General features: G+C 34.1%; 115 protein-coding genes, 1 pseudogene and 2 riboswitches (1 of these 118 running past the window's edge). Of the genes and pseudogenes, 49 read left to right on the top strand and 67 right to left on the bottom strand.

What is annotated here, in order from left to right:
- The 3 genes in view from ispG to dxr are tightly spaced (at most 16 nt apart) and all read right to left on the bottom strand, a layout consistent with a single transcriptional unit that may run on beyond the window.
- Positions 1 to 970, bottom strand: partial view of a flavodoxin-dependent (E)-4-hydroxy-3-methylbut-2-enyl-diphosphate synthase gene (gene ispG, locus X926_RS02270; RefSeq protein WP_103064820.1) — the 5' portion only. Its footprint begins 80 nt before the window's first position; the window shows 970 of its 1,050 coding nt (coding positions 1-970); it begins with the start codon at positions 968 to 970; its stop codon lies beyond the left edge, outside the window.
- 16 nt (positions 971 to 986) lie between these two features.
- Positions 987 to 2,510, bottom strand: coding sequence for an RIP metalloprotease RseP (gene rseP, locus X926_RS02265; protein ID WP_103064819.1), 1,524 nt, complete (start codon positions 2,508 to 2,510; stop codon positions 987 to 989).
- Positions 2,507 to 3,664, bottom strand: a complete 1,158-nt coding sequence (dxr, locus tag X926_RS02260) for a 1-deoxy-D-xylulose-5-phosphate reductoisomerase (RefSeq protein ID WP_103064818.1) — start codon at positions 3,662 to 3,664, stop codon at positions 2,507 to 2,509. The genes rseP and dxr overlap by 4 nt, the downstream gene beginning before the upstream one ends.
- 141 nt (positions 3,665 to 3,805) lie before the next feature.
- Here dxr and X926_RS02255 point away from each other — a divergent pair, with 141 nt between their 5' ends.
- The gene (locus tag X926_RS02255) at positions 3,806 to 4,888 is read left to right on the top strand and encodes a YfbR-like 5'-deoxynucleotidase (RefSeq protein ID WP_103064817.1); all 1,083 of its coding nucleotides are present in this window, start codon (positions 3,806 to 3,808) and stop codon (positions 4,886 to 4,888) included.
- Here X926_RS02255 and X926_RS02250 read toward each other — a convergent pair.
- Genes X926_RS02250 through X926_RS02240 form a run of 3 tightly spaced genes read right to left on the bottom strand, consistent with a single transcriptional unit; the run spans position 4,875 to position 7,697 of the window.
- A complete protein-coding gene (locus X926_RS02250; RefSeq protein ID WP_012209719.1) occupies positions 4,875 to 5,072 on the bottom strand; it encodes a hypothetical protein in 198 nt (65 codons plus the stop codon). The two genes, X926_RS02255 and X926_RS02250, sit on opposite strands and share 14 nt — an antisense overlap.
- Before the next feature lie 32 nt (positions 5,073 to 5,104).
- On the bottom strand, positions 5,105 to 5,557 hold the full coding sequence (dtd, locus tag X926_RS02245) for a D-aminoacyl-tRNA deacylase (protein WP_012209718.1): 453 nt from the start codon (positions 5,555 to 5,557) through the stop codon (positions 5,105 to 5,107).
- A gap of 1 nt (position 5,558) precedes the next feature.
- Complete coding sequence (locus X926_RS02240; protein ID WP_012209717.1) at positions 5,559 to 7,697, bottom strand: bifunctional (p)ppGpp synthetase/guanosine-3',5'-bis(diphosphate) 3'-pyrophosphohydrolase; 2,139 nt, start codon at positions 7,695 to 7,697, stop codon at positions 5,559 to 5,561.
- 272 nt (positions 7,698 to 7,969) lie between these two features.
- Here X926_RS02240 and X926_RS02235 point away from each other — a divergent pair, with 272 nt between their 5' ends.
- The 9 genes and pseudogenes from X926_RS02235 to X926_RS02195 all read left to right on the top strand — a co-directional run.
- The gene (locus X926_RS02235) at positions 7,970 to 8,794 is read left to right on the top strand and encodes a phosphate ABC transporter substrate-binding protein PstS family protein (protein WP_103064816.1); all 825 of its coding nucleotides are present in this window, start codon (positions 7,970 to 7,972) and stop codon (positions 8,792 to 8,794) included.
- A 71-nt stretch (positions 8,795 to 8,865) separates the two neighbouring features.
- On the top strand, positions 8,866 to 9,693 hold the full coding sequence (gene pstC, locus X926_RS02230) for a phosphate ABC transporter permease subunit PstC (protein WP_369973671.1): 828 nt from the start codon (positions 8,866 to 8,868) through the stop codon (positions 9,691 to 9,693).
- Positions 9,681 to 10,529: a phosphate ABC transporter permease PstA gene (gene pstA / locus X926_RS02225; protein ID WP_012209714.1), complete on the top strand. Its 849-nt coding sequence runs from the start codon at positions 9,681 to 9,683 to the stop codon at positions 10,527 to 10,529. Before pstC ends, pstA begins: the two co-directional genes overlap by 13 nt.
- Positions 10,526 to 11,293 (top strand): phosphate ABC transporter ATP-binding protein PstB, encoded by a 768-nt coding sequence (gene pstB / locus X926_RS02220; protein WP_012209713.1) that lies wholly within the window; start codon positions 10,526 to 10,528, stop codon positions 11,291 to 11,293. Before pstA ends, pstB begins: the two co-directional genes overlap by 4 nt.
- A 58-nt stretch (positions 11,294 to 11,351) precedes the next feature.
- Positions 11,352 to 12,014: a phosphate signaling complex protein PhoU gene (gene phoU / locus X926_RS02215; protein ID WP_012209712.1), complete on the top strand. Its 663-nt coding sequence runs from the start codon at positions 11,352 to 11,354 to the stop codon at positions 12,012 to 12,014.
- A gap of 14 nt (positions 12,015 to 12,028) precedes the next feature.
- Positions 12,029 to 12,727: a response regulator transcription factor gene (locus X926_RS02210; RefSeq protein ID WP_012209711.1), complete on the top strand. Its 699-nt coding sequence runs from the start codon at positions 12,029 to 12,031 to the stop codon at positions 12,725 to 12,727.
- Positions 12,724 to 13,695, top strand: coding sequence for a HAMP domain-containing sensor histidine kinase (locus X926_RS02205; RefSeq protein WP_012209710.1), 972 nt, complete (start codon positions 12,724 to 12,726; stop codon positions 13,693 to 13,695). Before X926_RS02210 ends, X926_RS02205 begins: the two co-directional genes overlap by 4 nt.
- A gap of 323 nt (positions 13,696 to 14,018) precedes the next feature.
- Positions 14,019 to 15,185 carry an ROK family transcriptional regulator gene (locus tag X926_RS02200; RefSeq protein ID WP_158245176.1) on the top strand — a complete coding sequence of 389 codons (1,167 nt, stop codon included), beginning with the start codon at positions 14,019 to 14,021 and terminating at the stop codon, positions 15,183 to 15,185.
- Between the two features lie 44 nt (positions 15,186 to 15,229).
- Positions 15,230 to 15,541, top strand: a pseudogene (locus X926_RS02195) (carbohydrate ABC transporter permease); the annotation flags it as partial.
- Between the two features lie 104 nt (positions 15,542 to 15,645).
- Here X926_RS02195 and X926_RS02190 read toward each other — a convergent pair.
- The 6 genes from X926_RS02190 to pfkA form a co-directional block, all read right to left on the bottom strand.
- Positions 15,646 to 17,190 carry a TrkH family potassium uptake protein gene (locus X926_RS02190; protein ID WP_103064813.1) on the bottom strand — a complete coding sequence of 515 codons (1,545 nt, stop codon included), beginning with the start codon at positions 17,188 to 17,190 and terminating at the stop codon, positions 15,646 to 15,648.
- A 10-nt stretch (positions 17,191 to 17,200) separates the two neighbouring features.
- Complete coding sequence (locus tag X926_RS02185) at positions 17,201 to 17,875, bottom strand: TrkA family potassium uptake protein (RefSeq protein ID WP_103064812.1); 675 nt, start codon at positions 17,873 to 17,875, stop codon at positions 17,201 to 17,203.
- Positions 17,868 to 18,302 (bottom strand): NAD(P)-binding protein, encoded by a 435-nt coding sequence (locus X926_RS02180; protein ID WP_103064811.1) that lies wholly within the window; start codon positions 18,300 to 18,302, stop codon positions 17,868 to 17,870. The genes X926_RS02185 and X926_RS02180 overlap by 8 nt, the downstream gene beginning before the upstream one ends.
- 60 nt (positions 18,303 to 18,362) lie before the next feature.
- Positions 18,363 to 19,772: an ATP-dependent protease ATPase subunit HslU gene (gene hslU / locus X926_RS02175; protein WP_103064810.1), complete on the bottom strand. Its 1,410-nt coding sequence runs from the start codon at positions 19,770 to 19,772 to the stop codon at positions 18,363 to 18,365.
- Positions 19,773 to 19,816: 44 nt separating this feature from the next.
- Positions 19,817 to 21,253, bottom strand: coding sequence for a pyruvate kinase (gene pyk, locus X926_RS02170; RefSeq protein WP_103064809.1), 1,437 nt, complete (start codon positions 21,251 to 21,253; stop codon positions 19,817 to 19,819).
- 108 nt (positions 21,254 to 21,361) lie between these two features.
- Positions 21,362 to 22,354 carry a 6-phosphofructokinase gene (pfkA, locus tag X926_RS02165; protein ID WP_369973670.1) on the bottom strand — a complete coding sequence of 331 codons (993 nt, stop codon included), beginning with the start codon at positions 22,352 to 22,354 and terminating at the stop codon, positions 21,362 to 21,364.
- A gap of 229 nt (positions 22,355 to 22,583) precedes the next feature.
- Between pfkA and X926_RS02160 the strand changes: the two genes are divergently transcribed.
- Positions 22,584 to 23,057 carry a Fur family transcriptional regulator gene (locus tag X926_RS02160; RefSeq protein WP_158245175.1) on the top strand — a complete coding sequence of 158 codons (474 nt, stop codon included), beginning with the start codon at positions 22,584 to 22,586 and terminating at the stop codon, positions 23,055 to 23,057.
- 77 nt (positions 23,058 to 23,134) lie between these two features.
- On the opposite strand, the gene gcvPB is transcribed toward X926_RS02160, so the two are convergent.
- The 13 genes from gcvPB to X926_RS02095 all read right to left on the bottom strand — a co-directional run bounded on the left by gcvPB (position 23,135) and on the right by X926_RS02095 (position 37,311).
- Complete coding sequence (gene gcvPB, locus X926_RS02155; RefSeq protein ID WP_103064806.1) at positions 23,135 to 24,571, bottom strand: aminomethyl-transferring glycine dehydrogenase subunit GcvPB; 1,437 nt, start codon at positions 24,569 to 24,571, stop codon at positions 23,135 to 23,137.
- On the bottom strand, positions 24,568 to 25,914 hold the full coding sequence (gene gcvPA / locus X926_RS02150; RefSeq protein ID WP_103064805.1) for an aminomethyl-transferring glycine dehydrogenase subunit GcvPA: 1,347 nt from the start codon (positions 25,912 to 25,914) through the stop codon (positions 24,568 to 24,570). The genes gcvPB and gcvPA overlap by 4 nt, the downstream gene beginning before the upstream one ends.
- A 65-nt stretch (positions 25,915 to 25,979) precedes the next feature.
- Entirely contained in the window at positions 25,980 to 27,305 is a 1,326-nt protein-coding gene (gene gcvT / locus X926_RS02145; protein WP_103064804.1) for a glycine cleavage system aminomethyltransferase GcvT, read from the bottom strand.
- A 138-nt stretch (positions 27,306 to 27,443) separates the two neighbouring features.
- Positions 27,444 to 28,115: a metallophosphoesterase family protein gene (locus X926_RS02140; RefSeq protein ID WP_103064803.1), complete on the bottom strand. Its 672-nt coding sequence runs from the start codon at positions 28,113 to 28,115 to the stop codon at positions 27,444 to 27,446.
- A gap of 71 nt (positions 28,116 to 28,186) precedes the next feature.
- Complete coding sequence (locus tag X926_RS02135) at positions 28,187 to 28,459, bottom strand: HU family DNA-binding protein (protein WP_012209694.1); 273 nt, start codon at positions 28,457 to 28,459, stop codon at positions 28,187 to 28,189.
- A 115-nt stretch (positions 28,460 to 28,574) separates the two neighbouring features.
- Positions 28,575 to 29,198, bottom strand: a complete 624-nt coding sequence (gene rdgB / locus X926_RS02130) for an RdgB/HAM1 family non-canonical purine NTP pyrophosphatase (protein WP_012209693.1) — start codon at positions 29,196 to 29,198, stop codon at positions 28,575 to 28,577.
- The gene (gene rpe / locus X926_RS02125; protein WP_103064801.1) at positions 29,191 to 29,850 is read right to left on the bottom strand and encodes a ribulose-phosphate 3-epimerase; all 660 of its coding nucleotides are present in this window, start codon (positions 29,848 to 29,850) and stop codon (positions 29,191 to 29,193) included. The genes rdgB and rpe overlap by 8 nt, the downstream gene beginning before the upstream one ends.
- A 12-nt stretch (positions 29,851 to 29,862) precedes the next feature.
- Positions 29,863 to 30,765, bottom strand: coding sequence for a ribosome small subunit-dependent GTPase A (gene rsgA, locus X926_RS02120; protein WP_012209691.1), 903 nt, complete (start codon positions 30,763 to 30,765; stop codon positions 29,863 to 29,865).
- The gene (locus X926_RS02115; protein WP_012209690.1) at positions 30,762 to 31,265 is read right to left on the bottom strand and encodes a PASTA domain-containing protein; all 504 of its coding nucleotides are present in this window, start codon (positions 31,263 to 31,265) and stop codon (positions 30,762 to 30,764) included. The genes rsgA and X926_RS02115 overlap by 4 nt, the downstream gene beginning before the upstream one ends.
- Positions 31,266 to 31,270: 5 nt before the next feature.
- On the bottom strand, positions 31,271 to 32,314 hold the full coding sequence (rlmN, locus tag X926_RS02110; RefSeq protein WP_012209689.1) for a 23S rRNA (adenine(2503)-C(2))-methyltransferase RlmN: 1,044 nt from the start codon (positions 32,312 to 32,314) through the stop codon (positions 31,271 to 31,273).
- A gap of 393 nt (positions 32,315 to 32,707) precedes the next feature.
- Positions 32,708 to 35,398, bottom strand: a complete 2,691-nt coding sequence (gene polA, locus X926_RS02105) for a DNA polymerase I (protein WP_103064800.1) — start codon at positions 35,396 to 35,398, stop codon at positions 32,708 to 32,710.
- Positions 35,399 to 35,429: 31 nt separating this feature from the next.
- Positions 35,430 to 36,758 carry a phenylacetate--CoA ligase family protein gene (locus X926_RS02100; RefSeq protein ID WP_103064799.1) on the bottom strand — a complete coding sequence of 443 codons (1,329 nt, stop codon included), beginning with the start codon at positions 36,756 to 36,758 and terminating at the stop codon, positions 35,430 to 35,432.
- A 4-nt stretch (positions 36,759 to 36,762) separates the two neighbouring features.
- Positions 36,763 to 37,311: a macro domain-containing protein gene (locus X926_RS02095; RefSeq protein WP_103064798.1), complete on the bottom strand. Its 549-nt coding sequence runs from the start codon at positions 37,309 to 37,311 to the stop codon at positions 36,763 to 36,765.
- Positions 37,312 to 37,835: 524 nt separating this feature from the next.
- On the opposite strand from X926_RS02095, the gene X926_RS02090 reads away from it, so the two are divergent.
- The 5 genes from X926_RS02090 (at position 37,836) to X926_RS02070 (ending at position 43,091) form a co-directional block, all read left to right on the top strand.
- Complete coding sequence (locus X926_RS02090) at positions 37,836 to 39,125, top strand: ABC transporter substrate-binding protein (protein ID WP_012207930.1); 1,290 nt, start codon at positions 37,836 to 37,838, stop codon at positions 39,123 to 39,125.
- Between the two features lie 69 nt (positions 39,126 to 39,194).
- Positions 39,195 to 40,079 (top strand): carbohydrate ABC transporter permease, encoded by an 885-nt coding sequence (locus X926_RS02085; protein ID WP_103064797.1) that lies wholly within the window; start codon positions 39,195 to 39,197, stop codon positions 40,077 to 40,079.
- Positions 40,073 to 41,047, top strand: a complete 975-nt coding sequence (locus tag X926_RS02080) for a carbohydrate ABC transporter permease (protein WP_103064796.1) — start codon at positions 40,073 to 40,075, stop codon at positions 41,045 to 41,047. The genes X926_RS02085 and X926_RS02080 overlap by 7 nt, the downstream gene beginning before the upstream one ends.
- Positions 41,048 to 41,080: 33 nt before the next feature.
- On the top strand, positions 41,081 to 42,262 hold the full coding sequence (locus tag X926_RS02075) for a glycosyltransferase (protein WP_103064795.1): 1,182 nt from the start codon (positions 41,081 to 41,083) through the stop codon (positions 42,260 to 42,262).
- A gap of 19 nt (positions 42,263 to 42,281) precedes the next feature.
- Positions 42,282 to 43,091, top strand: coding sequence for a MurR/RpiR family transcriptional regulator (locus X926_RS02070; RefSeq protein WP_103064794.1), 810 nt, complete (start codon positions 42,282 to 42,284; stop codon positions 43,089 to 43,091).
- 23 nt (positions 43,092 to 43,114) lie between these two features.
- On the opposite strand, the gene arcC is transcribed toward X926_RS02070, so the two are convergent.
- From arcC to X926_RS02020, 10 genes are all read right to left on the bottom strand, one after another.
- Entirely contained in the window at positions 43,115 to 44,056 is a 942-nt protein-coding gene (gene arcC, locus X926_RS02065) for a carbamate kinase (RefSeq protein WP_103064793.1), read from the bottom strand.
- Positions 44,057 to 44,061: 5 nt separating this feature from the next.
- Positions 44,062 to 45,051, bottom strand: coding sequence for an ornithine carbamoyltransferase (gene argF, locus X926_RS02060; RefSeq protein ID WP_103064792.1), 990 nt, complete (start codon positions 45,049 to 45,051; stop codon positions 44,062 to 44,064).
- A 20-nt stretch (positions 45,052 to 45,071) separates the two neighbouring features.
- Complete coding sequence (locus X926_RS02055; protein ID WP_012207923.1) at positions 45,072 to 45,524, bottom strand: hypothetical protein; 453 nt, start codon at positions 45,522 to 45,524, stop codon at positions 45,072 to 45,074.
- Between the two features lie 23 nt (positions 45,525 to 45,547).
- The gene (locus tag X926_RS02050; RefSeq protein ID WP_012207922.1) at positions 45,548 to 46,666 is read right to left on the bottom strand and encodes an NADH:ubiquinone reductase (Na(+)-transporting) subunit F; all 1,119 of its coding nucleotides are present in this window, start codon (positions 46,664 to 46,666) and stop codon (positions 45,548 to 45,550) included.
- Between the two features lie 10 nt (positions 46,667 to 46,676).
- Entirely contained in the window at positions 46,677 to 47,270 is a 594-nt protein-coding gene (locus X926_RS02045) for an NADH:ubiquinone reductase (Na(+)-transporting) subunit E (protein WP_012207921.1), read from the bottom strand.
- The gene (locus tag X926_RS02040) at positions 47,270 to 47,881 is read right to left on the bottom strand and encodes an Rnf-Nqr domain containing protein (RefSeq protein WP_103064791.1); all 612 of its coding nucleotides are present in this window, start codon (positions 47,879 to 47,881) and stop codon (positions 47,270 to 47,272) included. Before X926_RS02040 ends, X926_RS02045 begins: the two co-directional genes overlap by 1 nt.
- Positions 47,881 to 48,492, bottom strand: a complete 612-nt coding sequence (locus X926_RS02035) for an FMN-binding protein (protein ID WP_103064790.1) — start codon at positions 48,490 to 48,492, stop codon at positions 47,881 to 47,883. The genes X926_RS02040 and X926_RS02035 overlap by 1 nt, the downstream gene beginning before the upstream one ends.
- Complete coding sequence (locus X926_RS02030; protein ID WP_103064851.1) at positions 48,489 to 49,367, bottom strand: RnfABCDGE type electron transport complex subunit D; 879 nt, start codon at positions 49,365 to 49,367, stop codon at positions 48,489 to 48,491. Before X926_RS02030 ends, X926_RS02035 begins: the two co-directional genes overlap by 4 nt.
- Before the next feature lie 175 nt (positions 49,368 to 49,542).
- Positions 49,543 to 52,242: a type I pullulanase gene (gene pulA, locus X926_RS02025; protein ID WP_103064789.1), complete on the bottom strand. Its 2,700-nt coding sequence runs from the start codon at positions 52,240 to 52,242 to the stop codon at positions 49,543 to 49,545.
- A gap of 74 nt (positions 52,243 to 52,316) precedes the next feature.
- Positions 52,317 to 53,321, bottom strand: a complete 1,005-nt coding sequence (locus tag X926_RS02020; protein ID WP_158245174.1) for a LacI family DNA-binding transcriptional regulator — start codon at positions 53,319 to 53,321, stop codon at positions 52,317 to 52,319.
- Between the two features lie 538 nt (positions 53,322 to 53,859).
- Between X926_RS02020 and secG the strand changes: the two genes are divergently transcribed.
- The 4 genes from secG (at position 53,860) to X926_RS02000 (ending at position 57,830) form a co-directional block, all read left to right on the top strand.
- The gene (gene secG, locus X926_RS02015) at positions 53,860 to 54,096 is read left to right on the top strand and encodes a preprotein translocase subunit SecG (RefSeq protein WP_103064788.1); all 237 of its coding nucleotides are present in this window, start codon (positions 53,860 to 53,862) and stop codon (positions 54,094 to 54,096) included.
- Between the two features lie 15 nt (positions 54,097 to 54,111).
- The gene (tyrS, locus tag X926_RS02010) at positions 54,112 to 55,305 is read left to right on the top strand and encodes a tyrosine--tRNA ligase (RefSeq protein WP_012207914.1); all 1,194 of its coding nucleotides are present in this window, start codon (positions 54,112 to 54,114) and stop codon (positions 55,303 to 55,305) included.
- A gap of 99 nt (positions 55,306 to 55,404) precedes the next feature.
- A complete protein-coding gene (locus X926_RS02005; protein ID WP_103064787.1) occupies positions 55,405 to 56,364 on the top strand; it encodes an S-layer homology domain-containing protein in 960 nt (319 codons plus the stop codon).
- 104 nt (positions 56,365 to 56,468) lie between these two features.
- On the top strand, positions 56,469 to 57,830 hold the full coding sequence (locus X926_RS02000; RefSeq protein ID WP_103064786.1) for a hypothetical protein: 1,362 nt from the start codon (positions 56,469 to 56,471) through the stop codon (positions 57,828 to 57,830).
- Between the two features lie 73 nt (positions 57,831 to 57,903).
- On the opposite strand, the gene murA is transcribed toward X926_RS02000, so the two are convergent.
- The 3 genes from murA to X926_RS01985 are packed head-to-tail and all read right to left on the bottom strand — an operon-like array spanning position 57,904 to position 60,826.
- Positions 57,904 to 59,196 carry a UDP-N-acetylglucosamine 1-carboxyvinyltransferase gene (gene murA, locus X926_RS01995; protein WP_103064785.1) on the bottom strand — a complete coding sequence of 431 codons (1,293 nt, stop codon included), beginning with the start codon at positions 59,194 to 59,196 and terminating at the stop codon, positions 57,904 to 57,906.
- Between the two features lie 33 nt (positions 59,197 to 59,229).
- The gene (locus X926_RS01990) at positions 59,230 to 60,042 is read right to left on the bottom strand and encodes a hypothetical protein (protein WP_103064784.1); all 813 of its coding nucleotides are present in this window, start codon (positions 60,040 to 60,042) and stop codon (positions 59,230 to 59,232) included.
- Positions 59,993 to 60,826 carry a Cof-type HAD-IIB family hydrolase gene (locus X926_RS01985; RefSeq protein ID WP_103064783.1) on the bottom strand — a complete coding sequence of 278 codons (834 nt, stop codon included), beginning with the start codon at positions 60,824 to 60,826 and terminating at the stop codon, positions 59,993 to 59,995. The genes X926_RS01990 and X926_RS01985 overlap by 50 nt, the downstream gene beginning before the upstream one ends.
- Positions 60,827 to 61,174: 348 nt before the next feature.
- On the opposite strand from X926_RS01985, the gene X926_RS01980 reads away from it, so the two are divergent.
- Together X926_RS01980 and X926_RS01975 are read left to right on the top strand one after the other, a co-directional pair.
- Complete coding sequence (locus X926_RS01980; RefSeq protein WP_103064782.1) at positions 61,175 to 61,600, top strand: PPC domain-containing DNA-binding protein; 426 nt, start codon at positions 61,175 to 61,177, stop codon at positions 61,598 to 61,600.
- Positions 61,601 to 61,631: 31 nt separating this feature from the next.
- Positions 61,632 to 62,399, top strand: coding sequence for a TatD family hydrolase (locus tag X926_RS01975; RefSeq protein ID WP_103064781.1), 768 nt, complete (start codon positions 61,632 to 61,634; stop codon positions 62,397 to 62,399).
- Here X926_RS01975 and fmt read toward each other — a convergent pair.
- The 3 genes from fmt to surE are packed head-to-tail and all read right to left on the bottom strand — an operon-like array spanning position 62,386 to position 64,641.
- Positions 62,386 to 63,345, bottom strand: a complete 960-nt coding sequence (gene fmt / locus X926_RS01970; RefSeq protein ID WP_103064780.1) for a methionyl-tRNA formyltransferase — start codon at positions 63,343 to 63,345, stop codon at positions 62,386 to 62,388. The genes X926_RS01975 and fmt overlap by 14 nt on opposite strands.
- Positions 63,342 to 63,878 carry a peptide deformylase gene (def, locus tag X926_RS01965; RefSeq protein WP_103064779.1) on the bottom strand — a complete coding sequence of 179 codons (537 nt, stop codon included), beginning with the start codon at positions 63,876 to 63,878 and terminating at the stop codon, positions 63,342 to 63,344. The genes fmt and def overlap by 4 nt, the downstream gene beginning before the upstream one ends.
- Before the next feature lie 4 nt (positions 63,879 to 63,882).
- On the bottom strand, positions 63,883 to 64,641 hold the full coding sequence (surE, locus tag X926_RS01960) for a 5'/3'-nucleotidase SurE (protein ID WP_012207904.1): 759 nt from the start codon (positions 64,639 to 64,641) through the stop codon (positions 63,883 to 63,885).
- Between the two features lie 241 nt (positions 64,642 to 64,882).
- Between surE and X926_RS01955 the strand changes: the two genes are divergently transcribed.
- The 6 genes from X926_RS01955 (at position 64,883) to X926_RS01930 (ending at position 70,315) form a co-directional block, all read left to right on the top strand.
- Positions 64,883 to 66,175, top strand: a complete 1,293-nt coding sequence (locus X926_RS01955) for a nucleotidyltransferase (RefSeq protein WP_103064778.1) — start codon at positions 64,883 to 64,885, stop codon at positions 66,173 to 66,175.
- A 46-nt stretch (positions 66,176 to 66,221) separates the two neighbouring features.
- Complete coding sequence (gene guaA, locus X926_RS01950) at positions 66,222 to 67,745, top strand: glutamine-hydrolyzing GMP synthase (protein WP_103064777.1); 1,524 nt, start codon at positions 66,222 to 66,224, stop codon at positions 67,743 to 67,745.
- Between the two features lie 17 nt (positions 67,746 to 67,762).
- A complete protein-coding gene (locus X926_RS01945; RefSeq protein ID WP_158245173.1) occupies positions 67,763 to 68,416 on the top strand; it encodes a histidine phosphatase family protein in 654 nt (217 codons plus the stop codon).
- Positions 68,417 to 68,447: 31 nt separating this feature from the next.
- Entirely contained in the window at positions 68,448 to 69,149 is a 702-nt protein-coding gene (locus X926_RS01940; protein WP_103064775.1) for a 2-phosphosulfolactate phosphatase, read from the top strand.
- A gap of 29 nt (positions 69,150 to 69,178) precedes the next feature.
- Entirely contained in the window at positions 69,179 to 69,724 is a 546-nt protein-coding gene (locus tag X926_RS01935; RefSeq protein WP_103064774.1) for an ECF transporter S component, read from the top strand.
- A gap of 138 nt (positions 69,725 to 69,862) precedes the next feature.
- Positions 69,863 to 70,315 (top strand): Rrf2 family transcriptional regulator, encoded by a 453-nt coding sequence (locus X926_RS01930; protein WP_103064773.1) that lies wholly within the window; start codon positions 69,863 to 69,865, stop codon positions 70,313 to 70,315.
- A gap of 5 nt (positions 70,316 to 70,320) precedes the next feature.
- Here the strand turns inward: X926_RS01930 and X926_RS01925 are convergent, their stop codons facing one another.
- The 4 genes from X926_RS01925 to X926_RS01910 are packed head-to-tail and all read right to left on the bottom strand — an operon-like array spanning position 70,321 to position 73,739.
- Complete coding sequence (locus X926_RS01925; protein ID WP_103064772.1) at positions 70,321 to 71,076, bottom strand: PfkB family carbohydrate kinase; 756 nt, start codon at positions 71,074 to 71,076, stop codon at positions 70,321 to 70,323.
- Between the two features lie 10 nt (positions 71,077 to 71,086).
- Positions 71,087 to 71,857, bottom strand: coding sequence for an ABC transporter ATP-binding protein (locus X926_RS01920; protein ID WP_103064771.1), 771 nt, complete (start codon positions 71,855 to 71,857; stop codon positions 71,087 to 71,089).
- Positions 71,854 to 72,864 carry an iron ABC transporter permease gene (locus X926_RS01915; protein ID WP_012207895.1) on the bottom strand — a complete coding sequence of 337 codons (1,011 nt, stop codon included), beginning with the start codon at positions 72,862 to 72,864 and terminating at the stop codon, positions 71,854 to 71,856. Before X926_RS01915 ends, X926_RS01920 begins: the two co-directional genes overlap by 4 nt.
- Positions 72,861 to 73,739, bottom strand: a complete 879-nt coding sequence (locus X926_RS01910) for an ABC transporter substrate-binding protein (RefSeq protein ID WP_103064770.1) — start codon at positions 73,737 to 73,739, stop codon at positions 72,861 to 72,863. The genes X926_RS01915 and X926_RS01910 overlap by 4 nt, the downstream gene beginning before the upstream one ends.
- Positions 73,740 to 73,806: 67 nt before the next feature.
- Positions 73,807 to 73,972: riboswitch (cobalamin riboswitch) on the bottom strand.
- A gap of 136 nt (positions 73,973 to 74,108) precedes the next feature.
- Here X926_RS01910 and X926_RS01905 point away from each other — a divergent pair.
- From X926_RS01905 to X926_RS01875, 7 genes are all read left to right on the top strand, one after another.
- Positions 74,109 to 74,408 (top strand): stage V sporulation protein S, encoded by a 300-nt coding sequence (locus X926_RS01905; protein ID WP_012207893.1) that lies wholly within the window; start codon positions 74,109 to 74,111, stop codon positions 74,406 to 74,408.
- A gap of 26 nt (positions 74,409 to 74,434) precedes the next feature.
- Positions 74,435 to 74,665 carry a hypothetical protein gene (locus X926_RS01900; RefSeq protein ID WP_231282472.1) on the top strand — a complete coding sequence of 77 codons (231 nt, stop codon included), beginning with the start codon at positions 74,435 to 74,437 and terminating at the stop codon, positions 74,663 to 74,665.
- On the top strand, positions 74,649 to 75,611 hold the full coding sequence (locus X926_RS01895; protein WP_103064769.1) for a DUF1385 domain-containing protein: 963 nt from the start codon (positions 74,649 to 74,651) through the stop codon (positions 75,609 to 75,611). Before X926_RS01900 ends, X926_RS01895 begins: the two co-directional genes overlap by 17 nt.
- A gap of 495 nt (positions 75,612 to 76,106) precedes the next feature.
- Positions 76,107 to 77,432, top strand: a complete 1,326-nt coding sequence (gene rho, locus X926_RS01890) for a transcription termination factor Rho (protein ID WP_012207890.1) — start codon at positions 76,107 to 76,109, stop codon at positions 77,430 to 77,432.
- 19 nt (positions 77,433 to 77,451) lie between these two features.
- Positions 77,452 to 78,189: an alpha/beta hydrolase gene (locus tag X926_RS01885; RefSeq protein ID WP_103064768.1), complete on the top strand. Its 738-nt coding sequence runs from the start codon at positions 77,452 to 77,454 to the stop codon at positions 78,187 to 78,189.
- A gap of 180 nt (positions 78,190 to 78,369) precedes the next feature.
- Complete coding sequence (pyrE, locus tag X926_RS01880) at positions 78,370 to 78,960, top strand: orotate phosphoribosyltransferase (RefSeq protein WP_103064767.1); 591 nt, start codon at positions 78,370 to 78,372, stop codon at positions 78,958 to 78,960.
- An 89-nt stretch (positions 78,961 to 79,049) separates the two neighbouring features.
- Positions 79,050 to 80,411, top strand: coding sequence for a Do family serine endopeptidase (locus X926_RS01875; protein ID WP_103064766.1), 1,362 nt, complete (start codon positions 79,050 to 79,052; stop codon positions 80,409 to 80,411).
- A 62-nt stretch (positions 80,412 to 80,473) separates the two neighbouring features.
- On the opposite strand, the gene glmM is transcribed toward X926_RS01875, so the two are convergent.
- The 4 genes from glmM to X926_RS01855 all read right to left on the bottom strand — a co-directional run bounded on the left by glmM (position 80,474) and on the right by X926_RS01855 (position 84,915).
- Positions 80,474 to 81,796 (bottom strand): phosphoglucosamine mutase, encoded by a 1,323-nt coding sequence (gene glmM / locus X926_RS01870; protein WP_103064765.1) that lies wholly within the window; start codon positions 81,794 to 81,796, stop codon positions 80,474 to 80,476.
- 5 nt (positions 81,797 to 81,801) lie between these two features.
- Positions 81,802 to 82,653: a carbohydrate ABC transporter permease gene (locus X926_RS01865; RefSeq protein ID WP_012207885.1), complete on the bottom strand. Its 852-nt coding sequence runs from the start codon at positions 82,651 to 82,653 to the stop codon at positions 81,802 to 81,804.
- Positions 82,654 to 82,666: 13 nt separating this feature from the next.
- Entirely contained in the window at positions 82,667 to 83,569 is a 903-nt protein-coding gene (locus tag X926_RS01860) for a carbohydrate ABC transporter permease (protein WP_012207884.1), read from the bottom strand.
- 104 nt (positions 83,570 to 83,673) lie between these two features.
- Positions 83,674 to 84,915 carry an ABC transporter substrate-binding protein gene (locus X926_RS01855; RefSeq protein ID WP_103064764.1) on the bottom strand — a complete coding sequence of 414 codons (1,242 nt, stop codon included), beginning with the start codon at positions 84,913 to 84,915 and terminating at the stop codon, positions 83,674 to 83,676.
- A 322-nt stretch (positions 84,916 to 85,237) separates the two neighbouring features.
- Here X926_RS01855 and X926_RS01850 point away from each other — a divergent pair, with 322 nt between their 5' ends.
- Both X926_RS01850 and X926_RS01845 read left to right on the top strand, forming a co-directional pair.
- Positions 85,238 to 85,768, top strand: a complete 531-nt coding sequence (locus X926_RS01850) for a dihydrofolate reductase family protein (RefSeq protein ID WP_012207882.1) — start codon at positions 85,238 to 85,240, stop codon at positions 85,766 to 85,768.
- Between the two features lie 83 nt (positions 85,769 to 85,851).
- The gene (locus tag X926_RS01845) at positions 85,852 to 86,775 is read left to right on the top strand and encodes a carbohydrate kinase family protein (RefSeq protein WP_103064763.1); all 924 of its coding nucleotides are present in this window, start codon (positions 85,852 to 85,854) and stop codon (positions 86,773 to 86,775) included.
- Here X926_RS01845 and X926_RS01840 read toward each other — a convergent pair.
- Genes X926_RS01840 through X926_RS01795 form a run of 10 tightly spaced genes read right to left on the bottom strand, consistent with a single transcriptional unit; the run spans position 86,745 to position 96,024 of the window.
- The gene (locus X926_RS01840) at positions 86,745 to 87,386 is read right to left on the bottom strand and encodes a ComF family protein (RefSeq protein WP_103064762.1); all 642 of its coding nucleotides are present in this window, start codon (positions 87,384 to 87,386) and stop codon (positions 86,745 to 86,747) included. The two genes, X926_RS01845 and X926_RS01840, sit on opposite strands and share 31 nt — an antisense overlap.
- On the bottom strand, positions 87,373 to 88,641 hold the full coding sequence (locus X926_RS01835) for a HEAT repeat domain-containing protein (protein WP_103064761.1): 1,269 nt from the start codon (positions 88,639 to 88,641) through the stop codon (positions 87,373 to 87,375). The genes X926_RS01840 and X926_RS01835 overlap by 14 nt, the downstream gene beginning before the upstream one ends.
- A 34-nt stretch (positions 88,642 to 88,675) precedes the next feature.
- A complete protein-coding gene (locus X926_RS01830) occupies positions 88,676 to 89,128 on the bottom strand; it encodes a type II secretion system protein (protein WP_103064760.1) in 453 nt (150 codons plus the stop codon).
- 1 nt (position 89,129) lies between these two features.
- Positions 89,130 to 89,648: a hypothetical protein gene (locus X926_RS01825; RefSeq protein ID WP_103064759.1), complete on the bottom strand. Its 519-nt coding sequence runs from the start codon at positions 89,646 to 89,648 to the stop codon at positions 89,130 to 89,132.
- 2 nt (positions 89,649 to 89,650) lie between these two features.
- Positions 89,651 to 90,277 (bottom strand): LptA/OstA family protein, encoded by a 627-nt coding sequence (locus tag X926_RS01820; RefSeq protein ID WP_103064758.1) that lies wholly within the window; start codon positions 90,275 to 90,277, stop codon positions 89,651 to 89,653.
- Complete coding sequence (locus X926_RS01815; RefSeq protein WP_103064757.1) at positions 90,274 to 91,047, bottom strand: patatin-like phospholipase family protein; 774 nt, start codon at positions 91,045 to 91,047, stop codon at positions 90,274 to 90,276. Before X926_RS01815 ends, X926_RS01820 begins: the two co-directional genes overlap by 4 nt.
- Positions 91,044 to 91,844 (bottom strand): patatin-like phospholipase family protein, encoded by an 801-nt coding sequence (locus tag X926_RS01810; protein ID WP_103064756.1) that lies wholly within the window; start codon positions 91,842 to 91,844, stop codon positions 91,044 to 91,046. The genes X926_RS01815 and X926_RS01810 overlap by 4 nt, the downstream gene beginning before the upstream one ends.
- Before the next feature lie 15 nt (positions 91,845 to 91,859).
- Positions 91,860 to 93,920 carry a hypothetical protein gene (locus X926_RS01805; RefSeq protein WP_103064755.1) on the bottom strand — a complete coding sequence of 687 codons (2,061 nt, stop codon included), beginning with the start codon at positions 93,918 to 93,920 and terminating at the stop codon, positions 91,860 to 91,862.
- Positions 93,921 to 93,922: 2 nt separating this feature from the next.
- On the bottom strand, positions 93,923 to 95,584 hold the full coding sequence (locus X926_RS01800) for a PEGA domain-containing protein (protein ID WP_103064754.1): 1,662 nt from the start codon (positions 95,582 to 95,584) through the stop codon (positions 93,923 to 93,925).
- 2 nt (positions 95,585 to 95,586) lie between these two features.
- A complete protein-coding gene (locus X926_RS01795; RefSeq protein WP_012207871.1) occupies positions 95,587 to 96,024 on the bottom strand; it encodes a MarR family winged helix-turn-helix transcriptional regulator in 438 nt (145 codons plus the stop codon).
- A gap of 239 nt (positions 96,025 to 96,263) precedes the next feature.
- Here X926_RS01795 and X926_RS01790 point away from each other — a divergent pair, with 239 nt between their 5' ends.
- The 3 genes from X926_RS01790 (at position 96,264) to X926_RS01780 (ending at position 99,723) form a co-directional block, all read left to right on the top strand.
- A complete protein-coding gene (locus X926_RS01790) occupies positions 96,264 to 97,625 on the top strand; it encodes an MATE family efflux transporter (RefSeq protein WP_199171155.1) in 1,362 nt (453 codons plus the stop codon).
- Positions 97,626 to 97,824: 199 nt separating this feature from the next.
- Complete coding sequence (locus X926_RS01785; RefSeq protein WP_103064753.1) at positions 97,825 to 98,289, top strand: MarR family winged helix-turn-helix transcriptional regulator; 465 nt, start codon at positions 97,825 to 97,827, stop codon at positions 98,287 to 98,289.
- Complete coding sequence (locus X926_RS01780) at positions 98,290 to 99,723, top strand: MATE family efflux transporter (RefSeq protein ID WP_103064752.1); 1,434 nt, start codon at positions 98,290 to 98,292, stop codon at positions 99,721 to 99,723. It begins immediately after the preceding gene.
- Between the two features lie 44 nt (positions 99,724 to 99,767).
- On the opposite strand, the gene efp is transcribed toward X926_RS01780, so the two are convergent.
- Complete coding sequence (gene efp, locus X926_RS01775) at positions 99,768 to 100,325, bottom strand: elongation factor P (RefSeq protein ID WP_103064751.1); 558 nt, start codon at positions 100,323 to 100,325, stop codon at positions 99,768 to 99,770.
- Between the two features lie 340 nt (positions 100,326 to 100,665).
- On the opposite strand from efp, the gene X926_RS01770 reads away from it, so the two are divergent.
- Entirely contained in the window at positions 100,666 to 100,863 is a 198-nt protein-coding gene (locus tag X926_RS01770) for a cold-shock protein (protein WP_012207866.1), read from the top strand.
- A 66-nt stretch (positions 100,864 to 100,929) separates the two neighbouring features.
- Here the strand turns inward: X926_RS01770 and deoC are convergent, their stop codons facing one another.
- Positions 100,930 to 101,679 carry a deoxyribose-phosphate aldolase gene (gene deoC, locus X926_RS01765; protein WP_103064750.1) on the bottom strand — a complete coding sequence of 250 codons (750 nt, stop codon included), beginning with the start codon at positions 101,677 to 101,679 and terminating at the stop codon, positions 100,930 to 100,932.
- A gap of 106 nt (positions 101,680 to 101,785) precedes the next feature.
- Positions 101,786 to 101,890: riboswitch (TPP riboswitch) on the top strand.
- Between the two features lie 137 nt (positions 101,891 to 102,027).
- Between deoC and X926_RS01760 the strand changes: the two genes are divergently transcribed.
- On the top strand, positions 102,028 to 103,005 hold the full coding sequence (locus tag X926_RS01760; protein ID WP_103064749.1) for a thiamine ABC transporter substrate binding subunit: 978 nt from the start codon (positions 102,028 to 102,030) through the stop codon (positions 103,003 to 103,005).
- A gap of 159 nt (positions 103,006 to 103,164) precedes the next feature.
- On the opposite strand, the gene X926_RS10290 is transcribed toward X926_RS01760, so the two are convergent.
- Positions 103,165 to 103,317, bottom strand: a complete 153-nt coding sequence (locus X926_RS10290) for a hypothetical protein (RefSeq protein WP_233186663.1) — start codon at positions 103,315 to 103,317, stop codon at positions 103,165 to 103,167.
- Here X926_RS10290 and X926_RS01755 point away from each other — a divergent pair.
- Positions 103,244 to 104,548, top strand: a complete 1,305-nt coding sequence (locus X926_RS01755) for an iron ABC transporter permease (RefSeq protein WP_233186660.1) — start codon at positions 103,244 to 103,246, stop codon at positions 104,546 to 104,548. The two genes, X926_RS10290 and X926_RS01755, sit on opposite strands and share 74 nt — an antisense overlap.
- Here X926_RS01755 and X926_RS01750 read toward each other — a convergent pair.
- On the bottom strand, positions 104,545 to 105,258 hold the full coding sequence (locus X926_RS01750) for a hypothetical protein (RefSeq protein ID WP_103064747.1): 714 nt from the start codon (positions 105,256 to 105,258) through the stop codon (positions 104,545 to 104,547). The two genes, X926_RS01755 and X926_RS01750, sit on opposite strands and share 4 nt — an antisense overlap.
- A 197-nt stretch (positions 105,259 to 105,455) precedes the next feature.
- On the opposite strand from X926_RS01750, the gene X926_RS01745 reads away from it, so the two are divergent.
- Positions 105,456 to 105,818: an encapsulin-associated ferritin-like protein gene (locus X926_RS01745; RefSeq protein WP_103064746.1), complete on the top strand. Its 363-nt coding sequence runs from the start codon at positions 105,456 to 105,458 to the stop codon at positions 105,816 to 105,818.
- Between the two features lie 31 nt (positions 105,819 to 105,849).
- Positions 105,850 to 106,647: a family 1 encapsulin nanocompartment shell protein gene (locus X926_RS01740; RefSeq protein ID WP_103064745.1), complete on the top strand. Its 798-nt coding sequence runs from the start codon at positions 105,850 to 105,852 to the stop codon at positions 106,645 to 106,647.
- A gap of 108 nt (positions 106,648 to 106,755) precedes the next feature.
- Here X926_RS01740 and dnaA read toward each other — a convergent pair whose 3' ends face one another.
- Complete coding sequence (gene dnaA, locus X926_RS01735; RefSeq protein ID WP_103064744.1) at positions 106,756 to 108,120, bottom strand: chromosomal replication initiator protein DnaA; 1,365 nt, start codon at positions 108,118 to 108,120, stop codon at positions 106,756 to 106,758.
- 286 nt (positions 108,121 to 108,406) lie between these two features.
- Here dnaA and X926_RS01730 point away from each other — a divergent pair, with 286 nt between their 5' ends.
- Genes X926_RS01730 through X926_RS01715 form a run of 4 tightly spaced genes read left to right on the top strand, consistent with a single transcriptional unit; the run spans position 108,407 to position 111,986 of the window.
- Positions 108,407 to 109,096: an ABC transporter permease gene (locus tag X926_RS01730; RefSeq protein WP_369973669.1), complete on the top strand. Its 690-nt coding sequence runs from the start codon at positions 108,407 to 108,409 to the stop codon at positions 109,094 to 109,096.
- A 13-nt stretch (positions 109,097 to 109,109) separates the two neighbouring features.
- On the top strand, positions 109,110 to 109,985 hold the full coding sequence (locus tag X926_RS01725; protein WP_012209569.1) for an ABC transporter permease: 876 nt from the start codon (positions 109,110 to 109,112) through the stop codon (positions 109,983 to 109,985).
- A 5-nt stretch (positions 109,986 to 109,990) separates the two neighbouring features.
- Positions 109,991 to 110,980 carry an ABC transporter ATP-binding protein gene (locus X926_RS01720; protein WP_103064743.1) on the top strand — a complete coding sequence of 330 codons (990 nt, stop codon included), beginning with the start codon at positions 109,991 to 109,993 and terminating at the stop codon, positions 110,978 to 110,980.
- Positions 110,973 to 111,986 carry an ABC transporter ATP-binding protein gene (locus tag X926_RS01715; protein WP_103064742.1) on the top strand — a complete coding sequence of 338 codons (1,014 nt, stop codon included), beginning with the start codon at positions 110,973 to 110,975 and terminating at the stop codon, positions 111,984 to 111,986. The genes X926_RS01720 and X926_RS01715 overlap by 8 nt, the downstream gene beginning before the upstream one ends.
- A gap of 3 nt (positions 111,987 to 111,989) precedes the next feature.
- Here the strand turns inward: X926_RS01715 and murJ are convergent, their stop codons facing one another.
- The 3 genes from murJ to X926_RS01700 form a co-directional block, all read right to left on the bottom strand.
- Positions 111,990 to 113,474 (bottom strand): murein biosynthesis integral membrane protein MurJ, encoded by a 1,485-nt coding sequence (murJ, locus tag X926_RS01710; RefSeq protein WP_103064741.1) that lies wholly within the window; start codon positions 113,472 to 113,474, stop codon positions 111,990 to 111,992.
- A 20-nt stretch (positions 113,475 to 113,494) separates the two neighbouring features.
- Positions 113,495 to 114,124 carry a uracil phosphoribosyltransferase gene (gene upp, locus X926_RS01705; RefSeq protein ID WP_103064740.1) on the bottom strand — a complete coding sequence of 210 codons (630 nt, stop codon included), beginning with the start codon at positions 114,122 to 114,124 and terminating at the stop codon, positions 113,495 to 113,497.
- Positions 114,125 to 114,216: 92 nt separating this feature from the next.
- Complete coding sequence (locus tag X926_RS01700; protein WP_103064739.1) at positions 114,217 to 115,113, bottom strand: aldo/keto reductase family oxidoreductase; 897 nt, start codon at positions 115,111 to 115,113, stop codon at positions 114,217 to 114,219.
- Positions 115,114 to 115,343: the final 230 nt, after the last annotated feature.

The following is a 115,343-nucleotide window of genomic DNA, read 5'->3' as shown; positions in this document are numbered from 1 at the left end:
CTTTAAGGAAAATAGCCGCTGATGAATTTTTGGTTCCAACTATGGCGATATCAGAATGTTTAGCTTCACCAGGACCGTTAACAACACATCCCATGACCGCTACGGTAATATTTTTTTTAACCTCTTTACCTTTTAACATTTTTTTTACTTCGTAGGCTAATCCTTCAACATCTATTTCCGTCCTTGCACAAGTCGGACAGGCTATCACTCTTACCCCTATTTTCAAGCCTAATGCTATTAGCAAATCTTTTGCCAATTCAACTTCTCTGACCGGATCCCCGCTGATGGATATTCTGATTGTATCTCCGATGTCGTTTATAAGCAAAGAACCTAAACCTGCTGATGACAATATAACTGCATCCTCAAACACACCTGCTTCAGTAACTCCTATATGAAAAGGATAAGGTATCAACCTCGAAAGATATTGATTGGCAACAAAAGTTTCTTTAGCATCAACAGATTTCACAGAGACGACAATATTGTAAAAACCTTCTTTTTCTAGCAATCGAACTTCTTTTAAAGCACTTTCAGCCAATGCTTTATGTCTGGGTAAATCAGAAAATTCCTTAGCGATCGATCCAGAATTAGATCCGACCCTTATTGGGACGTTGTACTCTTTAGCAACTTTAACTATTTCTCGTATTTTAACATCTGAACCAATGTTGCCTGGGTTTATTCTTACTTTCGAAGCACCGGCCTTAATAGATTCTATTGCTAACCTGTAGTCAAAATGAATATCTGCAACTAAAGGCACTTGGGATTTCTTAACGATTTCACCAAAGGGTTGAATGTCATCCTTACTTCTCACCGATACCCTTACAATCTGGGCACCTGAATTTTTCAATCGTTCAATTTGAAACAATGTTTCCTCAATATTAGTGGTATCCGTATTAGTCATACTTTGAATAACGATGGGATACTTCCCACCAATTTTAACCCCGCCAACATCCACTACTTTTTCTGAGAACATTTAGAACACCTCATTATTAGAAAAATCTCATTATATCGTTATAAGTGACGAAGATCATCAAAAATATTAAGAATAAAAATCCTATCGTATTCACTATAGCCTCAACTTTTGGACTTACCCTTTTTCTAGTTATCATTTCATAAATAGAAAAAACAATTCTGCCACCATCTAAACCAGGGATTGGAATCAAATTAAAAACTCCTAAACTGATAGTTATTAAAGCGGTTAAATTTAAAATAGCATCAAAACCAATCATTGCTGCCTGCCCTATTATGGCAGCAGCTCCAACCGGTCCAGCGAGCTGATCAGCGCTTAACCTACCCGTGAACAACTGCCCAAAAGATCTGAAAGTTAAAGAAATTAAATTATTTGCCCATTGAATAGGAACGGTAAGAGCCTCAATCCCTTTAGGATGCCAATTTTCGTATGGAACCTCTAAAATCCCAGGCTGAACGATGAAATCTAAAAATTCTTCTTTGGGTAAATCAATATTAATTATCTGACCGTTTCTCTCTACCAGCACCTCAAGAGCATCGTCACTAAATGGCTTATACTCATTAATAATTTCTTTACCAGAAACAGCAAACATTAATTCTCCAGTATTCAATTGAGTTCGATAAATTATATTTTGCAAATCAGATCCATTATTAATTGCTACTCCGTTAATTTCAATTATTTTATCTCCCTGTTGGAAAAAATCGTTACCTTTTGCTATAACATTTGAAAAAGTAGCGTACACGATACCTGTTTCATACGTGGGCGGAAAATAAGAATATTGAGCTAACTTACCTTCAATAACGGATCCATCTTCTAACTGTATTTCTATTGGATCACCATTTTCCATTCGGCTCATTACCAAATATAAATCTTCTTCACCATTTAGTGAAACAATCTCTTTGTTTTTCAAATTGAGCAATTCGGCGTTTTCAATATCATAAAAAGTGAAAATTGCTCTATCGTTGGTAAGCTCAGGAATCAATGTAACATTAACTTCCTCTCCGTTTCTTATAACAATTAACTCTAACGGTTTCCCAGAAGCTATTTCCATCTCTAAAATCGAAGGGTTAAATACATACTCACCATTTGCTGTTTTAATGATATCACCGGGCTCAAGACCAGCTTGGAGAGCAACGCTGTCCCTTCCTAATCTTTCAACCATTACCTCTGGAAAACCATAAACACCAGCTATTCCAACAAAAAGAAAATAACCTAAAAGGAAAGAAAACAAGGGCCCTGCAAAAGCTATCAAAAATTTCTGGAAAGGTTTTTTGTTGTAAAACAGTGCAGGATCAGTATCAGTATAACCTTCTTCTAAAACTTCCTCACCAGCCAATCTAACATAACCACCCAATGGAATGATATTGAAGCGAAATGTGGTTTCTTTACCAGGAATCTTGAATAATGCAGGCCCAAATCCAATAGAGAATTCTTCAACTCTCGTCTTAAAAATTTTCGCAAAAATAAAATGCCCAAATTCATGCACAACTACAATAACGGATATGATAATCAAAAACCAAATAATTGATAATAAAACCGTCATTCGATAACCTCCATAATATATTTTTTCGCTATATTTCTACTGATTTTATCCACTTTAAGTATATCATCAAAATCATTAAAACTCAAGTCATTTGCAAAAGAATACTGGGTTTGCACCTCATTTACCGTTTTGTATATCACACGATAAATATCTCCAAATTTAATTGTACCTTTTAAAAAGCTATCCACTGCAACCTCATCTGCGGCGTTAAATGCATTTTGTAATGGGGCCTTCCCAAGAATGCTATAAGCTAATTTTAAAGCGGGGAATCTATTGAAATCTACTCCCTCAAAATATATCTTCTCTGAAAATAAATCAGGTTTTTCAAAAACAAAATTTCGTTCAGGATAAGAAATCGAAAAAGCTATTGGAATTTTCATATCTGCTACACCGTAATGCATCTTAATTACTCCGTCAGAAAATTGAACCATAGAATGAATCCTACTGTTTCTGTTGATGGCAACCTCGATATTGTTTATTTTGAATAAATGAAAAGCTTCAAATAATTCAAGAGACTTATTAACCATCGATGCAGAATCAACAGTTATTCTTTTCCCCATCGACCAAACGGGATGGTTTAATACTTCTTCCACTGAAACATTTTCAAGGGTTTCAACTGGGTAATCTCTTAAAGCTCCACCGCTGGCTGTTAATATAATCTTCTCTGGAGTCGAGGTTTCACCCATCAAAAGTTGAAATATTGCACTGTGTTCGCTATCAACAGGGATTATCTCTTTTTTGAGATTGCTAGCATAATCCAAAACATAATTTCCACCACACACAATCGATTCTTTATTCGCCAAACAGACCCGCTGGGAAACTTCTAAAGCCTTTAAGGTGTTTTTAACCCCAGAAAAACCAGAAGTAGCGATCAGAGAGTAATCAGGATTACAAAACTCTATGCTCCTTTCAACAGCATCTGCGCCAGTAAAAATGCGACAACCATTAAAAGTTTTGGGCATATTTTCAATATTTTCAACTATCCCAGCACTAATCAGATCGTATTTATCGATGGCTTCTTTTAATTTATCCCAACTCTTATAAACAGATCCTCCTACTATCTTAAAATTGTCTTTAAACCACCCGCTATTTAACACTTCTATAGCCTGTTGACCAATTGACCCGGAAATTCCAGCGATGAAAATACTTTTCACATATAAACCCCTTTCTCATTTCACTATTCTAAGCACAAAATAAATTATACCATCAATTCAAATAATCATAAATTAAAAAATGTGTTAAAATAATTAAGAAATACAAAAGCGAAATATTGAATCAATTAAGAAGGTGATTAAATGAACATTGGTAATTTTCTTTTAGAAAGTTCTAATTTGTTTACAGTCTACAGATGGAACAACAATCCTGCAATTGTAAGATTTAGCGAATCCGACAACATATACAACAACCTTCTTTTAAGTATATTTGTATTCTCCGAAGAATCTAAGGAAAATTTGGTAAAAATACTTCACAACAAAATATATGAAGCAATTCCCAAAATAAGATTATCAGACATATCATTGGCTACCAAAAGCAAAATTGAAGAAAAAGGCAAAAAACTTTGGGATGAAGTGATTAACAAAACCTACAAAGAAGTAGAATCTTATTTTGATATCGATATTAGATCAAAACTATTAATTCATTATGCCTTTGATGAAGAAATAGAAAAAAAAGTTAGAATGATAAACCTTCTCGTCGCTCAAAAAGAAGCAAGTATTAACGAAAGAGTCTTTCCTGAATATTACACTGAACCTAAAATAAAAAACCAAACGAAAATAAAAAAAATGGATATACAAGATAAAAAAGAGATAGAAGAATTAGCTAATGAATTGTTAGAAATATCAACAAGATTGGTGACTATGATAAGATGGAACAAAAATCATAGAAATATTAAAAGTTCTGTAGCTTCACATACTTTTTTCGTTTTTTTAATTTCTTATCTTTTAGCTCTAAAAGCTAATTTACAAATGAAAGAAATTTACGATATTATGATTGCTTCAATACTACATGATTTGCCTGAAGCATTTACAGGTGATGTGATAAGCCCCACTAAAAGAAAAGTACGAGGCTTAGAAGAAATAATTGGAGAAATAGAAAAAGACTTCATTAAAGACTGGTACAATGATAAAATTGCTTTGAAAGAGAAAATTAAAAAATACGAAAAATACATATATGCTCCATTCGAAAATGATTATGGAGCATACGTGAAAACTTCTGATCTAATGGCTGCACTAATAGAATGTTCACTAGAAATAAGTACCGGAAACCAAAATAAATATTTTATCGATACCTTTAAAACTATAAAAGAGGAGATATTACACTTCTCTCCAATAGATATTAGTGAAATTATGAATGAAATAGAATCATCTATTCACCCCTAATGTATTTTTTCTCGCCGTTAGGTAGTTTGAATTTAACAACGACTCCTTTTTGAGGTTTTTCATAACCTAAATATATTTTATGCACATTAGATTGATTAACTCCTGATTCTACACCTTCCGATGAAATGTGTGCTTCAAAAGGATCTTCGTTGTAGACAAAAACGGTAACTTCTAACTCTTTCATAAAATCCCTCCAATCAAAGATATTTGTTAAATTCAAAACAACTTTTGAGAATCTAAAAGTAAAGTCACTGGACCATCGTTGACAATATTTACTTTCATATGAGCTTGAAACTCACCTTGTTGAACGTTTATAGGGTATTTTTCTTTAAGATAGGAAAGAAAATTATCGTAAAGAACTTTAGCTTTCTCAGGAGTTGCCGAATCAGTGAAGGATGGTCTCCTTCCTTTTCTACAATCACCATATAAAGTGAATTGAGAGACAACGATCATATCCCCCATAATATCTAATAAAGATCTATTCATTTTATTTTGATCATCTTCAAAAATTCTAAGATTTACAATCTTATCAGCCATCCAACTAATATCTGATACTTGATCAATTTTCGAAATGCCCAAGAAAACCAGGAGACCTTTTTCTATTTGAGCAACAATGTTATCAGAAATGGTTACGGAAGCTTGTGATACTCTTTGAACCACTGCCCTCAAATTATACCCTCCTAACAGAATAAACACCTTTAGAATTTTTCAATTTATTACTCAAAAGACTCAGATGCTTTAAATTCTGAACAGCTAAATATATCCTAATATTAAGATAATTAGAATTATTTGTCATTTCGAATTTTTCAATATGTCCCCCTTCATTATTTATAACATTTCTAACGTTATTTAAAACATTTTTACTTTCCACATCAATCATTAATACTGTAGAAAATTTGTTTTGATTGAGTTCGTTCCACTCAACATTTACCTTCTTACTATCATCAATATCCTGAATATTATTACAATCTTTTCTATGTATGCCGATGCCTCTACGGGTTATCACACCAATAATTTCATCACCTGGAACAGGCATACAACATTTAGCAAAATAACTTTCGACTCCTTCTTCACCATCAACGAGAACGGAGATCCCTTTTCTACTTGAATTAGTTTTTTCGACCGTAGTGATTGTTTCCTCTTCTTTTTCATTGAGGGTAAAAATATTTCTAATAGTATTAATACTGATATCTTCTAAAGATAACTTAATGAAAAATTCGTCGTCACTTTTTATATTGTATTTAATATAAAATCCTATTTCTTTCAATTTCTCAAGAATTTCATCCATAGAAAAATTAAGTTTTTTAGACAGCTCTCTAAACTTGTCTTTGCCTCTTTCTATTAACTCCACTTCGTTTTTTTGCCTGTAATATTTTTTTATCTTTGATATAGTCTTGGGAGAATGAGCATATTTTAACCAATCAATACTAGGTCCTTGAAAATTCCTATTGATCAATATCTCTACTATGTCCCCAGTCTGTAATTTGTATGAAATAGGGACTAATTTACCGTTGACTTTCGCTCCAGAAAAATGATTGCCAACCTCAGTATGAATAGCAAAAGCAAAATCAATAGGTGTTGCTCCTCTTGGTAAATGGATTATTTCTCCCTTTGGTGTAAATACAAAAGTTTCTTTTGAAAGAAGATTCGTTTCGATATCTTTCAATTCAAAAGCATTTTGAGCAATATACCTATGTAATTCCATAAGATCAGTTAAAAATTTCAACTTTTCCTGACTAACACCCTCTTTATAGACCCAATGGGCAGCTAAGCCGTATTCAGCTTCTTCATGCATTTCCCAATCTCGAATTTGAATTTCCAAAGGATCTCCTTTATGGGTTATAACGGTGGTATGCAGCGATTTATAACCATTGAATTTAGGGGTTGCAATGTAATCTTTTATTCTACCTGGAACAGGGGACCAAATAGAATGAATTATTCCCAACACAGCATAACATTTATTCTGATCTTCAGTAATTATCCTAAGAGCTATGTAGTCATATATTTCATCTAAAGTTTTTCCTTTTCGAATCATCTTATCCCATATACTATATAAATGCTTAGAGCGACCTTCAACCGTCGCTTTAATTTTCTGATTATCAAGCTCTTGTTTAATAATCTGCGCGTATTCGTTCAATCGATTTTGCCCAAGTCTAATTTTTTCCTCGATTTTCGTCTTTAGATCAAAATATGTCTCAGGATACAAATACCGAAAAGACAAATCTTCCAACTCTTCCTTCATCTTATAGATACCCAATCTATGGGCAATAGGTGCGTATATTTTTAAAGTTTCGTCGGCCTTGGCTATCTGCTTTTTTCTATCGACGAATTCTAAAGTTCTCATGTTATGTAATCTATCTGCCAATTTAACGATTATGACTCTTATGTCCTCGGACATAGCAAAAAGCATCTTTCTGATAGTTTCCACTTTCTCTAAAGATTTCATGTCATTTTCGTTTAGCCGCTCATTGAGCTTTAAATTGCTAATCTTAGTAACACCTGAAACTATATTAGCAACATCGATCCCAAAAAGATCTTTTATTTTATCTATTGAAACACCACAATCTTCAACTACATCGTGCAAAAGACCCGCTATAATAGTATCCACATCCATTTTTAAACCCGCAAGTATCAATCCAACACTTTTTGGATGCTCAAAAAATTCCTCACCAGAATCCCTAAATTGACCACTATGAGATGTTTCAGCCAATTCATAGGCAATTTTTATTCTTTCTTTTTCTTTTTTAGTAAGCTTCACATTTAATAGCTTTTCTACTTCTTTCTCATAACTTTTCGATTCAATCAACATAATCAAACACCTCTTAACGATTCTTAAAAATAATTACTTAGTTTATTTAGAGACATTACAATACAATTATAGCACAAATTCTAGAAATTTAGAAAAGGATAGAAGCTTAAAAAATTTATCAAATTGTAATAGCATTTTTATTTTTAGGTTCATCAATTATGGTTAAATATCAATGAAAGTACCTCCTTAATATTTCTTAATATCACTTGATTTTACCTAAAAAAAAGATTGTTATAATAACATCGAAAACATAAATTAAGGAGGGAAATATTGTGAAGAAAGTATTATTAACGTTTGTTTTAGTTGGTATAGCTCTTTTCAGTTTTGCAGAAACACTTGTTCTAAAAGGTTCAAACACGATCTTTCCAGTAGCTCAACTTTGGATTGAAGAGTTAAAAGATATGTATCCCGATTTAACAATCACATTGGAAGGTGCTGGCTCTTCAACCGGTATTGCTGCTTTATTCAACGGAACAACACACATTGCAAACTCAAGTAGATGGCTTAAAGATTCTGAATTAGAGCAGATGCATGAAGAAGGTAAGTACTTCATTCCCGTTGTTTTAGGATACGATGGAATAGCAGTAATAGTTAATCCGAATCTTGGAATTGATGATATCACTATAGAAGAATTGGCAAAAATTTACACTGGTGAAATCACACGATGGAACCAATTGAGCCCTAATTTACCAGGTCAAAGAATAGTTGTATATTCAAGAAACACAGCCTCAGGAACCTATGAAACATTTGTGGAAAAAGTTTTAGAGGGTAAAAGGATGACTCCAACAGTTCAGATGTTAGAATCTACCCAAGCGGAAATACAAGCAGTTGCACAAAACATGTATGCCATAGCTTATACAGGTGTAGGTTACGTAACTGACGATGTAAAAGTTTTATCGGTTGAAGGTGTACAACCAACAAAACTGAATATTTTAAATTCTGTATATCCAATCTCAAGACCATTGTATATGTTTGTTGATGCTACAAACGGTTACCCAGAAACTGGTCCAGTTAAACAATATTTGACATTTGGACTATCAAAAAGAGGTCAAGAGTTAGTTGAACAAGCTGGTTACGTTGCAGCATACGGATTTTAAAAAGATTATCTTTTAGAAGGAGTGCTTTATTCGTGAATAGACGAGATTTAAAAAATATCGCAAATCAAAGTATAATCACAGCTGTTGCAATGGTAGGAATTTTGGCATTAATTGGTCTATTCATTTTTATCATAAGAGAATCACTTCCAGCCCTGACAGAAGTTGGGGCTGAAATTTTTACCAGTAAATATTGGTATCCAACATATGATCCACCAGAGTACGGAATGTTAGCAATGATAGTAGGTTCTTTCATACTAACAGGATTTGCCTCTATTATAGTTATACCCGTAGGGTATATAATTGCCTTTTTCTTGTATGACTATGCCACGAACAGGGAGCAAAGAATTATAAAATCAGCGATAGATTTGTTATCCGGGATCCCAACTGTTATAATAGGTTCATTCTTATTCATTTATATTTCACCTATCCTGATGAATTTCGGTGCTTGGTCAGCAGGTAATTTGCTTTTGGCAGCTATTGGATTATCAATTTTATCTCTGCCATACGCTGCATCTCTCATGCAGGAAGCATTATCATCTGTTGACATCAGTTTAAAAGAAAGCGCCTTAGCCTTAGGAGCAAGTAGGTTCACTGCCGGATTTAGAATAGTAAGCAAAGCAGCCCTATCAGGAATTTTGAATTCAATAATTCTAACTATAAATAGAATCATAGGAGAAACTATTGTTGTATTGATGGTTTCGGGTGGAGCTGCCATAATTCCTAGATCAATTTGGGATCCGGTTAGACCTTTGACCGCTACTATTGCAAGCGAGATGGGGGAAGTACCGATAGGAAGTACTCACTACTCTGCGTTGTTTACAGCGGGTTTAATTTTGTTAACGATATCTTTTATTCTTACGATGATATCTAGGAGAATAACGAGGAGTTGGAAAAGTTGAAACAGCAAACTGGAATAGATTCTATTATATCACTCATTTTCAGAATTATAAGTTATATCGCCTTTGGCATAATATTGTCAATAATCATAATAGTAATAGTAGATGGTGCAAGATATTTTACTCCTTCTTTTTTTGTAGAGTACCCCAGTCAAGGTATGACTGCAGGAGGAATTGGACCAGCTATATTGGGAAGTCTATTGATGATTTTTTTTATCCTGTTATTTTCAATACCAATAGGAGTTCTCACTGGTACATTCCTATCTGAATACGGCCAAAAATCAAGATTAGGAAGAATAATTGACGTATCCGTAACCTCGTTGTCCGGTGTTCCTTCTGTTGTCTATGGATTGTTTGGATTAGCACTCTTTTCAATAACTCTTGGATTTGGGACGTCGCTTCTTAGTGGAAGTTTAACTTTGGCGATAATGACTTTACCAGTAATATCATCATCAGTAAAAGAAGCCCTTGCCTCTCTACCAAGGGAACTAAGGGAATCAGCCTATGCATTAGGAGCAAAAAAAACTGAAACTATTTACAAAATACTATTTCCTGCAGCAAAAAATAGAATAATAACAGCAATATTAATTGGTGCAGGAAGAGTTATCGGAGAAACCGCTCCTGTCTTATTGACTGGAGCAGTTTTCTATTCAACTAAGTTACCAAACTCTTTACTCGATCCCGTTATGACTCTCCCAACTCATATATATTTTATAACCATGGCTTATGGTGAGAGTGCTCAATGGATGGCAAAAGCAACTTCTGCATTCTTAATATTACTTATTTTAGTAATATACTCTATAGCCTTTAAAATAAGAGGAGGAAAACAAAAAAGTTGAATACAGAAAAAGAAATTGTGATAGAAATCAAAAATTTTAATGGTTGGTACGATCAAAAACAAGCCTTAAAAGATATAAATATGGAAATCAAAAAGAAAAGAGTCAGCGCAATAATAGGACCTTCAGGTTGTGGAAAATCAACGTTGTTGAGAAGTATTAATAGAATCAACGATGAAATTCCAGGCTATAGAACAAGCGGAGAAATAATATTTGAGGGAAAAAATGTATACGAAAATAACATTGATTTATCAACGCTTCGAAAAAAAATTGGAATGGTTTTTCAAAAACCTGTTCCTTTTCCGATGTCTATTTATGAAAACATTGCCTTTGGAATAAAATTACACACACCAAGAAATAGTAGAAAAATGGATGAAATCATCGAAGCAGCACTAAAAAGAGCAGCTTTATGGGAAGAAGTAAAAGACGACCTCGACAAACCAGCGAGCTCACTTTCTGGTGGACAACAACAACGTTTGTGTATTGCTAGGGCTATCGCCATTGATCCTGAAATAATCTTATTGGACGAGCCTACATCTGCCCTAGATCCTATAGCAACGCAAAAAATTGAGAATTTAATTGAACACCTGTCGGAAAATTACACTATAATCATCGTTACACATAACCTAGCTCAAGCTATTAGAATATCAGATTATATGTATTTTATGTTTCAAGGAGAGCTTATCGAATCTGGAAAAACAGAAGACATTATAAAAAACCCTAAAGAACAATTGACAGAAGATTATTTAAATGGTAGAATTAGCTAAAACTTTAATAAACAAGCAAACAAAAGAAAGTATATAAGGAAAATAGGGAGTGGAATAAATGGATTACACACATTTTGAAACTGAAATGACTCGATTAACAAGCGAAATATCCAAGCTATTAACTGTAGTTTTAAGATCCTTTGAAAATTCTATTAAATCGCTAGAAGATAAAAACCTTGAATTAGCCGAAAAAGTCTTAAAAGCGGATGATCAAATAGATGAATTAAACCGCCAAATTGAAGAATCAGTATATCAAATTGTAGCAAGGTATCGACCTTTAGCTAAAGATTTGAGATACGCAGTAACAATGATAAAGTTTGCAAACAATCTTGAAAGGATAGGCGACCTTTCATGCAATATTGCAGAAAAAACTGAAACCTATGCCCATGTTGATTTAAAGGACATTGTAAATAATAAAGAAATAAAAAAGATGTTCGGCATATCTTTAGAAATGATAAAGGACTCGTATAAAGCCTTTGGAGAAAAAAACATTCAACAAGCAGTTAAAATATGGAAAAGAGACGACGAAGTAGACGACCTAGAAAGACAAATTCGAAAAATAGCTGTGCAAAAATTGGAGGATGAATCATTCAACAAAGAACTTATCATACCTTATATATTGTTGGCTAGAGACATAGAGAGGATCGCTGATCACGCAACAAACCTTTGCGAAGAAATAGTTTACATAGAAACAGGCAAGGAAATCGAAGAGTATCTATAAATGGAGGCTTTTTCATGCCTAAAGTATTAATTGTTGAAGACGATGAAGACATAAGAGATATATTAAAAACTTATCTTCGTTTAGAAGATTTACAAATCTTCGAAGCCGGTACGTTATCACAAATGAGAAATGTTTTAAACAAAGAATCAAACATCGATATAATCTTACTAGATTTAATGCTACCCGATGGTAACGCAGTTGATGAGTTACCAAAAGTTCGGGCTTTGAATAGAGAAATAGGTATAATAATCATTTCTGCAAAAAATACAGATGGAGAAAAAATCTTGGGAATTGAATCAGGAGCAGATGATTATATCACTAAACCCTTCAATCCCAGAGAAGTTACAGCAAGGGTGAGGGCTTTATTAAAAAGACTTAAAAAATCCGAAAGTAAAATGATTTTTGGACCAATGGAAATATACTCAAACAATTATTTAGTAACTTACAAAGGTAAAAATATTGAATTGACCTCAAAAGAGTTTGAAATACTTGATCTATTAGCAAGGAATTCAGAAAAAGTTTACACCAGAGAAGAAATTATCGACAAGATTTGGTTTGGAGATGAATTTATTACAGACCGAGTCATAGACGTACATATAAGCATGATCAGATCAAAGATAGGGAAAGAATGGATAAAAACTATTAGAAACGTAGGATACAAGTTCAACAAAAACGCTTATGCAGTAGATAACAACGGTGAAAATAAAATATGAAAAATACCAGTTCGTTTGATTTTCAAATATTTGACTCTTTAGAAGACGCGGTATTACAGTTAGAAAACAAAACAACTATACTTAACGCAAATACCACGGCCAAAGCTTGGGGATTAGGAGCAAACAAAGAATTATTGAACACCATAAGTTTCAATGAAATCGATCAGCTTGCAAAGCATATATTGAATAATGAGGACTTTGAAATAGAAACAAATATATATTTCTTTGAAGGATACAGCAAGTTTTGCAAACTCACATTCAAACAAAAATATCAACTTTTAATATTACAGGACAAAACAGAATTTGAATTACTAAAAAAAGTGAAAGAGGATTTCATAACTTCTGTATCCCACGAACTCAGAACTCCCCTCACTATAGCAAAAGGAAATACTCAAATTCTCAAAGACTTCATGAAAGATAATCAATTTATAAAACAAGTTACCAAAATCGAAGAATCTCTTGACAGAATAGAAAATATAATTTCTCAACTAACTCTTCTTTCGAAAGCAGAATTTGGAGAATACGAATTAAAAAAAGAAGTAATAAATCCAAGTACACTATACAATGAAGTAGTAACTGATCTCTACGAAAAAATACAAGAAAAATCGGTAAAGCTACACTTCAACTGCCATATTCACTCCTTAAAAGGTGACAAGTTTGTACTCTACACAATCTTCAGAAATCTACTTTCCAATGCGATTAAATATTCTTACGAAAATTCTGATATATACATTGATTTCCAAAATGAACAACTCATTATAAAAGATGAAGGAATAGGTATAAGAGAAGAAGAACAAAAAAGAATTTTTGAAAGATTCTATCGAGGGGTCGAGGCAAAAAATCACGCTAAAGGATCGGGGTTGGGTTTAGCGGTGGTTAAATATCTATGCGAACTAGCAAATTATAAAATAGAATTTGAATCAAAATGGATGGTAGGTACAACCTTTAAAGTCTTTTTCTACAAGTAAACTTAACCTCTAATTCCCACTCAAACAACCTCAACGAATTTATTAGCTAAATTTTTAAAAATTTACATTAGGTAGTACTGCATAATGAACAGTATTTAATGAGGTTTTCATATGAAAACTACATATTCGTTCAAGTATTAAACTATAAATATATAGACCAAATTTTTTTAAATAAAAAAAGTATGATTTCTTAAGATATTCCTAAATAATCGCTTTTAAATGATAATAATTGAGTATAAACGCTCATAATCAAACTTGACATTTATAATAAAATGTATTTAAATTGAAAGTGAAGCAGAAATAAAATGCAAAGGGGTTTACTGATGACAAATAAAACATACAATATAGAATTAGTTAAAGAGCGAAACAGGACTGTTGTTCTAGAATTATTGAATTCTAAAGGGACAAGCACAAGATCAGAAATATCAGACATAACAGGGCTTACAAACGCAACTATAACAAATATAGTCAACGAATTAATTTCCAAGGATTTAGTAGAAGAAGTTGGCACTGTAGATGGCAAATTAGGTAGAAAAAGAAAACTTATAAAAATCAAAGAAGACGCTTTTTATGTTATAGGTATTGAATTCGGGGTAAATATAGTACGTGCAGGAATATTCAATATTAAGGGTAAAAAAATTAATAGTATTGAAAAAGAAATAAATTCATATGGAAGGCCCACTGATGTTTTAAAAAACCTAATTTTAATAATTGATGAATTGATCAATAACTCCAAAGTCGACTTCTACAAGATTAAAGGGATGGGTATTGCTATGCCGGGTTTGATAGACAGTCAAAAAAGAATTTTACGATCAGTTCATCCTTTCCCATTACTAAAAGAATACCCGCTAGTTGAGCAGCTAGAAGAACACTATGAAAAAACAATTTGGTTAGAAAATGATGCAAATGGTGCTGTTTTAGGTGAAAAGTGGTTTGGACATGGAAAAAAATTTAACAATTATGTTTTTATTGTAGGTGATTCCGGAATCGGCGCAGGAATTATAATAAACGGAAAGTTATATTCGGGAACTTCTAATTCTGCTGGAGAAATAGGCCATACAGTCATAACTAAAGATTTAATTCCTTTGGAAAGTTTCGGAGGTTTATCAAGGTTAGCAGATGAATTTAACTTACCATTAGAGATAATTTTAAATGAATCAAAAAAGTCAGATGAAATTAAAAAAGCAATTGATGAAATCAGTAAATTTTTAGCTTTAGGAATAGTGAACCTGGTAAATACGATTGATCCCGAAGCAGTAATTTTAGGAGGGAGAATTTTAAAAGTAGGCAACTCTGTAATCAGAGAAATAAAAAAAATAGTTGAACAATACACCTTTTCCAATGAAATACCAGAAATTTTAGTCGCAACAAAGAAAGAAGATGCTATTTTGTCAGGTGCAGCCTCAATTGCGATCGAACACATCGTATCTTCTCCATATGAATTTTTGCTAAACAATGCCAAAAACATATCTTATAACAACCCCAAATAAAAAAGAAAGTTTTAGAGCTTCCAAAGACACTGTAAATACACAAAGTGAATGGAGCAAACATATGGCAATCCTATACAAAGATTCTTTTACCTATATCTATACCTGGTTTCGTAGTTGTTATAATATGGCAGTTCACTAACATATGGAATGAATTCTTATTTGCAGTAACGATAACTAGTGACCCAACGAAACAGCCCATAACGGTGGCGTTAGTCAATTTGGCTGGCAGTCAGGTCGTTCAATGGAACGTTCAAATGGCAGGAGCTTTAATAGCTGCCCTTCCTACACTCATCGTTTACATGATATTGGGAAGGTATTTTGTAAGAGGTTTGCTCGCCGGTTCAGTCAAAGGATAAAATTAACCCGCCTAATTATAGATGGCGGGTATTTTTTATCTTCCTAAATTTGTTTTTTTTAATATGAAAAACAAAAGATCGTTCAAGTATTAAAGCATATTTTTTTAAATAATATCTCTCAAATCTTTAAACAATTTTATAAGTGCATTTATAATCACGAAAAATTCCAGACGCCCTAAATACATTCCTAATGTTTGAGTCCAGATCACACCCAAGGGAGCTTGACTCGAGGTAATACCTGTAGAAAGTCCCACAGCAGATAAAGTTGAAGCAAACTCAAACAAAACATTATGGAGCGGATACCCATAAGCCAACAATATAAAAACTCCAATAAAATAGGTAATAAAATACATTGTAAAGACTACTAAAACATTTTTTATTGCGTTTAGATCAATTTTCTTTCTTGATACCCCTTTATATACTTCTATGTAAAACGTGGTTCCAGAGGGTTTAAAAAATTCTTTAATCTGGTTAATTATCAATTTGAAAGCGATATAAACCCTGAATAATTTTAAACCACCTGATGTGGAATCCATCATTCCACCTAAGATCATCAATATTGTCAAAATTAACAGTCCGAAATAATTCCAATTTGAAAAAGCTACCGTTGAAAAGCCAGTGCCTGTTAGAGCTGAAATACTCTGAAATGCGGAATGAATTAAGCCATCTTCAACTCCATACATTTCAACCGTAGTAAAAGAAAAAAGTAACAAAAAGGAAATAACTAAAATTATGAACATGGTCTTAATTTCGGGATTTTTTAAAAAAGGCTCAGATTTAATTTTTTCTCTTAATTCAAGTAAAGAAATTTTTTTGGACCGATAGTCTCTGCGATTCCTAATAAAATTTCTAATCATTAATAAACCAGCATAATGGACTCCAAACCCGGTTCCGCCCATAATCATTAGCAACATGATAATTATTTCTACCCTCAAACTACCAAAAGAACCGATACTAAAATTTTTTGTGGAAAATCCTCCCGTAGCCAGTCCTGTTAATGTATGGTTAAAGGCGTCGAAAAAGGAAAGCTTCCCTACAAACATCAAAAGAAAAATACCTATAATCGCCCAACTTAAATAGATTCTAAGAATTATCCTAGCCGATTCCCTCAAATTTGGGACTAAATTGTCACTTCTACCTTCTGCCTGATATATACCAACACCCATAGTACCAGCTATGATTACAGTAATTATAGCAAAACCAGCTCCACCAACGAATTGCATCACCGATCGCCATATTAAGATCGATCGAGGTAGTACTTCCACATCTGAAAACATCGTAAGCCCAGTCGTTGTCCATCCGCTTGTCGATTCAAAAACCGCTTGTGAAAAATTTAATTCACCAGAAAAAATAAAAGGAAGAGAAGAAAGAAAAATCGCTACCGTCCACACAAAAAAAACAGTGACGACAGCATCCTGTGTGTTTAATTCATTCCTTTTTTCTCCTCTTCCAAGGTACCTAAATATTCCTGCACTAAGAAAAGATAATATCCCAGTAATCAGAAACGGAAGAAAATCTTTAAAAGAATCATAAATAAAAGCAGTAGAACCTACTATAAATATCAAAACAGAAAGACCTATTATAATATTTCCTGTATTTCTGAAAATAACTTTATACCTTAATTTTAAAAAATATTTGTAAGAAGGCACTAGATCACCTCTATTTTAACGTTTCTATAACATCATTGGCTTGTTCTTTTAGAGCCAAAACGATCAACCTATCCCCTTTATAAATAATTGTTTCACCTTGAGGAACCATTATATCCCCGTCTTCTCTTATCAATACTCCGATTATTGAATTCTGAGGTATTTTTAATTCCTTCAGTTTTTTATTCACAGCTTTATCATCTTCAAGCATGGTAAGTTCCAAAATAGATAACTTTTCCACATAGGGGTTGAAAAAATCAGTAATATCTTCATGAATCAAAGAAGATTCTATTATTTTTTGCATCCAAGAAATTGGAACAAGTGTTTCGACATTAATACCTTTGAAAATAGTTTCGTTTTCTGTAGCATTAACTAAAGATATTATCTTTATATCTTCATAATATTCTCTCAGCAACCAAGACACGACAAAATTCAAAGCGTCATCTTCAGAGATTATTATTAAGGCTTCGACTTTTTTGTTTAAATCCAAATTTTCTATCCATTTGATATCGGTAGGATCTTGCTTGACGAGCTCAAGAGCCGGAAAATTTACCTTTAATCCATCTAAAATCTCCAAATTTTCCTTATTTTGACTCACATAGTAAACTTGATTACCCAATAAAAGTAATTTTTTAGCTAAAGAATAGGCTAGTATCTTTCCCTCTATGATATAAAAAATTCTACTCATACTTAACTACTTCCTTTTCCAATTCCTCAACTAAATCCATTACTGAATCCTCGATGGGACAAAACAAATTCAATCCCGCCTTAATAAAAATTGATTTTTTTAAAGGATCGTTCACTCTTGCGGCTATTCTTACCCCCGAATTTAATTTTTTAATTCCATAAGCCAACATAAAATTTAAATTGTCATCGGGAGTGACAATATAAACCATGTGAGCTTTTTCAATATTCACATCCTTTAATGCAGCCATATCACTTGTGTCAATCACTCTTGTGAAACCAGTAAAATTTCTTTTCGACAATCTTTCAAAAGAGGATTCTTCTTTATCAAGAACCACAACATTATAAGATTTACTCAACTGTAAAGCTAGTTCAGACCCTAATCTTCCACAACCTATTATGATTATTAGTTTGGAACCATTTAATCGCATATATCCTCACTTCCAAAAAATATTATTGAAATATACAATTTATTAGCTCACTACCGTCCATCAAAGGATATATTCTCTAAGATCTTCATCACCATATACTTTACCAAGTCTTAGATCTACATAATTGCTATCAATTTTCAATTCCCATTCTCCTGATGCGGGTGCTTCAAAAGAAACCTCTTCAAGAACTTTTTCGACTACAGTGTAAAGTCTTCTTGCTCCAATATTTTCGACTTTTTCATTGAGCTCAAAGGCTATATTTGCCATTCTTTCAACGCCATCTTCAGTGAATTCAATTCTCACCCCATCTGTTTCGAGTAAGTACTGATACTGTTTTAGTATTGCATTTTTGGGCTGGGTGAGTATTCTAATAAAGTCTTCCTTAGTCAAATCTGATAATTCTGCTCTAATTGGGAATCTACCTTGAAGCTCAGGAATTAGATCCGAAGGTTTAGCTTCACTGAATGCACCAGCAGCAATAAACAATATATAATCAGTACTAATGGAACCATACTTTGTCATGACAGTTGTACCTTCAACTATCGGCAACAAATCTCTTTGAACACCTTCTCTGGATACATCAGGTCCTGATGAAACACCTTTGGATGTAATTTTATCGATCTCATCAATGAAAATTATGCCTCTATTTTCGGCTCTACTTAAACCTTCTTGAATTAATTTATCTTGATCGATCAACTTTTCCGATTCGATAGGTTCCAAAACCTTCCTCGCTTCAGAAATCTTCATTCGCCTTCTTTTTTTCTTCTTAGGCATAAGATTTTGAAACATTTCTCCAAATTGTATACCCATGTCTTCTAATTCTGGTCCTAATCCAGCAAACATTGGAGAAGATTGTTCCTCGACTTCTACTTCTATTTCTACATCCTCTAATTCGCCCTTTCTTAATTTTTCCAATAATTCCTCTCTTCTTCTTCTTATATTTTCGTCTTCATTTTCATCGTAGTCCTTATTTTGGGAATATTCAGCGTTTTGATTGAAAAGTTGCATCACATCCATAAATGAGGGCTGAGCTTTTGCTCTTTTCTTTGAAGGCACGAGTACTTCTACTATTCTTTCTTCTACGAGCCTTTGAGCTTTATCTTTAACTTCTTCCATCATTTCTTTTTTAACCATATTGACTGAAGAATCAACCAATTCTCTGACCATACTTTCTACATTCTTTCCAACATATCCAACTTCGGTAAACCTTGTAGCTTCAACCTTCACAAATGGTGCATTGGCAACCTCTGCTAATCTTCTAGCAATCTCAGTCTTTCCAACACCGGTAGAACCTATCATCAGAATATTTTTCGGTATAACATCTTTTCTAACATCTTCTGATAGAGATAACCGTCTAATTCTATTTCTCAAAGCGATAGCAACTTGTTTCTTTGCTTCCTTTTGACCGATTATATAGTTATCCAATTTTTCTACAACTTTTTTTGGAGTTAATTCATCTATTTTATTCATAAAAATCACCTCAAAAATAAATTTTTACTAATGTATCAATTATATCATATCTCATGAACCTTTAAGAGATTGGTTTTACTGGAGAAACCATAGGGAATCCCAGCCGTCACTATGATATTTTCTCCTGATACACCAAAATCTAAAGATTTCACGATATTGCTAACGCTCTCCAACATATTATCTGTGTCGGTAAATTTTTGCATGATAACGGGGGTGACTCCCCATACCAATGCCAATCGATGATAAGTAGTTATCCTTGGAGATGCAGCAACTATTTTAATATTTCTTCTGAACCTAGACAAAGCTCTTGCCGTATAACCACTATAAGTGGTCGCAACTATAACATCAATTCCTAATTGCTCGGCAATTTTTATTGCAGACATCGTTATCGAATTGGTAGCGGGATCTCCACCACCGTATGTTGAATAATCAAATTTGTAGTAGTACTCTTCTAGTATTTTTTCGGTTTCTTTAGCTACATTAGCCATAACTTTGACAGCTTGTTCAGGGTATTTCCCAATCGACGTTTCTTCAGACAACATAACTGCATCCGTCCCATCTAATATAGCATTAGCTATATCAGTAGCTTCTGCTCTTGTAGGAAAAGGATTGTTAACCATACTTTCAAGCATTTGGGTAGCTGTTATAGCAGGCTTTGCCATTGTATTTGCAATCTCTATTATTCTCTTTTGAAGTAAAGGAATTTGTTCAACTGGTGCTTCAACACCCAAATCTCCTCTTGCGACCATCACCCCATCAGCTTCTTCAATGATCGATTCAAGGTTGTCTAGAGCTTGTAATGTTTCGATTTTAGCGATAATGGGGAGATCGGGCATACCCAATTCCGTTAGAATTCTCCTTGTTCTAGTGATATCTTCAGCTTTTCTAACAAAAGATTGTGCTATATAATCTACGTTCCATTCTACAGCCTTGTTTAAATACTCCATATCTTTTTCTGTTAAAGGTGGCAAACTGATATCTATTCCAGGAACGTTTATCCCTCTTCTGTGAGTGATACTGCCACCGGTTACAACCTTCGTAACAATTTCTTTTTCGTTGCTGCTAACGACTACAAGTCGAATTTTTCCATCATCAAGAAGAATAAAATCTCCTTTTTTAACTTCTTTAGGTAATTCTCTATAATTTATACTCACCCTTTCTTTGTTGCCAACGATCTCCTCGATAGTCAAAATAAATTTCTGTCCCTCTTCCAACATTACTTGATCCGTCTCAAATTTGCCCGTACGAATCTTAGGACCTTCTAAATCGAGTAAAATGGCAAAAGGTATGTTCAAATCTTTTCGTATCTTCTTTATTAAATTTACTCTTTTCTCATGATCAGCAATGGTATCGTGAGAAGTATTCAATCTTGCTACATTCATTCCTGCATTTATCAATTTTTTTATCATCGTTTCATCTTGTGTAGCTGGACCAATTGTGCAAACGATTCTCGTCTTTTTATTTTCTATTTTTTCGTTCATAACCATCCTCCTAAAGATGCGTAACTTTTGGGTGTTTCTTCCCAAATTACATCTTTTTTTTAGATTCCATGCCTTGGGAATTTTCAAGGGGTTTACCCCTTGAACGCCCTAGGATAAAATCCCTGCCAGCTTTACAATCTCCATATCCAATTTATTATTTTCAGAAAGCACTTTTTCAAGAGGTGTTCTTATTAAATCGTTTTTACTCAAGCCCACCATCACGTTAAAATTTCCGTCTTTAATAGACTTTACTACTTCGTTCCCCATTCTTGAAGCTAAAATTCTATCGAAAGCAGTAGGTGAACCACCTCTTTGAATATGGCCTAAAATTGTTATACGCGTTTCAAAACCAATTCTATTTTCTAAATGTCTGGCGACTGTATAGGCGCTGGCAGATCCCTCCGCAACAACGACTATTGAATTAATCTTACCCCTTTTTCTTTCATCCCACATTTTTTCTGCTAAAGCATCGTAATCGGTGGGAACTTCTGGTATTATTATAGCTTCCGCACCTATAGCAAGACCTGACATCAACGCTATGTATCCAGATGTCCTTCCCATAACTTCGACGATAAAAGCCCTTTCGTGGGAAGAAGCGGTATCTTTTAACTTTTGCATGGCATCAACTACTGTGTTAAGACAGGTATCAACACCTATGCTCATATCGGTATATGCAATATCGTTGTCTATAGAAGCCGGTACGCCTACTACGGATATCCCTTGTTCTTCTGCTAGCAACTTTCCCCCAGTAAGACTCCCGTTACCCCCAATTATAACTAACACATCTATACCTAAATCCTTCAATATATCAGCAGCTTTTTTTCTAACTTCAGGAACTTTGAATTCTGGTACTCGAGAGGTTCTTAAAATGGTTCCCCCTCTTTCCATTATTCCACCAACATCTGAATATGTTAGTTTTTTATATTCTTTATCTAAAATACCAGCAAATCCTCTCAAAAACCCATACACTTCGATATTTTCCACAACTGCACTTCTTGTAACAGCCCTAATAACAGCGTTCATTCCAGGTGCATCTCCACCACTGGTCATTAAACCGATTTTTTTAACCTCACTCACTGTATCCCTCCTAAAAATCTTCATTATTTTATACTTCATTTAGAAATCCCAAAATTCATTTAGCGCCCCGTCGCCCCAATCCTTGCCCATTAAGATATAAGGTCGCAATTCTTTGCTCTCTGCTCTTTAAGCTACCTTTTTATTATATCACTTGTTTTTTGACACTATTGTTAATTTCACTATAATTCAAATAATTCTTTAAAATCTTGTGTTATAATTAACCAGTAAAATAATTTAAACTAAGGTGGTAGAGTTGGAAATTAAATACGATAAAAATAGTATAATCAAAATATTAAAAGATAAAAAGATTAAGGTTACTCCAAATAGATTCAAAGTAGCCTTTGAGCTTTTTAACTCTAATGAACATCCGTCGATTGATCAATTGCATCAAAAGTTAGTAAAAAGTAATGAAACTCAGATTTCTTTCACTTCAGTGTATAACATTGTAAAATTATTTGAAAATGCAGGACTAGTAAAAGAAATTTTAATTGAAAATAAAATCCATTACGATTCTAACATCACCCCTCATGCGCATTTTATTTGCAAAAATTGTGGAAAAGTGCAAGATATAGAGTTAGATAAATTAAATTTCATAGATGAAAAGAAATTAATTAGTTTTAAAACTTTTACTGAAGAAGAATTAAAAGATAACAAAATTGACTCTGTTGAAATCACTTTCTATGGAATCTGTGGAGAATGTTTAAAACAAGAAAACAGTGAGGCGTAAGTCGATATTTTTGCCTCACTTTTTTTTTGACTTAATATAACAAATACCTTCAACTTTCATCCCCAGCTTATCAACGCCTACTCAAATTTCACCTTTAAATCCTTATTGGCTTTTATTTCGTCCAATCTTTTAATAGTTAAAGTCAAAGGAGCTTCTTTTAATTTATCTGGTTCTTTCCTGGCTTCTTCTAAGATTTTCTCATATATAGAAGCAACTTCATCCAAGGTTTCTTTGCTTTCGGTTTCGGTTGGTTCGATCATCATTGCTTCATCCACTATCAAAGGAAAATAAACTGTTGGAGGATGCATGCCATAATCTAAGAGCCTTTTTGCAAAATCCAGTGTGCTTACACCATAATCTTTCAACGAACTCCCTTTTATTACAAACTCATGCTTACAGACATCTGGATAAGCAACGTCTAAAAATTTTGATAACTTCTCTTTCAAATAATTCGCATTTAAAGTTGCAAGTTCACTTACCTTCTTCAAACCTTCTTTGCCCATTGATAATATGTAAGTGTATGCTTTGATTAGTACTAAAAAATTACCGTAAAAGCTCCGTACTTTACCAATGCTTTTAGGGATATCATAATCAAAATAATATTCCCCACTTTCTTTCATACCCACAATAGGTTTAGGCAAATACTCTTTTAAAAAAGACTTTACCGCTATAGGACCACTCCCAGGTCCCCCCATTCCATGAGGGGTGGAAAATGTTTTGTGTAGATTTAGATGAACAACATCGAAACCATTATCTCCAGGTCTTACTTTTCCCATTATTGCGTTTAAATTCGCCCCATCGTAGTACAACAAGGCGTTGTTTTTATGCATCAAATCAGATATCTTCAGAATATCTTTTTCAAACAATCCCAAAGTATTTGGGTTTGTGAGCATAATAGCGGCAGTATTTTCATTCACTAAAGATTTCAAATGATCTAAATCGACTCTTCCCTCATTATTCGAATTAACTTTAACGACATCAAACCCTGCCATTACCGCAGATGCAGGATTCGTACCATGAGCGGAATCTGGTATGATAACTTCATTTTTATGAGCTAAATTATTTTCTTGTAGATATTTCTTGATAACAAGCATTCCTGTAAGCTCCCCATGGGCACCAGCAGCAGGCTGCAGGGTAACATAATCCATCCCTGTTATTTCTTTAAGAAATTCTTGTAATTCATACATCAATTCCAACGCACCTTGTACTGTACTTTCCTCTTGATAGGGATGAATAAATTTGAATCCATTCAAAGATGCAGCCTCTTCATTCAGAAAAGGATTGTATTTCATTGTACAAGAACCCAAAGGATAAAAACCTCTATCAACCGAATGGTTTAGACTGGCTAATTGATTGTAATGTCTAACAACATCAACTTCGTAAAGTTCTGGTAGATTCGGAGCTTCATTTCTAACTAAATGTTCTGGTATATCTATCTGAGATTCTTTGACATCCAATTTAGGAAGCGAATATGATGTTCTCCCGCTAACTGATTTTTCAAATATCAATTTCATGATAATCCCTCCAAGAAAGAACATAAAAAGTCGATATCTCTTTTTTTAGTCAGTTCTGTTGCACAAAACAGTACCTTATTCCCCATTTCTTCATAAAAATTCTTCAGTATCAAAGGTCCAAAATAATGTTGCTCCAACAGTTTTTCGTTGAGAAGATCAGGATCAATTTTGCTTTCTAATACAAACTCGTTAAAAAATGGTCCGTCAAATACAGGTTTAAACTTTTCAGTCTCTACCAATTTTTTTGCTAGATAATGGGCTTTATGATAATTCTGAAGAGAAACTTCTCTTATCCCTTGCTTTCCCATCACATTCATATACAAAGAAGCCAAAAGAGCATTGAATGCATGATTTGAACATATATTAGAAGTAGCCTTCTCTCTTCTTATATGTTGTTCCCTTGTCTGCAAAATCATGCAAAATCCTCTTTTACCATCTTGATCCACGGTTTCACCGATAATTCTGCCAGGCATCTTTCGGATGTACTTTTTTTTGGAAGCGAAGATTCCCAAACCTGGTCCCCCAAATGAAGGTGTATTTCCTAAAGATTGACCTTCTCCTACTACTATATCCACCCCAAATTTTCCAGGAGCTTCTAACAACCCTAAAGAAATTGGATAGGTAACTACAATGAAAATAACATCGCTAGGAACCTTTTCTCTTATCGCTTTCAAATCTTCTATTACACCAAAAAAGTTTGGATATGAAACTACAACACAAGATGTTTCTTGGGTGATTTTAGAAGTTAAATCGTCTAGATCTAATTGTCCCGTTTCAGATAAATAGCCTATTTGCTCTATATTCATCCCTTGCACTTTAACATAAGTTTTTGATACTTCTTGATATTCGGGATGAACCAATTTAGACATCAAAACATGATTTTTACCATTAATTCTTTCTGCCATTAAAATAGCCTCAGCTAAAGCTGAAGCACCATCGTACATAGATGAATTAGAAACTTCCATCCCCGTAAGATTGCATATCTGAGTTTGATACTCATATAGTATCTGGAGGGTACCTTGAGAAACTTCAGCCTGGTAAGGCGTATATGCAGTTAAAAAATTCCTATTTGAAGCTAAAGGATATATCACAGAAGGAATATAATGATTGTAAATTCCCGCACCTCTAAAAATCCCGTATTCTTCCATATTTTTATTCATTTGCGATAAATCGGTTAGCCTTTCTTTAACTTCTAATTCACTCAAACCCGATGGGATATTCAACTCACCTTTGAACAGTGCTGGAATATCCCGATAAAGTTCATCTATATCTTTTATTCCCAAAAAAGAAAACATTTCTTCTATGTCTTTTTGGGTATGGGGTAAATATGGAAAATCATTCATTATAACATCTCACCTCTTTTTATTATTCTTATATAAGTTGATATAGCGCCCCTTTGCCTCGTTTGTTACTTTGTGCTTTTTACACTTCCTTTATAAAACGGAGTTTTCACAACCTCAGCTTCTAGTAACTTTTCCCTTGCTTTTATACTCACAATGGTTTCTAATTTTGAAAATTCTTTACTTACATAGCCTAAGGCTAAATTTTTCCCCAAAGTAGGAGACTTTACACCACTTGTCACAAACCCTATATTTTCATTATCTTTGAAAATTTCATACCCATGTCTCACGGGCATCTTGTCGTGTACTTCCATACCAACTAATTTTCTTTTGATTCCTTCTTCTTTTTGTTTCAGCAAAGCTTCCTTACCAATAAATTCTTTATTAAAATCAACAGTCCAACTTAGACCTGCCTCCAAAGGAGTAGTATTTTCATCCATATCGTTGCCATAAAGGAGCATTTTAGGCTCGAATCTCAAAGTATCCCTGCTTCCTAAACCACATGGTTTCCCATCAACCTCTTTAGCAAGTTGTATAAGTCTATCCCAAACTTTAACAGCGATCGCTGGAGACAGGTACAACTCAAAACCATCTTCACCTGTGTATCCGGTCCTTGATAATATTACTTCTTCTCCTTCCAATCCTAGAATTTTGAAGGAATAATATTCTATACTATCCAGATCAATATCTTTAAGATATTTTTGCAGTTGATCCTGGGATTTAGGACCTTGGAAAGCTATTTGGCAATATTCATCACTCTTGTTAATAACCTCAACATTAAAAGAAGAAGATTGCTTTCTTACCCAATCAATATCTTTTTGAGTATTAGATGCGTTGACTACCAACAAGATCTTTTCTTCGTCTAATTTATAAGCGAGAAGATCATCTAAAATACCACCATCCTCGTTACACATAGGAGAGTACACAATTTTACCAATGGGTATCTTTTCCACATTATTTGTAATAAGGTGATTTACAAATTTCTGAGCATCTTTCCCTTGCACAAATAATTCACCCATATGAGATACATCAAAAACTCCAACACAATTTCTTACTGCGTTATGCTCATCAATAATAGAAGAATACCATAACGGAAGCTCCCAACCCGCAAATTCTCCCAACTTCGCTCCAAGTTCTATATGTCTTTCATAAAGCGGAGTCTTTTTAAGTTCAGACAAAGTAATTCCTCCCTTCTCCAATTCTTCAATTATAACTATCGCGCTTTCAAAATCTTTATCCTCAACATATAAATCGTAAATTGCTCCTTCACCGAAATATTCTCCACCTATTCCAATGGGAGATTTTAAAAATACTTGTATACCGTTTTCTTCCAAAATTTGTTTCAAAATCTGACTCTGTGAATAATTGCAGTAATCTTTTAGTTTTTTCAGCATTGTCTCACACCTCTCAGAGAGAAGATACTATTCAACCTTAATTATATCACTCTTTGAAAAAGTTAGAAAGTCGAAGTATTTTTAATTAGAAGAGTTTAAAGGCAATTAAAGACGATTAAAGAAGTTTAAATCGATTTTTCAAACAGCTTGTAAAACTACGTGTCTGTTATCCTCAGTGATTCCAAAGGCCGTCAATTTCCCACCGTACACACATCCCGTATCTATATCTACACTTATTATTTTCTTATTATTATCACGTTTCACAAAGATCTTATCTTCACCTGTTAAGTACAATGTTGGAGTATGTCCATGAATAACGGTATAATTATAATACCTTTCTGACATACTTAAAAATTCATCTCTTATCCACAACAAATCCCATTTATCTTGTTTTGAAAGTGACTTTTTTGGATTAACTCCCGCATGTACAAACAAATATTTCTCGTTTTCTACTTCCAACTCATAATACAGGGGTAGATCTTTTAAAAAGTTTATGTACTGTTCCCCAATATTGTTATTGAAACTTTTAATTGTCGACAATGCACCGTTGTAAAACCAGACACCTTCTCCATACTCATGAGTTTTTTGACAATGGTCGACCATCATATCGTCATGGTTCCCCTTTAAAAAAATACGATTCCTCTGTTTGCTTAAAGTAATCAAAAGATCCAGCACCTTTTTTGAATCAGGTCCTCTGTCCACATAATCACCAAGAAAAATCATTGTGTCAGAATCTTTGATCTGTATCCGTTTTAAAAGCGAAATTAAAATATCGTACATACCGTGGATATCTGAAATCGCCCAGATCACTTGAAACCCTCCCATGTGATCAAGTCTTTATCATAAAAAAATGGGCAGGAATCCTGCCCATTTTTTGGAATTTACTTCACCATATCTTTTAATTCTTTACCAGGAACGAATTTTGGAACCATCTTTTCTGGAATCTTAATAGCTTTTCCAGTTTGTGGGTTGACACCTTTTCTAGCTGCTCTTTTCTGAACTTTGAAAGTTCCAAAACCAACTAACTTAACCTCTTCACCCTTACTTAAAGCCTCAGACACTACATCAACAAAAGCATCAACGAAACTTTCTGCATCTTTCTTTGTTACGTTAGCCTTCTTTGCAAAAGCATCAACTAAATCTTTCTTATTCACAAACATTCCCCCTTTCAACAGATAAAGATTCTTAAATCCTGATTCTACGGAACTTCAACGAAATTATACCATAAAACCAAAAAAATATCCACTTTTGAATCAATATTATGAAAAATTACTCTTTATTTTCTAATATTTTAGCACTTTTTAAAAAAAGAAGCAACTTTTTTATAGCCTTTGCCCTATGACTTATGCTATTTTTTACGTCTTTGGTCAGTTCTCCAAATGTATAATCGTATCCATCGGGAATAAAAATAGGATCGTAACCGAAACCATTCTTTCCTCTTATCTCAAATGCTATTTTACCATAAACTTCTTCTTGACAAGTAACTAAAATATTTTTTTGAGGGTCAAAATACGTCGCCGCACAGGCAAAATAAGCGGTTCTATCTTTTTCATTTTCCAGCATTGATAATAATTCCTTCATCTTTTGCTCATAGGAATGATTTTCCATGAACCTTGCAGAGTTCACGCCAGGAAATCCTCCGAGAGAGATTATAGACAAACCAGAATCATCTGAAAAAACTGGTTTTTTTATTAATTTTGAATAAGCCCAAGCTTTAATAACAGAATTTTCTACATAAGTTTCGCCATACTCTTCTACTTCAAAATTATCCTCTTTTATCTCATCAAATATATATTTAACATTGATACTTCCATTTATATCAATATTTTGCAAGATTTCATTGATTTCTCTTACCTTGTTTCTGTTTGATGTAGCCAAATAGACGTCACTCAAAATCTTCTGCCACCTTTTTTAGTTCGATTATCTCTTGTGAAGGATTTTCTGAATAAAACACACTGGCACCAATGATAAAAGTGTTAACGCCACTTTGGTGAAGTAATCCGATGTTCTGTTTATTCACTCCTCCATCAACCATTATTTCAACATTCAGTCCTTTCTCATCAGAGAGTCTTCTTAATTTTCTCACTTTTTCATAAGTAGTTTCTATAAAATGTTGTCCAGTAAATCCTGGATTAACCGACATAATCAATACCTTGTCCACATATGGTAGAATTTCTTCTAAAAGTGACACTGGAGTATGCGGATTTAAAGTAACACCTGCTTCACACCCCAACTCTTTGATTTTTAATACAGTTCTGTGTAGATGTGTGACCGCTTCATAATGCACTGTTATGCTATTCACATACTTAGAAAAGTTTTCTAAATATTTATCTGGTTCAACGATCATCAAATGAGCATCCAAATATATATCTTCAAATTTTTTTCTAATCGATTCTACGATTGGAAAACCAAAAGTAATGTTTGGCACAAACACTCCATCCATAATATCAAGATGTATTCCATCAGCATCTTCAGAAATTTTTTCTATCTCTTGTGCTAAATTCAAAAAATCAGCAGCTAAAATGGAAGGATATATTTTTATCAAACTGAAACACCTCTATTGTAATTTTAGTGAACTATCTTCTATTTCTTCGTATATTTGACAATAATTGGTATACCTACTCAATGAAATCTGTCCGTTCTCTACAGCCTCTTTAATTGCACATCCAGGTTCAACCGTATGGGAACAATTAGAAAACTGGCAAAAACCGTCAAATTCCAAAAATTCTCTGAAATAACGCCTTACTTCATCTTTTTTTATTCCCCTTAGCTCTAAACTCGAAAAACCTGGTGTGTCGACTATATATCCTCCAAAATCAAAATAAAGCAGTTCAGCATAAGTTGTTGTGTGTTTACCTCTACCTAATTTTTTGGAGATTTCTCCTTCTCTAAGTTTCAATTTTGGATCTAAAACATTCAATAAACTGGACTTTCCAACTCCAGAAGGACCTGCAAAGGTTGATACTTTGTTTTTTAAATATGATTTTAATATATCTAAATTATTTTTCGTTATTTTGGATGTAGGAATCACAGGATAAATTTTACCATATATTTCTATAAATCTTTCCATTTCTCTTTTTTCTTCGTCACTACCAAGCAAATCCGTTTTGTTTAACACTATGACTACATCAAGCTTCTCTTTTTCAGCGAGAACTATAATTTTATCGACTACTATCAAATCTACTCGAGGCTCTTTAATTGATGTAACTAAAACTAGTTGATCCAAGTTAGCTACTCTAGGTCTGTATAATTCATTTTTTCTCTCTAAAATGTTTTCGATTCTTCCATAAGCATTTTGTTGGTCCTTAGAATACTCTACATAATCGCCAACAATGGGCCTAATCTTCTGTAATTTAAATCTACCAGGGAGAAAGCAGTTAATTTTTTGATTACTTTCCAAATCTTGAACGGTTACCATATCCGAATGAAATCTAACAACTATACCCTTTCTCCAACTCATTGATTACTCCCTTCATATTTACCGACATAGAGAATCACCCTTTCTCCACTATAATTATTTCCTGGTGTTGGAGACATGTTCAATACCACATCATTTTCTTCAGGTTTATAAGTTAATTGATTTCTAATTTCAAAGGCTATGTTGTACTCATTTAAAAACTGTTGCGCTACTCCGGAAGGTATTCCTATCAGATCAGGAATCTTCAGAGTATTCATCTCTCTAAGTTGGACTATTACGTGATGTCCTTCTTTTACCTTTGTACCAGGTTCAGGATCGGTATACAAAACTTTTTCTCCATTACCTACTACGTTTGGAATTAGATTTAATTCCTCTAAAGAAGAGATTGCTACCTTTTTATCTTCTCCGATCAAATATGGAATCTCAACCATATTGGAACTATTGGCAAAAACTGTCATAAAAAAAAAGGCAAATATTCCAGAGGCAACTATCCCTAAAATAAAAAATATCAAATTTTTTATTAATTTTCTTACTTTAATCATTATGTTCACCTATTAGCTTCTTTTAACTCTCTAGTTCTTAATTGGCCACATGCGGCTGATATATCACTACCTTTCTCAGCTCGCACCACAGCATCAATTCCGTTCTTAACGAGAGTATCCAAAAAAGCTTGAATAAACCTTTTTGACGGCTTTTCAAAGCCCGCTGGATTTTCATTGACAGGAATTAAATTAACCATCACTTTCAAATCACCAAATAGTTCAACTAATTTCAAAGCGTCCTCTTTTGAATCATTAAATCCTTTTATCAAAATATACTCAAAAGTAACCCTCTTTTTTGTTTTTTTCTGATAAATTCGGCATGACTGAATAACCTGCTCTACCGGATATTTATGATTTATTGGCATTATTTGATCTCTTTGAAGATTCGTTGGTGCGTGAAGTGAAACAGAAAGTCGAAACTCTTTGTTCAAATCACCTACTTCCTCAATTTTCTGAGGAATTCCCGCGGTTGAAATGGTTATATGCCTTGCCCCTAACTTTTTCATCTTTGGATGGTTTAATATCTCTATGGTTTGAACAACGTTGTTAAAATTTAATAATGGTTCACCCATTCCCATGTATACAACATTTTTTACATCCATCTCTTTATCTTTTTCCATAGCTAACAGTTGACCAATGATCTCACCTGTCGATAAATTTCTAACGTAACCGCTTTGTCCTGTAGAGCAGAAAGAACATTTCAGTGGGCAACCAACTTGTGTTGATATACAAGCTATCGTTCTTGAAGGGTAGTAAATAATTACCGCTTCAACAGTGTTCTTATCCTCTAACTCCAAAAGATATTTGGTGGTTCCATCTATCTTTGAAACCTCTTTTTTAACAATATGAGGAATAGATATTTTAAAATTATCACTGAGTTTTTGTCTATCGTCTTTAGATAAATTAGTCATCGATTCGAAATCAAAAACTCTTTTCTTATAAATCCAATCACAAATTTGATCAGTTCTAAACTTTTCAAGTCCCAATTCATTGAGCAAATAACTTTGCAAGTCTGAATATTCAAAATCTAAAATGTTTTTTGTTTGCATATAACTTCCTCTCCATTAAAATATATACTATCGTTTCCCCTTCCATATACTCCACGAGGGACCTGCGGTCCCTAACCCAACTGGGATGGAGGGCTCCGCCCTGTGACCCTTTTAAAATCAGAGCCTTAATTTTGAAGCTTAATTATAAGAATATCTTCTAAATCTTAGTCTTAGCGACCCTTCTCCCCGCTCCCCACCCATAAGGATAAAAGAATTTTTATCCCTTGACCCTGCCAGCCCACCCCTTTAAGTAGGTGAAAGAGGATTAAAGCTTCACCCGTGTTCTGCACTTTCTTTTTATCTATGAATGTTTAAATAGTTATTTAGATTATATCAGATTTTCTTGAAAAAATGAAAAAATTTTAATAATTTAATTATACATAATTATAATTATCATTTTTGCCAATTTTTTCCGACACTGATATCTACTTTTAAAGGTATATTCAATTTGACCGCATTTTCCATACAATCTTGAACCATTTTTTTGGTTTCTTCTACGATTTTTTCAGGTAATTCTATTACAACTTCATCGTGCACCTGAAGTATCAATTTTGCTTCTTTTGGAAGTTTTTTGTATAAATTGATCATCGCCAATTTCATGATATCTGCAGCACTACCTTGGATAGGGGTATTTATGACTATTCGTTTCAACTCAGATTTGCCTGTTTTTATGTTTTTCAAAAATCTTTTCCTTCCAAATATGGTTTCAACGTAGCCTTTTTGCGTTGCAATCTTTAAACTTGATTCTTGATATTCTTTGACTTTTTGGTAAGTTTTAAAGTATTTTTCCATGAAATCTTTTGCATCTTCGACAGGTATCTTTAAATTCTCGGCTAATCCATACGGAGATGATCCATACACCAGGGAAAAATTAACTACTTTTCCTACCCTTCTCATGTTGTAGTCAACATCGTCGATTTTTACACCGAATATTGCAGATGCGGTTAAAGCATGTATGTCTTCACCATTGTTAAAAGCATTTATTAAAGTTTCATCGTTAGTTAGATGAGCTAAAACCCTCAATTCAATTTGAGAATAATCAGCACTCAGTAGTACATAATCATCTTTTTGTGCCTTAACGGTGCTTCTTATTCTTTCTCCATCTTCTTCTCGTATGGGAAGATTTTGAAGATTGGGATCGCTGCTACTTAATCTACCGGTAGCTGTTCCAGTTTGGTTGAAAGATGTGTGAACCCTTCCAGTTTTTTTGTTAACTAGTTTTGGTATAGCGATTATGTATGTAGATAGAAGTTTTTGGTATTTTCTGTATTCTAAGAGCTTTTCTATTATTGGATGTTCATCTCTTAGGGCTTCTAAAGAATCTGCATCTGTTGAATATGATCCGCTCTTAGTTTTTCTTTTCCCCTTCAATCCTAAGTTTTCAAAAAGTAGTTCTCCAACTTGTTTTGGGGAGTTTGGATTGAAGTCATAACCGACGATTTTTTTCATTTCATACATTAACGAGTTTAGCTTTTTGTTATATTCTTCTTCCAATTTTTGTAGTTCTTTTAAATCAAAATACACGCCGTTCATTTCCATTTCTGATAAAACATTTATAGTTGACATTTCGATTTTTTCAAACAATTCAAATAGTTCAAATTCTTCTAATTTAGGCTTTAATACTTCAAATAATCGATAAGCAATATCAGCATCTTCTCCAGCGTACTCAACAACCCTTTTCTTATCGATGTCTCCAAGGGTTAACAGTTTGATATCTTTTCCCATCACTTCTTTGTATTTAATTGTTTTATAATCCAAATATTCTTTTGCGAGATCATCCATATTGAACCGTCTGCTGTCTGGATTTAACAAATAAGCAGCTATCATACTGTCAAAATGTACTTTGTTTAATTCAATTCCATTTACTTTCAAAACAGTCATATCGTACTTTAAATTTTGGCCAATGATCTTCTTAGTGTTTAAAAGATCGACTATCTCCTTTGTTATTTCCCACCTATCTTTTTCTTTGTACAGATACAAAAAATATCCTTCAAATGGTTTGCAGCTTAAAGCGATTCCAACTATATCTGCTTGATATGGATCAAGAGAAGAAGTTTCAAGGTCAAAAGATATTATTTCGTATTTCTCTAAGATTTTTAATAGTTCTTTGTAATCTTGTGCGTTGTATTCGTAATACTTACCTTTCGTCGAATAATCTTTTTTTTCTGCTTTTGTCTCTGCTGTAACTTTAGTTGAGTTAGTAGTTGTATCAGGCATATCTAACTCTTTTAATATTGAATTGAAATCTAATTTCTTGAGAAAATCTCGTAGATCGTTTCTGAATCCTTGATATATAATTTCTTCATCTTCAAATATTTCTTCTATTGGTGCATCTACCATCAATTGGACTAGTTTTTTACTGAGATATGCGGTTTCCTTTTCATTTTTTAGCTTGTTTTTTGTTGAACCTTTAATCTCATCCAAATGTTGATAAAGATCGTCTATGTTATCGTAATCTTGCAGCAATTTTTGGGCTGTTTTTATTCCAATACCTTTTACACCTGGGATATTGTCAGAACTATCCCCCATTAAAGCTAGTAAATCTGCAATTTTTTCTGGAGGGACTCCCATCTTTTTTTCTACTTGCTGTGCATCGTATTTCACCATTTCTGTTATTCCTTGTTCTGGTCTTAAGATATATACGTTATCCTTAACAAGTTGCATCATATCTTTATCCGAGGTAATTATATAAACATTATCGTAGTTTCTTTTCTTTTTGGACACTATCGTGGCTATAACATCGTCGGCTTCGTAATTATCCATGGCAACTAATTTTATGCCTAATTTTTCAACCATTTCGTATATGTATGGGATCTGTTGTATATATTTTTCGGGTGTTTCGGGTCTCTGGGCTTTATAACTTTCTAATAATTCATGTCTATATGTGGTGGTTTTTTTGTCCATAACAAATATTATTGAATCTTCACCTTTTTTAACGTATTCTTTGAGTAACTTTAGAAGCATTCTAGCTACACCATAAATGGCGTTTGTCGGCAAACCATCCGAAGTGCTCATCCAGTCTCCTAGCGCAAAAAAGGCTCTATATGCAATTCCTGAGCCGTCTATTAAGTATAAATTTGCCATGTGAAGCACCTTCTTTTCTTTTGATTTTTTACTAAATTACAATTAATTTATATTTTCCGGTTTTTTCATCTGGCTTGATATCTTCCACGATTTTTACATCAAAATTGACGTTTTGCATTTTTTTCTTTTCTAAAATATCGTTAAGTTTGTTTCTAACTTCTTCTACAATTTCATCTAAACGCTCTTTTTTTGAAACGACTATTTTAAAGACAAAAGATGATTGATCTTTTTGAACAAATTGAAACTTAGCCACGCCTTTAACAAAAAATTCAGCAATTACTATGGGGTGAATGAAATCTTTTTCACCGTTTTCGTTAATAAAAAAAGGAATTAACTCGTTTCTTCCCGTAATTTGTTCGATCTTTGTAAAGGGCCATTTCCCTTCGTTATCTTTTGATTTTTTAAGGATATCTGTTAATTCATACCTTATTATAGGTTGAGTGTAATTGTACAAGTTCGTCAAAATTGTTTTATCCTCTTGAATTTCAAGATAAACCGCATCATCGTATATGTACATACCTTTTAAATCTTCCCTAGAAACACCCATCGCCAAAGACTCAGATGTTGCATAACTATCTACTATTTCAGTATCTTTCCAAACATCTTTTAAAAACTGTTTTACATTTTTTAATAAAGGCTCTCCACCACAAACTATCACTTCTGGGTGAATATTCAAAATCCCTTCATTTTGAAACTGTGCCAAAGATCTTATACCAAAGGGATACCCTGTGAGATTATCAGGTTGAAAATCGTTTAGGTCTTTTAAGTAGGATTTGATAGGTTTGTTTATATCCATTACCATATAACCTTTATAGAAAAACTCTTCAGGTTGATTTAGTGGAGAGAGGAACAAGCTTATGGCAGCATAATGTCCATCAACTGCACCTATAAATGCATATTTCTTTCTTTTGAGGCTAAAGTTTGAAAACATTCTTGTTGAAATGGCTTTGATGAAATCCCACTCTTTTTCACTATACAAATAGTATCCTACCGTGCCTGTTGATCCAGAACTGTGTATCACATGATACTTGTTAAAAAGCAAAGAAGTTGGATTCGGGTTATTTTTTAAAAAATCTTCAACTTTGTTTTTAGTAATTTGGTTATCTTTAAAGAACTTATCAAAATTAGCAACCATAAGATTTTTATTGATCGTTGGTAATTCGTATATGGGGATTTCTTCCAGCATGCTTTCTTTTATCCCGTTAGAAGTATAAAAATCTTTATAAAACGGTATTTTTTTATACGCGTACTTTAATAGCTTTCTAAATTTCTTTTCTCTTAATGCTATTATTTTTTTTCTTGAATAATTAAGATTTTTTCGTAGAGAATAATAATAGTGTACCGTTGTTAGAAAACTCATACTCTCAAAATTCTTTCAAAAAATAATCTAAATGGGCTTCGTCATATATTACAAATCTGATTTCTTTTACAAATTGTGGATTGGAATTAATAAAATCATAGACTGCTTTTTTGTAAACGAGAACCGCTTTTTCTATTGGATAACCGTATATACCTGCACTTATGGCAGGTAAGGCTATTGAATTCAATTTTAATTCTTCTGCTTTTTTCAAAGCATTGAAAACTGCATCATACAATAACTTTTCTTTTTGTTGACTGCCCCCTCTCCAAATAGGTCCAACTGCATGGATTATGTATTTACATTTTAACTTTCCTCCAGATGTAACTGCAACATTTCCCGTTTCGACTTTACCGTATTTTTGGATATATTCGTTCGATTCTTTTTGAATACCTGGTCCTCCTTTTCTGGATATTGCTCCAGCCACTCCACCACCATGTTGCAAATGCGAATTAGCAGCATTTACAATAGCGTCTGTTTCTTCGATAGTTATATCTCCAGATACCAATTTAATTTCAACGTTGTTGACTTTTAGTTGTTTTATAATTTTGTTCATACATTAACGCCTCCGTTTAATTTTTGATTTACTCTCTTTAGAAGAAGATCTAAAACTTGTTTTAGCGCCGATCGTTAAGGGGTAAACCCGGACATTGAGGGGTACCCCCCTCAAACTCCCCAAAAACAAAAAATCTCTTTTTTAAAAGATCTTTGTTTGCACAGGTCTGCAAACAAAAGTTTCTTTGCATAAATCAGCAAAAAATCATTTAAAAACATAGTTTGCACAATGCAGCAAACGCTCCCCACCCATAAGGAAAAGGGTCTTTTCAGTCATTATAGTTGATGTTTCTTTTATTATATCAAAAGTTAGTAGACCAACCCAAACAAAATCCAATAATGAGAAAATCAAAGATTTTTGGTTATAATCGCAAATAATTACCTATAATCGATTCTAATCACGAATAATCAGATTTTGAAAATCATATTTTTTTCTGTATAATAAAAACGAAAATTTTCTTTTTATCTTATATCTTTGAAAAAATTTTTTATTCACAATAAGAACCTAAATTGGAGGAGGTGTGTATGGTGAAGAAACTTACAGTGGTTATTTTAGCAGTGTTGGTTAGTGCGATGGTGTTCACTCAAACGATTACGTTTTGGCACACTCAGGTAGAAACAGATAGGCAACAAAGGATAAGAGCCTTAGCACAGATTTTTGAAGCACAAACTGGTATAAAGGTAAACTTAGTCCCTATTGAGGAAAATGAGATCTTAGAACAGATTCCAAGAGCAGTTCAAGCTGGAACTTTACCAGACGTTGTAGAAGGCGGTATCTCTCCTATACTCTTGCTGGGGAGCCAGGGCTTTATGGATACAGAACTGAATGCAAAAATTATCGAAGATTTTGGTGATGTTTATGACGGTGTTTCAAGATTGATGCAGGCACCAGATGGAGGATATTATGGTGTACCTTTCCATGCTTGGGTTCAAGGGATTTGGTATAAGGCGAATTTGTTTGAAGAAAGAGACCTAGGAGCTCCAACATCTTGGTACAATATACTTACAGCTGCAAAAGCATTAAACGATCCTGCTAATGGTTTCTACGGTATAATATTGCCTAAGAAAGCTGACGCTTATACTGAACAGGTATTTTCACAAATTGCTCTATCAAATGGTGCAAGACCAATTGATAAAGACGGAAATATTCTTTTTAATACTCCCGAGATGATCGAATCATTTAGATTTTATAAAGAACTGGGCAAATACTCCAGACCTGGTTTTACTGCTGTTCCAGAAGCATTGAATGGTTATTTGAACAATGAAGCCGCTATGGTATTCTACTCGACCTATATTATGGACGACATTGCTGTAGAAGAGGTTCAAAAGCAAAGAGTAGAACAGTTTGATCCTAAACTTGTTGAGAATACAGGTTTTGCAAATTTTATGGTTAACATAAGACCGTCTTCATTTGGAGAAGTTGTTGGATTGGGTATACTTAACACGTCCGAAAATAAAAATGCGGCAGAACAGTGGGTAAAATTTCTTATGAGTGGCAGCAATTATATTTACTGGTTACACATGGCACCTGGCGGAATGAATCCAACCAGAAGTTCTATAGCACAGATGGACGAATTTTTAGATAATCCTGTTTTAGAAAGATATGGGAAAGATCAAATAACTACTATTATTTCTGCCTTAGATACTGTAGAAAGATTTGAGTTCATGGAAGGAGAAATCATTGAAGAAATGAGTATCCTGTCTGGTAACTTTGTAATTGGTAGAGCAATAAACAGGATGTTCGCTAACGATTGGACACCACAGCAAACCGCTCAATGGGCACAAGAAGAAGCGGAAAGATTGTTAAGTGATTAAATGCGTCTGAGCTATTGAAAGGGGAATGCTTTATTCCCCTTTTTTACTAAAAATGGGGAGGAGAGAGATATGCAACGATTTCGAGATTTATCTCCTTTAAAGAAGAAAGAAGCAACCTTTGGATGGAAGTTAGTATCACCTGCGGTTATTTTAATAGGTCTTTTTATTATGTATCCAGTTTTATACAATATTTACTTGAGTTTTTTTGAAGTATCTTTGACACCCGGAGCACCAAATAAGTTTGTGGGTTTTCAAAATTATAGAGAACTGTTAACCGATCCTACCTTTTGGAATTCCTTTGGTATAACTATTTTGTATGTTTTGATTACTGTCGTTGGAAGTATTTTAGTTGGTTTAGGGGTTGCTTTGCTTATGAATAAAGAATTTCCCGGCAGAGGTATAGTCAGAGCCCTTATACTGTTTCCATATGTTGCACCGGTTATTTCAACTGTTTTCGCATGGCAATATGTTTTAATGCCTTTGAATGGTCCTTTAACAATACTTTTAAGTAATTTAGGTATCATGGATGTGACAAAAGACCTAGTTAATGATCCAAATAACGCCTTCATAGTTGTTTCATTTTATAGTATTTGGAAGAATTTTCCTTTTATTTATTTGATGATTTTATCACGGTTACAATCAATACCTCAAGATTATTATGAGGCAGCTGATATTGATGGTGCCAATGGTTGGCAAAAATTCCATCATATAACTTTACCTGAATTATATTATGTAATAGGCTCTTTAGTTCTTTTGAGAGGAATATGGAATTTTTACAAATTTGAAGAGGTATATTTGTTGTCTAAAGAGGCTAGGACTCTGCCTATATACCTATATGAAAAAGCCTTCACAGGTTTGCCAGAACTTGGAGTTGCAGCGGCGATAGCAACTGTCCTCTTTGTAGTTATGATGGCGCTCATATCCATCTATGTGAGGAAGGTGTTAAAATGGTAGTAAGAAAAAGATCTTTCATAAAAACATTTTTATTTTGGTTTTTTATAGCTTTAGTTGTAATATTTGTTGCCTATCCTTTTGCATATATGGTTTCGGTTTCCTTCAGGTATGATTCAGACGCGTTTGATCGGGGATTGATTCCTGAGAATCCAACATTGACACAGTATGCTCAACTATTAGGATTTCAGGAGTCAATTAGGCAACAGATGAGTGAAGAAGAGCAACAACTCATGAAATTATTAGAATCTCTTCCAGAAGAACAAAGAGAGCAAGTTCTTCAGAATATACAATCATCAAGAAGGCGTGAATCATTTCCTTTTTTAAGGTGGTTTGGTAATAGTTTGTTATTGGCTGGATTAAGTGCTTTAACGAGTTTAATAATTGGTATATTTGGCGCATATTCTTTCAGCAGAGTTTGGTATCCGGGAAGAACTCTTGTACAAAGAGGGGTATTGCTGGTATACCTAGTCGGTGGAGTGATACTATCTGTTCCTTTGTATGATTTGTTTGTAAGAATAGGATTAACTAATTCAGGAGGAACCTCAATGTTTGCTTTGTATATAATATATATAATTCAGACGTTGCCTGTTTCGATGTACATGCTTGGTAATTATTTCAGAACGATTCCTGAATCAATTGAAGAAGCCGCCTTAATTGATGGTAGTACAAGAATTGGAACTATTATTAGGATAATTATTCCTCTATCAATGCCGGCTATAATAACAGTTTTCATATATGCCTTTATGATAGGATGGAATGAGTATCTGTTTGCTTCTATCTTCATAAGGCCTTATCCTTCAGCTTATACGCTGCCGGTAGGTTTGAGGGAGATTTTCTTTTCTGAACATGCCGTATGGGCTAAAATGATGGCAGCTTCAGTATTGACGGCCGTTCCAGTCATTGTATTGTTTATGACCGTAGAAAAATATCTAACAGCAGGTTTAACTGCTGGTGGAGTCAAAGAATAAAAGTGAAAAGGTGACAAAAGGGAGGAAGTTGAAATGTCAATATTTTTCGATGATAAAATTTTACAAAATTTACCAAAAAAGGTAAAAGTAGTTGTTGGTATTCCCAGCTATAATAATGCTGAAACGATTTCCTTTGTTTCTAAAACCGCTGCAGAAGGTATAGTTGAATATTTTGATTCAGATGGGTTAATTGTTAACGCTGATGGGGGTTCAAAAGACGGAACAAAAGAAGTTTTTATGAAAACAGACACAAAAAGCGTCCCAAAAATCGCTTACGATTATATTGGTTTGCCAGGTAAAGGAAGTGCAATGCTTTCTGTCATAGAACTTGCTAAAAACTTAGACGCAGAAGCGATTGTATTTTTAGATTCTGATTTAAAGAGTGTTCGACCATGGTGGATTGAAAGATTAACTGGACCTATAATGAAGGGACTTTCCGATTATGTTACGCCTTATTATGTGAGGCACAAGTACGACGGTACGATCACAAACCAAGTATGTTATCCTTTGGTTTCTTCTTTATTTGGGCAAGCCATCAGGCAACCAATAGGGGGAGATTTCGGAGTAGGTAAAAATATGATAGATGTTTATTTGAAAGCTGCCTCAAGTGTTGCCAAAACAGAGGTTGCAAGGTTTGGGATAGATATTTGGATGACTATAAATGCCATACTCAACTCCAACAAGAAGGTTTATCAGGCTGCTTTAGGTGCAAAAGTTCACGATCCTAAAGATCCAGGAGCTGATCTATCCCCTATGTTTAAGCAGGTAGTTGGGACCTTATTCGATATTATTGTAGATAGCGCTTCCAAATGGAAAGATATCGATTCTATTGAAGAAGCCCCAATATATGGTGAAATACCCCAAGTTGCTGTTGAACCTATCAACATCAACATAGAAAATTTGAAAATGCAACTTTTAGAAGGTTTAAAAAACGAAGAATCCAAAAGATTGGCAAATGATCATTTAGGATTCATAATGGAAAAGAAGAAAGTACCACTTCAAATCTGGGTGGATATCTTATTCAATGCATTAATAGAGTATTCAAAAAACAAAGACAAAAAGTTGGTGGAATCCTTAGTACCTCTCTATTTTGGGAGAGTAGCTGATTTCGCTGAATTGACAAAAGATATGAACGAAGTAGAAGCTGAAAAAGTTATCAAAGATCAAATAAATCTGTTTGCTAATAAAAAAGACGAATTGATAGAAAAGTTATAGTCGATAAGAGGTGAGGAAGTTGGTAACTTCCAAAATCAAAGGGATATACAATTCTTTAACTAATAAAGAAAAGAAGGCAGCTCAGTATATAATCGAAAGGCCTGGCGATGTAATACACTACAGCATCACAGAATTATCCAATTGGGCCGGAACTAGTGAAACTACTATATACAGAGTTTTAAAAAAGGTTGGTTACTCGGGATATCAAAAATTTAAGTTGGAATTGGCAAGGGAATTGAGCACCCCTACACTTGACTCAAAAGAGTCAAAAGATCTTTTTGATATGATTTACAATAGGACTGTAAACGCCTTGACCGATATTCTAAGGCAAGTGGATAGAGATAAAATTACTCATGCCTCCGAAATAATTATGAACAGTAAAAAACTACTATTCTATGCGGTAGGAAGATCTTTTCCTATTGCTTTAGATGCTTCTTTGAAGTTTGCTGCCTTAGGATTTGCCTCCACTGCATATTCTGATCCACATATGCAAGTTATCGTTGCTTCCAATCTTGAAAAAGATGACGTAGTAATTGCTATCAGTCATTCTGGAGTTATCAGAGATACTTATAAATCCGCCCAAGTAGCCAAGGAAGCTGGTGCTTTCACCATAGGCATGACTGCAGGGGTTAACTCACCTTTATCAAAAATAGTTAATCTAGTTTTATATACCTCAGCTGAAATGCCTCAAGAAAGCGAATTTACCGTTAGCAGAATCGGAGAAATGTTCATGGTGGAACTTTTGTACAATTCAGTTGCTTCTAAGATGTCCCTCAAAAACAAAGAAAGTAGAATAAGTCAAGCGATGAAGACAAAAAAATTCAATTAACAAAAAAGGGGGCTAATCCCCCCTTATTTAGTAATAATAGTTCCCGTTTTTCCTTCCAAAGCATCAACCAATTTCGTTAAATCTGTAATTAAAGCTGATCTTCCAGTCTTGAGAACAAAATTTGTGCATGCCTCTATCTTCGGCAACATACTCCCTTTTGAGAAATGCCCTTCTTTCATATATTGTATTGCTTGGTTCACAGTCATTGAAGATATAGCTTGTTGATTGGGTTTATTGAAATTTATAAATACCTTTTCTACAGCGGTTAGAATTATGAACTCATCGGCGTCCAATTCTATAGCTAACAAAGCAGAGGCTCTATCCTTGTCTATAACACCTTCCACGCCTTTTAATTTGTTCTCTTCTTTTACTACTGGGATACCCCCACCACCCGCTGCTATGGTTATATTGTTGTCCTTTACCAATTGTTTAATAGCTCTTATCTCTACAATCTCTAACGGTTCTGGAGAAGGTACTACTCTTCGCCAACCTCTTCCGGCGTCTTCTACCATGCTCCAACCTTTTTCTTTAATGAAAGTGTTAGCTTCTTCTTCGGTGTAAAAGGGTCCAATAGGTTTTGAAGGGTTGTTAAAGGCTGGATCATTCTTATCAACAAGTACTTGGGTAACGATACTTGAAACATCTTTTTCAATATGTTCTGCTGTTAAAACATTTTTTAACATTTGGGAAATCATGTATCCTATATATCCCTGAGTCATAGCTCCGTTAACATCTAAAGGAAATGGAGGAATAACCTCTTTGGCTATATCTTGTTGAACTAGAATGTTTCCTACTTGAGGGCCATTTCCGTGAGTTATAACTATTTTATAATTTTTTTTTACTAGCTCAACTAGGCATTTTGCCGTGTTCTCTAAGTTTTTTAGCATATTTTCAGCGGTTGGAGATTCTTTTGGTTGGGATAAGGCATTTCCTCCTATTGCTACAATTGCAAGTTTTTCAGTCATTCCTATCAACCTACCAACGTTGCTACCATAACCGCTTTTATGGTATGCATTCTATTTTCTGCTTGGTCAAAAACTTTTGAGTACTTACTTTGAAACACTTCATCCGTAACTTCCATTTCTGTAATGCCGTATTTCTGATAAACATCGTATCCCATATCGGTTTTTGTGTCGTGAAAAGAAGGCAAACAATGTAGGAAAATAACTTCAGGATTGTTAGCCTTTTTTATCAATTCCATATTTACTTGGTAAGGTTTAAGTAATTTGATCCTCTCTTCAACTTTACTTTCTTCTCCCATAGAAATCCAGACATCAGTATAAATTACATCTGCATTAGCAACGGCATCAAGTTTGTCTGTGATGGTAATTTTTCCACCGTTTTCACCAGCTGTCATTTCCATTTCACTTATCAGTTCTTTACTTGGAAAAAGTTCTTTTGGAGAAATAATTACAAAATCCATGCCCATTTTAGAGGCACCAATCATGAGTGCGTTTGCCATATTGTTTCTTCCATCACCAACGTACACAAACTTGATCTTATTAAGAGGTTTTTCAAAGTTTTCCATAATCGTTAGGAAATCTGCCAAAACTTGGGTAGGGTGATCTTCATCTGTAAGACCATTCCACACGGGAACACCTGAATATTTTGCTAAAATTTCTACCGTTTCTTGCTTGAAGCCTCTAAATTCTATGCCATCGTAAAATCTTCCTAAAACTCTTGCCGTATCTTCTATTGACTCTTTCTTACCCATTTGACTGTTAGTTAGAAATGTAACGTTTGCCCTTTCATCGAAGGCAGCTACTTCGAAGGCGCATCTTGTTCTAGTTGATGTTTTTTCAAATAGCAAAACTATGTTCTTACCTTTTAATAAATCGCCTTTAATACCCATTCTCTTTTTGGCTTTTAGATCTTTTGAAAGATCTAAAAGATACTTCACCTCTTCGGGTGTGAAATCTTTCAACGTTAAAAGGCTTCTTCCTCTTAAATTGATAGGCATGCTTCTTTAATTCCTCCTTTTTATCCTTCTAAGACTTTTTTGAGTTTTTCAGGGTCTACCCTGAATGGTGACCCCTTACCTTGGAAAAAATGATGTTTTTCTATCAAGTGAAGCGATAATTCTGTGATAAGAAGTTCTTCTTTGTTATCTAAATTTTTAATTCTTAAATTAACTTTCCTAAAAATACCGTCTTCAAAGGGACAAGGTAAATGTCCTCTAGCTTCATCCACTTTTATAAGCCATTTATTGTCAACGGTTACAGGTTCTTCAAAGGTTTCTTTCCCTTTTTCAAAAAGGTATCTAATCTTTTTAAGGTCATCTTGTAAATTTATGTTTAAAGCCCTAATTTTTTCTTCATCACTTTCAATTATGTCAACCAAAAGTCTTTCATCATCACCTAAAAATCCATCAGCGGTTATAACTCCGGGCTTCATGTTTTCATAGGCTTTCTTTAAATCTTCAGTCATTTTCATTGAGGAAAAACACCTCCTTTTAATTACGCGAACTTGTCATAATATATTTTATCCTCGGATATGCCGTTCGCTGTCATTACTTTAACACAGGCATTTATCATACCGGGGCTTCCACATAAATATCCTTCCTTTTGGGTATTTTGGTCCATTTTTTCTTTAAAATATTTTCCCAATACATCTGTTATAAGTCCCGTTTCTCCTTTCCAATTATCTTCAGGTTGTGGTTCTGAAAGTGCAGGAACAAAATGGAATCTGTCCCATTTCTTTTCCATGTCTTGAAAGAAATCCAGATAATAAAGATCTTTCAAGCTTCTTGCCCCGAAAAACAACCAGACGTTTCTGTTGGTTATTTCCCTTTCGAACATATCTGCAACGATAGATTTTATCGGAGCTAACCCTGAACCTCCTGCAACACATATCATATCTGCATCCGTATCTCTCATATAAAATTCACCGAAAGGACCAACCAATTCCATTTGATCATTTTCTTTTAGATATTTGTGAACATAAGTTGTCGCAATTCCACCTGGAACAAGTCTGATAAAAAATTCTATGGAATCTTTTTGACTTGGCGACGATGCAATGGAATATGCCCTTTGTGTATATTCGTTTATTTTCTCGTAGGGAGGTATAACCAATTGCATATACTGTCCAGCTTTAAACTCAATTTCATTGGGCTCGACAAGTTTAATTTTAACTTCTTTTATATCATATGTCAAATCATTTATTTTTTCAACCACACCTTTAAAAATTTTTGCAGAAAATAACTCTTCTGGAATTTCTATCGCTATGTCAGATTTTACTTTCACTTGACATGATAATCTTATATTTTGTTTCATTTCTTCCTCGTCTAAAAGTGGCGCTTCCGTGGGTAAAATTGGACCTATATCTGATAAAACTTTTACCTTGCATGCCCCACAACTTCCCCTACCACCACATGCTGAAGGGATAAAGATGCCTTGCTCGGAAAGAGTAGTAAGTAGTGGAGCGCCTCCATTTACCTTTAACTCCTTTTTTCCATTATTGATATCGATCTTAACTTCACCATAATTGTTAACTACGCTATCAACAACCACAATCATAGCAGCTAAAACCGCACTCAATCCACCTATTATAAATGAAGCAACTAAAATTGCGTTCACATCAATCACCTCACTGTACGTTTAGCATACCGGAAAATCCCATAAAAGCCATCGCCATAAGTCCAATCGTGATTAAGGTAATTCCAGGTCCTTTTAACGGTCCCGGTACGGGAGATTTATCAACCTTTTTTCTTATTGCGGCTAGTGATATGATTGCTAACCACCAACCTAAGCCTGAACCAAGTCCAAATATAACTGATTGAAGGAAATTATAATTTCTAATCTGCATAAAAAGAGCTACACCCAGTATAGCACAATTAACAGTGATCAATGGAAGAAAAATACCTAAGCTCATGTACAAATTAGTTGACATCCTCTCTATAACCATTTCTGATATCTGAACTATTGCGGCAATAACTATTATGAACACTATGTATCTAAGATATTCTAAACCGAAAGGAATCAACAAATAATGGTATACAAGCCAATTAATTGCGGTAGTTATAGTCATAACAAAGGTTACTGCAAGACCCAACCCATTAGAAGAAGTGAAATCCTTTGAAACCGATATAAAGGAACACATTCCTAAAAAATTTGCAAGAAGTATGTTGCTTGTAAAAATAGAAGCAAAGAATAAAGATATCAAACCTACGTCAGGGGACATTATTTTTTAACCTCCTTTCTAAACATGTAACCTTTTAATATCCATATAAAAATAGCTAACATAAAGAAGGCACTTGGAGGCATAACCATTATAGTCCAATTTACAAAGTTATCTGGTAATATTTGAAATCCAAAAACTGTTCCAAAGCCCAATAACTCCCTCACAAATGCAACCATCAAAAGAACATACATATACCCTATTCCACTAGTTAAACCATCCCACAGAGAAAGTAATGGAGGGTTAGATTGAGCAAAAGCTTCTGTTCTTCCCATTATTATACAATTAGTTATGATCAAACCTACGTAAGGTCCCAAGGCTCTACTGACATCAGGTACATAAGCCCGTAGAACGATATCAACAATTATAACATAAAAAGATATTATCAAAGTTTGGGCTATCATTCTGACTTTCCTAGGAATGAAAGATTTTAACAAAGAAACCGTCAACGCCGATAAGCCTGTCACAAAAACGACTCCCAGAGTCATAATGGATGTGTTTATTAAAGTGTTAGTTACCGCTAATGTGGAACATATTCCGAGTATTTGGATGAATACAGGATTGTTATACCATAAATTATCTTTAGCAATTTCTATCCAACTTTTCTGAGCCATTAACTATTCACCCCCAGAATATCTTTTAAATTTGAAATCGTATCGTTTACAATTCTTTCAATAGACTCAGAAGTTCTTGTGGCACCGGTTATTGCATCAACTTGTCCGTTTTCGTAGTCGTAGTCCCCGGAACCTTGCCCAGTTACTACTCTTATTTGACTGTCTATAATTTTAAGACCGGAAAACTGCCTTTTGAACCAATCTTCTTCTATCCTTCCTCCCAATCCAGGTGTTTCGTTTTGAGATATAAAATCAATGCCAACAATTCTAGAAACATCTTCGTTCACAGCTAAGACACCCGTGATAGTGCCCCATAGTCCACTACCAGTGAAGATGGTAGCATAGACATTTTGTCCGTTTACTTCGGCAGTGTATAGTTGAGAGCCATTAATAGATTCAGTTGAAACCATAGAGTTGTATTTTTGAAAGGCTTCTTCATCACTTTCATAAGATATACCCATTGCAGATAATATTGCTTTAATTTGGAACAATTCTTGATTCCTTGCTACCGTATCTTTTGTTAGTTCATTTGCTACTGCCAAAACGAAAACAAACACAAAAGAAATAATAAATGTGAATATAATGGTATAAACTCTACCTTCCCTTTTCATGCTTTCACCTTCTTTCTAGTAAAAGCTGTATCCAACAAAGCAGCAAAGGTGTTACCCATTAACACTCCAAAACTCGTACCTTCAGGGAAAAGAGAAAACGTTCTAATAAGTACAGCCGTAACTCCTATTATAATGCCATAAAACCATTTAGAAGTTTCATTTTTTGGTGCAGTTACAGGATCTGTTGCCATAAAAACGGTCACAAACATAAAGCTTCCAGAAAGTAAGAATTCTAAAGGATAGGAGGCTTCCTGTACGCCTATTAAAGAAAAAAGGCCTGTCAATATAGAAGCACTCAAGAATGTGGATAACATAATTTTCCAACTAGCGGTTTTTGTGGCGATGAGATAAATTGCAGCGATAAGTATTAGAAATATAGGACCTTCTCCCATTGAACCTGATCTGAGTCCAAAAAATAATTCAAACAAGCCGAAACTTTCACCATTTGCTAAAACTTGTAGAGGTGTTGCTGAGGTTAAGATATCAGATGTCGCTCTCCCAAAATTTCCCGGTTGAAGCCATGATTGGGTCATAATATTTGGAAAGGTTATGTAAATAAAAAGTCTACCAGCAATGGCTGGATTAAAAATATTTCTTCCAAAACCCCCATAAACTTCTTTTGCAAATAAAACACCAAAAATAATCCCAATACTGGCGATCCACCAAGGCGTTGCAGGAGGAAGGGATAAGACGAATAAAGTACTGGTGACTAATACAGCTTCGCTAACTTGACGTTTTTGTCTTTTTTCCATAATGTACTCTGTCAAAATCCCAAAACCATAAACAAATATAGATAGAAAAATCAATCTCCATCCGTACATGTAAAAAGCAAAAGCGTAGACAGGTATCAGTGAGTACAGTACTCTTCTCATCATAACCTGTTTTTGGAAAAAGCCTGATGCCACATGAACACCCCCTTAATTAAATCTAAATTAATAAATCTATTGATATTTTAACATATATGACCTTAGATATCAACGATTCATTTTATCAATTTGTAAGAATTAAAAAAGGGCGAAAAAATTCGCCCCTTTGATTTTCTAAAGTTTATTAGTTTTGATATAAAACGTAAGCGGATAAAGGTGACACTTCGATTGTTCCTTCCACTACATTCAGTGTTTCGGTACCAGCTGTGTTTTCATTTACAACTAAATTCCATTCGCCTTCAGGTAGTGTGATTTGAACAGAAGATTCTGGTTCTGCATTGTAGACAACCACAATATTTTTCCATGGATCGTTGTTTGCATTATCTTTTATGATAAAAGCAACGGTTTTTCTATATTCTTTAGGTAGTTCGAAAAATTCAATGTGAGCTATTATATCTTCACTATTGGTCATTCTAAAAGCAGGATGAGCTTTTCTTAATTCTATCATACCTTGGTAATACTCAAATATATCGTAAAATTCGCTTTTCCTGTTCCAGTCGTATACGTTTGGTTCTAAAACATTGTATGGGTTATGATTACCGTTCTTAGTCCTTGCAAAATCCACCCCACCGTGTAAGAAGGGTACACCCTGCATCGTTAAGATCATTGCATTGGAGAATTTTTGAGAGGCTTTTAAGGTTTCTAAAGTTTGTGGGTCTAACTCTTCTTCCCACGGTTTTACACCGAGAGCAAGTGCATTTTTATCCCATAAGGTATGGTTATCATGGTTGGAAACGTAGTTCATAGTTTCTTGTGGGTCTTGTGCCCATGATCTTATTGTGCTGTCGTATTCAATAGATCCGACAACACCTCTTTTTATCTTTGTTTGTTGTCCTGCAGCCCCTAATCCAAAACCTTTGACCTCAGGTTCAAATACGCTTCCCCTAATAGCGTCTCTAACATCATCGTTGAATACAGCTACCTCTAAACCTTTTTGGTCTCCTTTGCCAAACGTTATTTGACCGCCACCAGTCCATGGTTCTCCATACAAAAGTACGTCTGGTAGTAGGGCATGTAATTCTTCTGATATTGTTTTTACCGTTTCTTTGTCAAATAAACCTAATAAATCGAATCTGAATCCATCAACATGATACTCATCGACCCAATACTTTAAACTATCTACTATGTATTTTCTCACCATGAACCTTTCCGTGGCTACTTCGTTCCCCACTCCAGATCCATTTGTATATTTCCCAGATTGATCAGTACGGTAATAGAAGTAAGGAACTGTTTGATCGAAAGGTGAATTCTTTCCGACTTGGTATGTATGGTTGTACACAACATCCATCACAACCCTTATACCGTTTTCGTGAAAAGTTTTGACTACGGTTTTCACTTCATTTATTCTCTTTAATGGATCGTATGGATCTGTCGAATAAATACCTTCTGGAACATTGTACACTAAGGGATCGTATCCCCAACCGTATTGCTCATCGAATTTAGTTTCATCTAAAGAACCAGCATCTTGAATAGGCATAATGTGAACGTGAGTAACTCCAAGTTCCTTTAGGTGTGATAATCCTGTTTTCACACCTGTGGGGGATTGTGTATTGTCTACAGTCAATCCAAGATATTTACCCCTGTACTCTTCTGGAACTCCAGAGCTTTCATCTATTGTAAAATCTTTTACATGAATTTCATAAACAATTGCATCTTCAAGATTTTTAAGAACAGGTCTTGTATCGTTATTCCAACCTACTGGGTCTGTATCATTCAAATCTATAATAGCTGATTTCGCGGAATTGACGGCAAGAGCTGTGGAATAAATATCTATTGTTCTTCTTGTTTCGCCATAAGATACGAACTCATATAGATAATATTGCCCTTTTAAATCACCGTTCATAGTGGCATGCCAAACTCCGTTATCGTTTTTTGACATGGGAATTTCTTTATATGGTTCTTCATCCAAATAATCATGGAAAAGTAGTACCTTTGCTTCTGAGGATACTGGGGACCATACTTTAAAATCTGTTTTAGCTGGAGAATAAACCGCTCCTAAATCGTTCCCATAGTAATGAAAAACTTCCTCATCTAAAATATTACGCATAATCACATAATTTTCTGATACATATCCTTCTATATCTATTTTATACAATTTATCCACATCCTGGGAAGATATTGGATTAGCTAGTTTTATTGTAATATTTGAGGTAACAGAAATATCGGTGGGATCGGTTTTATAAACATCTGATACATCCATGGCAATAGGATCAGAACCATCGACCTGATAAAAGTGGACTTTTCCTTCCCACTCTTTTGTATCAAAGGGTACCGTTAGACTAACCTTTATTTCATCGAAAGAATCCATGATAGCTGCATTTACTCGGGGACTTAAGTCAAGGTTTTTAGGATCGGTATAGTAATTCTCTACTCCAGATAAGACCCATATTTCAGCAACTCCGCTTTCAGGTATACTCACGAATCTATCCATTGAAATATCTTTTTCCCAACTATCTGTTCTTACAATGAACCCCAACTCCTCATGTTTTTCCTCAAATTTGACAATCGCATACTTACCAAAACTATCCTCACCTTCAAATAAATATCTAGCGCCTTCTTTGGAAACAGGTTTACTTGGCCAAATCCAAAGATTCCAAGGTTCATAATCACCATCAGGTCTGTGATAGTGTACGATCAAAACGGTCTGTGCGTCAAAGTTAGCAGCGGTTTTCCCTTCAGAAAGGCTTACAAAATTGTTAGGATTTGTACTTTCAACCTCTTCAGGCAAAGCTTGAGTTTGTGTGGCTTGATCTGCTTGCGCGGAACAACCTAACAACAAAGAAATTAAGAAGAATACTAGCAAAAAGTAACCTACTTTCCTCATAAATACCGACCTCCTTTTGAAGTTGTGATATAGTGAAAAGGTTTCCACAATATAGAAAAAAATAATAATATCTTCTATGTTTCTCTTTCTACTATTTTGGCTTCCAATTTGTAATGTTCAGCTTTTTCTCTTCCTTCCATGGAAGAGACGAACATCTCATAAGCAATTTCGACCATTTCGCTAATCGGTTGTCTAATCGTTGTTAATTGAAATAGCCTACTAATAGGAAGATTGTCAACAGCTATCAATGAATAATCCTTTTTTGGATACATATTCATTTCTTCCAAGTATTTTTTGACACCTACTCCAATCATGTCACATGTTGCAAAAATGGATGAATATTTTCTGGGGCGCCTTTTTATAAGGGTTCCAATCGCTTTATACCCCCCATCCCACAATAAATCGCTATATATAATCTTTACCTTTTTATTGTTCTCTTCCATAACTTCTAAAAAACCTTCGTCTCTTTTTTTGAAGACGAAAGAGGTAAATTCATTGTTGAGCTCCTTAAAAGTAACTAAATAGAAAGTACTATTTGCAGGTGAATTATTTATGAGATATTGAGCGGCTGTTTTCCCGACTTGATAATTATCAACGTAAACAGAATCGAATCTCTCATCATATGAATCGATCAATATTATTTTCTTAGGGGGAATTCTGTTATGAAAAATACTTGAAACGGAAAGAGAAGAGATAAACACACCATCGGTTTGATAAATTAGATCAGTATTTTGCTTAATCTTTTCCAGAGATATCTGATCTATGAGGGGAAAAACAATCAACCTATAATTATTTCGAGAAATTTTCTTTTCAAGTAGAGAATACATGATTCCATAAAATTCGTTTCCCATGTCTGGTGTTACAAAAGAAAGAGAATTTATATTTTTTGAAGATAATGTTCTAGCGTTAATGTTGGGAGAATATCCCAACTCTTCTATGATTTCTAGAACTTTCTCTTTTGTCTTTTCGCTTACCTTTTCGGAATTATTTAATACCCTTGAAACTGTTGCTATTCCAACGTTGGCGAGTCGTGCTACGTCTTTAATAGTGGGATTTGGATTTCTCTTTTTCTCTTTCACAATATTCACCTCGGAATCATAATTATATATATAGCGGAGCTTCAGCCCTACATTAAGGGGCAAGCCCCTTAAAAACCCCGAATTCAATACATCATTTGCAAAGCAAATGAGATTAGGAAAGTTATTCAAAAACATTACGAAAAAAACCATTTTGCATAAAACTGCAAAAAAACATAGTTTGCAAATTGCAGCAAACGCTCCCCACCCTAAAGGATAAAAGAGTTTTTGCCCCTTCTCCAAGCTCCTTTACCTAAAGGATAAAGGAGTATTTGCCCCTTCGCCCCGCTTTCCACCAATAAGGAACCGTTTCCTTTTTTACTCAATCTTATTTTACCTTTTTGATTAAAAAAAAGCTAATCAAATTATTCCTGATTAGAGACGATTATAGGCGATTATCATCGAATAAGTGAGAAAAACTTCGTTTTTCTCTATTTTAAGAAATTTGAAAAAGGTTTGCATAACGTTTATTCGTATGATATAATAAAAAAGGAATTATAAAATTTCATTGATAATCTAAGTTATAAAGAGGAGGAAATTTATGGGTTTTCTAGGAGTCTTGCTTATAATTATTCATATCATTTTAGCTTTAGGAGTAATCTACTTTGCACTGCAAAGAATGCAAAAAAACAGTGAAATAGGTGGGGCATTTGGTGCAGGCGGTTCTGCCACCAATTTTGGAAGAGAAAAAGGGCTAGATAAAACCTCCAAAATTGCTCTAGCTTTTGGCATACTTTTCATGATCAACTGTTTTTTGGTAACTTGGATAATAGCTTAAAGGAGGAACCAATATTTGAACCCTGAAGACCAACTTAGAATTATACAAGAAGATTCCGTAGATTTTATTACACCAGAAGATTTTTTGAACAAATTAAGAGAAAAAGGCCAATTAAAAGTTAAGTTGGGAGTGGATCCTTCTAGAGCAGATCTTCACTTAGGCCATGCTGTTGTTTTAAGAAAGTTAAAACAGTTTCAAGAGTTAGGTCATATAGTTTACTTAATAATCGGGGATTTCACGGCAAGAATAGGAGACCCTTCTGGAAGATCAAAAACGAGACCTTTACTTTCTGAAGATGAAGTCCGAGAAAATTCAAAGACATACGTTGAACAAGCTTTTAGAATTCTTCACCCCGATAAAACTGTGGTAAAATTTAACAGCGAATGGCTTTCCAAATTATCTTTTGCTGATATAATTAACCTATCATCAAGATACACAGTTGCCAGGATGCTTGAAAGAGATGATTTCAGTAAAAGGTTAAAAGAAAATCAGCCTATAAGTATATCTGAATTTTTGTATCCTTTAGCACAAGCGTATGATTCTATTGTTATTGAAGCTGATGTGGAACTTGGAGGTACAGACCAACTTTTCAATCTTTTAGTTGGAAGAAAGCTTCAAGAAGAGTTCGGTCAGTCCCCACAAGTGGTGCTTACAATGCCTTTGATTGAGGGAACAGATGGGTACCTAAAGATGAGTAAAAGTTACGACAATTATATAGCTTTTAACGATTCTCCACAAGATATTTTCGGTAAAGTTATGTCTATTCCTGATCATCTTATTATTAAGTATATGAAATATTTAACAGATACTCCAAAAGATAAAATAAAAGATATTGAAAATCAAATGAAGAGTGAAGAAGTGAATCCAAGAGATATTAAAATGGTTTTAGCAGAAGAAATAGTTAATTTGTTATATAATAAAGAAGAAGCAGAAAAAGCTAAACAAAACTTTGTCTCAATCTTCCAGAAAAGAGAAATGCCCGAAGATTTGCCAGAGATTCAAATTAAAAGTGGAGAAACGATTTTAGACATAGTTTCCAAGACCAACGTTTACGATAGCAACAGTGAAATAAAAAGGGCTATAATGCAAGGTGCCATTAGAATCAACGACGAAAAAATAAAGGATTTCAAAGATGTTGTTGATTGTGATGATGGAGCTATATTAAGAGTTGGGAAAAAGAGTTTTTTTAAAATAAAAAAGATGAAATAGATTTTGCAAAATTTCTTTAAATATAGTATAATATAGTGACGGTTTTTTGAGAAAAGTAGTTTTTTATCAAATCAAAATCATAAAAGGGGGTAAGGAAGAATGAAGAAAACGCTTGCTTTATTTGCAGTAATGGTATTTGTGGTGTCTGCTTTTTCACTTGGCTTCACCGACGTAGGAGAGGATCATTGGGCGTATGATTACGTTACGAAGCTGGTAGAAAAAGGTGTAATTCCTGTAGACGAACCAACATTTAGAGGCTATGAACCTTTGACAAGGTCGGATGCAGCAGTTTGGATGTCGAGGTTGGTAACTTATTTAGAAAACTCTCCTGAAATCGCAAAGACGAGCGATTTAGCCTATTTGGAAGTCAAAGTAGACGATCTTTCAAAGAAAGTAAATAGCGTTGAAAGTCAGTTCAATTCATTGAATGAGCAGTTGCAAGCGAATGATCTTTTATCTGATCTGCAGGCAACGTATCAAGATGTTAAAAAGACAGCCTATAGAGCCAAAAACATTGGTGATGCTTTAGAGACTGATCTGTTGGCAGTTAGTCAGGACGTAGCTGGTTTAAAGGCAACGGTTAGTCAATTAGAGGTAACGGTAGAAGAAACAAAGAGTTTAGCTGAACAAAACCAAATGTTTGTCAAAGCATTGCCTTCGCTTTCTCAGAAAGTAGCTTCAAACGAAGAAAGGATTGCTTCACTTGAAGAATTCAAAACAACCATGGCAAAGCAACATTTGAATCTCAAATACGATACTTACGACAAGATCGACGAATTAAGCAACAGGGTATCTACAAATGAAGAGCAAATCGCATCTTTGTCTCAAGAGTTAGCAGAAGTACAAACTTTAGCCCACCAAAATCAGATGTATGCTACGTCTTTATTACCCAATCTTTCGAAACAAGTAACTGCTAACGAAGCAAAGATAACAGAGTTAAGTCAACAAGTTGAAGCTCAAAATGCAGAAATAGCAAAAGCGCAAGATAAAACAATGTTATGGCTAGTCGCTGGTTTGGGAGTTATTTTAGGTGCCGTTGGAATTTTCATGCCTCAATAAAATATTAACAAATATATGATTCATATTGACAAGTACTATGGATGTTTGCTATAATAGTAAGGATTTTTTAAAAAATTAAATCAAAAGTAGAAGGGGGTTTTTGTATGAAGAAAGTTTTATTGTCTTTGTTGGTAGTTTTTGCTTCATTGGCACTTTTTGCAGTAGAGCCAGCATTTGATGTTAGCGGTACGGCTGGTTTTGAATTCAAGATGGACGAAAAGGCGTTGGATATCGAATCGGTGTTAGACGCAGATCTCAGTATCGATGTTAGTTTTACTACAACATTTCCGGCAACTTTAACAGCAGGTTTTACATTTTCACCTGTGACTACTGAATCAACTCCAGTTAATGACGTTGATGGTAATCCTACAGATGTTGTAACAAGTGTTGCGCCTGGATTGAGTTTGGACTTTGTTCAATACGAACAAGAAGCGTGGTTATTAAGATTCGAACCTAATGTTATTGGGTTGAGTACTTACACAATTAACGGAGATTTCACTGATGCTGAAGGTGCATTAAAACTCGGCTTAACCGATTACGGGGTCAATTTAGTATTAGCAGACAGAGCACTTGGAGAAGTTACCGAGCATGCTACAGGAGATTTCGCTCTTCCCCAAGACTGGATTTTAGGTGCTAGTTACGATCTCGATGTAAGTGGAGTAAAAGGACTTGTTGCTGGAGCTTTCAAATTTGAAGATGCCTCCAACAATAGAGTTACGGTTGAAGTAGAAGTTGCAGAAGTGCCAGTTCCTGGTGAATTAAGTGCTGATGTAGCTTTTGGTTTACTGAATTTCTTAGATGATTCTGACGAGGCCTCATCTGCTACCGCATATAGAGTAGATGCTGCTTATAAATACCCATATGCAATGGAAACTATAACAGTTACACCTCACGTTGGATTCTTATGGCAGAATAATTTAGAAACTGTATATGAAGAAGAAAATAGTAACGATGTTGATGGCGCAATTAGTTGGGCTGACGCACAAGAAATCACAGCAGGGGTAGATTTAAGCTATCTTGCAACGCCAATAAAAGTAGACTTAACTGATACATTAACAATTAACATGTTAGAAGAAGATCCTGTTTATCTCTTAGATCTTACTCCAACCGTTGAGTACGCTATTTCAGAACTAAGTGTTGCAGGAGTAGAGGTACCTGTTTCTTTCTTAGATTTAACTAATGAAGGAACTATCACTGTTGAACCACATGGGTATGTTGAATATGTTGTACCAGATACAAAAGTTACTTTAGCTGCCGATGTGTATTATTTCTATGATAATAAAGACGAATCTGAAGATAACAAATTAGCTTATATGGGTGAAGTTACTTATGATCTAAACGACTACATGTCTGCAGGTGCTCACCTTGGCAACGAAGTTTTGGATGCTGATGGTAATTTAGTAGGAGCCGCCGAATTAACAGACTTACATTGGTATCTATATCTCAAAGCTGAGTTTGAATTCTAAGATAATTGATAAATCAAAAAGCTGGCTTTAAAAAAGCCAGCTTTTTTATTATTTGAAGTTTTAGAAAAAAATCTTATTTTTCATAAATTAATTCTATACCCACTTGTTCCAATTTTTCGTGTATGTTTTCATATCCTCTAAAGATATGATCCACATTCGAAATAATTGTTTCTCCTTCTGCAACGAGTCCAGCTATAAGTAAAGCTGCTGCGGCTCTAAGATCTGTAGCTTCTACAGGCGCTCCCGATAGTTTGTTTACTCCTTCTATAATTGCCGTGTTGTCTTCTACCCTAATCTTAGCACCCATTCTGTTCAATTCGTCAATATGGTAAAATCTACTTTTAAACACAGTTTCCGTTATTGTAGATCTCCCTGGGACCAAAGATAAAAATGTTGTGATCTGAGGCTGCAAATCTGTTGGAAAGCCTGGAAAAGGAGCTGTCTCCATGCTGATACTATTCAAGGTGTTAAGAAGAGTTTCCGCTACTTTTACTTCTCTTTTTTTCTCGTCGTAATCTATTGGGCTTCCAATATTATCAAACACTGAGAATAAACTATTTAGATGTTCAGCAGATACATTTTTTATGGTTAGTTTTTCGCCCACGAGTTTACCTAGTATGATGTATGTACCAGCTTCAATTCTGTCAGGAATTATGGTGTATTTTACCCCCGATAATTTTTTTACGCCTTCAATCTTCAATATTGAGGTTCCACCGCCTGTTATCTTAGCTCCCATTTTATTTAGAAAGTTTACTAAATCAGTTACTTCTGGCTCTATAGCGCAATTGGTGATAGTCGTTTTTACGCCTTCTAATAAGCAAGCGGTGGTCAAAACGTGTTCTGTAGCTCCAACACTTGGAAACGGTAGAGATATATTTATTTGGTTGTTGGGTTTGTTCAATTTACTTGTTACGAAACCGTGTTCTATAGAACTTTCAACACCCAACTTCTTTAAACCCTCTAAATGAAAGTCCACAGGTCTTGCACCGATCGAACAACCACCTGGAAGGGCAACTTTTGCATAACCATTTCTAAGGGTTAATGGACCGTAAACGTTGAAAGAAGCCCTCATTTTTCTTACGGGTTCATACGGGATCTCAGAATTGATAGTTCCGGAGCTTTTAATTATAAGTTGATCATCGAAACGTTCGATTTCTTTCCCCGCACTTTCTAGTATTTCAATCATAGTTCTAACGTCGGCTAAATCTGGAACATTCCTTAACTCAATGTCATCATCAGTGAGTAAAGAAGCTCCCATTATTGGCAACACAGCATTTTTTGAGCCGGAAACGGTCAAAGTGCCTTGTGCCTTTTGAGGTCCTTTTATGATCATTTTTCCAGATGTATCTAATCCAATACTTTTCAATTTAAGCCCCCCTAAGAAATAATGAAAGAACATTTACCAATTTTTATTTCCGGTAGGTAATAATTCACCAGAAAAAACCTTCCTTGCACTTTCTTCAACTGATTTGGAAAAATACGTTACCGATTTTAAATCTGTAGTATTTATTTTTCTATATAATAAGTTTTCTCCTTCATCTCGCCATCCCGTTAATACGATGCTATTGTTAAAAATTTCCTGAATTGTTTCTTCGAGAGTATCTTTACCGTAATTCCACGGAAGTGAAAATAGATTGTTTTTCTGCAAATAAAGATTATTACCATCAAAAAAGATATCCACATTTTTTATTTGATCTGAATAAGTATAAAACGATCCACTCTTTTGAAGTAATGATTGTGTGGCATTTCTATCGTCTTTGGAGGTTATAATGATTACAGGGGTGACACCACTTGTTTCTAATCCTCTTATCATTCTATAAAGGACTTCAGATATCAAATAAGGTGAATTTCCAATGTACTTTAAAGGATCATCAGAATCTTCTTCCAAAACCATTAAATTACCAAACACAACAAAATCAATTCCCAAGTTTTTAAGGTAATAACCTAATTCTCTTGAAAAATCCTGAATTAAAGAAAAGTTTCTAACTGCTCCTAACGCCAAATAACAAAGTTCGGGATCTATCTCATTTAAATTCAACAAATACCCCACTATATAATTTGGGTCTAATTCAGTATTTTCAATATCTGTTAAAGTATGAAAAAATTTTCCGACTATCTTGTCATCCTCTTTTATTATATCGTATATACTTCCAAAAGTAAAGCTAAGTATTAACATTGTCAAGATCGTCAGACAATATCTTTTCAATGGCATATGCCACACCATCCTCATCGTTACTTGGTATCAGGTAATTTGCTACTTTTTTTACGTCTTCTGTGGCGTTTCCCATGGCAAAACTATTTTTTGTTAATTCAAGCATGTCTATATCGTTTTCGGAATCACCAAAAACGTATAAAGTATTGGGATCTAAATTGTACATTTTTGAAATTATCTTCAAGCTATTTCCCTTGGAGACACCGTCAGGAATAAAGTCCAAGTAAGTATCCCAAGATTTCATGAGGTTAAACTCTCCTAGGAACTCTTTCTCCGCCAATTTTTTAACGAGGTCTATTTTCTCTGGCTCTCCAATTGCTAATATTTTTAATGTTGGGTGAGACGAATTTTGTATTTCATCTATTAAATCATCCACTAGCACATAATCAACAAATGAATGTTTAGAGTAATCTCTAATCTCTTTATCGTCCATTTCCGAAATAAGTTTATCGTTTATATAGATGTGCCTGTGGATATTAAGGCCTCTAAGAAATCTTATACACTTAACAGCACTTTCCTTTGAAACACCTTTTTCAAAAACTACTTTTCCATTGTGGTCGACTATATATCCTCCGTTGTATGAGGAAATAATCACATTCCCTTTCAAAAAAGGGAGAAAATTTTCAACTACGTACATAGTTGAAGCGTACATTCTTCCACTTGCTATTATTATAAGATGGCCCTCTTCTTTTAATCTTTTCAAAGTTTGGTATGTTTTTGGCGAAATTCTTACATCGGAATTTAAAAGAGTTCCATCCAAATCAAAAACAAAGGTTTTTTTCATCTTCTTCTCCTTTCGACCTGCGACCTTTTTAAAAGCAAAATCTTTCTTTTATTAGCGCCCCTTCGCCCCGCTCCCCACCCATCTAAGGAAGGGTTTCTGTCACCCTTTTAACCCGCTCCCCTGCCCATTAAGGAAAAGATTCTGTTACCACTTTGCCCCGCTCCCCACCCACAATTGGCCCTTCGCTCGGTAGCCTGAGATAATCTTAAACTGTCTTTTATTATTTTACCATATAAATCATTAATTATAAATTAATAAAGCCCACTTATAATGTTTTTCTTTCGCTTAAAGCCATCATAACAAATGTGTGGTATGATTTTTATAATCTAATTGAAGGGGGAGTATCGAATGGATTTTGCTAAATTTGGTAGTAAATACATAGTTAGATTAGATAAGGGAGAAGAAATAGTTTCAATGTTGAAAGACTTTTGTTCAAAAAATTCAATAAAATTAGGCACCGTATATGGCTTAGGTTCAACGAATGCTATAACAATTGGTTTGTTCAATACGCATGAGAAGAAATACTATTCAAAAGAGTTTAAAGGAGATTTTGAAATATTGAATCTTACAGGTAACATATCTACTATGAATGAAGATACGTATTTGCATTTACATGTAAGTATTTCAGATTCCGATCTTCGTTCTTATGGCGGACATTTAAATTCTGCAATAGTTAGTGGAACTGCAGAAATAATAGTTGAAAGTATAGAGGGTACAGTAGATAGAAAATTTGATTCAGAAATTGGTCTCAATCTGTATAATTTTAAGAGATAGTGCAGTCTATTGTGAGAAAGGAGTAAACAAATTGAATTTTATTGATACTCATTGCCACTTATTACTCAAACAGTTTGATGAAGATAGAAAAAAGATGTTGAAAAAAGCAAATGAAGAGCTAGATCTGTTGATAGAAATTGGTATAAATGTAGAGTCGTCAAAAAGGGTTGTTGATTTTATAAAAGATGAGGAAAAAATATTTGGAGCTGTTGGAATACATCCCACTGAAAGCCTGGATTTAAAGGAAACGGATTTGGATGAAATAAAAGAACTTGCAGGAAGGCCCAAGATAGTTGCAGTTGGAGAAATCGGATTGGATTTTCATTGGGAAACGAATAAGCAAGACCAGTATAAAAGTTTGGATGCTCAATTAGATATTGCCAAAGAGATGGGTTTACCGGTAGTTTTTCATATTAGAGATGCATATGATGAAGCGTATAATTTTTTGCAGAAAAAAGAATTGCCAGAAAAAAAAGGTGTAGTTCATTGTTTTTCAAGTGATTGGGAAACAGCACAGAAATTTTTGGATTTAGGATTATATTTAGGTTTTGATGGTCCGATTACTTATCCAAAAAATAATAAATTAAGAGAAGTGGTTGAAAAAACACCTGTTGATAGAATTTTACCTGAAACAGATTCGCCATTTTTACCTCCGGTGCCTTACAGGGGAAAAAGGAACAACCCGACATACGTAAAGTATGTTTATGAAAAAATATCAGAAATAAAAGGGATAGATGTTGAAACTTTAAAAGAGATAACAAAAAGCAACGTTGAAAAGCTTTTCTTTAATAGAGGCTAAAATGTGTCGATACTTTTAGCTTTTTCCCGTTGATGGCATCTATTGTGGTTATCTTTTTTTTGCCAGGGAATTGTATCTCTTTTATCTTTACAGCCCCGTCTCTACACTTTACAAGTATTCCGTCTTTTTCAATATCAATTATTGTTCCTGGTTCTTCTTTATTTTCTGTTGACAACAAATCAGGAGAAAATTCCGAACCAAATATCTTTACCTCTTCTTTTCCGTATACGCTTCTTACTCCAGGGTATGGATCGTAAGCTCTAATCTTGTTATGAACCTTTATAGTATCATTATTAAAATCTACTATGAGATCTCCTTTTGTAATTTTTTCTGCATATGAGGCTTCTTCTTCATTTTGTGGTTTCAAAGTTAACTGATCGAATGAGTTTAAAAACTCTAAAACAGTCTCTTTGGCAAGTAATAATAGTTTTTCATAAACTACGCCATAATTGTCGTTTATTTCAATAGAAATCCTTTTTTGAATGGCGATATCTCCCGCATCCAGAGCTTCTACCATCTTGAAAATAGTGATTCCTGTTTCATTTTCTCCATTTTCTATAGCTCGTTGAATTGGAGCTGCTCCCCGATATTTGGGCAATAGAGAAGCATGTACATTCCAACACCCTTTTGGTGGAAGTTTTAAAACATTTTTCCGCAATATTTTTCCAAAAGCAGCTGTGATAATAATATCAGGATTCAGCTCTTTCAAAAAGTCAAACCCTTCTCCCTTATTAACACTTTTTGGTTGAAATACGGGAACATTATATTTTAAGGCAACTTCCTTAACTGGTGTTGGTTTAAGCTTTTTTCCCCGCCCTTTAGGTCTGTCAGGCTGGGAAAATACTCCAACAACATTAAAATTGTTATTTATTAATTCTTCTAAAACTTCGGCACCGAAATCAGGTGTACCCATGAAAATAATTTTAAAATTTCTACTATTTGTCATCTTTTTACAGCTTCACCTAACTCTAATGCACGCTTTTTACCTTTTTCTATTATTTTGTTTAGTTCCTTTTTTAACAGGGCCTTCTTTACAATGGGCAATTTGTCAGTGAATAAAATTCCATCAAGATGATCTGTTTCATGTTGGAATATTCTTGCCTGATATCCATGAAGTTCTTCCTCAATGATGTTTCCGCTTAAATCTTGATAGCGTACCCTCACACCTTCAGGTCTAACAACATCTTCAAATATATCAGGAATGCTTAGGCATCCTTCTTCAAAGCTAACCTCTTCTCCTAAGAACTCTATTATTTCGGGATTAATAACAACTTTTTTGCCCTTTTCATTTTCTTCCCGAGAATCCATGATGAAAAACCTCAAAGATATTCCCACTTGAGGTGCAGCTAAACCAACTCCATCGTATAGATACATTGTAGAAAACATCTCATCAATGACATCTTTTAAATTGTCATCGAAATTTTCCACTTTTTTTGCCCTTTTTCTTAAAACAGGGTCTCCAATAATTCTAATTTCCATCTTTTTAAACCTCCAACCATGATTTTAATTCATCTATAAAATCATATTTTGTCATGAAAACACTTAAAGGCGTTACAGCAACATAACCTTGATTTATTACGTTGTAATCTGAATTGTCATCGTTATCATCTTCTATGATATTTCCCAACATCCAATAATAAGAATTCCCAAAAGGATCTTTTCTTTCTTCAAAGTAATCTTGGTATCTTCTTCTACTCTGCTTGGTAATTTTTATCCCCTTCATTTCATCGTAAGGGATTTTTGGGATATTGACATTTAATGTAGTAAATTCTGGCCAATTGTTCAAATCTAATTTTTCCAATATGTTCAAAACAACCTTTGCTCCATCTTCAAAGTTAGGATTGGAAAAGTCAACACATGAAACAGCGATAGAAGGATAACCACCAACAGCGCCTTCCAACGCCGCAGAAACGGTACCAGAATAAAGGACATCTGTTCCAAGATTGGCTCCCCTATTTATACCGGAGATTACCACGTCGAAATGTATGTCTTTATATATCGCGTCTAATCCAATTTTAACACAATCGGCAGGTGTTCCATTCACTGCGTGACCAAAGAAAGTATCTCCAAACTTAACTTTTTTAGCCCAAAGAGGGTTTCTCACTGTAATTCCATGCCCTGTTGCACTTCTTTCGATGTCGGGAGCGACAACGTAAACATCATGCTTTTGCTGGAGATAAGTTTTTAGTGTGATAATACCTGGAGACATTATTCCATCATCATTTGAAAGTAAAATATTCACAAGCCTTTCTACTCCTTTTTTAAATATATCTATTAATTTGCTTTTTATAATTTTAACATATTTAGATTATAATTCATTAAATACTTAATTAATTTTGCCGCTCTGTGCAAAACGTTTTTTTGTAATGCTTTTGAAACAGCATCCTTATTCTCGTTTGCGAAGCAAAGGATGCATGCAAATGACGTACACAAATCTGGTATAATAAATATAAAAGGCAATATTTTACATAAGGAGACCAATTTTGAAAGTTTTAGGTGTAGTTGTTGAATACAATCCCTTTCATAATGGACACCTTCATCATTTGAGAGAAGCTAAAACTTTAATTAACCCTGATTATACAATCGCTGTAATGAGCGGGAATTTTGTCCAAAGAGGAGAACCTGCAATCTTGGATAAGTTTTCTCGAGCTGAAGTTGCAATAAATATGGGAGTAGACATTGTCTTCGAATTGCCTTTTGTCTATTGTATACAAGATGCAAGCGGCTTTGCTACAGGGGCTATAGGAATATTAGAGAGAACTAACGTTGTTACAGATATTGTTTTTGGTAGTGAATCGAGTAATTTAGAAGTTTTGGATAAAATATCGACCATTTTATACGAGCAACCCAAAACTTTTAAAAAGTTATTAAACAAGAATTTAAAAAAAGGTTTATCATTTCCAAACGCTCGAAAATTTGCTTTAGTTGAATATTTAGAATCTTCAAATTACGAACACAATGTAATAGATATATTAGAACAATCAAACGATATCTTAGGTGTAGAGTATTTAAATGCTTTAAAATTATATGATTCAAAGATAGTTCCACATACTATTCAAAGAATAAAGGCGGGATACAATCAAAAAGAATTCACAGGTGAAATTTCCAGCGCCACTGCAATACGAAATCTTATAGAAAAAAATGAGATGAACAAAGTTAAACAGGGGGTTCCATCCCTTTCATATGAAGTTCTACTTAGGGAGATTGAAAAAGGTAAGGCTCCAATCATGTTTGAAAATATGAGAGATATGATTTTAGCCAAGCTGCGAATGATGAAAAAAGAAGAGTTAATGCAAATAGACGGTGTAAAAGAAGGATTAGAGACTAGATACTCAAAATTTTCCAAAATAAGTTCCAACCTCACAGAATTAGTAGACAACGTCAAGACGAAAAGGTTTACGTTGACAAGGGTGAAAAGGACTCTTTTAAAGATTTTTTTTGATTTAAAAGAGAAAGATGTAAAATTATACAACAGTCATGGACCACAATATTTAAGGGTTTTAGCCTTCACAAAGAAGGGTCAAGAGTTGCTGGGTAAAATGAAAAATCTTTCTGCTTATCCAATTATTACTACCCCATCGACATACAGAAAAACATATAATAGATTAAACGACAAGTTATTATCAAGCAAAAAAAGGTATCAAAGTATTCCTGAAATTTATTTAAATCAGATTGAATACGATTTTTTAGCAAGTAATATTTACACCCTATTATTCAAAAACAGGGATTTATCTTCATATGAACCTGATAAAAAGCAAAAGGTTATAATTTCATGATTGTGTTGGTTTATAATTAAAATATATCAATTTCGGAGGTTCCTAGATGGAAAAGATTCTTGTTATCGATTATGGTTCTCAGTACACTCAGCTTCTCGCAAAAAGGATTAGAGATCTGGGGGTATTTTCAGAAGTAATTCAATATGACGATAATATATCCCTTAGCAATGTGAAAGGCATAATCTTATCCGGTGGACCAGACAGCGTTTATGATATCGATGCACCCGATATATCAGATGAAATTTTGAACGCTGAACTACCTATTTTAGGTATTTGTTATGGAATGCAACTTATAGCGAAGAAACTTGGCGGGAAGGTTGAACAAAGAGGTATAGCTGAGTATGGAAAAACGAAGATTAACATAACCGATCAATCCCTCTTGTTTAAAAAGATTCCCAGTACGTTTAACGTTTGGATGAGCCACAAGGATATGGTAACTAAAGTTCCCGAGAAATTTAAAATTACTTCTCTCACCTCAAACAATATCATCTCTTCTTTTGAAAACGAATCAGAAAATATATACTGCATCCAATTTCACCCCGAAGTTAGACATACTGAATTTGGAGCTGATATATTAAAAAATTTCATTCACGGCATATGTGGGTTGAAAGGTTCATGGACTTTGATGGATTTTGTTGAAAATAAGATAAAGGAAATAAGAGATACTATCGGTGATAAAAAAGCAATTATAGCTTTATCAGGGGGAGTAGATTCATCAGTTGCGGCTGTACTAACCCATAAGGCTATAGGCAATAACCTGAAAGCCATCTTTGTAAACCATGGCCTTTTGAGAATGAACGAGGTTGAAGAAGTTGAAAGTACGTTCAGAGATTATATGGGTTTGAATTTGACAACTGTAGATGCCCAGGAGCGATTTTTAAGCAAATTAAAAAGGGTTACAGATCCTGAACAAAAACGTAAGATTATAGGTGAAGAGTTTATAAGGGTTTTTGAGCAAGAGGCCAAAAAAGAAAAAGACTGCGAGTATTTAATACAAGGAACAATATATTCAGATGTCATAGAAAGTGCAAAATCCGGGAAAAAGACATTCAAAATAAAGAGTCATCACAACGTGGGAGGACTTCCAGAGGATATAGATTTAAAAATAGTTGAACCACTTAAAGAGCTATTCAAAGACGAAGTTAGAAGCGTTGGAGAAATCTTAGGTCTCCCAAGAGAGATATTGTACAGGCATCCATTTCCAGGTCCTGGATTGGCGATTCGAATCATTGGAGAAATAAACGAAGAAAAATTAACAATTTTAAAAAAGGTAGATAGTATTTTTATAAAAACTCTTAAAGAAACAGGTTGGTACGATAAGGTATGGCAAGCTTTCGCTGTTTTAATACCGGTAAAAACGGTAGGTATAACTGGTGATAAAAGGAGTTATGGTTATGTAGCAGCTTTAAGATCTGTTGATAGTGTGGAAGGTATGACCGCAGATTGGTCTAAAATTCCATTTGAAATTTTGGACTTGGTTTCCAGTAGAATAACCAACGAAGTTGAAGCAATTACCAGAGTGGTTTACGATATTTCATCAAAACCCCCTGCTACAATTGAATGGGAATAATTGGAGGTGTACTAGTTTTGGATATTTATTTAGTAAGACATGGAGCCACACTTTGGAACAAAATGGGAATTTGGCAAGGTCAAAGAGACGTAGAACTTGATGAAGAAGGAATTAGTCAGGCTAAGGCAACCGCAGAAAGATTCAAAAATATGGAAATAGATGGAATGTATACATCTGTTCTACAAAGGGCTATTAAAACGGCAGAAATCATAAATCAGTACCATAATTTGCAAATAAAAAAAGATCCTGATTTGAGTGAATGCGATATAGGGAATTGGGATGGGAAAAAGTTAGAAGAGATACTTCTTAATTACAAAGAGCAATTAGAGTATTGGCATAAGGATATCTGGGCAGTGGTGGATGGTGTTGAGGCTTTAGGTGATGTTCAAAGAAGGGCTGTAAGGGCTATAAAAAGAATTGTTAAAGAGCATAACTTAGAGGATAAAATAGTCGTGGTTGCACATGGTTTAGCTATTAGGACTATTATTTCCTGGATTCTTAATATTCCACTTAATCAACATACCTCTTTTAGAGTTGACAATACATCTGTTTCACACGTTATATATGAAGGAGATTATAGATACATTTTAGCTTCTTTAAACGAAACGTGGCATCTCGAATATTATGGGCTAGAAACCTATCTCACTCCAGAAGAAAAGGAGATCGATTAAGATAACAGAAGAAAGTCTTTTTGAGCGAGAAATGAATGTCTATTTTCTACCTAATGAGAATATAAAAAATCATCAGATCTATATCCTTATCGATCTTTTAAGGGCTACTTCTAGTATATCTGCGTTAGTCCATTGTGGTGCAGAAGAAATTTTTGTAACGGACGACATCAGCGTGGCAAAAGAATTGAAAAATATGGGATATTTACTCGCAGGCGAAAGAGGAGCCATAAAGTTAGAAGGTTTTGATTTTGGCAATTCTCCTTTGGAATTTTTAAATAATTCTGATAAAATAAGGAGAAAATCAATTGTACTAACTACTTCCAACGGATCTAAAGCTATGAAAAAAATAAACGAACTTGGAGATACAATTGCGCTTTCATTGCTGAATTTCTCTTCTGTAGTGGATTTCATAGTACAAAAAGATTTTCAAAATATTGGCATAGTTTGCTCTGGCACCAATGGGGTCGTTTCTTTAGAAGATTCATATCTGGCTGGATTGTTTGTTCAAAAAATCATGGAAAAACATACTTACAACTTAAATGATGGCGCGAAGATATCTTTAAATTTAACTAAAAGCAAGAGAAGTTATGTCATGAATTCCGATCATGCCAAAAGGCTTAAAAATCTTGGGCTCAAAGATGATCTGGAATTTTGTTTCAACATGGATTTATTTAAAGTAGTACCGTATTCAAAACAAAACAGTTATACATTCAAAAATTTAATTACAGTTTAGATCCATATATCAAAATGGAGGTGATTTACATGGAGAATGCTACCGCTCACCAGACAACTCTAAGAAGAGTTGCAAGATCACCTGTGTATATAGCGTTGGGAGTTGTTGTTTTTTCCTTTTTGGTTCATAGCATCGGTAATCCAATGCTGGGAACTATAATCTTACCGTTGCATTTTGTTGCTTTAATGGCTGGTATCATGGAAGGGGCAACGATTGGATTACTTGTAGGGGCTTTAATGCCTGTTTTAAATTTCTTGCTTTTTGGTATGCCACCATTCCCTGTTTTTATATTTATGACTATAGAAGTTGCAACCTACGGTTTTATATCAGGACTTTTAAATAAGAAAAACATATATTTTAATCTTATAGTATCAATGTTGATAGGTAGAGGTGTATATATGATAGCTTATTACACCATAGGACTAATACTTAACATAAACCTTAGTCCTTTAACTTCAATTTTGATGAGTTATGTGTTCGGGATTCCAGGTATAATTCTTCAACTGTTATTTATACCGATGATTGTGAAAAGAATGCCGTTTTCTGTTAGAGCAGATAGAGGAGCGAAAAGGTAAAGACTCCTATGATTTTCTGGGTTTGGGTCAAAATAATAAAACCTTTTCCTTATGGGTGGGGAGCGGGGCGAAGGGGTGCTTAAAAGGGTCTTAGAATTCTTCAAGGGACTATAAAAAAAATAAAGGCGGAGGAGTTTAATGTCGTTAACAGTAAAAAGTTGTTATGCCATACGTGGTTTGTATGAAATGTATAAACTTCAAAACAGAAACGAAGATGAGAAAAACAACAAAATCTCAATAGCGAAGATTGCTGAAAGTTCTGGTATTTCTCAAGAATTTTTGGCAAAGATATTTGCCGAGTTAAAAAAAGCCAATATAGTTTCTTCGGAAAAAGGTAAATTTGGAGGGTTTTATTTTACAAAAGCACCTGAAGAAATCGTCCTTTCGGAAATTGTAGAGGTCTTAGAAGTGCCGTTGAACTCGTATGATTGTATTTCCGAGGGTGAATGTGAAAATCAAAAAAATTGTCCTGTCGAATTTGTCTGGAAAAGGGTACAAAATGCAATATTCAATGAACTATCTAAAATTACGTTAAAAGACGTGATAGAATACGGTGAGAAGAAGGAAGCTTTAGCATCTAAAAGTCAATAATATTATTATTTAAACTTCATATTGATAATTTTGTTGTAAGCTCCTAAGTATTCTGAGATTTTCTGAGTAGCGTCCACGGCATTTTGTAGAATTTGTTCTTTCTCTAAATTATTCAAAATTCCGTCTATTAAGACTGTATCAAACACGTCACCCATACCGATTTCATATGAAGCCTTTTGGCCAGATAATGCTACTATTTTTTCACCCCATTTGGCCCCTTTTTCTCCCATCTTCACAACATCACAGGTAAACAGAAAATTTTCACACTCTTTTTCGTTACCAATAAAAAACACATTTTCACACCTTTTATCTATTAACTTTGGCCTGGGACCTATATCAAAAAAGATTTTTTTGTAATTCAGAAAAATATCGCTGTTTATTATTCGTTCATTAGTTTCGGTAGTGATGAAGAGATACTCTGATTTATTCTTTGGTATAAACAAATCTAAATCATTTATTCTTCTATCTATTGCAATTGGTTTTTCATTTAATGTAATAAAAGTAGCAGTGTTTTTATCAACCATCTTTATCCATTCAACATTAACAGAATGAAAGGATAGTTTTTCCAACAAGTACTCTCCAACGAAATCTTTTCCCACATTACCGAACATCCTCACATTATGGCCTAATTGAGAAAGACCGATAGCCACATTTAGTGCCGATCCTCCCGGAAGTTGTAAAATTTCAGAATTGTGAAAACCATCATTTTTAAGTATATAAATGTCTAAAAAAATCCCACCGATTACGTCGATAGTAGCCATTTTTCACACCTTATTTGAATAAAATTTGAGGGACTTTTTTTATCGGATGTTTTATAATATAAGCATCCATTTCAAAGATTTCCCCCATGATGGATTCAGTTAACACCTCCGCCGGTGTACCTGAATATTTAACAGTTCCATCCTTCATAATGATTATTTTATCGGAGAATAATGCAGCATTGTTCACATCATGAAATACTGCTAGGACCGTTTTCTTTTCTTTGGTGACCATTTCCTTAACTAATTTCAAAAGACTTTGGGTATAACCTGGGTCTAAATGCGAAGAGAATTCATCCAAAAGCAATATGGGAGTTCTTTGGGCAATTGCTCGAGCTATCATAACTTTTTGCTTTTCTCCTCCAGACATAGATGAAAATGGCTTGTTCTTATAATTTATTAGTCCAACAGTTTGAAGGGCTTCATCGATAATCCTCTTGTCCTGTTCGGATTCAAAAAAGCTTATTCTCTTTGAGAAAGGTATTCTTGACGTTGAAACGATACTTTCCAAATCGTAATCGAAAGCGGTGTTGAATTCTTGGGGTACAACTGCTACCTTCTTAGATAGTTCTTTGTTAGAATAATTCTTTAATTCACTATCGTTTAGTATTATTTCTCCTTTGTAATTTCTGATGATCCCTGAAAGAATCTTGATCAGAGTACTTTTACCCGCTCCATTGGGACCAATTATAGAAATAATATCTCCTTTTATTATTTTTAAATCATCGATTTTCAAAAAAAAGCCATTTCCATAAGTGAAACGGACGTTGTTAAATGTTATCATATTTTCTCTTTTCTCCTCATTACAAAAATGAAAATTGGAGCACCTACTATTGAGGTCACTACACCGATAGGAAGTTCTGTTGGAGCAAATAGTGTTCTGGAAACAAAATCGGCAGACATTAAAAACATTCCTCCAATGAAGAGTGAATACAAATTTGAAACAAACGAGTACGGCCCTTTAATCATTCGAACTATATGAGGGATAATAAGTCCTACAAAACCAATTATTCCTACCTGCGACACAGTAAAAGATACTGCAAAAACGTTTATTACAATCAAAAAAAGCTTCAATCTATCGGGGTTTATCCCTGAGAATACAGCCATGTCATCCCCCATAGAAAGGACGTTCAGTTGTTTAGAAAATAATAAAACTAAAATAAATTGAAAGATAAGTGTAAAAATAAATTTAAAATTGTCGCTCCAAATTAAATCTGCTGTACTTCCCATCAACCATGTATTGACGTGAATTAAGTTTCCCCAATACATCACGGTAAAAAGTGTTGTAAAAGAATTAAACAAAAAACTAATTATCACCCCGCTTAGTATTAGAGATAAAACAGGGAGTTTTTTACCCTGTCGAGCCAATATTAAAACAATAAATGTCGCTAAGATACCAAAAAGAAAAGAAAAAGTTTCCAGTCCGAGAAAAAGAGAAAGACCATAAATACTGCTCAACGCGGTGTATAACACAGCACCAAAGCTTGCCCCTGACGAGATTCCTAAAATGTATGGATCTGCGAGGGGATTTTGTACTACCAATTGTAAAACATTCCCGGAAACTGCTAATATGCTTCCAACAAGAAAACTTCCAACCACTCTTGGAAGCCTTATGTTTAAAATCAAATTGTTGTAAATATCGTTGTTGTTTTTAGCTATTAAAGAGGTGAAAATGTCTTTAACGGGAACCTTGACACTCCCAAAGGATGTGAAAAGTAAAATTAATAAAAAGCTCGAGATTATGAGAAATAAAACAAGGGGGAACTCCCCTCGTTTTTTGATCTGTTTCATCTATTTTCACCAAAATACTCGTATAATTGTTCAAGTATATCGATCAATGATGGAGAAGCTTGATGCATTTTGTTACCATCGACCATTACTATTTTTCCTTCTTTAACAGCTTTTACGTTTTTAAACTGTTCGGCATTTAAGATAGTATTTTTAGAGGTTTCGTCGCCTTCATAATACGAGGAAACAATTATTATATCAGGATTTTGAGCAACGACGAATTCAGGTCCAACCAGTAAAAAACCATTGTTCCCAGTATATGGAGCGGCTAAATTTAATCCTCCAGCGTAGGCAATTAACTCATTTATATATGAACCGGTTCCTGCTGTCCAAATTTCAGATACATTATTTTGAACCATTAAATATAAAACTTTTGGTTTATCTTTCCAAGTGAAAGAGTTTTTGGCAATATTTAAAACACTTTGCCTCAGTTCATTTGAAAGAGCCTGGGCTTTTTCTCTTTCCCCCAAAATACTGCCAATTAATACAATTTCCCTGTAAATATCGTTGAAACTCACTGGATTAATCACCAACGATTTAATATTGTACCTTTCCAACCTACTAATCTCAGGCTCTTGAAATCCTCCGGTTAAAAATACAACATCAGGACTTAAAGAAACTATTTTCTCCAGGTTTAAAGGTACTAAATTACCAATTTTCTCGGCATCAATGTTAATATCCCAATCTGTAACGCCCACAACTTTGTCCTCTAAACCTAGATATTTGATGTAATCAGATACAGCTGGTGCGGCGGAAATAACCCTGTTGACCTCCTCTTCAAAAGGAACTAATCTTCCAAGGTCGTCCACCAATAAATACTCAGCGCTCAAAACAACCGACAACAAAACTGTAAAAAAAGTAAATAACACCTTCCTCATACCAAATGGCCTCCTTGTATAAATTAGCGCCATTTAAACATTTTTTCTATCTCTTTGGCGCGAAGAGATAGAAAAAACAGCATTATTCAGGTCTCCCGACTTTCGGATCACTCTACTCCTTACGCCTTCCCGGATCTCTCCAGTGGCTTTTTGTAAGTTTCGTCCCCGATTACGGTGGCGCGACCGTAACGGATTTTCACCGTTTTCCCTTAAAATAATGCAGTAAATATTAACTTCATTACTTGCCGTGAGGCTGTTTCTTTTTAATTATATCATTTAGATATTCTTTTTTCAATTTTTTCTTTGACATTATTAAAATTTATGATAGAATAAATATATATAGCCTGTCCACAAAGGAGGAGCCAAGACATGGAAGTGTTGAAAGTCAGTCATTCATCTGCACCGAACAAAGTTGCTGGAGCTATAGCAGGAGTTCTGTCAAAAACAGACGAGGTTGAGCTACAAGCTATTGGAGCTGGAGCGGTTAATCAAGCAGTGAAGGCTATTGCCATTGCAAAGAGATTTATCGAGGCTAAAGGCAAGGAGATATACGTTATCCCTGGTTTTGTGGAGGTTGAAGTAGGTTCAGAAAAAAGAACTGGTATTAAGTTTAAAGTCGTTGCAAGGGTTTCTGAAAGTATTTCCCCAGAAGAATATTCTCAACAGTAAAAATGAATGAAAATGAGAAAGCAATATTGGAAATCATTGAAGCGTGTTCACAAAACACGCACCTTTTTGATATAATAAAAGACATTACAAAATTGAATAATGATGAAAGGTACAAATTGAGAAGAAAGGCGTCTCAAGTGCTTAATAAGAACAATGGAATAGACAAAGAGGCTATAAAATTTTACTATGTAGTCACTGAACAAGGTGTTGCAGAAGAAATTTTAAGGAGGATCCAATCTAGTGAAACCAAAACCTAAAACAGTAGGTGGACAAGCGGTTATCGAAGGCGTAATGATGAAAGGAATAAATACCGTAGTCGCGGTAAAAAGAAAAGACGGAAGTATTGCAGTTAAAAGATTAAAGGATAACTCATGGGGAATTTGGGAAAAAATACCCATTATAAGAGGTTTTTTTGTATTGCTACATTCAATGATAATTGGTATGAACGCATTATCTTATTCGGCTAAAGTATCTGGAGAAGAAGATGAAGAATTAACTACAAAAGATATGGTTATCGCCATATTGCTTGCGGTTGCAGTTGCAACATTAGGGTTTGGTGTTTTACCTGTATTTTTAACCAGACCTTTCAATATTAAATCTGAATTTTGGTTTGCATTTGTTGAAGGTTTTATAAGAGCGTTTTTGGTTGTCGCCTACATCTGGGGTATTTCTTTCATGAAAGATATAAAAAGGGTTTTTCAGTACCACGGAGCCGAACACAAAAGTGTATATACCTACGAAAACAACGAACCTTTAGAGGTCAAATACGCCCGAAAATACACAACTTTACATCCTCGATGTGGTACTAGTTTCTTGATAATTACAGTTTTTGCTTCGATTATTGTTTTTGCCATAACGGGAGGATTAGGCTTCAATTCAACTTTACAGAAAGTAATATCTAGAATAGTGCTTCTTCCATTAGTTGCAGGCTTAGCTTACGAATTTCAAAGGTTCACCGCAAAAATCATCGACACAAAAATAGGAAAAATTCTTGCCTATCCGGGTTTGTTGCTTCAAAAAATTACTACCAAGGAACCTGAAAAAGAACAATTGGAAATAGGGCTCATATCTTTAGAATATGCCCTCAAAGAAAATTTTGATGGGGAAATACTTTTAGATAAACATGGAAACCTACTTGAAAATCGAGGTACCGAAAGCAAAGTCTTAGCTCCAGGCGTAACTTCTTTCAAAGTCGATTCTTAATGTCTTAAAATAAATTGCTTGGCTTTTAAAAAGTTTTATCGTGTTTGATAATTTTTTATATTATATTTTCTGAATTACGATTGAACTTCTTTTAGATTCTCCCAAGAACGTTTATTGTTCTCCTCACAATACTATTTTTGATTTTAACCCTTTTTGCTTTTGAGGGATTACTTCATTCTTATGTTGTGGTATCCACACAAAATTCATTAATATATTATGATCTGTATGTTATATTCTTACTCTAGAAGTCAAATGCCTACATTTATAAAGGATAATTTGTGGGTTGAGCTTCGCAATGAAAGGGTAAAACTACTTTCCTTAGAAGGGTAGGCTGCGTTTGCTGCAGTGTGCAAAAAATGTTTTTAAATGATTGTGACCTTGATTTGGGGTTTTTAAGGGGGTTCCCCTTAACGATCGGCGCTAAAAAAAGAAAAAATCTACTTTTAAAACGGTTAAATAGCACAGCCAAAACTAAAGGTAATAAGGAGGATTCACATGGATGAAAATACTAACAATTTAGTATCAAAGAAACAAAGTAGGGATAATATCCAAGCCATTGAAATTAATATGGCTAAATTAAACGAAATGACCAGAAAAGAATTATACGAATTAGCTCGTAAACTCGAAATATCAAATTATTCCAAGATGACAAAAAGCGAATTAAAGTTTGCTATTTTAAGAAAGCAAACTGAATCAATCGGATACTTCTTCTATGAAGGAATTTTGGAAGTATTGCCGGATGGTTACGGTTTCTTGAGAAGCGTAGACAACTCGTTGTTGCCTGGAACCGATGATATATATGTTTCTCAATCACAGATTAGAAAATTCAACCTTTTCACGGGAGACATAATAGCTGGTCAAATAAGACCTCCAAAAGAAGGTGAAAGATTTTTTGCCTTATTAAGAGTAGAAGCGGTAAATTCTTTACCTCCCGAAAACGCTCGGGATAGAGTCTCTTTCGAAAATTTGACTCCCGAGTATCCCAAAACCAGAATGGTTTTGGAACATAAAAACGCACCATACAGTTCCAGAATTATTGATCTATTCTCTCCTATAGGTTTTGGGCAAAGAGGTTTAATAGTTGCTCCCCCTAAGGCTGGTAAAACCACGCTGTTAAAAGATATTGCTAACTCCATTGCTGAAAATTACCCCGATACTAGAAGGTACATACTTTTAATAGACGAACGACCTGAAGAGGTAACGGATATCCGTGATACAGTAGATGCTAACGTCATAGCAGCACCGTTCGATATGGACCCAGAAAATCAAATAAGAATCGCAGAAATGGCTTTGGAACATTTTAAGAGGTTGGTTGAGTTTGGCCACGATGTAGTTGTCCTTGTTGATAGTTTGACGAGAGTTGCACGTGAATACAACCTTTATGTACCATCCAGTGGGAAATTGCTGAGTGGAGGTCTTGACCCTGCCGCTGTAATTTTCCCAAAGAAATTTTTTGGTGCTGCAAGAAAGATTAGAGAAGGCGGTAGTCTTACTATTTTAGCCACTGCATTAATAGAAACAGGATCGAAAATGGATGAAGTGATATTTGAAGAATTTAAAGGTACAGGAAATATGGAACTGGTGTTAGCTAGAGAAATGTCTAATGAGAGAATATTTCCTGCCATAAACTTAAAATTATCGGGTACCCGAAAAGAAGAATTGTTATATAGTCCTGATGAGATGAAAAATACAATCATTCTAAGAAAGTTCATTAACGATATGTCCCCAAAAGAAGCCTTGGAATTCATCTTGAGTTTATTACGAAAGCATAAAACTAATGATGAAATAATGGAAGCGATAGAAAATCAAAAAGCTTTGTGAACTGTGATATAATTTGTTTATGAAAATATATCATAGATACTACATGCCAAACACCTATAACTATAAAACTTTATATCTGATTCATGGTCTCGGAGAATATTCTGGAAGATACGTGAATTTCATTAAGCAATTAAATGAAAAAGGGATTGCTGTGTATACCTTTGATCTTCCCGGGCACGGTTATACTTCGGGGAAAAAAGGTGATATAGAGAATTTTTACGAAGTTTATTCTTTTTTGGAAAATTATGTTCAAGAAGAATATATTCTATTCGGACACTCTCTTGGTGGGTTGATCGCCACAAGATTTGTTGAAATAACAGAGAAAAAACCGAAAAAACTAATACTTTCTTCTCCTGCCTTGGGTGATATTAAACAATTGAGTTGGCTTTTAAACCTTTTCTCAATATTTCCTACTTTGTCTTTTTCAAATCGGATAAATCCTTATGATCTATCGACGGATGAAAAAGCTTGTGAATTTTATGAAAAAGATCCCCTGGTACACGATAAAATAACCGTTCGAACTGCTCGACAAATGTTTGACGAAGCTGATATTGCATTGAATGAAATCGAAAAGGTTGATATTCCCACATTGTTGCTTTTTGGAGAGGAAGATAAAATAGTCAACATCGAAGAGTATAAGAAGATAAAGAATTCAAACATTTCCAAAATTTCTTTTTCCAAAGGTAAACATGAGTTATTTGAATGCATTTACAATAAAAATAAATTTTATGATAAGATTTTCGAATTTTTAAAATAGAGATAAATTCTTTAGAAATAAAAATTGGGTGGGGGTTTGCTGCAGTATGCAAACAATGTTTTTAAATGATTTGACCTTGATTTGGGGTTTTTAAGGGGGTTCCCCTTAACGATCGGGCAAAGGGGCGCTAACATAATTTTAGAGTATATAAAATAGAGATACCAGGAGGTAAAAATCTTAATGATAGATAACACAAAAAATGATGAAACTAAAGTATTAAAAATACTGCAAGACACCGGGGCCTTTTTAAAGGGGCACTTTTTATTATCTTCCGGATTACATTCAGACACATATATTCAATGTGCAAAAGTTCTTAAATATCCAGAGTATTCGGAACTTCTTGGCAAATTAATTGCTGATAAAGTAGCCTCAAAAATAGACTACGTTGTTTCCCCCGCATTGGGAGGAATTATCATAGGATACGAAGTGGCGAGAGCTTTAAAAGTACCATTTTTATTCGCAGAGAGAGATGAAATGGGAAACATGAGTTTACGTAGAGATCAGGTCATCAATAATAACAGCAAAATACTAATAGTAGAAGATGTAATAACTACAGGAAAATCCACACTGGAAGTTGCAAAATTGGTTGAAAGTAACGGAGGATACGTGACTTCATTCGCCTGTATCGTCAATAGATCTGATAAAATTGTTTTAGAAAACAGAGAAATCATATCTCTAGTTAAGATACAAGCTGCTACCTACTCCTCAGAAAACTGTCCTTTATGTATCCAAGGTTTACAATTAGTAAAACCAGGTAGTAGAAAACAATAGAAACAACAAAACTGAAAATTCAAGCTTTTAAGTTTCTTTTAAGAAGTTGGTTTATAATTTAAGTAAATAGAATAATCGGAGGTGCTAGTATGAAAAAATCTATCGTTTTGATTTTGACAGTATTTTTGCTTTCCATATCTTCGTTTTCAATTGTGAATGAAGGATACGAAAGCCCCATAGTTAATGTGGTTGAAGAGGCCGCTCCAGCGGTTGTAAATATTGAATCCACTCGTTCAGCTCCAGTTCCTGTGGACCCATACATTCAAGATTTTTTTGAAAGATTTTTTGGTCAACAAATGCCAGAGTATCAAACAAAAGGAGTGGGGTCTGGCTTTATTTTCGATAAAAGAGGTTATATATTGACAAATTACCATGTGATAGATAGTGCAGAAAAGATATCTGTATCCTTGCCGAATGGAAAGGACTATGACGCCGAGTTGGTAGGTGGTGATGAAGATCTCGATTTAGCAATAATAAAAATAAGTGCTGATGAAGATTTACCAACGCTACCTTTAGGTGATTCAGACAAGATTAGGATTGGAGAGGATGCTATAGCTATAGGCAATCCACTGGGTTTACAAAATACTGTTACGGCAGGGGTTATAAGTGCAACCAATAGGAGCATTCCAAAACCCGATGGAAATGGGAATTATGTTGATTTAATACAGACTGATGCAACTATTAATCCAGGTAATAGTGGAGGTCCCTTACTGAATATACATGGGGAAGTCATTGGGATCAACACTGCAATCGCAGTAGATCCTCAGTTAGGAAGCGTGAACATAGGGTTCGCCATTCCTATTAACATAGCGAAAAGATTTGCTGATTCTGTAATGGAAACAGGGACCTTTCAAAGAGCTTATTTAGGTGTATACATCAGCGATATAACTGAAGAATTGAAAAAATCTTTGGGGTTAAAAGTAGACAAAGGAGCCTATGTCCAAGATTTGGTACCAGGAGGAGCTGCTGAGAAAGCAGGTATAAAAGCGAATGACGTAATAGTTGAAGTGAACGGTAAAAAAATTGAAAATACAGACGATTTAACTTCATTGTTGGCTACTTATCCAGCAGGGAATACTGTAGAGGTTGTTGTTGATAGGTTTGGAGAAAGGATTACTTTCAATGTAACTTTGGGGAGCCAAACACCTGAAGTCGTAGAAGCCTATTTTGGAATCGTAGTTAGGGATATAACTTCAGAAGATCGACAAAAATACAGTATAAGAAGTAGCATTCAAGGAGTCATTGTTGAAGAAATACAAGACGATACATACGCGCTTGGGCTAAGAGCAGGTGATGTTATTACAGAGATAGCGGTTAATGGAGTGTATTACGACATACAGAACGTAGCTGACTGGGAAAAAATAGCTTCCTCAGTTGAAAAGAACAGTTATGTGGCATTGATAGTTTATAGAAATAATGTGAGGTACGTTGTTCAATTCTTCTATAGGTAAACCAGAATAATCGATTAAAAAACGGGGCTTTTTAACACTAACCCCGTTTTTTTTAAGCTATTTCACTCGTTATCAATACTTTGTATAAGTTGGCTAAATTCTGTGATGCATGTTTTAATTGTTTCTTCATTGGACCCTTCTGTCATGATTCTTATTTTTGGTTCAGTTCCTGAAGGTCTGACTACAATTCTGAATCCTTCAATACTTTGATATTTTCTTATTAAATTTTCAATTCTGCTGTCCTTCATGATTTTTACTTTATCTTTTACTGTAACGTTTTCCAAGTGTTGTGGATATTTAGGAATTTCTTGAAGAAAATTATCAAGAGACTTAGAAAAATATTTCAGCGTTTCCAAAGTCTCTAAAGCGGTAATTATTCCGTCGCCGGTAGTGGATCTATCAAGAAATATAATGTGTCCTGATTGCTCACCACCGATTGTAGCATTTTCTTGTAGCATTTTTTCCAAAACGTATTTATCTCCTACGTCTGTACGTATAAGATGTATTTCATTTTTCTTTAAATACTCTTCCAAACCTAAATTACTCATAATTGTTGAAACAACAATTTTGTTTTTTAGTCTTTCTTGAGCCTTTAATTTCAGAGCGTTGATAGCCATCAAAACATCACCATCTACGAGATTACCGAAGCGATCTATAAAAAGGCATCTGTCTGCATCTCCGTCGAACAAGATGCCAAAGTCATATTTTTCTTCCTTAACGATTTTAGATAATGTTTGATGTGATGTAGAACCACAGTTTTCGTTGATATTGAAACCATCAGGGGCATTTTGGTATACCGTATAATTCAAGTTAAGTTCACCAAAGATATCGTTTATTATCGCTCCAGCAGCTCCGTTAGCGACATCAACAGCAATTTTTAAATCATTACATTGTAAGTTCTTTTTATATAGAGAAACCACATAATCAACATATTCTTTTTTTGAAGAGTCTTCTATGTATCTTCCAATATCTCTATAATCACTGTATTTAAGTAGACCTTTCAAAATTATTTCTTCTAGCTTTTCTTCTGTTTCATCTGAAATTTTAAATCCTTCACAAAAAACTTTTAATCCGTTGTACATTGGAGGATTATGAGATGCAGAAATGACAACACCTATAGATTTTTCTATTTTCGTTATAAATGCTAATCCTGGTGTAGTTAGAACTCCACATGACTCTACATTCATTCCACCTACCAATGCTCCAGAAGCTAAAGCCATTTCTAATACCTTTCCTGAATTTCGTGTATCTCTTGCAATATACAATTTTTTATACTCTGAACCAAAAAGGTTAGCAAGTGCGTTTCCGAGTTTCATCGCCAAGTCAATGGTCAGCTTTTCATTAACGACCTCTCTTATGCCGTCTGTACCGAATAAAAACTTCATCTACATCATCCTTTTACGCTACCGGCCGTTAAACCTTGAACTATCCTGTTTTGGAACACTAAAACTAAAATAACTAAAGGCATCGTAACTATTACAGACGCTGCCATTAGTTGTCCCCAAGGAACTTCGTAGAAGGTTTTACCTGTAAACATAGCAATTGCCACAGGAACTGTGTATTTTTCAGGAGTTTGCATAAAAGTTAGAGCAAATAAGAACTCATTCCAAGCTTGAATAAAAGCTAACAAACCAGTCGTGACCAAACCTGGAGCGGAAAGAGGCAAAACAATTCTCCACAAAGTTTCAAATTTAGAACATCCGTCTATATAAGCAGATTCTTCTATCTCTTTGGGAAGCTCTCTGAAGAAATTTTGTAAAATCCACGTTGTTAAAGGCAAGTTCAATGCAATATATGGGATTATCAACCCAGCATAAGTGTTTATCAATCCTAAATTTCTGAGCAACTGAAAAAGACCACCCAATATAGAAACTTGAGGGAACATACTTACCGCAAGTATCAGTAACATCAAAGGTCCTTTCCCAGGAATCTTTAAACGAGCTATTGCGTACGCTGCAAAAGAACCAACGATTATTGAGAAAATAGTCGTAGCTCCAGCAACTATAATAGAATTTAATATATTTAATCCGAAAGGTCTCTCTGTGAAAACCTTTATATAGTTTTCAAAGGTAAAACCTTGAGGCCAGAGTGTAATGTTTTTTGTAAAAAGGTACTGATCGGCAGTAAAAGAACTTTTAATTGCCCAATAGAAAGGGAAAATGTAAAAGATAACCATCAATATAACCAGAATATATAAAATTGTACGTTGAGTATTTCTTTTTGCTCGCATTCCCCATCTCATATTTTTGCCCTCCTCAATCTAATTTAATGTTCAACGAGCGCATATAGATTATTGTAAATATACCAATTATCAAAAATATTACAACCGATAATGCAGAGCCATAACCAAACAAACCTCTTGGAGAGAAGATATTATCCATTAAAAGTGACCTATTGTAAACTGCGAGAGTTTCCGTTCCCACGGCTCCTTGTGTCATGATGTAAACAATATCGAAAACCCTCAAAGCGTCCAAAGTTCTGAAGATCAACGTTACACCAATCGTAGGCCTTAACACAGGTAAAGTGATAGAAGTGAATTGCTTCCATATAGTGGCGCCGTCAATTCTAGCTGCTTCGTATAACTCATTAGGTATGATTTGAAGTCCTGCAAGGAGTAAAAGAGCAACAAATGGAGTAGTTTTCCAGACATCAACGCCTATAATCGCAGCCATAGCCATACCTGGAGTTCCTAGAATGGGGGTACCTTCCTCAAGTATTCCTAGATTATATAGCATTAAACTTATTACACCATATTGATCATTATACATCCATTTCCACATTTGGGAAGAGACCGCTGTAGGTATTGCCCATGGTATTAAAACTGCTGCTCTTACCAAACCTCTCAATTTAAAATCCGCATTCAATATTAAAGCTGTTCCTAATCCCAAAAGGAATTCTATAAGTACAGAAAAAAAAGTGAAATAAATTGTATTCCACAAAGAACTCAAAAATCTTGGATCTTGAAACAAATTGACATAATTTTGAAATCCTACAAACTCTCTTTCAAATCCTGGTCTGAGAGACCATTTGAAGAAACTATCATAAAGAGTTTGTCCTAGAGGATAGAAGGCGGTAATACCGATAGCAATTAAAGTTGGAATAATGAGCCAAAAGGCAAGCCAGATATCGGATCTCTTATACGTACCTTTTACTTTCATTAACGCACCCCCTAATTATAGTCTACTATATTATACAGAAAGGCGGTAGACGGAGGAACTCCGTTTACCGCCCACCTATGAAAATTATATCAAATTCTTCTTTTTCATTCAACTATAGATTTGAGATTTTCTGCTAAGTTGTTTAGAGCATCTTCAGGTTCAGCTTGTTGCGTTAGAACTTCGTGAACAGCAACTTGTATCTCGTAAGAAATTTCAGCATATATTGGAGAAATTGGTCTTGGTTCAGCATTCAAGAAAACATCTAGAAGATCAGCATAGAAAGGATTTGCTTCAATAGTTCTTGGATCGTTGTATGCTTCGATCATAGTTGGTGTTTGACCTGAATAAACCGCTTTGTAAACTTGTTGTTCTTTACTAAGCAAGAATTTGATCAATTTTTTAGAAGCTTCTACCTCTGCAGCAGAAGAGTTTGCGTTTATACCAAGATTCCATCCACCCAAAGTAGCAGAATTTCTTCCATCTGGTTCGGGCCCTTTTGGAAGAACCGTTATACCAACTTTTCCAGCAACTGGTGACTCGGGAGCGTTAACTAAGGACCATGCGTATGGCCAGTTTCTCATAAAAACTGCGTCGCCATTTTGGAAAATTCTTCTAGCTTCTTCTTCCATGTAGGTAGTTACTCCCCTTGGACTTACGCCATCTTCTATTAATTTATCCATAAAGGTTATTGCTGCAACATTGTTATCGTAATATTCAGGATCATCAACGACAACTTCTCCATCTTTCATTATTTCTCCACCAAAACTATGGACGAATTCCATAACGTCACAAGTTAAACCTTCATACCTGGCTCCTTGCCATACAAAACCTTCGATTCCTTCTTTCTGGGATATATCTTTTGCAATTGTATAAAGTTCATCCCATGTTTCTGGAACATCGTAACCGTACTTTTCCAACAAATCTTTTCGGTAATAAAGAATACCTGCATCAGTAAACCAAGGAACTGCAACCAAACTGCCATCGACGGTATTTGAAGCAACGGTTCCAGGGAAAAATCCATCAAGTCCAAAATAATCATAGTCATCAGTCAAATCTACTAAGAATGGAGCAAATTCTGCTGGCCAGATAACGTCAAGCATTAATACATCTGGATCCGGTGTACCTGAAGCTAAGTAAGTAACGTAAAGATCGTGCCTATCCGTAGAGCTGTTGGGCATTGGAAGAACATTTACCGTTATGTCTGGGTTTTCTTTCATAAACATCTCAACTTGTTCATTGAGAACTTCTAATTCCCTTCCTACTGCACCCGCTGTCATTGTAATGGTAATAGAAAAGGCACTCAACACCATCGTCAATATAGCAAATAAAACAACTACTTTTTTCATACTACTGCCACCTCCTGATATGATATAATAAATTAAATAAACAAATTAATCATTAATTATTTTATCACATGTAACCTTCATCTCAAAAGGTAATTATATGAAATTAGAAGCTATTAGAACCAATTAAATCCAATTAAAGACGATTAGAGCCAAAAATCTTAGTTTTCCTCGAAAATGATAAATTCTGTTATAACTATTATTGAAAAAACAAAAATAATTTAACATTTCGAACTAATCTAGGTTGCTTAGGGGGCTAAGAAGTTTTGTAAATTCTAAAAAATATTAATTTTAAGAGAATTTAAGTTTGGGGAGGATTAATTTTATGAGAGTAAAGTTAATTATGGTTCAAAGTATCAATGGAAAAATCCGAATGTCAGATGATTCTCAGAGAAGTTGGTCCTCAGCAGAAGATAAGGAACATTTCTATAATATAACCAAAGATATTGGCATAATACTTATGGGGAGAAAAACATTTGAAGAGATAGGATCTCCTTTAAAAAATAGAATTAATATTGTGTTGACAGGAAATCCTGAAAAATATAAAGAAGTTGAGTTAAAATATGACAAATATCTCTACTTTACAGATAATCCTCCAGAGATATTGTTGGATAAACTAGAGAAGAAAGGATACCCTGAAGTTGCATTAATAGGTGGTTCTACGATAAACTCCTTGTTTTTAGAGAAAAATTTAATTGATGAAATCTTTCTAACTATCGAACCAGTAATTATTGAAGGTGATCTATCGATTTTCAAATACGTGAATGATAAATATAATTTCAAGCTGACTGATTTTAAAAAATTAAATGAAGATACTATTCTTTTGCATTACCTGAAAACTGACGATAAAAAATAGCTTATGCGAAATAAAAGAAGTTTTCAAAGATAAGGTGGAGAGTGGAGCGATAAGCTAAGATAAAAAAAGAAGGTGGATAGTGTATGGTTAATTTTGTCTCGTTTGGTGAGGTATTGATAGACTTCATCTCTAAAGATTATGTAAGAGGATTAAAAAATGCAACTTCCTTTGACAAATTTTTAGGAGGCTCCCCAAGTAATATAGCTGTTAATATCTCTAAACAGGGTTTTAAATCTGCTATAATCTCAAGGATAGGTAAGGATCCTTTTGGAGATTTTATTCTTGAACAATTAAATAATTATAATGTTGATGTACAGGGTATATTACAGGATGAACGATTTTCTACTGATATTGTTTATGTTTTAAAGTCTAAATCATCTCCAGAATTTTATCCCTTGAGATCAGCCTCTTTAAATTTAGATATTGCTGATTCATATTTTGATATTGTTAAAAAAGCAAATATCTTTCATTTTTCTTCTTGGTCGTTATCTTCTGATAATAACCTAAAAAATACACTCAAATTGTTAAAAGTTGCCAAAAAGAATAATGCTTTAATAGGATTTGACCCCAATTATCGAAAGATATTGTGGAAAACATCTCTAGAAATAGAAGATGTTCTAAAGTTGGTTATGCCTTACGTGGATTTTATCAAACCTTCTCAAGATGATTGTATGCATATTTTCAAAGAAAATAAGAATGAAGAAGAATACATAAATATTTTCCATGAATGGGGAGTAAAAAACATAATTCTTACAGTGGGGGAAAAGGGATTTGTATTTTCGGACGGTAAAAAAATTATTCATTTTGATTCTTATGCAAAAGAGGTAGTAGACACAACCGGAGCAGGGGATGCATTTTGGTCAGGTTTATACATAGGAACGATTATAGGTTTGGATGCTATAAAAGCTGCAAAGTTAGGGAATGCATTTTCAGCAGAAAAATTAAAATATGTTGGTGCAATCTGTGATATAAAAAACTATAAAGATTTATTAAAAGAATACCTATAAGCTTTTGCTACAGTGATGCCAACTAAAACATCACATTTCTTAATGAGTAGATTACCTACTTCGTTCATTGAAGCCCCTGTAGTGTACACATCATCTATAATAATAATGTTCTTTGGGGGATCCTGAATCAATTTTATCTTGTTTTTAACGTTTTCATTTCTCTTTTTATAATCCAATTGAACTTGTCTTTTAAGAGTTTTTGAGGAAAAGAGATTTATTAAGGGAAAGCCTAAGATGTCTGAAAAATGCTTAGCAATTAAGTGAGCAGGTACAAAGCCTTTTTCATGAACACTTGAGAAATTTGAAGGTACATATGACACAGTATAATTTAGTTCTGGAAATTTTAAATCTATAAAAAACTTTGCTAGCATATTCCCTAAGAGTTGGGCAATTTTGGGATGTGAATGGTATTTGAACTCTTTTATTAAGTTAGATAAAGGGTACTCGTATTTTCCATAATGATAAACCTTAAAAGCACCATCTGAAAGAGAAGGCGAATAAAGATTTTCTTTGCAATTGTCGCAAATGAGTTCTCCAAAGGCAATAGGTTTTTCACAAACAAGACAGCGAGGTTCAAAAATTGTGGTCATTATCTTTTTAAAAATTGACAACCATCTCCGCATTAAGACGTAGAAGAGCATTTAACGCCGCAAGTTTTAAATTACCGTTTTCGTAAGGGTCTTTAAGTATTTGATTTGGGATTTCCCAATAATCTTTGGCTTTAAAAAATTTCAGTAGATTGACGGCAGCTTTTCTTAAGGAAATTGGATACATTTTGTTGAGAGCGATTAATGATATCTCTTCCAAAAAATTATCTAATTTTAATTTTCTTATTATTTTTAATCCTTCCCTTATTCTTTTAGAGGATAATGAATTGAGAAAGTTCGGAACGTAATCTTTAAGCATATAGTCTTGAAAATAAATAAGATAATCACTCGCTCCAATGACTAAGTCATCATCTACTGCCGATAACAAGTCCCTACAAAATTCCACATACCCCATATCTTCCTTTTCAGTAGCTAACTTTAATCCAAACTTTACGACTTTTGCCTCTTCACTGTTTACCAATTTGTCGATCAACCAAGTAGGAACAGAATCAATTCCACAAACTTTCTTTGAGGTATTTGCAGTTAGTTGAAGAATGTGAATATCCTTTTCTTCTTGCACGATTTTTTCTATGAATTTATTTATAACTTCACATGGTAAACCTGAAAAGAATTTAATTATTATACCTTTAGTTTCATTGTTGCAATCAAAGTATGTTTCTTTTAGTGAATTAAAAAAAGTATAGGCATCGTCTCTTTCATAAAATCTTCTTAGCGCCATAACCTTAACGCTTTTATCTACTTGTTCGGATTTTAAGGTTTCAGAGATGTTTTCCAAAGCTGAAATCAATTGTTTTATCTTAACGTAGGGATCATTTTTCATTTTGCTAATAATTTTTTCTGAGTCTTCTGGGTAGAATTCCAAAAACGTGGATATGAGTTGATATCTAACAATTGGATCTGGATCTTCGGTAAACTCCAAAATAAATTCTATAGGTTTTATACCCATTTGAATGTAGCTGATGATTGCTTCTTTTCTGAGGTTTGCTGAAATGTCTTTCAAAGCTTCTTTTATATTATTCTCATCCAAAAGACCCATTTTATCTAAGTACCTATATGCAGAAAATCTGACATTTTTATCGGGATCTTTTAAGTATTCTTTAATCCTTGGGGCATCAATTTTTTGCTTTGTTAGTTCCTGAATAGCCTTGGATTTAAAAGAAGGATAAGGAGAATCCAACATATCAAAGTATATTTGAATGTTTTCTGACTTTATTCTTTCTTCTAAAATTTTATATGTTTCGATTATTTCATTTGCCATTGATTAATGTTTTCCTCCTAAGTCTCATCTTTATTTAGCGCTCCTTTGTAACACGGCCAGGGATGAAAAGTTTTAATTCATACTCATCATTCCATGTTACCTTTAAAAATTTTCCATCGTATGAAAAAGCAGTTATATTTTCTGAAATTAATGTAGATCCTTTATCCCACCCAGAGTCTTTGTAACGGTTGATCTTTTGTGCAAATCTATTGTAGGAAAAACCAACTGTTTCACCATCAGATGAATTTCCTAGGACGGTTGAAGAATCGGAATCGTAGGAGGTCACATTAGTCATCTCATTTTTTGCGATAACTATTACTTCCATAATTGCATTTGAAATAAGATTTATATTAACCATTTCCTCCAGTGAACTTTTTAAAATGTTGATTGTAGCGGAAAAAGTACCTATTACAATCAACATTGTTAAAGAAACAATAAAAATTTCAAATACACTCTCTATAAGTAGAAAACCTTGATTTTTATTCATTTCACAAAGGTTCTACTAAAAAGATTGAAAAGTGAATCCTTCCATTTACCACCCTTAACTCTAACTTTAAATCATCGACGAAATCAGCAGGTTTTGGAACTACATAACCCAATTTTATTGCAAAATAGTTCAAAAGATCCTCAGTAGCATTGAATGGGTATCCCACGTACAATTTTCCTAAAATGTTATTGAAGTTAAAATTAAAGCCTCCGTATGCAAATGTCCCTGGGAATTCTTCGCCGTATACCCATAATAAACCAACATCTAAAAAAGCGTTCGGGTTTATATCCAAAATTTTAGCAGAAATATCACTAATCATAGTTAGAGACAACGTTTTGTTTTCAAAAGTTGGGCTAAGATCAAAATCAAAATTGAAGGAATCAGATTCCAAACCACTCCTTAAAGCAAATTTGAAACCATCGGGATAATTCAGCAAAGAAAAACCCATCTCATAATATGTTTGCGAAAAGACGGAAATAAATAGAGAAGCTAAGAAAAAAACAACAAAAAATTTTTTCACAACTATTCCTCCTCATCTGCTACTTCCAAAATTAAATTAACCTGCTGGGCTTCTATATCGTTGGTCTGGGTATTGAATGTGGCATATGCTGATTTCATATCAATTTTTTCCACAGAATTGACTATATGTACATTTTCGGAAAGTGTGAGCAAGTTTTCTTTTTCAACAAAAACAAAGGATTTTGCGTTTATTATATAATCTCCTTTTTTAATCAAAACCATATTTTCAGATCTTCCCTCGTATCTTTTGTTATTGTTATCAATCTGAAGTTCGTCAGAATTTATCTCGATCTCTGATTCTTCCAAAAAAATCTTAGCTAAAACATTCCCTGAAAGTTTTCCTTTTTCAGTCTGAAGGTCAAAGTTCATAGAAGAGGATGTGGCTTCAAACGTGTCGGCAGTTATATAAACCTTGTCGGTGTTTACTTCTCGCCACTCGTCGTTAACGAGTGTAATGGTAGCAAAATCCGTTGAAATAGAGAGATCTTCTTTCTGTATAAGGACATTATTTTTCAGTATGTATCTACTTTCTTCACCTTTTACTTCATCTGCTCTTACATTTATTTGTGCAGAATAAATGATTATGTTTAATAATATGAGCATTAAAAAAAATGCAGTAAAACGTTTCATACTTTTGCCTCCAAAAAATTATTAGCATGATTTTGACCATCAAAAAAAGCGGACATATTAAAATAATCTTTCAACTGTTTTTGCGGTTCGATAGTATTAAAACCTTCACTCAATAAACGATAATTTTTTAACGTTCTAGAATAGGAGGTTTTTAAAAGAATTTCGACGGTATTTTTTGGATCTGGATAAGTTAAAGCGGGATCAAATGATATAATAACTGCATCTTTAGGAAATTTTTGAGGAATAAACGATAAATATGAGGTTGGAATAAAAAATCCACCTTGATATTCATAATAACTGTAATAAGGCGGGAACGCTAATTCCATCATTAACATATCAACGATTTTTGTTTCATTTTTCAGTATAATTACTTCTTTATTTTTTAGCTCGAAGACTTCGAAACTTACGTTTTTCCGAAGTGAAGAAAGTGTTTGGTTACCAAAATAACCTTCCAAAAATTTTTTTAAATTATCAGGGTTGTAAAGCGACATTTTCCCTCTTCCCAATCTTATCAATGCTGTTGTTTGGGCGTATCTACTGTTGTATAATTCTGTATTAGTTATTACTTCGCGTAAAGGATTATTTTTTTCGTATATGAAATCTTTTAAACGTCCGAAAAAATTTACTCCGTACAATGCATAAAATAATCCTCTTAAACTTCCTAGACTAGAAGTATATAGATTTAAGGCGTTTTCTTTTTTTGCTATAGACTCTAAAACGCCAGATTCCCAATAAAATCCTTCAAAAAAGCCACCCATTACTAAGTTCAAAGTTCTTCCCTCGCTTTATTTTGTATGGATTTTAAAAAATTTTTAGCATCTTGGTATATTTCGTTAAAATAAGAAAATCCTTCCCAAGAATACTCTATTGGGAATGTATAAACCTCTTCGGCTATATTTATTTCATAGTTAACCATCAGATCATTTTTAAAATCTTCAATGGAAATAATATAATCTAATCCGTCGTTAAACTTAAAATCATTCTTAACCTCACCATTTAAATTACTTGCTATTACATAATCTGCTCCTAGTTTTTTAGTTAATTTTACTGGAACAGGAGTTAAAACGCCTCCATCCAACAGGCTCATGCCCCCTAACCTTAAAGGAGGGAAAACGCCGGGAACACTTGAGGAAGCCATAACAGCATCGATTATGTACCCTTCTGTGATCTCCACTTCTTCACCGCTTTCTAAATCATATGAAACGATTCCTAATTTTATCTTACAATCGGAAAAACGTTTACGTCCATACAACTGCTTGTAAATATCGTAAACGAAATCACTTTTTAAAAAACTTTTACCTGCAACCATTTTAGGGAAATTAGTAATTCTGTTGTTTAGAGTTCTAAACTGTGAATCAATTGTCTTTTTCTTTTTAAGTGTCAAGTCTTTGAATATTTTAAACAGGTCCACATCAGGATTTAAGGCAAAAAGGGCACCTACTAATGCACCTACGCTCGATCCTGTTACTACTTCGATCTTTACTGTTCTTTCTTTCAGTTCATCTATTAAGGCAACGTGAGCGGCTCCTCTAGCGCCACCACTCCCTAAAGCTATTCCGTAAACCATGGTTCCCTCCCGCAATTATTGGAATAATAAAACAATTCCTGCACCAACCAAAACCCCCACAAGTCCTATAATTATTGATGAAATATAAGTTTGATTAGGTTTTTCAATCTGTTGTACAGAACTTTCTAAATTATTAATTTTTTCTACTGTCTCATCAGTTTTTTGTGAAAGCATGGCAATACTTTCATCGTGAAGAAAAACGGTTTTTTCAAGGTTAGAAATTCTTGATTCAACACTTGAAAGTTCATCTTCGATATTTTTCAATTCTTTTTCGAGGGAAACTAACTCCGTTGCTAACTGCTGAGATAGTTCTGCCTTGAGATCGTTTTTTAACATCATAGGATCATTCAAATATTCAGACTCACTTTTAATTTCATAGTATTTTTCAAGTAAAGAATTATAAGAATTTTTAAGTTCTTCTATCTCAGAAGAAGTTATTTGAAAATTGTTCAAAGTATTTTCAATATTGTATAATCTATTCTCTACTTGTATTAAGTCGTTTTGTAATTGCCCATTTGTTCTGTTCAAATCTTGATAGTTATCATTCAAATAATCTACTGTTTCAGCTATTTTTGTAATATCACCTATTTGTGATAATGTATCTTTATTTAAATTAGTCAAAGTTGCTAAAGACGATATTTGAGCATTTAACGCTTCTGTTTGTTCTTTTAAAGTTTGAATATCACCGTTATTTTTTTCTAATGCCAAATAAAGTTCATTCAAATTATCATTAAATTCTTCAAACATCGTAGCATATACAGTCAGCTCACCAATTTGATCATAATAAGCACCAATAGTTCTTTCTAAACTTGAAACTCTTTCTTGAAGATTTTTGATATCAATAGTATACTGAGGAGCAACCATCTCTGATGACGTTGGCGTAAGCTTTGATAATTCAAAAATTATGTTATCCAATTTTTTGTTCTGAATTATTATTTGCCCAGAAAGAGTGTTATATTTATTTTGCAAATCTAATATTTTAGAGTTGTAGTAGGCATGCCTTGCATCGAAAGTTTCTATGTAAGATTGGTTAGAAGACACTTGATCAAATAATACAGTTAGATCGTTTGAGAGATTATTAGTTTTTACTTTCAACCCTTCGATATCGGCTCTTATTCCCAACAATAGTTCATCGTTTAGTGTTTCTGATGAAATACTTGTTGAAACATTTGAGAGGATGAAGTTCAACTTGGCTTCGTTTTCATTAATCTTTTTACTCAGTTCATTATAACTGTTTTCATATGGAAGTATCTCACTTTCTATCCTTAAAATTCTTTGATCAAGATTATTCAGTGTAGCAGACAATGTGTCGTTATATAGATAAACTTCATTTTTAGCGATGTTTGTCAAAGATGTTCTCAATCCGTCTATTTCGAGATTTAACAACATGTCTATATAATTTTTTAGTTCTTCTCTATTTTCTTGTGTAGAAGTTAGCAATACAGATTCCAAACTTTCAATAGTTTGATCGTATTTGGTGTTTAAGTTCTTTACCTCTTGTTCAAAATTGTGAAGTTGTTCTTGAAAAATTGTTAAAGATGCCATTGAAGAGTCAGCAATCATTTGAACTTCATCTTGTGCAGTTTTTTTTGCAATATCAATTGCTCCTTGAGAAATCTCTTGGAAGATAATATTGTCTTCGTTAATTGGTTGACTGGGATCAATTACTTTTAAAATATCCGATACATTTTTCCCCAAATTTTGGATAGTAGAGTCCAAATAAGATAATCGGTCATCGTGGGCAAAAACGGTACTTTCTAAATTGTACAGTCTTATTTCAGTATTTAAATTTTCGAGCTTAAGTAATCTATTACTTATTTCTTGTAGATCTTGACCATAAAGTCCATCTACATAATCGAGCATGTTTGAACCAAATTCGGCCAAATCATATCTTAAAACTTGTTGAGAACCCCTGAACCGGCCTTGATTGTCCAGATACATGATTCCTGATTCAACCATTCTCACCACTTGAGGATATATTGGCGAGGATGGTTGTAAATCTGATATGTTGGTTTGGGATAACAAACTCAATGAAATAAAAGTAAAAAGTAAAAATAGAACTATTTTTTTTGCCATCGTTATAACCCTCCAAAAAGTTTATCTAGATCAACGTACATAGGTTCGTTTACAAAAAGAACTACAGATACGCCTCCATTTGAAAACAGAGTTGGACCTGACGGTAAAAAGAAAGTTTTCTGAGAGTTGGTATATTCTTCACCATTGATAGTATACTTCTCCCCTGTAAAATTGACCTTTACAGGTACAGGAGAGTCAAATTCAAAATGTACGAAACTTTTTTCGCCTGGGTTTATGGTTACTTTTTGTTGTTTTATTTCGTTAAACTTTCTAACCTCTACCATATAGACTCCAGATTTAAGAGGGTAACCAAACCGATCATTATAATTCAAATATTGACCGTCAATGTAGATAAGGGGATCTTTAACGTTAGTAGTAATAAAAATATTACCAAAATCACTACTCGTATAAATATCTACACTTTCAGATGGTTCCAACAGAACACTGTACGTTCTATTTAGTGTCCTTACGTTAACAAACTGAGGATTGTTTAACATATTGTAAAGAAAGAATGCAGGAGTCTTTTGAGTTTTTCCTAAAAAGCTCACATTCGTATTGGACATAGCATAAACATTTACTGTGCTAAGTTTATTTAGATCTATACTTTCCATTTTGTCATAAAAATCTCTATAAATAGGAAATTCTAAACTTTTTGTTCCGGATACAATTCTAACAAAATGTGGTGAATCATCCAAAATAATCGAATCAATTCCTTTCCCTACGTATTTACCATCGATATTGAATTCATAATTTTCAGAATTTAGAAAATTTATTGTATTTAAAAATGGATTCAATTCAACATAATATCTGTTCAAGCCGTTTTGGGTTAATTCAATCAGCATTTCTTTAGATTCGTATCCTAATTTAGATAATGTTAAATTATATGTGCCAGTAGGGAATAAACCATTCATTGGTGTACTTCCTACATATTCACCATCCAAAAATACCCCCACATCTTTTGGTTCGCTATCAACAAAGAGTTCTATTCCTTTTTCTAAATCAATTAAGATTCTATCATCTTGAGGCAAATTTTTTATTGTTTTAACTAAATAACCTTCTTTTTCCAACAAAATTATATCGAAATTATCTCTTTTTACGGTAATAGGAGTTGTTCCAATTAACTTTCCATCTACAAAAACGTTTGCTTGGTTAGGATTTGATTCAATCAATATTTCATTAGAAGGAATTAGAGAGACCCTTAAATTTTTCTTATCAAATGGTTTCAACTCAAGGTTTAGTTCTTTTGCAAAAAATCCATCTTTTTCTATAATTATTTTTTCTAAGTTATAAGGGATATCAACTTCATTAGATGTGGATAAGGCTATATTGTAATCTTGATTTAAAAAGGTGTATTTTATATTGGCAGAATCAACGTTGATATCAAAAATAAGTTTGGCTAAAGGAACTTGTTCAGCTGTAATTTGGGATTCACTTCCTAAAAGCTCTATACGGGCAATAAAATCGCTGTATCCCAGTTTTTTTACATGGAGATAACCATCCGTATCATTAGGTACTTCGATTGTAAAAGGTGTTTCTGTAACAGTTCCCATAAATTGAGAATCAAAATAAACTTCACTACCAGGTAATGCTATTAGATTTATTGTGTAAGAAAAAAGAAATGTTGTAAAGATTAATACGAGAAACACTAAAAACCTTCTATACACTGTTATATCCCACCTTGATTTTCATTCAAAATTTTATTGATTTCATTTAATATTTCTACACTTCTTTCTTTTTCTCCCAATTTTTCATATACTTTTTCCATCAATATTACCCTGTTTTTTATCACGTTTTCTATTATATTAGTCCCGTCTTGAGTAATTTGAACAACATATACCCTTTTATCCTTCTTTGATTTTTCCCTAACCAAATATCCTGCAATTTCCAATCTTCTAATGAGTCCAGTTGTTGTGCTTTTTGTTACCCCCAATCTTTTACTGATGTCACTGAGCATTTTAGGACCTTTGAAATAAACGGTTTGCAAAACATCAAACTGAGCCGGAGAAATGTTGAACTCTTTTAAAACTTTTCTTCCTTCACTTTTTACTTTTGAGCAAATCTCTCTAATCATCTTTTCCATTTGAATTGAAGGGTTATTTTCCATTTTATTCCTCCCCAGATTATGAAGTATTTCTCTAATTTTCTGGATTCAGTCATGATCAAAACGCAATATCTAATATAGTATATCATATTCTTGAAAAATCAATCTGACAATTTACAAAGTTGAGTTATTTATACATTAATGGTAAAATAATCAAAGGTTCTTAAAAAGGATTTTAAGGCTGGGGAAGGGGCGATGGGGTGCTATTAATTAAATTATTTTAATGTTTATGGGAGGAATATATGGAAAAAGATCTAACAAAAGGTAGTGTAATAAAGCATATTTTGTTGATGGCACTACCTACAATGTTTGGTATGGCAGCCCAAATGGTTTACGATCTTGTTGATATCTTTTGGATAGGCATGATTTCCAGTGAGGCGATAGCGGGGGTGACGATTTTTTCAACTATATTTTGGATGGTGGATTCATTAAATGAGATTATTGGTGTAAGTTCAATCTCATTGGTATCTCAAGCTTACGGTAAAAAAGATTATAATCAAACTGCGAGATCAATTGAACAAACTATAAGTTTCAAATTTTTGGTGGCATTAATAGCTGCAACCTTCATGGCAGTGTTTTTGGAACCATTGATGTCTCTTTTTGCAGATGAAACTGTGGTGAATTATGGTTTAGAGTATGGTTATTTAAGATTGTTCTTTTTACCGATAATGTTCTCTTCCTACTCTGTAAACACTGTTTTTAGATGTTTGGGGGATGCTAAAACACCAATGATTATAATGATATTTGTTAGCATACTAAACCTTTTTCTTGATCCTATTTTTATCTTTGAAACGGTACCTTTTATCAACTTACCAGGCTTGGGTTTTGGAGTTTTGGGAGCAGCAATTGCAACCGTGGTTTCTCAGTCCATTGCTTTTCTTATAGGCTTTTTAATTCTTTTTTCCAGAACTCATGAAGTCAAACCTCGTATAAAAGGTTTATTTAGACTAAATAAAGATATTGATATAAAATTAATAACTATAGGAATGCCAAACGGTGTAGAAATACTTTTTAGAAATCTTTCAAATATAGCTATATTAGGTTTTGTCTCACTTTTTGGTAATCAGGCTATCGCAGCAAATGGGATCGCTGGCAGGATTTTTGGATTTGCCTTCGTCCCTTTGTTTGGTCTTACTATGGGGGCATCTTCTGTGGTTGGTCAGGCGATAGGAGCCGGAGATATAAAAAGATCTGAAAGAGCTGCAAATATCACGGGAATATTAGGTTCAGTTGCAATGTTATTTTTCATTGTAATGGCGTTTGGTTTTGGTGAAAGTGTGATTTCTCTCTTCACAAACGACGCTATTGTGATTAAATATGGAACTGAATTTCTAAAGTATGGATCAGTAGGTTTAGTTGTATTAGGATATGGTTATGGCCTTGCAAGTGCTTTTTCTGCATCGGGGTACAATTTTCCGTTTCTTTTATCGAGCATTATTTCAAGGTGGGGAATACAATTATGCATTTTAATCGTAGCTATTAATATTTTTAACCAGCCCTTAACATGGGTGTGGCTTTCTTATATGTTCGGGGATATCGCAGAATCTTTCATCCTTTTTTATTTTTATCAAAAGGGAAGATGGAAAGAGAAAAAAGCATGGTAGTAAAATATAAAACCAGAAAATATTAGTTGCACATGCAACCAAATTTTAACGGGAAAATGGTTGTATATGCAACAATTTTTTTCTATAATTATTTTTGTTTCCATTTCTCTCTTATGGTCAGGCTGTAGGTTTCAATTGATCACTGGGCTCTTCCTTAGAAGAGTGGAGAGCTGATTTTTAAAGGAGGCAAAATCAAAAGTTGCTTAATTTAGAGCAAGATCCATCGGTTATTAGCAAGATATCATGTTTATTCAGAACCATGAATTCGATGATGAAAAAAGAACTTCAAAGGTTTGACATTGGAAGAGGTCAATTTCAGTTTCTTATGTACTTACTTAAAAAAGGAGATGGAATAAGTCAAGAAGAATTAAACGAGCAGCTAAATTTCGATAAAGCAACTACCGCAAGAGCAATCAAGAAGCTTATAAAAAATGGTTATCTTACGAAAAAAATCGATGATAATGATCATCGAATCAATAGAATATTTTTGACAAATAAAGCTTACCAAATCTATAACGAAATGGTTAAGATGAATGATTATTGGGAAAGAATTATAACAGACAATCTTTCAACTGAGGAAAAAGAAATGGTTCAACATATATTGGATAAAATGCTCACTAACATACTAAAATACAAAGCTAAAGATCATGAGGAGGTGTCGTAATTGGAAGAAAATACCAATAAGCTTGAAGACAAGAAGATAGGGAAGCTATTAATGGAACTGTCATTACCAGCAATAGTTGCCATGTTGGTCCAAGCTTTGTACAATTTTGTCGATACTATATACATTGCCCGAGGTGTTGGTACACTTGGAATAGCTGGAGTATCTGTTGCCTTTCCAATTCAGATGATCATTATGGCTTTTGGTGGAATGATAGGAATCGGTGGGGGAACATTAATATCCCGAAGTTTAGGAGCCAAAGATGTTGAGCGGGCAGAAAACGCTTTAGGGAATATTTTTTCTGCTATCTTCGTTTTAAGCATAGCTCTTACTATTCTTGGTACTATCTTTTTAGATCCTATTTTAAATCTCTTCGGGGCCACACCTGATATCCTTTCATACGCAGAGGATTACATGAGTGTAATCCTGTATGGAGCAATACTCTTTACAATTGGAATGGCAAGTCACAACGTTATGAGAGCAGAAGGTAATGCGAAATATGCCATGATAGCTATGATCGTTCCAGGAGTATTGAACATTATTCTTGATCCTATTTTTATATTTGGATTGAATATGGAAGTAAAAGGCGCAGCAGTAGCTACTGTTCTTTCTCAGCTTGTTGGTGTTATTTATATAGGATATTACTTTTTCAGTGGAAAAAGTTCTTTGAAATTTCACAGAAAGAATTTCATATTAGATAGGCATATCATGTCTGAAACGCTAGGGGTTGGAGCTTCTGCTTTTGTTAGACAAGTTGCTGGAAGTTTACTAGCAATAGTTTTAAATAATTTGCTAGGTACGTACGGGAGTTCTCTGCATATAGCAATTTTTGGGGTAATAAATAGACTTTTAATGTTCTTTTTTTTGCCTATGTTTGGTATAGCGCAAGGTTTTTTACCAATAGCTGGTTATAATTATGGAGCCAAAAGATATGACAGAGTAAAAGAAGTTTTGAAAAAAGCAACAATTGCTGCTCTTACATGGTCCATAGTTTCATTCTTTTTAGTTCAATTGTTTCCTGGTTTTCTACTGTCAATATTTTCAACAGATCCGTCCTTGATTAGTGAAGGTATTCCTGCTCTAAGAATAGACGCGATGTTTATATGGATTGTTGGCTTTCAAGTTGTTGGATCATCTTTATTTCAAGCTATTGGTAGAGCTGGTCCTGCACTATTGTTATCAATGTCAAGACAAATATTGATATTTATTCCAATGGTGTTTGTAATGTCACACTTTTTTGGATTAATGGGTATTTGGTACACATTTCCTATTTCAGATGTTTTATCAGCATTGTTAACATTATTTTTTGTGATTAGAGAGATAAAAATTTTGAATACTCTACAGAAAAAGCAAGTTCAAATTAACGATGAAGAAAAAGAAATTGAGGAATCTTATACATCGGAAGGTAAGCATGAATACCAACCCCAAGAAAAATAATAAGGCTCGATAAAAATATATCGAGCCTTTAATATATACGCTTTTTATGCTCTTTCTAAGTAATCTCCTGTACGAGTGTCTACTTTTATTTTTTGACCTCTTTCCACAAAAAAAGGGACAGTGGTTTTCAATCCTGTTTCTAATGTTGCCGGTTTGCCACCACCAGACACGGTGTTTCCTTTAAAATTAGGTTCTGTGTCAATAACGGTTAGAACCACAACTGTGGGAAGTTGAATAGAAACAGGATTTCCATTAAAAAAGACTAGATCGACTTCCAAATTTTCGGTTAAATAAAATTTTTCATCTTCTAACTCTTGAGAAGGCAAAGAATATTGTTCATAGGTGTCGAGTAGCATAAAGTAATAATGATCGTCATCGTTGTATAAATACTGGGCTTTACTAAAACTTATATCAGCTTCTTCAACCTTCTCACCACTAGAAAAACTAACCTCTTTTATTAATCCTGTCATGACACTTTTTAGGCGGGTTCTAATTAATCCGCTGCCTCTTCCCATAAAATGCTTATTGGCTTCAATTACACGGTACATTTCGTTTTGATAAACTATAAAATCTCCTTTTCTTAAGTCTCCTACATCGATCATTCAATTTCCTCCTTGATTTTCAGTTAATCTCAATTAAAGGGGCATAAAAAAACTAAAACCCCACAAATTCATTTTAATTATATTTTTTTAATGATGACTAATAATAGGCAAAACTTCACTACAGAATAAATTTAGCAATTATTTCTTAACTTGTCAAGTCTTTTCTTGTACGTTTGTTTAAAATGTTGTACCTAATTATCTTTTAGCTAGGTTTACTCATAATTCATATACTGTTTATAAAAAATTAACTTGCATTCCTATCCATTTTGTATTATAATACTTTTGCAACACATTCCGTATGCTGCAATGGGTGGCGCGGTAGAAATTTGGAGGTAACAAAGTGAAAGGTAAAGTAAAGTGGTTTGATTCAAAGAAAGGTTATGGCTTCATCACAGGGGAAGATGGGAACGATGTATTTGTACACTTCTCAGCTGTTCAAATGGATGGCTACAGAAAGTTAGAAGAAGATCAAGAAGTTGAATTTGAAGTTGTCGAAGGTGACAAAGGTCCTCAAGCTTCAAATGTAAGACCCTTATAACCCTTATAAGTGTATACCATAATCTAAACCCAAAATACACCAAGGAGCGCGAAAGCGCTCCTTTATTTATTTGCTCTCTTGAATTATCTTTAATCCTGAGCTTGTTCCTATTCTATCAGCTCCACAACCTATCATTTTTAAAGCTGTTTCCAAGTCTTTAATACCTCCGGATGCTTTTACTTTCATTTCATTTCCTGCGAGGAAATTCATCAATGCCACGTCCTCTAATTCAGCCCCTCCACTTCCAAAGCCTGTAGAAGTTTTAACAAAATCCGCTCCAGCTAGTTTTGAAATTACAACGGCAGCTATCTTTTCTTCCTTCGAAAGATAACAGGTTTCAATTATAACTTTTAACAATTTTTTAGCATCTTTAGTCAATGAAGAAATAGCATGTATTTCTTCATAGATATAATCATACTGTTGCACCTTAAGCCTTCCTATATTCAACACCATATCTAATTCATCAGCGCCATCTTTAATCGAATTTTCAGATTCGTAAACTTTTGTTTGTATAGTATTGGCTCCCAGAGGGAATCCAATCACTGTTGCTACTTTTACTTCACTATCTGTAAGGATTTCTTTTGATAAACTTACATAAGTTGGATTAATGCAAACCGCGTAGAAATTGTTATCTTTAGCTTCTTTACAGAGAGTTTCGATATCTAAAGGTGTTGAGGTAGCTTTAAGCATGGTATGATCAATATATTTTGCCACTTCTTGGGGTTTTAAATCTGCCTGTCTTTCCTCAAAAGTGAATTCCTTTTCTACTCTTTTTATTTCGGTTTTAATGATCTTTTCTAATTCTGAAATTCTCATTTTTTAACCCCTTTCCTTAAATAATAAGATTGTTTTACAAAAATAATTTCTAAAATATTTTATCATATTTTAAAAAAATGTGATATAATAAGTTTGAAAGTAAATAACAAATGGCCAGGGGAGCTGAAAGGCTGAGAGGATGCCAAAAAGGCATCGACCCTGACTACCTGATCTGGATAATACCAGCGAAGGGAGGCTAAAAATATGTATTCAATTTGATCCTGTTCTCACTTTGCTGGTGCAGAACAGGATTTTTATTTTTTACAACAGGCTAATAATGAGTAATTCCATGTTGGAAACTATCTCATTTAAGCTAACTAAATAAATATTTAAAAGAGGTGAGTAAAGGTGAAGAAGTTTTTAGCGATGATAGGTATTATAGTTGTTTTGTTCTCTATTGTTCTTTCTGAGGAATTGACTGTCTATGTTTATGAAAGTTTCAGTTGGATTGAGCAAGGTACAGTTCAAAAGTTCGAAGAGATGTACGGCTGCGATGTAAAAGTGGTAAAATTGGGTGATGCAGGTAATGTGCTTACACGGTTAGTTTTAGAAAAGAAAAATCCACGAGCGGATGTAGTCATTGGGCTTGATCAGTCTTTAGCTGCAAAAGCTGTTGAAGAAGATCTATTGATCCCTTACAAGCCAAAAAACATTGAAAATGTTGCAGCCAAAGCCTTGATATTTGATCCCGAATATTATGTAATTCCTTACGACTATGGAGCTATTGCCATCATTTATGATCCTGAAAAGATACAAGAAGAATTAGTATCTTTTGAAGACCTAACGAAATATAAAAATTCTTTGATAATTCAGGATCCAAGAGCATCAAGCACCGGTCAGGCTTTTTTACTCTGGACAATAGCCGTTTATGAAAATGAGTGGAAAGATTTTTGGGAAAGACTTAAGCCTGCAATATTAACGGTGAGTCCTAGCTGGGATGATTCTTTTGCAAAATTCGAAATTGGTGAGGCGCCTATGATGGTCAGCTATGCAACTGATAGCGCATATTCGCAATATTATTACGGATCTAGTAAGTACAAGGTTTTTATCCCCAAAGAAGGTGCATATGTTCAAATAGAAGGTGCAGGTATCGTTAAAGGTACTGATAATTTAGATTTAGCTCAGAAATTCATAGAATTTATGTTGACAGAAAATTTTCAAAAAGGAATACCTTTAAATCAATGGATGTTCCCTGTAATTGATGTTGAACTGCCTGAGGTTTACCAATATGCAGTGGTTCCCGAAAAAATTCTGACTATACCAGCCCAAGAAATTTCAAACAATCTACAAATATGGCTGAATGAATGGGAGGCTCTATTATACTGAACTTATGAACAATAGAAGAAGCAAGTATTTACTGTTTATTTTATTTTTGAGTTTGTGGTTAATACCTTTTTCTTTTTTATTTAAAGATTTCTTTCGTTTGGAAGGTTTAGTTAATTTGCTGGATCCGCGTACGTGGCGGATCCTTGGTTTTACTTTTTATCAAGCCTTTCTTTCATCTGTGTTGTCATTGTTTATAACTTTGATTCCGGCGTATTTTACTTCAAGAAATGAAGGGATCATATCCAAATTATTAGACAACACGATTTTCATCCCTTTCTTTTTTCCACCTGTCTCGGCAGTTATGGCTTTCACTCTTGTTTATTCTTCAGTTGGTATCCTTTCAAAATTAGGTTTTAATTTAAATATTATGTACACGTTGAAAGCGATAATTTTAGCTCATATCTTTTATAACTCTCCCATATTTGTTCGTTACATATCGGAGGCTCTTAGAAGGGTGCCAGCAAGTTTTATAGAAACAGCCAGTATGGAAGGAGCGGGAAAATTTAAGACTTTTATAAACGTAGAATTACCTTTGATCATTCCATCCATTTCAAGGGCTTTATTCCTAGTATTTACATATAATTTCACAAGTTTCGCGATTGTTTTGAGTTTAGGTGGAGTAAGATATTCTACTTTGGAAGTAGCTATTTCTACAACATTAAGAAGCTCCTTGGACTTTCCCAAGGCTTTATCTTATGCATTAATTCAACTCATAATCCTCACGATGCTTAATATCTTTATATCAAAATTTGAACCTATATCTTTCGAATTTGAGCCATTATCTCAAAAAAAATCCGGATACCTAAGCAGGACAATATCGATATTTTACTTAATCTTTGAATATTCTATCGTCTTAATTGGTATTGCAGCTTCTTTTTTCGATTTTATAAATATGAAATTTGATATATCTTCATTTTTGAATTTATTCTCTAAAGAGTTGAATAGTGTATATCCAGTTGTTAGATCTATTTTAAATTCCTTTTTAGTATCCACGATATCAGCTTTCTTTGCTGTAATAACAGCATATTTTTTATTAAAAAATTACAGTAAGCTCATCAATGTCAGTGTAATGGCTACTTTAGGAATATCATCTGCATTTTTAGGTATGGCTTTACTTTATTTAAATATACTATTTAATATTCCGTACGTATTGTTGTTGATTTTGGGATATTTCTTGATAACCATACCTATCGCGTATTCATTTTTGTTCCAACCGATACGCGGATTTGACAATAAAATAGTTGAAGCCGCAAAGATAGATGGGGCAAACAAACTGACTATCTTTCTAAAAGTAGAATTACCTCTTCTGCTTTCTTCCATTACGAGTGCGTTTCTTCAGATATTTGCAATAATTTTTGGTGAATTTACCATCAGTTATACTATGCAAGTAAGGGATTACTTTCCTCTTGTAAGTGTGGTTAACTATTCTCTTTCCTCAGGGAGATTGTATCAGGAAGCAAATGCCTTAAGCGGGCTGAACATAATTATAATCTTCTTTATCTTTTATATTAGCAATAAATTTGCAAAAAAGTCGGAAATTTAAATATTATCTTTTTCAACTACAGCAATAGCGAACTCCGTAATAAAATATGCTTTCATCATATAATATTTTTCGTTTTCCTCATTACTTAAAACCTCTTCAAACAATTTATCGTTAGAAATATTAAGTTTATTCCTCAATATAACTAACATATTAAATTCTCTAATCTCATCTATTTCAAAATATTTTATGAGCCCGGTGGTCTTTAAATAATTATTTACGGCGGTTTTTATGTAATCATATATCTTTTGTTTTATTGGTAAAAATTTAAAAAAATTGCTTCTCATCAAACTAGCAACCTTCATTGCTCCAACTTTTCTAATAGATAAAAGTTCAAAAACGTTATCGTATTTAAAATCAATATACATTCCAAAAAATTTACCGCTCAATCTCCCTTTGGCATCTTTTTCTTTCAACATCTCACTGTTGATAGTTAATGCGAAAGGAAATATAGTTATAGTCTCTAAGAAGTTATCGAAATTAATTTCTAAATCATCGATATTATAATTTAATTTTTCCTCCACTTCCGACCTTACACTGATCTCTGCTTCTTTGAATTTATAAGCAGCCTCTTTTAGATTTTCTATAATCTCGTCCATTTCACTGGGATCAGCGTTTTTTAAAAATTCAAGATTGAACTTTTGAAGCTCTGGATGTTCCTTAAACAATCTATCTAAAAATTTTTTAAAATCTTCTTCATCGTAATCGCTCATAATACATTCCTCCAAACAAAGTTTCAAAGAAAATATGTCTCATCTACGTTAATTATAACATATATTGTGATCTATCTAGGAATTTTTTGAAAAAAATAAAAAAATGGTATAATTTTAAATGAAAAAGTAAATTTGTAGGGTGCTATATAAAAAGTTTCTAGAGATAGTCAATCAAAAATAAAAAGGAGGGAAACTAAATGCAAGATTACCACGAACCTTATGAAGAACTAAGTGACAAAGATCGTTCTTATGTATACGCATTAAACAGTTTAAAAGAGGAGATTGAAGCAATAGATTGGTACAACCAAAGGGCGGCTGTTTCTAAAGATCCAACCATCAAAGAAATTATGGATCACAATAGAGATGAAGAAATTGAACATGCGGTAATGCTTATCGAGTGGTTAAGAAGAAACATGGATGGATGGGATGAAGAACTGAAGACTTATCTTTTCACAGAAAAACCATTGCTAGAAGTAGAGGAAGAAGCTGTTGAAGGAGAAAGCAAAGAAGAGTCTTCTTCAAATAAAAAAGGTGATTTGGGACTAAGAGGATTGAAGTAGAAAAAATTTCAAAGATGAAGGAGGGTAAAAAATGGATTTTCTTAAAAGGGATTTAGCTCCAATAACTGAAGAAGCTTGGGAAGAATTAGACGAAAGGGCAAAGGAGATTTTTAAGAACAAATTAAAAATAAGACCAATTATTGATGTAGAAGGTCCTTATGGATGGGAATATTCTTCATACAATTTAGGTACAAACGAACTCGTTGAAAACCCGAGAGATGGATTGGGATGGGGAATAAGACAAGTTTTACCTATAGTAGAGATTAGAAACCCATTTGTTTTGAAACAATGGGAGCTTGATAATATCGAAAGGGGTTTAAAAACTCCGGATTTGGAAGGGTTAGAAACCGCTGCTAAGCAGTTGGCTTCGTTCGAAAATAAATTAATTTTAAAAGGCATAGAAAAAGCCAATATAATTGGGTTGCAAACGCTTGCTAAACAAAATTCAGTGGAAAGTTCTAAAGAAAGCGTTAAAGATTTTGTTAAATCTTTATTTGAAGTAAAAAAGAGATTCATGGAGCAAGGGATTGAGGGACCGTATACCTTAGTGATCAACAAAGAACTATGGCAAGATTTGTTTACCATGAATCTATCTTATCCTTTGGATTTAGTTGTTAAAGAAATTATAGACGCCAAAGTTAAACCTATGCATGAAGTAGATGAAAGTTTTGTAATTTCTAACCGTGGTGGAGACTTTAAATTAATTTTAGGTCAAGATATTTCCTTAGGATATGAAAGCAAATTTGACGAGCAACTCAAATTTTTCTTCACTGAAAGTTTAACCTTCCACGTAGTAACACCGGAAGCTATAGTTGGTTTAGAAATGTAAATTACTTTTAAAAAACATTTGCTGAAACAACCTGCTTATTATAAACAAAAAAATCGGCCTCAATTTGTTCTCGGTTAAATCATAATTTGAGGCCGATTTCTTCTATTTTTATAAAGTAAGAATACCTTTTTCGTCTTCCAATTTGTTCTTGATGTTATTGATCTTATTTTTTATCATTTCATTTCCCATCAACAAAGAATGTTCTATTTTTTTGATGGAATGAATAATAGTAGAATGATTTTTATCTAATTTTTCGGAGATATCTTTAGTTTTCAACTTCATAGTAGTCTTAAAAAGATAAGCTAAAACTTGACGTGCTAATGCTATTTCTTTTTTTCTAGATGATGAGAAGATATCCTTTCTATTTATATTGAATTCAGCGGCGACCAGATCTATAACGGTATCTATTTTCACAGTTTCAAGAACTTCTGGTGACTGGAACCTAACCTTGTTTGCGTTCATTCTCATCATTGAATTGACTATCGTTTTTGCAGATTCAATATTCACTGGTGCACCCGAAATTTGACTTTGCAATAAAAGGTTCATAATGGCGCCGCGAAGTTTTCTTAAATTTGTATCGACGTGTTCAGCCAAGTAATAAGCAACATCATCGGTAAGTTGAAGAGAGATCATTTGTGCCATTTTCTTAGCTATTAAGTACTTTGTTGCCTTATCAGGTGCTTGTATATCAGTTATCAAACCCATTTCAAACCTACTAATCAATCTAGGATGAAAGGTTGCCAATTCGTCGGGCGTTCTATCGGAGCATATTACTATCTGTTTTCTTGAGTTAAAAAGAGAATTAAAGGTATGAAAAAGTTCGCTTTGTACGGTATTTTTTCCAATTAAAAATTGAACATCATCTATCAATAAAAAATCTACATTTCTTCTAAAGCGTTCTCGGAAGTTTTCCATATCACTAGCTCTTATTCCATCCATCATTTGATTCATAAAATCTTCGGCTGTTACATACTTAACCTTCAAATCAGGGGCATTTTCCATCAAAAAGTTCCCTATTGCATGTAAAAGATGTGTTTTACCTAGTCCAACATCTCCATATATAAATAAAGGATTATATTTGCCAGGATTCTTGCAAACTTCCAAGGCTGAATAATAAGCTATTCTATTGGAATTTCCCGTAACAAAGCTGTCAAAGGTGAACTCAGGATTAAATTCTGATAGTTTCAAAGGTCTGTTTTTTATTATTGGACCATTTACTGCATTTTTTTGTTCTTTGCTAATAGGGGTTTCCTTAAAAACAACCTCTACAGACTTACCTAAGATATTATTTATAGTTTCTTTTATTATTGAACCGAATCTTTTCTCGACAGCTTCTTTAATAAATAAATTTCCTAATCCAACAACGACCTTTTTGTCTTCTAATTCCAAAATTTGAGCCGTTGTTAGCCAATTATTCCAGGTATCTCTAGACATGTTGGAACGAAGTTTTTCTATTAGTTCATGCTTTTCCATTATTTTCACCCCTTGGAATAAAACCCAATATATACTTTATCATAAGGGGTCAACTTAATCAAGAAAATTTTTGATTAAAAATCTGATTAAAGGCTATTTATGCTAAATCTAGAACTTAAAATTTTTAGATCCCTCATCTTAAAAAGATTTAAGAGACAACTTGAAGAACAAAAATTGTTAAATCTTTGTTTTAAAAAATAAAAATGTATAATATACAAACGTATTAATTTTTGAATAATAAGAAATGTTAATATATATTATGTTAATTTAAAATAACTTAATTTAAATAATAATATTTTTTGTTATTAGGATAATTCCCGGAGATCCCGTTGCAGCGATGTTAGGTGGAAGAGCTTCTCAAGAGGTTATTGAAGCCAGGAGAGCAGAACTAGGACTTAACGATCCCATATTGGTTCAATTTTTTAAATACGTAGGGGGACTGTTCAGAGGTGACTTGGGAACTTCAACAATGACAGGAAGACCTGTACTTGATGAGATATTAGAAAGATTTCCCGCTACACTTGAATTAACAATTTTTGCGTTTATTGTAGCAGTAGTTATAGGGATCTTTTGGGGTTCAAAAGCCGCACAAAAAAGAGACAAACTTATCTCAAGTATTTTTTTAAGAATGGTTCGAAATAATACAATTTTAACGTTAACCTCTGATTATGTTAAATCTGCTAAAGCAAGGGGGATACCTGAAAATAGAATATTATACAGGCATGCTTTAAGGAACGCTTTAGTTCCTATTTTAACAGTAATGGGATTACAGCTCGCACTATTGATGGCTGGAGCTGTTTTAACTGAAACGACTTTTTCTTGGCCAGGGATAGGGAGTTACCTCATCATGAAAATCAGATACAGAGATTTTCCCGCCATTCAAGGAACGATAGTTTTTTTCGCAATTTTCGTAATTATAATTAACATCATAATAGAAATTATCAACGCGTTAATAGACCCAAGAGTAAGGTACTGAGGAGGGTATAAAATTGGAAGAACATAAATTCATTTCATCGAAGATTGGAAAGGGCTTCTCCAGATTCTTTAGAGGTTCCAATGCATGGCTTACCTTCATAGGTATGGTTATTTTAATTTTTTACATTTTTTTAGCCATTTTTTCACCTCAAATAGCTCCTTACGACCCTACAGAAAGGGTTGGAAGATCTTTAACCCCTCCGAGTAATGAATTTTGGTTTGGAACAGACAACCTCGGTAGGGACGTATTTAGTAGGGTTGTTTATGGGGCTAGAATAGCCTTAACAATAGCTTTTGTTTCTGTGGCAATAGCTTCTGCTATTGGTATACCGTTAGGTTTATTATCCGGATTTGTGGGCGGAATATTCGATAGAATAATGACCATAGTTATGGATGCTATATATTCTTTTCCAGGTTTGATTCTTGCCATAGCGATAGCGGCATTTTTAGGACCAGGTATCATGAATATCGCAATTTCTATAGCCGTTGTTTACATACCCACATACTTTAGGGTCATTAGAAATCAAGTATCTTCAGTTAAAAATGAACTTTATGTCGATGGAGCCAGAGCTATAGGCGCTTCAAACTTATCTATTTTGGGAAGGTACATACTTCCAAATGTACTTCCATCCGTAGTGGTTGTGCTTTCTATGAACCTGGCAGACGCCATAATGACAGAAGCTGGGTTGAGCTTTTTGGGATTAGGCATAGCTCCTCCAACTCCCGATTGGGGTTTTGATTTGAGCAACGGTCAAAGATTCATTTTGAGTGGTGCTTGGTGGGCTTTGACCTTTCCAGGTGTTGCTATAATGACTGTTACACTAGGATTTTCCATGTTCAGCGAAGGTTTGAACGAGATGCTGAATCCTACAATTAGGGAAAGAAGGTAGTAAGAGTGCTTGAAGTGAAAAATCTGAAAGTTTATTATAAAAGTGAAGAGGGTATTATAAAAGCGGTTGACGATGTTAGTTTTAAGGTAAAAGACGGAGAAACCCTGGGCCTAGTGGGAGAATCGGGCTGTGGGAAGTCTACCTTAGGACAAGCTATAATGAAAATATTACCGTTAAATGCACGATTGTACGGCGAAATTATATTAAATGGTCAAAATATTATTAAAATGAACGAAAAACAAATGCGAGAAATTCGTGGTAGAGATATTACCATGATCTTTCAAGATCCGATGACTTCTCTCAATCCCATCATGAAAGTCAAAGACCTGTTTGTTGAAATTGTAAGAGCTCATTTTCCCGATATATCTAAAGAAAAAGCTATAGAAATGGGTGGTGGTGTCCTAAAGGATGTGGGAATAGACCCAAGTAGGATGAACCAATATACATTTCAATTCAGTGGTGGTATGAGACAAAGGGTGATGATCGCCCTAGGTCTTGTTTTAAAACCGTCCTTTGTCATTTCTGATGAGCCAACAACTTCTTTGGATGTCATAGTTCAAGCACAAATAATAGAGTTGATGAATAAATTAAGGGATGAATATCAAATGTCTATGTTGCTTATAACACATGATTTAGGTGTAGTTGCTCAACTTGCAGATAAGATTGGAGTAATGTATGCCGGTCATTTGGTGGAAATATCTTCAAAGGAAAATATTTATTACAATCCCAAGCACCCTTATACAAAAGCTCTTTTAGATTCAATCCCAAATACAGATATCAACGACAAAGATTTAAAATATATTCCTGGAAGTCCTCCAGATTTAGGTAAACCTCCAAAAGGATGCCGATTCGCCCCTCGGTGTGAGTACGCTATGGACATCTGTCGCGAACAAGAGCCTAACAGCTTTTTAATCGAAGGATCGGAAGTTAAGTGCTGGCTTTATGAAAATTCTCAAGATTTAAATAATGTAAATGTAGGTGGTACTAATGACTGAAAATACAATCTTAAAAGTTCAAGGTTTGAAAAAATATTTTCCTCTAAAAAGAACGGTGGGGGAAGTTTTAACTAGAACTCCACCAAAATATGTAAGGGCGGTAGATGAGATTAATTTTGAAGTAAAAAAAGGTGAAACTCTTGGTTTAGTTGGTGAATCAGGAAGCGGGAAAACAACTACAGGTAGGCTGATTACAAGGTTAGAAGATCCCACTGAAGGAAAAATTTTATTCAAAGAAAAAGACATCAGTACATTAACAAAAAAAGAATTAAAACACATAAGAAAAGAGATTCAAATAATCTTTCAAGACCCACTTGCAGCCTTGAACCCTCATATGAGGATCGGTGAAGCTGTGATGCATCCTCTAGAAATACACAATATTGGCAAAGACCATTCCGAAAGACAAAAGCTTGTTATGGAGATGTTGGAAAGGGTACAGTTATCACCTGCTAGTGAGTATTATTATAGATATCCTCGTGATTTATCTGGTGGTCAAAGGCAAAGGGTTGTAATAGCAAGGGCTTTGATCTTAAAGCCTACTTTTGTTGTGGCGGATGAAGCAGTTGCGATGTTGGATGTCTCTGTTAGATCCCAATTGTTGCAACTGATGATCAACTTAAAAAACGATTTTGATCTGACTTATCTTTTCATCACACATGATTTAGCTACAACCAAATATATATGTGACAGAATCGCCGTAATGTACTTGGGTAAAATTATCGAAGTTGGAAATTTTGAGCAAATATATACAAAACCCAAACATCCGTACACTCAAGCTCTAATATCAGCCGTTCCTGAACCTGACCCCAAGAGCAAGAAAAGAAGAATAATACCTCAAGGGGAAGTTCCAAATGCCGTTAACATCCCTACAGGTTGTAGGTTTCATCCTCGATGCCCGTATGCAAAAGAAATTTGTAAAATTAAAGAACCCATTTTGAAAAATGTTGAAAACCAAGAAGTTGCCTGTCATCTCTATGATTCAGAATATGAAAAGAGTGCCGTTTAGATCTTATTTTCTTTTCAAGAAAAGGTTTATTGATAATTTTAACTTTTTTGAACCTATAAGGTACGCTGATAAAAAGTAGACGATTACACTCAGAGCAATCAGGAGAACAACTAACAATCTCGAATCGAAAAATCCTTTACAAGTCACAATAAATATGGACATAAAAGCGCTTGCGATGAAAATTTTAAATATTTCTACCCAATCTTCACCAGTCAAACCTTTAATAATATTGAAACCAGTCATAAACATGCCGATAATTCCAGAAATAGAAGTTGCAAAGGCAATTCCAACAACACCATATCTGAAAGCCAACAAAACATCGAGAATTGCGTTCACTGAAAGCATCACAACCGCCACTAAAGAAGGATACCTTGTATTCAATTTAGAGTGATAAGTCCTAATGAAGATGGTATGTAAAGAATAAAATGGAAGCCCTATAGAATAATACAACAAAGTTTTTGCTGTTATCAACGTATCTTCAAAGGTAAAACTACCATGTTGATATATCAAAGCCACGATCTCATTGTTTAAAAATATCAAACCGAACATGGAAGGAATTGCAAAGAACAAAGTTAGTTCTATACTATCTTTCAAATTCTTGTTGTATTCTTTTTCATCTTTTATACTCGAAGAATACGATAATTTAGGTAAAAGAGCGTTTGCAACGCTGATGGCAAATATACTCAAAGGAAGCTGATAAACTCTTAGGGCGTATTGAATGGTCGAGACACCGCCAGTACCGGTCCAGGTTGCGATATTGGTATCGACCAATGTATTCAAGGAAGCTACAGCTACTCCTAATAATGCGGGACCAAACAAGTTCATTATACTTTTCAGATCTTTGAAATTAAAATCAAGTGTCATCCGGAAGTGTATCTTTCTCAAAAGATAATAAACCAAAAGAAACTGTAAAACTCCTCCCAATGTGAATCCTATAGTAGGACCTAATATTCTTGGGGAAAAGTAAGAAGACAAAAAGATAAAAACGATACTGCAAAGGTTGGATAAAGCTGGAGCGAAAGCAGGCCCAAAATAGATATCCTTACTATTTAAAACACCGGTAGCTATTGCCCACAAAGAGATAAAAATTATAAATGGATATGTAATTTTCAACAAATAAGAGGTTAATTCCATAGTTGATTCGGCCAAACCTGTTCCCAAAACTAAAACTATTTGGTCGGAAAAGAGATATACAGGTATATATAATAAAACAGTCGTTATTAATACAAACCATATTGTGGTGCTAAGAAAAACCTGAGAATCTTTTCCTTGTTTTCTTGTAAATAAAGGAATAAAAGCTGAGGAGAGGGCTCCATCAGCGAAGATTTTCCGAAGAAAAAAAGGTAGAAGAATGGCAACTAAATATGCATCGTACTCTGCACTAATCCCAAAATAATGAGCAAAGGTAGCATCCCGCAAAAGGCCTAAAAGTCTACTTATAAGAGTTGCCAAAGAGAAAAGAAATGTATGCCTCAACAATTTCGACATCCAAATGCCCCCGATATTCTTTATTTGGTCCTGTACAATCTGTCTCCTGCATCCCCTAATCCTGGAACAATATACGCTTTTGAATTGAGTTTATTATCCAAAGCAGCAGTATAAATAATCACATCTGGGTTTTCACTTACAACTACGTTAACCCCTTCAGGAGCAACTATCAAGGACATAATAGTGATATTTTGTCCTCCCTGTTTTTTCACTTGCTTTATAGCATGATTCATAGAATGTCCTGTGGCAAGCATAGGATCGAGAATGAAGATTTGATGGTCTTCTGTCAAAGGCGGAAACTTCACATAATACTCTATAGCATTGAGGGTTTCGGGATCTCTATACACACCCAGAAAGCCCACACTGGCGTTTGGAACCAATGAAAGAACACCATCCAGCATACCTAAGCCTGCTCGCAATATAGGAACTATGGTAACTTTTTTATCTTCAACCATTTCTCCCTTTGTCTGTGCAATTGGCGTTTCAACTTCAACTTCCATCGTAGGGAGATTTCTGGCTGCTTCATAGGTTAGCAAAAGGGTTATCTCCTTCAAAAGTTCCCGGAATTCTTTAGGTCCTGTGTCTTTATTTCTCATTATAGAAAGTTTGTGTTTTATCAAAGGATGATCAACGACGTGAAGATTATTCATTTAAAATTTGCACCTCCCAAATCTTTGTTAAAATATCTATCTAAACATGGATTAAGCGTTATTGTGAATATCATATGAAATCATCAACTCCTTTACGGTACATCATGGCCGAGGGCTGCTTCATAAATCTTAAACCATTGCTCCCTCGTCATTTCTATGTTCAGAGCTTCAACGGCATTCTTAAGTCTTTCTAATCTACCGCTTCCAGAAATAGGGATTACACCGACAGGATGGTTTAAGAGCCAAGCGTATACAACAGTATCTATAGAATCAATACCGAGTTCTTTGCCAACTTCTTTCAACGTCGTCAATATTCTTACCGATTTATCGTTTGAACCATCGAATAACTTCCCACCCGCCAAAGGTGACCAAGCCATTGGATTGATATTTTTCCCTTTTAGAAAATAAATATTATCGTTTTCAAAATGTTCTAAGTTGAATGGAGAGATTTCTATCTGATTAGTCACCAAAGGAAGATTCAATTTCGATTGTAAAGCTTCAAACTGATTGATGGTGAAGTTTGACACTCCGAAGAAACGAACTTTACCAGATTTATGTAACTCTAAGAAGGCTTCTGCAATTTCTTCTGGGTTCATGAAGGGATCTGGGCGATGTATCAGTAGTAAATCGATATAATCGGTATGAAGGTTACGAAGGGAATTATCTACAGATTTCAGAATATGTTCTTTGCTAGTATCGTAATAATGAATTCTTTTTGTCTCCTTGTTAGGAAGTACTATGCCACACTTGGTTACAATTTGCATCTTATCTCTTAAAGAAGGATTTGACTTTAAAACTTCTCCAAATAAGCCTTCACAAGTATAATTTCCATAAATATCGGCATGATCGAAAGTAGTTACTCCTAAATCTATCGCTTTCATAATAAATTTTTCTGTTTGTTCTGTTGAAAAATTCCAGTCTCTAAGTCTCATCATCCCTTGTACTATTCTTGATAAATACAAACCACTATTAGAAACGTTGACTTGCATTATTTCACCTCTTGATCTAGAAGAATTTGAATACTTTTTATTCCATTTATTATAACATATTTTATTCTTAGCTATCGTTTGAAATAGAAAAAAAGCAACAAACTTTTAATTTTTTGATATAATTAAATGCATAAACAGGCCTGGGGGTCAAAAAGGTAAAGGCTCCTTTTCCTTATGGGTGGGGAGCTGGATGAAATGACAAAAGAATCTTTTCCTTATGGGTGGGGAGC

Origin of the sequence: Petrotoga sp. HWHPT.55.6.3 (assembly GCF_002895495.1) — a bacterium.
GTDB lineage: Bacteria > Thermotogota > Thermotogae > Petrotogales > Petrotogaceae > Petrotoga > Petrotoga mobilis.
Note: the sequence above shows the minus strand (reverse complement) of the source record. Positions and strands in the feature narration are given on the sequence as shown.

Coding starts and splice junctions, on each gene's coding strand:
- arcC (WP_103064793.1), bottom strand. CDS start 44,056: ATGACTGAAAAACTTGCAATTGTAGCAATAGGAGGAAATGCCTTATCC.
- murJ (WP_103064741.1), bottom strand. CDS start 113,474: ATGTCGAAATTGTTGAGGCATACATTTCTTTTCTCTTTGGCAACTCTT.
- guaA (WP_103064777.1), top strand. CDS start 66,222: ATGGAAAAGATTCTTGTTATCGATTATGGTTCTCAGTACACTCAGCTT.
- argF (WP_103064792.1), bottom strand. CDS start 45,051: ATGCCTATCAATTTAAGAGGAAGAAGCCTTTTAACGTTGAAAGATTTC.
- X926_RS02100 (WP_103064799.1), bottom strand. CDS start 36,758: ATGAGTTTTCTAACAACGGTACACTATTATTATTCTCTACGAAAAAAT.
- X926_RS01845 (WP_103064763.1), top strand. CDS start 85,852: ATGGTTAATTTTGTCTCGTTTGGTGAGGTATTGATAGACTTCATCTCT.
- X926_RS01925 (WP_103064772.1), bottom strand. CDS start 71,076: ATGGCTACTATCGACGTAATCGGTGGGATTTTTTTAGACATTTATATA.
- rlmN (WP_012209689.1), bottom strand. CDS start 32,314: ATGCAAACAAAAAACATTTTAGATTTTGAATATTCAGACTTGCAAAGT.
- polA (WP_103064800.1), bottom strand. CDS start 35,398: ATGGCAAATTTATACTTAATAGACGGCTCAGGAATTGCATATAGAGCC.
- X926_RS01850 (WP_012207882.1), top strand. CDS start 85,238: ATGAGAGTAAAGTTAATTATGGTTCAAAGTATCAATGGAAAAATCCGA.
- pyrE (WP_103064767.1), top strand. CDS start 78,370: ATGATAGATAACACAAAAAATGATGAAACTAAAGTATTAAAAATACTG.
- X926_RS02090 (WP_012207930.1), top strand. CDS start 37,836: ATGGTGAAGAAACTTACAGTGGTTATTTTAGCAGTGTTGGTTAGTGCG.
- fmt (WP_103064780.1), bottom strand. CDS start 63,345: ATGACAAATAGTAGAAATTTTAAAATTATTTTCATGGGTACACCTGAT.
- X926_RS01740 (WP_103064745.1), top strand. CDS start 105,850: ATGGATTTTCTTAAAAGGGATTTAGCTCCAATAACTGAAGAAGCTTGG.
- secG (WP_103064788.1), top strand. CDS start 53,860: ATGGGTTTTCTAGGAGTCTTGCTTATAATTATTCATATCATTTTAGCT.
- X926_RS01700 (WP_103064739.1), bottom strand. CDS start 115,113: ATGCAAGTCAACGTTTCTAATAGTGGTTTGTATTTATCAAGAATAGTA.
- pyk (WP_103064809.1), bottom strand. CDS start 21,253: ATGAACGAAAAAATAGAAAATAAAAAGACGAGAATCGTTTGCACAATT.
- phoU (WP_012209712.1), top strand. CDS start 11,352: ATGGATTACACACATTTTGAAACTGAAATGACTCGATTAACAAGCGAA.
- deoC (WP_103064750.1), bottom strand. CDS start 101,679: ATGAGAATTTCAGAATTAGAAAAGATCATTAAAACCGAAATAAAAAGA.
- rseP (WP_103064819.1), bottom strand. CDS start 2,510: ATGACGGTTTTATTATCAATTATTTGGTTTTTGATTATCATATCCGTT.
- X926_RS01835 (WP_103064761.1), bottom strand. CDS start 88,641: ATGGCAAATGAAATAATCGAAACATATAAAATTTTAGAAGAAAGAATA.
- X926_RS01790 (WP_199171155.1), top strand. CDS start 96,264: ATGGAAAAAGATCTAACAAAAGGTAGTGTAATAAAGCATATTTTGTTG.
- X926_RS02095 (WP_103064798.1), bottom strand. CDS start 37,311: ATGAACAAAATTATAAAACAACTAAAAGTCAACAACGTTGAAATTAAA.
- X926_RS02185 (WP_103064812.1), bottom strand. CDS start 17,875: ATGAGTAGAATTTTTTATATCATAGAGGGAAAGATACTAGCCTATTCT.
- efp (WP_103064751.1), bottom strand. CDS start 100,325: ATGATCGATGTAGGAGACTTAAGAAAAGGAGATTTTATAGTTTATCAA.
- X926_RS01930 (WP_103064773.1), top strand. CDS start 69,863: ATGTCGTTAACAGTAAAAAGTTGTTATGCCATACGTGGTTTGTATGAA.
- X926_RS01980 (WP_103064782.1), top strand. CDS start 61,175: ATGGATTTTGCTAAATTTGGTAGTAAATACATAGTTAGATTAGATAAG.
- hslU (WP_103064810.1), bottom strand. CDS start 19,772: ATGAATAAAATAGATGAATTAACTCCAAAAAAAGTTGTAGAAAAATTG.
- X926_RS01990 (WP_103064784.1), bottom strand. CDS start 60,042: ATGCCATTGAAAAGATATTGTCTGACGATCTTGACAATGTTAATACTT.
- X926_RS02040 (WP_103064791.1), bottom strand. CDS start 47,881: ATGGCTCAGAAAAGTTGGATAGAAATTGCTAAAGATAATTTATGGTAT.
- X926_RS02255 (WP_103064817.1), top strand. CDS start 3,806: ATGAACATTGGTAATTTTCTTTTAGAAAGTTCTAATTTGTTTACAGTC.
- X926_RS02250 (WP_012209719.1), bottom strand. CDS start 5,072: ATGAAAGAGTTAGAAGTTACCGTTTTTGTCTACAACGAAGATCCTTTT.
- pulA (WP_103064789.1), bottom strand. CDS start 52,242: ATGAGGAAAGTAGGTTACTTTTTGCTAGTATTCTTCTTAATTTCTTTG.
- X926_RS02005 (WP_103064787.1), top strand. CDS start 55,405: ATGAAGAAAACGCTTGCTTTATTTGCAGTAATGGTATTTGTGGTGTCT.
- rsgA (WP_012209691.1), bottom strand. CDS start 30,765: ATGAGTTGGAGAAAGGGTATAGTTGTTAGATTTCATTCGGATATGGTA.
- X926_RS02200 (WP_158245176.1), top strand. CDS start 14,019: ATGACAAATAAAACATACAATATAGAATTAGTTAAAGAGCGAAACAGG.
- pfkA (WP_369973670.1), bottom strand. CDS start 22,354: ATGAAGATTTTTAGGAGGGATACAGTGAGTGAGGTTAAAAAAATCGGT.
- X926_RS02085 (WP_103064797.1), top strand. CDS start 39,195: ATGCAACGATTTCGAGATTTATCTCCTTTAAAGAAGAAAGAAGCAACC.
- X926_RS02055 (WP_012207923.1), bottom strand. CDS start 45,524: ATGAAAATGACTGAAGATTTAAAGAAAGCCTATGAAAACATGAAGCCC.
- X926_RS01745 (WP_103064746.1), top strand. CDS start 105,456: ATGCAAGATTACCACGAACCTTATGAAGAACTAAGTGACAAAGATCGT.
- X926_RS01920 (WP_103064771.1), bottom strand. CDS start 71,857: ATGATAACATTTAACAACGTCCGTTTCACTTATGGAAATGGCTTTTTT.
- gcvPB (WP_103064806.1), bottom strand. CDS start 24,571: ATGAAATTGATATTTGAAAAATCAGTTAGCGGGAGAACATCATATTCG.
- X926_RS01935 (WP_103064774.1), top strand. CDS start 69,179: ATGGAGAATGCTACCGCTCACCAGACAACTCTAAGAAGAGTTGCAAGA.
- X926_RS01805 (WP_103064755.1), bottom strand. CDS start 93,920: ATGGCAAAAAAAATAGTTCTATTTTTACTTTTTACTTTTATTTCATTG.
- X926_RS02000 (WP_103064786.1), top strand. CDS start 56,469: ATGAAGAAAGTTTTATTGTCTTTGTTGGTAGTTTTTGCTTCATTGGCA.
- X926_RS01875 (WP_103064766.1), top strand. CDS start 79,050: ATGAAAAAATCTATCGTTTTGATTTTGACAGTATTTTTGCTTTCCATA.
- upp (WP_103064740.1), bottom strand. CDS start 114,124: ATGAATAATCTTCACGTCGTTGATCATCCTTTGATAAAACACAAACTT.
- X926_RS01915 (WP_012207895.1), bottom strand. CDS start 72,864: ATGAAACAGATCAAAAAACGAGGGGAGTTCCCCCTTGTTTTATTTCTC.
- X926_RS01855 (WP_103064764.1), bottom strand. CDS start 84,915: ATGAAAAAAGTAGTTGTTTTATTTGCTATATTGACGATGGTGTTGAGT.
- X926_RS02030 (WP_103064851.1), bottom strand. CDS start 49,367: ATGATGAGAAGAGTACTGTACTCACTGATACCTGTCTACGCTTTTGCT.
- X926_RS01820 (WP_103064758.1), bottom strand. CDS start 90,277: ATGAAACGTTTTACTGCATTTTTTTTAATGCTCATATTATTAAACATA.
- dnaA (WP_103064744.1), bottom strand. CDS start 108,120: ATGGAAAAGCATGAACTAATAGAAAAACTTCGTTCCAACATGTCTAGA.
- X926_RS02035 (WP_103064790.1), bottom strand. CDS start 48,492: ATGAAAAGGGAAGGTAGAGTTTATACCATTATATTCACATTTATTATT.
- X926_RS01810 (WP_103064756.1), bottom strand. CDS start 91,844: ATGGTTTACGGAATAGCTTTAGGGAGTGGTGGCGCTAGAGGAGCCGCT.
- X926_RS01715 (WP_103064742.1), top strand. CDS start 110,973: ATGACTGAAAATACAATCTTAAAAGTTCAAGGTTTGAAAAAATATTTT.
- X926_RS01905 (WP_012207893.1), top strand. CDS start 74,109: ATGGAAGTGTTGAAAGTCAGTCATTCATCTGCACCGAACAAAGTTGCT.
- X926_RS01985 (WP_103064783.1), bottom strand. CDS start 60,826: ATGAAAAAAACCTTTGTTTTTGATTTGGATGGAACTCTTTTAAATTCC.
- X926_RS01865 (WP_012207885.1), bottom strand. CDS start 82,653: ATGAGATGGGGAATGCGAGCAAAAAGAAATACTCAACGTACAATTTTA.
- X926_RS01795 (WP_012207871.1), bottom strand. CDS start 96,024: ATGGAAAATAACCCTTCAATTCAAATGGAAAAGATGATTAGAGAGATT.
- X926_RS02080 (WP_103064796.1), top strand. CDS start 40,073: ATGGTAGTAAGAAAAAGATCTTTCATAAAAACATTTTTATTTTGGTTT.
- gcvPA (WP_103064805.1), bottom strand. CDS start 25,914: ATGAATGATTTTCCATATTTACCCCATACCCAAAAAGACATAGAAGAA.
- X926_RS01885 (WP_103064768.1), top strand. CDS start 77,452: ATGAAAATATATCATAGATACTACATGCCAAACACCTATAACTATAAA.
- X926_RS02240 (WP_012209717.1), bottom strand. CDS start 7,697: ATGTTGATTGAATCGAAAAGTTATGAGAAAGAAGTAGAAAAGCTATTA.
- X926_RS01830 (WP_103064760.1), bottom strand. CDS start 89,128: ATGAATAAAAATCAAGGTTTTCTACTTATAGAGAGTGTATTTGAAATT.
- X926_RS01750 (WP_103064747.1), bottom strand. CDS start 105,258: ATGAGCGATTACGATGAAGAAGATTTTAAAAAATTTTTAGATAGATTG.
- gcvT (WP_103064804.1), bottom strand. CDS start 27,305: ATGCTGAAAAAACTAAAAGATTACTGCAATTATTCACAGAGTCAGATT.
- X926_RS02045 (WP_012207921.1), bottom strand. CDS start 47,270: ATGTCCCCTGACGTAGGTTTGATATCTTTATTCTTTGCTTCTATTTTT.
- X926_RS01860 (WP_012207884.1), bottom strand. CDS start 83,569: ATGAAAGTAAAAGGTACGTATAAGAGATCCGATATCTGGCTTGCCTTT.
- X926_RS02210 (WP_012209711.1), top strand. CDS start 12,029: ATGCCTAAAGTATTAATTGTTGAAGACGATGAAGACATAAGAGATATA.
- X926_RS02075 (WP_103064795.1), top strand. CDS start 41,081: ATGTCAATATTTTTCGATGATAAAATTTTACAAAATTTACCAAAAAAG.
- X926_RS02205 (WP_012209710.1), top strand. CDS start 12,724: ATGAAAAATACCAGTTCGTTTGATTTTCAAATATTTGACTCTTTAGAA.
- glmM (WP_103064765.1), bottom strand. CDS start 81,796: ATGAAGTTTTTATTCGGTACAGACGGCATAAGAGAGGTCGTTAATGAA.
- X926_RS02115 (WP_012209690.1), bottom strand. CDS start 31,265: ATGATTAAAGTAAGAAAATTAATAAAAAATTTGATATTTTTTATTTTA.
- X926_RS01940 (WP_103064775.1), top strand. CDS start 68,448: ATGAATGTCTATTTTCTACCTAATGAGAATATAAAAAATCATCAGATC.
- def (WP_103064779.1), bottom strand. CDS start 63,878: ATGGAAATTAGAATTATTGGAGACCCTGTTTTAAGAAAAAGGGCAAAA.
- rho (WP_012207890.1), top strand. CDS start 76,107: ATGGATGAAAATACTAACAATTTAGTATCAAAGAAACAAAGTAGGGAT.
- X926_RS02180 (WP_103064811.1), bottom strand. CDS start 18,302: ATGCGATTAAATGGTTCCAAACTAATAATCATAATAGGTTGTGGAAGA.
- X926_RS01910 (WP_103064770.1), bottom strand. CDS start 73,739: ATGAGGAAGGTGTTATTTACTTTTTTTACAGTTTTGTTGTCGGTTGTT.